Consider the following 114678-nt stretch of genomic DNA (forward strand, 5'->3'; position numbering starts at 1 on the left):
CCAAGCCCATGAAGCTGCCGGCCTTGGCGCGCGTGGCGCAGTACTCGGGCAAGTAGCGACCGGCTTGACGCATGAGCCAAACGGGGGTGTGGTCGGTGGCTTGGCGCATGCAAGCGCGCAAAAAGGTGTCGTTTTGGAGTGTCATGGGCATGTGGGATCTCGATGTGTCAATCTATCGTTTATTAAAGTGTCAATTAAACTTGACATTTTGTCAAATGGCTGTAGATTCAACACCAGTCAAGCAAATTCGAAGGCCACTCATGGACACTTTGCAGGAATGGATTCAATCCCCATCTCAGTTGCGGCAGCTTCAGCTTGAGCGCTTGCCTGCATTGGCCAGCGAATTACGCCAACGCCTGATTCAGTCGGTATCGAAAACGGGGGGCCATTTCAGCTCTAACTTGGGCACAGTAGAACTGACGATTGCGCTGCACTATGTGTTCAACACACCAGAGGACCGATTGGTTTGGGATGTAGGGCATCAAACTTATGCCCACAAAATGTTGACAGGGCGGATGGACCAAATGACCACTTTGCGTCAACGCGGTGGGTTGAGCGGGTTTCCTCGGCGCGAAGAAAGTGTGTACGACGCGTTTGGCACGGCCCATTCATCGACCAGTATTTCTGCCGCCTTGGGCATGGCCACCGCCGCCAAACTCACAGGCAGCCAGAGAAAGTCCGTGGCGATCATTGGCGATGGGGCGCTCACGGCGGGCATGGCTTACGAGGCGATGAACAACGCGGGCACCAGTGACTGCGACTTGTTGGTGGTGCTCAATGACAACGACATGTCGATCAGCCCGCCCGTGGGGGCGTTGAACCAATACCTGTCTGAACTGATGTCTGGCCGTTTTTATGCGCAAGCCAAAAAACTCAGTCAACAACTGCTGCGCAATGCGCCGCCTTTGTTTGCTCTGGCGCGGCACCTTGAGCAACAAACGCAGCAATTGATTCAGCCGGCGACGATTTTTGAAAAACTCGGATTTACCTACACAGGTCCCATCGACGGTCACGATGTCACAGGCTTGGTGGACACCTTGAGAACGATCTCTCAAAAGAAAGGGCCCCAGTTTTTGCACATCGTCACGCGCAAAGGTCAAGGTTATGCAAGGGCAGAGGCCGATCCCGTGAGTTACCACGGCCCTGGCAAATTTGATCCAGCTGTGGGCTTGGTGCCCTCGTCTGCGGGAAAGCTCACCTTCACTCAGGTGTTTGGGCAATGGCTGTGTGACATGGCCGCCGAAGATGTGCGTTTGGTGGGGATCACGCCCGCCATGCGAGAAGGTTCTGGCATGGTGGCGTTCAGTCAGCAGTTTCCCGATCGATATCACGATGTGGGCATTGCCGAGCAGCATGCGGTGACGTTTGCGGCAGGCTTAGCCTGTGAGGGGCTCAAACCCGTGGTGGCCATTTACTCGACGTTTTTGCAACGGGCCTATGACCAATTGATCCACGATGTGGCGCTGCAAAAGTTGCCTGTGGTGTTTGCCTTGGATCGCGCGGGGCTGGTGGGGCCCGATGGCCCCACGCACGCCGGCATGTTTGACATCGCGTTCACGCGTTGCATCCCCGACATGGGTGTGGCGTGCCCGGCGGATGAAAACGAATGCAGGCAATTGCTCAGCACCGCTTATGCACATGACGGCCCAGTCACCGTCAGATACCCCCGAGGTTCAGGTGCGGGCGTGCCCGTGCAAACAGATTTGAGTACCCTGCCTTTCGGCCGAGCCGAGATGCGCCGTGCGGGGCAGGGCCTTGCTATTTTGGCGTTTGGTCCCTTGCTTTATGAAGCACTGGAAGTCGCCGAGTCGTTGAATGCAACCGTCATCAATATGCGCTGGGCTAAGCCCTTGGATTTGGACATGCTGAGCAGCATCGCGCACACGCATGAACGATTTGTCACGATCGAAGACGGTGTGCGTGCTGGCGGCGCAGGCGCCGCTGTGTTGGAAGCCTTGCAAGACATGGGCGTCTTCAAGCCCGTCTTGGTGATGGGATTTGACGATGCGTTCACCGAGCATGGCGACCCTCAGTCTTTGATGCAGCACTATGGCCTAACAGCCGCTGGCATTCATCAGCGCATGGCCAAAGCTTGGCCAGAGGCTTGTGCGATGCCCAAGCTGAGAAAGGTGGTCTAAATGGCTGTTTGGACACTCGGGCTTAACCATCGAACAGCCCCCATCCATTTGCGTGAGCGGTTTGCTTTTGCATCCGATCAACTGGTGCTGTCTTTGCAAGGCTTGCGCCGCACTTTTGAGACACACAAAGAAGTGGCTATTTTGTCCACTTGCAACAGAACCGAAATTTATTGCGCTGGCGATGATGTGCAGTGGCGACAAACCCTCAGGTGGCTTGCCGACACGGGCAAAACACAGGTGGATGATTTGCAATCGCACATTTATCGACTGGATGGCGACGCCTCTGCCCGCCATGCGTTTCGGGTCGCCAGTGGCCTGGATTCCATGGTCTTGGGGGAAACTCAAATCTTGGGGCAATTCAAAGAGGCGGTGCGAGTTGCTGCTGATTCTGGCGCCTTAGGCACGACGCTGAATCAATTGTTTCAAAGGTCATTTGCAGTGGCCAAAGAGGTGCGCACGTCGACGGACATCGGCGTTCACTCCATCAGCATGGCGGCGGCCAGTGTTCGTTTGGCATGTCGGATTTTTGAAGACATCAAGGACACCCATGTGTTGTTTGTGGGCGCTGGCGAGATGATCGATTTGTGTGTGGCTCACTTTGCAGCGAAATCGCCGCGCTCGATCACCATTGCTAACCGTTCGGCGGAGCGTGCAGATAAATTGGCGCACATGCACGGGGGCCGCAGCATGTCGCTGGCAGATCTACCTGCGCGTTTGCATGAGTTTGATGTGGTGGTCAGTTGCACAGCGAGCACCTTGCCGTTGATCGGACTCGGGGCTGTTCAACGCGCTTTACGTGCCCGAAGAAATCGCCCCATGTTCATGGTGGATCTTGCTGTACCTCGCGACATTGAACCCGAGGTCAAAGGTTTATCCGGAATTTATTTGTACACCGTCGATGACCTGACCCAGGTCATCAACAGCGGTCAATCGCATCGACAAGAAGCCGTGACAGAGGCAGAGGTCATCATCGATGAAGGTGTTCAAAAATTCATGGCGTGGTTGGATCGAAGGAGCCATGTGCCTTTGATTCAAGAGTTGAACCTTCAAGCAGATGCTTGGCGTCAAACTGAATTGGCGCGCGCGCGCAAGCGCATCGAGAACGGACAACCGGTCCATAGCGTTTTAGAGTCACTGTCGATGGCGTTGATGAAAAAAATGCTCAACGCGCCATTGCGTGAGCTCAACCATCCCGACAGCGTTCAAAGAGAAAAAGCGCTGGTCGCGGTCAAGCATATTTTTTTAAATGATTGAACGACGCGGGGCAATCGGGCGAGAGCGATGATGACCAAGCAACGTCGGGGGAGTGTGGTGTTGATCAGTGCTTTTGTACTCGCAGCGGGGCTATACGGCTTGTGGACGCCAGATGTGGACCGTGCTGAATTGCTGCTGCGTTATGGCGCACCTTCACAACACGAGCTTGTGGTGGAAGGCGTCCGCGTAAATTATCAAGACGCTGGTCCGCTTGATGCGCCGGTCGTACTGTTGCTGCACGGCTTTGGCTCGAGCTTGCAAACTTGGGATGCATGGACGCCTCAGTTGGCCACAAAGTTTCGCGTGATACGTCTGGATTTGCCGGGTTTTGGTTTGACGGGAGAGGTTCCCTCCAGAGATTACTCGGAGCGCCAAGACGTGGCAACGCTGCGGCATTTTGTCGACCAATTGGGCGTGTCAAATTTTTCAATCGTTGGCCATTCTCTGGGCGGGAAAATTGCGTGGTCACTGGCAGCCGATCAGCCCGAACGCGTGCAGGCGTTGGTGCTCATGGCTCCCGATGGCTTTGCACCTGCAGAGCAATGGGGGAGTAAGCCGTATGAAGTTCCTGTCGCCATGGGGCTGATGAAACATGTCCTGCCCAAATACATGGTTCGACAAGTGCTTGAGTCTGCATTTTTCGATCCAGCCTGGTTGACGCCTCCCATGGTGAGCCGTTATCACGATATGTTGCGAGCGCCGGGCGTGAGAGCCGCGATCTTGGACAGAGCCGATCAAACGGTCAACACAGATCCGAGGTCTCGTTTGAAGTACATCAAGGCGCCGACATTGCTGCTGTGGGGCGAAAACGACGCCATGATTCCCAGCAGCAATGCGTCAAGCTATGCCGCGGTGCTGGCACGGTCACACACCGTGGTGCTACCCAAGCTGGGTCATGTGATTCAAGAAGAGCAACCGGATCAAGGGTTGGCACAGGTCGATGCATTTTTGAGCGCACAGTTGTTGCGCTGAGCCTCGATTGGCGTCTTAAGAGGAGCTTCTCAAGCCTTTGGGTAAGGGGTACTTGGTGTTCTCCAAGAGCCCGTTCATTTTGCGCACGCTTACGGCCCCCATGAGGCGCAGCTGCGTGATGACCTCTTGCACCAACACTTCGGGCGCCGAAGCTCCCGCCGTTAAGCCAACGCTGGATTTACCCACAAACCATTGAGGCTGCAGCTCCGTGGCACTGTCCACCATATAACTGTCTGCGCCCATGCGATGGGCCAATTCTTGAAGCCGTGTGCTGTTGGAGCTGGTCGGGCTGCCCACCACAATGACGATGTCCACTTGGTTGCTGAGCAGCTTGACTGCGTCTTGACGATTTTGAGTGGCGTAGCAAATGTCTTGTTGTTTGGGCTGACGAACCGTGGGGAATTTGTCTTTCACCACCGCCAAAATCTCGGCCGTGTCGTCCACGCTCAAGGTGGTCTGTGTGACCACCGCCAAGCGTTCGGTCTGGGCCGGCCGCAAGCTGGCGACATCGGCCACGCTTTCCACCAAATGAATGCCTGAGTCGATCTGCCCCAAGGTGCCCTCGACTTCTGGGTGTCCTTTGTGTCCGATCATGATGAACTCGTAACCCTCTTTGTGCAGCTTGGCAACTTCGACATGAACTTTGGTGACCAAAGGGCAGGTTGCATCAAAAATGGAAAACCCTCGAGCCTGAGCTTCTTGTTGCACGGTGCGGCTGACACCATGAGCGCTAAAGATCAAGGTCGCGCCGGGTGGTACATCGTTCAAATCTTCAACGAAAACAGCACCCTTTTTCTTCAAAGCATCGACCACGAAGTTGTTGTGAACAATTTCATGTCGGACATAAATGGGAGCTCCAAATTTGAGCAGTGCTTTCTCGACAATTTCGATGGCCCTGTCAACGCCTGCACAGAAACCGCGTGGTTCAGCAAGCAAAACTGAATGGATAGTCATGTGTGTGTTCGCATTGAAGTGATTGCGATGAAAATCTTGATTTCATCTTATCAATGAATCGCCCCGTGTTTTAGGTTTGGGGAAATGCCATCCTTGATTCAGCCACTACCGACTGCTAGAGCCAATTGGGTATATTCCACCTGCCAAGGCTGAGGCCAATTATTATGGGCAACTCGCTGAGAAGATCAACGCCGATGCGTTCACTTAAACGATCTGTTCTTCTCAAAATTCGGGGCGATTCATTTCATCTAAAAATACAGCCTAAATGCAGCACTTTCCAGAAAAAGAAGACGATTTAAATCAACCACTCAGCATGTGGCGGACCAGTGTTGCACCCATGATGGATTGGACCGATCGCCACTGCCGCTATTTCCACCGCCTGCTCAGCCGCAACACCTTGCTCTACACCGAGATGGTCACCACCGGTGCGCTCCGCCATGGCGATACGCAGCGGCATTTGCGCTTCAACGCTGAAGAGCATCCTGTGGCTTTGCAGCTGGGTGGCAGCGATGCGGCTGATTTGGCACATGGCGCCAAGCTGGGCGAGCAGTGGGGCTACAACGAAATCAACCTCAACTGCGGCTGCCCTTCCGACCGTGTGCAGCGCGGCGCATTTGGCGCGTGCTTGATGAACGAACCTCAAACTGTGGCAGATGGCGTAAAAGCCATGATGGATGTGGTCAGCATTCCCGTGACTGTGAAGCACCGCATTGGCATTGACCGCATTGAGAGCTATGACTTTGTGCGCGACTTTGTGGGCACCGTCAGCGATGCGGGCTGCAAGGTGTTCATCGTGCACGCACGCAATGCGTGGCTCGATGGTTTGAGCCCCAAAGAAAACCGCGAAGTGCCGCCGCTGCGCTACGAGCTGGGTTACCAGCTGAAAAAAGACTTTCCCAACTTGGTGATTGCCATCAACGGCGGCATCACCACCAACGCGCAAATGGCCGAGCATTTGCAGCATGTCGACGGTGTGATGTTGGGCCGCGAAGCCTATTACCGCCCGTGGCTCATGACCACCTGGGATGCCGAGTTTTACAAGGATCCGCATGAGACCCTCAGCCGAGAAGCCGTGGAAGAGGCGATGGTGGCATACATGGAGCGTGCCCATGCCGAAGACGGTTGCCCTTGGTATCCGATTGCGCGCCACATGCTGGGCTTATTTCATGGGCAGCGTGGTGCGCGTTTGTGGCGTCAGGTGTGGAGCAACCACAAGCTCAAGCCTTTGCCGCCGCGTGATGTGCTGAAAATTGCCCGCGAGGCTTTGGCCCGTGGTGCAGAGCATCCCGCCGAGACGAGCTAAGCATTGGTGCGTTAGCTTGCGGCCTCTAAGCCGTTGGCAAAGTGCTCGTTCATGCGTTGCGCACTCAGCTGCGCATTGCGTGCCATCAAGGCATCCATGATGGCTTGGTGTTCCTTGAGCGACTCTTCTAATCGGCCACTCTTGAACAGCGAGTTGTGGCGGTTGAGCTTCATCACCTTGCGCAAGTCCGCCACCATTTGGTCGCGCCAGCGGTTGTTGGCGATTTCCAGCAAGCGCATGTGAAAGCGCTCGTTCACTTCAAAAAACTTTTCGCGGTCAGCCACTGCCTGGGTTAACTCGGTGTGCAGTGCTTGCAAATCTTGGAGTTGTTCGGCTGTTGCCTCAGCAGCCACCACGGCTGCGGCGTCTGACTCAAGCAAAGAAAGCAGGTGGTACACATCGCGCTGGTCTTTTTCATTGACCTCGGTCACATACGCGCCGCGTCGTACCTTCATGGTCACCAAGCCTTCGGCAGCCAGCACTTTGAGTGCTTCGCGCATGGGTGTGCGGCTGATGCCGTATTCCTCGGCCAAGCGCATCTCATCAATCCAGCTGCCGGGCTCTAACTCGGCCGCAAAAATGCGCTGACGCAGCAGTTCTGCGACTTCTTCATACAGGGCACGAGGGGTGAGGGTGACGACAGCCATGTGTTGAATTGTAAGCTTATATAAGATTTTGAATCAATAATTATGAATGATATGATTCTGTTACGGATCAAAAACCCTAGGTTAACCTTGGGTTTCTTTGATCGCTGCACACCCCTTTCAAGAGTGATTTGCCATGAGCCAAAAGCCAACTGAATTCAACGCCGGTAATCTAGAAGCATGGGCCAAAGCCGCCGCCAAGTCCGCCCCCGGAGGCGACGTCAGCGCCTTGAATTGGAAAACGCTGGACGGCATCAGCGTCAAACCGCTGTACACCGCCGAAGACACCCAAAACCTCCCTTACGCCAACACATTGCCCGGCTTTGAGCCCTATGTGCGGGGCCCTCAAGCCACCATGTATTCGGTGCGCCCTTGGACGATTCGCCAATACGCGGGCTTCTCTACCGCGGAAGAATCCAATGCGTTTTACCGCAAGGCTTTGGCCGCAGGTGGTCAAGGTGTGTCGGTGGCGTTTGACTTGGCCACCCACCGTGGTTACGACTCTGACCATCCCCGTGTGACGGGCGACGTGGGAAAGGCCGGTGTGGCCATTGACTCAGTTGAGGACATGAAGATCTTGTTCAACGACATTCCGTTGGACAAAGTGTCGGTCTCCATGACCATGAACGGCGCTGTGTTGCCTGTGTTGGCGGGCTACGTGGTGGCGGCTGAAGAGCAGGGCGTGAGCCAAGAGTTGCTGAGCGGCACGATTCAGAACGACATTCTGAAAGAGTTCATGGTGCGCAACACCTACATCTACCCGCCAGAGCCTTCGATGAAGATCATTGGGGACATCATTGGTTACACCGCCAAGCACATGCCAAAGTTCAACTCGATTTCGATTTCGGGTTACCACATGCAAGAAGCCGGCGCCAACCAAGCCTTGGAATTAGCGTTCACCTTGGCCGACGGCAAAGAGTATGTGAAGACCGCCATTGCTTCAGGTTTGGACGTTGACGCTTTTGCAGGCCGCTTGTCGTTCTTCTGGGCGGTGGGTATGAACTTCTATTTGGAAATCGCCAAGATGCGCGCCGCCCGTTTGCTGTGGTGCCGCATCATGAATGGTTTTGATGCCAAGAACCCCAAGAGCAAGATGCTGCGCACACACAGCCAGACGTCTGGCTGGTCGCTCACCGAGCAAGACCCCTACAACAACGTGGTGCGCACCACCATCGAAGCCATGGCTGCGGTATTTGGCGGCACACAGTCGCTGCACACCAACTCGTTTGACGAAGCCATTGCTTTGCCCACCGAGTTCTCGTCGCGCATTGCCCGCAACACACAGCTCATCATTCAAGAAGAGACCCACATCACCAACGTGATCGACCCATGGGCCGGCTCTTACATGATGGAGTCGCTCACCCAAGAGATGGCCGACAAAGCCTGGGCCATCATCGAAGAAGTCGAAGCCATGGGCGGCATGACCAAGGCCGTGGACAGCGGCTGGGCCAAGCTCAAGATCGAAGCCGCCGCCGCTGAAAAGCAAGCGCGCATCGACTCTGGCAAAGACGTCATCGTGGGCGTGAACAAATACAAGCTCGCCAAAGAAGACCCGATCGAAACCTTGTCGATCGACAACGTGCGTGTGCGCGACGGTCAGATTGAGCGCTTGAAGCACATCAAAGCCACGCGCGACACCGCCAAAGTACAAGCCGCGTTGGATGCACTCACAGCCTCTGCCGAAAGTGGCGAAGGCAACTTGCTCGACTTGTCCATCAAGGCCATCCGCCTGCGCGCCACAGTAGGCGAGGTGAGCGATGCGCTCGAAAAAGTGTTCGGCCGCCACCGCGCCGACACACAAAAAGTGACCGGCGTTTACGCCGCTGCGTATGACGACGGCGAAAACGTGGGAGACACCATGGAATATTGGAACGCCCTCAAGGCCGACATTGCCGCGTTTGCAGAAGACCATGGCCGCCGTCCTCGCGTGATGATTTCTAAGTTGGGCCAAGACGGCCACGACCGCGGCGCCAAAGTGGTGGCCACTGCGTTTGCCGACCTCGGCTACGACGTGGACATGGGCCCCTTGTTCCAAACGCCTGAAGAGTGCGCTCGCCAAGCGATTGAAAACGACGTGCACGCGGTTGGTGTGTCCACCCTCGCAGCGGGTCATAAAACGCTGGTACCCGCCATCATTGCCGAGCTCAAGAAGCAGGGCGCTGACGACATCATCGTGTTCGTGGGCGGTGTGATTCCACGCCAAGACTACGACTTTTTGTATGAAGCGGGCGTCAAGGGAATCTACGGCCCCGGCACCCCTATTCCTGCCAGCGCTAAAGACGTGTTGGAGCAAATTAAAAAGGCCCTTGGGTGACGCCTGCACAGTTGCTCGATGGACTGTTGCAGGGCAACCCGCCCCTGCAACGCCGTGCGATGGCCAAAGCAATCACCTTGCTGGAGTCCACGCGCACGGACCATCGCGCCTCTGCCGATGAATTACTCACCGCCATGTTGCCGCACACTGGCCAGTCGTTTCGACTGGGCATCAGTGGTGTGCCGGGCGTGGGCAAGTCCACTTTCATTGAAGCGCTGGGTTTGTATTTGATTGCTCAGGGTCACCGCGTGGCCGTGCTGACCATCGACCCGTCGTCGACTGTTTCTGGCGGCTCCATCTTGGGCGATAAAACCCGCATGGAGTTTTTGAGCGTGCATCCGGATGCCTATATTCGTCCCAGTCCATCTAGCGGAACTTTGGGCGGTGTGGCCGAGAAAACCCGTGAGTCGATGCTGGTGTGCGAAGCCGCAGGCTACGACGTGGTGATTGTCGAAACCGTGGGCGTGGGTCAAAGCGAAACCGCGGTGGCCAACATGACCGACATGTTTGTGTTGCTGCAGTTGCCCAATGCGGGCGACGATTTGCAAGCCATCAAAAAAGGCGTGATGGAGATTGCCGATTTGGTGGTCATCAACAAGGCCGACATTGACGCCACAGCCGCCACACGTGCGCAGCTGCAGATTACCAGTGCTTTGCAACTACTGGGTATGCACGGTGGCTCGGGCCATGCGCATCGCAATACCGAGGTGTGGCATCCGAAAGTCGTGCAGCTCAGTGCGTTGCTGAACCAAGGGGTGGACGCGTTTTGGACTGCTGTAGGTGAGTTCAAGCAAATTCAAAAACAAAACGGCCGCTTCGCCGAGCGCCGCCAAAACCAAGCTCTGTCGTGGATGTGGGAACGCATCGATGCTGGCTTGAAACAAAACTTCAGGGCTCAGTCGCGTGTACAAGCGCTGCTGCCCGAATTGAGTCAACAAGTCGCGGCGGGCCAGCTGGCCGCTTCGACGGCTTCCCGTCAACTGCTCAGCGCCTATCAAGCGAAAAGTTAAGTCGCAGAGTTAATTTAAAAATCTTCCTGGAGTAAAGAAAGAGCAACCATGCAAGACATCATCGAACAACTGGAGAAGAAGCGCGCTGCGGCCCGCTTGGGTGGCGGCCAAAAGCGCATTGACGCACAGCACGCCAAAGGCAAACTCACAGCACGCGAGCGCATCGAAGTGTTGTTAGACGAAGGCACCTTCGAAGAGTGGGACATGTTCGTTGAACACCGTTGCACTGACTTCGGCATGGACGGCGACAAAATTCCTGGCGACGGCGTGGTCACTGGCTACGGCATGATCAATGGCCGTTTGGTGTTTGTGTTCAGTCAAGATTTCACCGTGCTGGGTGGTTCTCTGTCTGAGACGCATGCTGAAAAAATTTGCAAGATCATGGACCAAGCCATGAAGGTTGGCGCACCTGTGATTGGTCTGAACGATTCGGGCGGTGCTCGTATTCAAGAGGGTGTCGCAGCATTAGGCGGTTACGCCGATGTGTTCCAACGCAACGTCATGGCCAGCGGTGTGGTGCCTCAGATCAGCATGATCATGGGCCCATCTGCCGGTGGCGCTGTGTATTCACCTGCATTGACTGACTTCATCTTCATGGTCAAAGACACGTCCTACATGTTTGTGACCGGCCCTGACGTGGTCAAAACCGTGACCCACGAAGAAGTGACAGCCGAAGAGTTGGGTGGCGCTTTGACACACACCACCAAGAGTGGTGTGGCCGACATGGCCTTTGAGAACGACGTGGAAGCCTTGCTGATGCTGCGCCGTCTGTACAACTACTTGCCGTTGAACAACCGTGAAAAAGCACCTGTGCGTGCCAGCGGCGATCCATCGAGCCGAATGGACATGAGCCTCGACACCTTGGTGCCTGAGAACCCCAACAAAGCGTATGACATGAAAGAGCTCATCGTCAAAACCGTGGACGATGGCGACTTCTTTGAGCTGCAGCCCGACTACGCTAAAAACATCTTGATTGGCTTTGCCCGCATGGAAGGCCAAACGGTTGGTATTGTGGCGAACCAACCTTTGGTGTTGGCCGGCTGCTTGGACATCAAGAGCTCGATCAAGGCCGCGCGATTTGTGCGCTTTTGCGATGCGTTCAACATTCCCGTCATCACCTTTGTAGACGTGCCCGGCTTCATGCCCGGTACCTCGCAAGAGTACGGCGGCATCATCAAGCATGGCGCGAAGTTGCTGTACGCGTACGCCGAGTGCACGGTGCCAAAAATCACCGTCATCACACGCAAAGCCTATGGTGGTGCGTATGACGTGATGGCCTCCAAGCACTTGCGCGGCGACGTGAACTTTGCTTGGCCTAACGCCGAAATCGCGGTGATGGGTGCCAAGGGCGCGGTGGAAATCATCTTCCGTGAAGATAAGAACGACCCCGAAAAACTGGCCGCCCGCGAAGCCGAATACAAAGCCCGCTTTGCCAACCCCTTCGTGGCTGGCGCACGCGGCTTCATCGACGACGTCATTCAACCGCATGAAACACGCAAGCGCATCTGCCGCTCGTTGGTGATGTTGAAAGACAAGAAGCTCGACAACCCATGGCGCAAGCACGGGAACATTCCTTTATGACCCACCCCCGAAGCGCCTTTGGCGCTTCCCCCTCAAGGGGGCAACACCAGTGGCTTAGCAAAGCTTGCGCCACGGTGTTTCCCGCACAGAATTGTTTGATGGAGATAGTCCATGTTTAAAAAGATACTGATTGCAAACCGTGGCGAAATCGCTTGCCGCGTCATTGCCACCGCTCACAAGATGGGCATCAAAACCGTGGCCGTTTACTCTGAAGCCGACAAAGAAGCACGTCATGTGCAGCTGGCCGACGAAGCTGTGCTGATTGGGCCCGCGGCCTCGCGCGAGTCTTACCTCGTGGCTGACAAAATCATCGCGGCTGCCAAGGCCACGGGCGCGCAAGCCATTCACCCTGGCTACGGCTTTTTGAGCGAAAACGCCGAGTTCTCCAAGCGTTGCGAAGACGAGGGCATTGCCTTCATTGGGCCACGCCACTTCTCGATCTCCGCCATGGGTGACAAGATCGAATCCAAGAAGTTGGCTGGCGCTGCGGGCGTGAACTGCATTCCTGGCTACAACGAAGCTATCGATACGGCTGAACAAGCGGTTGAAATTGCCAAAGGCATTGGTTACCCCGTGATGATCAAGGCTTCGGCCGGCGGTGGTGGCAAAGGTTTGCGCGTCGCATTCAACGACAAAGAAGCCTTTGAAGGCTTCACCTCCTGCCGCAACGAAGCGCGCAACAGCTTTGGCGATGACCGCGTGTTCATCGAGAAGTTTGTCGAAGAGCCTCGCCACATCGAAATCCAAGTGCTGGGCGACAGCCACGGCAATGTGGTGTTCTTGAACGAGCGCGAGTGTTCGATTCAGCGCCGTCACCAAAAAGTGATCGAGGAGGCGCCATCGCCCTTCATCAGCGAAGCCACGCGCAAAGCGATGGGCGAGCAAGCCGTTCAGTTGGCCAAGGCGGTGAAATACCAATCAGCCGGTACGGTGGAGTTTGTGGTCGGCAAAGACCAAAGCTTTTACTTTCTTGAGATGAACACCCGCTTGCAGGTGGAGCATCCCGTGACCGAAGCCATCACCGGCCTCGACTTGGTGGAGCAAATGATCCGCGTCGCCGCGGGTGAAAAACTCACACTCACACAAGCCGATGTCAAGCGCAATGGCTGGGCCATTGAGTGCCGTATCAACGCCGAAGACCCGTTCCGAAATTTCTTGCCTTCTACAGGTCGTTTGGTGCGTTTCCAAACGCCTAAACAAACCATGTTCCAAGGCAACACCGCTGACTTGCTTGGCGTGCGCGTGGACACCGGTGTGCAAGACGGTGGCGAGATTCCGATGTTCTATGACTCGATGATCGCCAAGCTCATCGTGCACGGCAAAGACCGCAACGACGCCATCGCCAAAATGCGCGAAGCCCTGAACGGCTTTGTGATTCGCGGCATCAGCTCGAACATACCATTCCAAGCCGCGTTGTTGGCGCACACCAAGTTTGTGTCGGGCGACTTCAATACGGGCTTCATCGCCGAGCAATACAGCAAGGGCTTCCGCGCCGAAGACGTACCACACGAAGACCACGACTTCCTCGCCGCATTGGCCGCGTTTGTGCGTCGCAAATCACGTGAACGCGCTGCAGGTTTGAGCGGTCAGTTGCCAGGCTATGACGTGCAAATTGGTCAAGACTACGCCGTGGTCGAATTGGGCCAAGGCGGCGACAACCGCTATGTGCAGGTGCATGTGGATGAGTTCATCGGCAAGCCCGGCGTGGCGCAAATCACCATCGCTGGCAAAACCTATGCGATCGAAAGCAAGTCTCGCTTGAATGACATTCGCATTGAGGGCACTTGCAACGGTAAGCCTTTCACGGCGCAAGTCGAGCGCGGCACTTTGAAGAACCCATTGGTCTTGCAAGTGCAGCACAACGGCACGCGCATTGAAGCTTTGGTGATGTCGCCACGCATGGCCGACTTGCACAAACTGATGCCTTTCAAAGCACCACCCGACTTGAGTAAGTACGTGTTGTCTCCCATGCCTGGTTTGTTGGTTGAAGTGTCAGTGACACCGGGTCAAAAAGTGCAAGCGGGTGAGCGCGTGGCCGTGATCGAAGCCATGAAGATGGAAAACGTGTTGTTTGCAGCGGCAGACGGCGTGGTCAAAAAAGTGGTCGCCGCTAAGGGTGAATCACTGACTGTGGACCAACTGATTGTGGAGTTCGAATAAATGGGCGCCGTCAATCGTCCATTCAAGGTGTTGGGCATTCAACAAATTGCCATCGGCGGCCCTGACAAGGGCCGCTTGAAAAAGCTGTGGGTTGACATGTTTGGCCTCGAAGTCACGGGCACGTTTCAAAGCGAACGCGAGAACGTGGACGAAGATATCTGCGCCATCGGCGTTGGCCCCTTCAAGGTCGAAGTCGATTTGATGCAACCGATGGACATCGAGAAAAAGCCTGCGGTTCACGCCACGCCGTTGAACCACATTGGCTTGTGGATCGATGACCTACCCGTGGCTGTGCAATGGCTCACGGCACAAGGCGTGCGCTTTGCACCCGGCGGTATTCGCAAGGGCGCGGCTGGCTTTGACATTACCTTCATGCACCCCAAGGCGAGCGATGAGTTCCCCATTGGTGGCGAAGGCGTGTTGATTGAGTTGGTGCAAGCACCGGCTGAAGTGGTGAAAGCGTTTGCTGCTCTAGCTGCCTCACACGGTTAACGGCTGTTACTGGTGCATGGAAACTCGTTTAGCGAGTTCATACGCGAGCAGTGAGGCAAACGTCGCCACCACTGCGCACAGCCAATAGTGCGTCACTTGACCGCTGGGTTCGCTTTGCAGCAGCATGCCGCCTACCCATGCAGCCACGCCCATCGAGAACGATTGAACTGCGCCGTTGAGTGACATGAAGGTGCCACGAAATTTGGGGTTGGCCGCTGAGGTGAGCAAGGCCATGCCCGGAATCATGCGGGCGTTCATGGCAAAGAACAAACTGCTGGTGACCAGCAACACCACGTACAAAGGTACAGGCTCGATCAACGTGATGGCAAACATCGGAATGATCGAGAACAAAACGGCGCGTTGAAATGTTTCGCGCTTGCCCAAACGGTCGGTCAATCCGCCTACCCAGCGACCGCTGAACAGCGTCACAACGCCGCCGCAAAAGTACAGCCATGGAATTTCGTGAGAAGCCATGATCTGGTTGTTTTGCAGATACAGCGTGATATACGGAATGATGGTGAAGGCAGCAAACATCATGGTGGCTGACAAAAGCAGGGCCATGCGTTGGTTGTGCTCGCCCAACACTTGGCCCATGGCGTGCAGCACATGTTTGTCCTTGGCGTGAGCCACGTGGGCATCGAGTTTGGGTACGCTGTAATTAGCCAGTGCGCCCACAGCCACGCACATCACACCAATGCCAAAGAAGGCTGTGTGCCAGCCCCAGAGGTTGGCAAACAACAAGCCTGCAGGCACACCAGCCACAGTGGCGACTGAGAAGGACGTCATCACAATGCCGGTTGCGCGACCACGGCGCTCAAACGGCACCACATCACCAATGATGGTTTGTGTCATGGTGGACAACACACCGCCAAAAAAGCCAGAGGTGATGCGCGCGATCATGAGCCAGCCATAGGTGGGTGCAATGCCGCAGGCCACGGTGGTGAGGGCAAACAACACATACAGCGTGAGCAGCAAACGCTTGCGGTCAAAGCGGTCAATGAAGGTGGTGGCAAACAAGCCGGACAAACCGGCTGCTACGGTGTAGGCTGAAACTAGCAAGCCGAATTCTGCAAAACTGATGCCAAACAAACTGGTGAGTTGTGGCCCCAGCGGCATCATGATCATGAAGTCCACGATGTGTGTGAACTGAATGCCAGCAAGTGACAAAAGAAGCAGAAGTTCTCTGCGTGCAGTGAGTGGTGTGTGCATGGAAGTAGGTAATGTCGCGTAAGGGGCAGAAGGTGCCCCTCAATTGCGTAGGCGCCGAAGATGCCATGCAAGCCCTAGTTGGCTTGGCGGGCTTTGGCCTTGGCGAGTGCGGCTTCGATGATCGCACGTTTGCGATCGACCTCGGGTGCGTGTTCTGTGCCCTTGGTATGTGCGGGTAAATCGGCCAGTTTTTTCACGGCCTTGGCTTCTAAGCGTTCGTCGTGTTCTATCGCTTCACGTTTGAGGCGTGCGGTACGCACGTCATAGCGTTGGCGGGCGACGTTGGCCAGCTCTTGCGGCCATGAGGCCCAACCGCTTAGGTTGAGGTCGATGGGTTCAAGTGAGATGCAATCCACAGGGCAGGCTGGAATGCACAGCTCGCAGCCGGTGCAATACGGCTCCACCACCGTGTGCATGCGCTTATTGGCGCCCATGATGGCGTCGGTCGGGCAAGCCGCAATGCAAAGCGTGCAGCCAATGCACCACGCCTCGTCAATGATGGCGATGGTGCGCGGGCCTTCTAGTCCGTTGTCTGGGTTCAGGGGAGTGGCTGGCTTACCTGTGAGGACAGCCAGCCGTTCAACGCCCTCTGTGCCGCCTGGTGGGCACTGGTTGATGTCAGCCTCGCCTTGGACGATGGCCTCGGCGTAGCGCTGACAGTCAGGGTAGCCACATCGCGTGCATTGCGTTTGTGGCAGGGCATTGTTGAGCTGTTCGACCAGACTCACTTTTGTGCAGCAACGGTTCTTTTGGTCACAGGCTTAGCCGCTGCCTTTTGAGCGACGGTGGCAGCTTTGGCTACCCGTGGTGCAGCTTTCTTCAACGCAGGCGTCGCTTTCTTGGCCTTCACGATGCCTTTGCCTTCGCCTTTGTTGTGCTCCAAGATGAAGCTCTTGACGTGTGGGTACACCACATCGCGCCAACGACGACCACTGAAAATACCGTAGTGACCGGCGCCCTTGGCTTCGAGGTGGTGGTGTGCTTGACGCACGATGCCACTGCACAGCTTGTGGGCAGCTTCGGTTTGGCCAGAGCCAGAGATGTCGTCGAGCTCACCTTCCACCGTCAACAGGGCGGTGGTGCGGATGTCTTGCGGACGAACCAGTTCGAGCTTGCCTTGTGGGTTTTTGATTTCCCAAGTGCCACGCACCAACTTGAAGTCTTGGAACACGGTGTTGATGGTTTCCAGGTAGTAATCGGCATCCATGTCGAGTACCGCGTTGTACTCGTCATAGAAATCACGGTGCGAATCGATGCTGGAGTTGTCGCCCTTGATCAAGTCTTTGAAGTAGTCGTAATGGCTCTTCAAATGACGATCGGGGTTCATGGCCACAAACCCGGTGTGTTGCAAGAAGCCGGGGTATACGCGACGGCCTGCACCTGGAAAGTTGTCGGGCACGCGGTAGATCACATTGTTTTCGAACCAGCTGTAACTCTTGTTCATGGCCAAATTGTTCACAGCTGTGGGTGACTTGGTGGCATCAATCGGGCCACCCATCATGGTCATGGTGATGGGGGTTTTCTCGCCACGGCTGGCCATCAAGGACACTGCAGCGAGGACAGGCACAGTGGGCTGGCACACGCTCATGATGTGGCAGTTGCCATACTTGGCTTGTAAATCACGGATGAACTCTTGCACATAGTTCACGTAGTCATCGAGGTGAAATTCGCCTTCGCTCAAGGGCACCAAGCGTGCGTTCTTCCAGTCCGTGATGTAGACCTTATGGTCTTTGAGCATGGTTTTGACCGTGTCGCGCAGCAAAGTGGCGTAGTGGCCTGACAAGGGGGCCACGATCAGCACCACGGGTTGTGCTTTGAGTTTGGTCAGCGTGGCCGCGTCATCGGTGAAGCGTTTGAAGCGGCGCAGCTCGCAAAACGGCTTGTCAATTTCGATGCGTTCGTGAATGGCGACTTCGGTACCTTCGACTTCGACAGACTTGATGCCGAACTGTGGCTTTTCGTAGTCTTTGCCCAAGCGGTACAGCAGGTCATAACCGGCTGACACGCGTTGCGCCATGGGGTTTTGTGCGATGGGGGAGTTGGTTTGACCGTATAACTTGGAAGCAGCTTGTGCAAAGTCTGCGAACGGTTCCATGAGGCTGCGTTGCGTTTCGAAGATTTGGTAAAGCATGTTGTCGTTGTCTCAAAAATGTTGCAGTGCAATATAGCAGCTGTTACTTGGTTGAAAATGGAGGCTGTCCCCCAATTTGCGTCTTCAAAGGACCTGCTAAGGCTAATTGTGAATTCATACATAAATATTACACGTATGCCGGTTGTGTTTGTCGGCCACGGTAGCCCCATGAATGTGATCGAGGACAACCCGTATCGCCGTGCTTGGCAAGACGTGGGCGCCCAGTTTGGTGTGCGTTGGCCCAAGCCCAATTTGATTTTGTGTATCTCAGCGCATTGGATGACCGAAGGTTGGTGGATGACAGGCATGGCCCAGCCCAAAACCATTCACGACTTTGGCGGTTTTCCACAAGAACTGTTCGACCAGCAATACCCCGCACCTGGTGCGCCCGAGTGGGCGGCGCAAACGGCGCAGCAACTGCGCCAGCCCGACAGCGGCCACCCCGTGGGCGTGGACCTGACCGCCTGGGGCTTGGACCACGGCGCGTGGGGCGTGCTCAAGCCCATGTTTCCTGCGGCGGATATTCCGGTGGTGCAGCTGAGCATTAATTACCACCGCCCAGCCGCTGAACACTTTGCGCTAGGCCAGCAGCTGCGTAGCTTGCGTGAACAGGGCGTGCTGATCGTGGCCAGTGGCAACACCGTGCATAACTTGCGCACCATGAACCGCTCAGCCGCTGATACCGACGCGTATGACTGGGCGATGGCGTTTGACCAATGGGTGGGTCAGCAAATCACTTTGGGCCACCTTGAAGCGTTGGTGGGCTTCCAAGCCCAAGGCGACATGGCCAAGATGTCGCACCCCAGCTATGACCACTTTTTGCCTTTGCTTTATGCCGCAGGTGCGGCAGAGGCGGGTGAGCCTGTTGAGTTTTTCAACGAGGGGTATCAGCTCGCCTCTATTGCGATGCGCTCAGTAATTTGGGGTTGAAAAAAAAGGGCCTCACGGCCCTTTTTCTTTGTTGTACGTGATGCGTGCAAACCGTGTGCAGTTACATCACTTTCGCGATGGCTTGGCACACGTAGTCGATGTTCTTGCTGTTCAACGCAGCCACGCACATGCGGCCTGTGTCGGTGCCGTACACACCAAACTCAGAGCGCAAACGCACCATTTGGTCTTTGCTCAAACCAGAGTAGCTGAACATGCCGATTTGGGTGGTGATGAAGCTCATGTCTTGCTTCACGCCAGCAGCTTTGAGACCGTCGACCAAGGTTTGACGCATGGCTTTGATGCGCACGCGCATTTCACCCAATTCTTTTTCCCACAAAGCGCGCAGCTCGGGGTTATTCAACACCGCAGCCACCACAGCGCCGCCGTGGATAGGAGGGTTGGAGTAGTTGGTGCGAATCACGATTTTGAGTTGAGACAACACGCGGCTGCACTCTTCTTTGTCGGCGCATAAGACGCTCAAGGCACCCACGCGCTCACCGTACAAGCTGAAGCTCTTGGAGAACGACGTCGACACAAAGAAGCACAGGCCAGCAGCCACAAACTTTTGAATCACAGCGCCGTCTTCGGCAATGCCGTGGCCAAAACCCTGGTAAGCCATGTCCAAGAAGGCAGTCAGGTTTTTGGCCTTGACGACTGCTACTACTTGGTCCCATTGGGCCGCAGTGATGTCGTAGCCGGTTGGGTTGTGGCAGCAGGCGTGCAACACCACGACGGTTCCAGCAGCTGCAGCGTTGAGCGAAGCCAACATGCCTTCAAAGTTCACGCCGCGTTTTTCAGCGTCGTAGTAAGCGTAGGTGTCCACCTTGAAACCAGCGTTGGTGAACAAAGCGCGATGGTTTTCCCAGCTGGGGTCAGAAATCAACACGGTGGCGTTGGGGTTGAGGCGCTTCAGGAAGTCAGCACCGATCTTCAAGCCGCCCGTGCCGCCAATGCCCTGCACTGTAGCCACGCGGCCAGAGGTGACGGGTTCAGAGTCAGCACCGAACACCAAACCTTTGACAGCCGCGTCATATGCCACGATGCCCTCGATGGGTAAGTAGCCGCGTGCAGTGGGCGTGGCCATCATGGTTTTTTCAGCGGCTTGCACGCATTGCAGCAATGGCAGTTTGCCGTTGTCGTCGAAGTACACACCCACGCCGAGGTTGACCTTGTTAGGGTTGGTGTCGGCGTTGTATTGCTCGTTGAGGCCCAAGATGGGGTCGCGGGGTGCCATTTCGACAGCGGTAAACATTGACATCGTCAGTCCTTGATCACGGATAAAGAGAGGGGGTTAGGTAAACACGTGCAGTCTGCGGTAGGCTTACACGTTCGGCCTAAATTTTAAGGGTCAACCCGTATGGTTTTTGAAATCATGCGTTTTTTTCGAGCTATACCGTTTGCACCACCATGCCTGACACCGCAGAAACACTTCCTGACGCAACGCTTGCCGCCGAGTCCCCAGCAGCCGCAGACGCGCCAGAACAGCCAAAGGGCACCATGGTCAGCTACCCCGGCTCGCCGTTTGAGCTGTTTCAGCCGTACCCGCCTGCGGGCGATCAGCCTACGGCCATTGCTCAGCTGATCGAAGGCGTGAACGACGGTGAGGTGTTTCAAACCCTGTTGGGCGTCACGGGCTCGGGCAAAACCTTCACCATGGCCAACGTGATTGCGCAGCTGGGCAGACCTGCCATCATCTTTGCCCCCAACAAAACCTTGGCTGCGCAGCTGTACAGCGAGTTTCGTGAGTTCTTCCCCAACAACGCGGTGGAGTATTTCGTCAGCTACTACGACTACTACCAACCCGAGGCCTATGTGCCGCAGCGCGATTTGTTCATCGAGAAAGACAGCGCCATCAACGAGCACATTGAGCAAATGCGCTTGAGTTGCACCAAGAGCATCTTGGAGCGCCGTGATGTGATCGTGGTGGCCACGGTCTCGGCCATCTACGGTATCGGTGAGCCCGAGAGCTACCACCAGATGATCATGACGCTGCGTGCCGGCGACAAAGTGGGCCAGCGCGACGCCATTGCCCAGCTGGTGCGCATGCAATACGAGCGCAACGACCAAGATTTCTCACGCGGCAAATTCCGCGTGCGCGGCGACACGATTGATGTGTTCCCCGCTGAACACTCTGAGTTGGCGATTCGCATTGAACTGTTTGATGACGAAATTGAAAGCCTGCAACTGTTTGACCCGCTCACGGGCCGCATTCGCCAAAAGATTCCGCGCTTCACCATTTACCCATCGAGCCATTACGTCACGCCGCGTGACCGCGTGTTGGCAGCGGTAGAAACCATCAAGGTGGAGTTGGCCGATCGTTTGAAAGAACTGGTGGGCATGAACAAGTTGGTCGAAGCCCAGCGCTTAGAGCAACGCACGCGCTTCGACTTAGAGATGCTCAGCGAAGTGGGCCACTGCAAAGGCATTGAGAACTACACCCGCCATTTGTCGGGCGCCCCCGTGGGTGCACCGCCCAGCACTTTGACCGACTACATGCCCAAAGACTCTGTGATGTTTTTGGACGAAAGTCACGTCATGATTGGCCAGCTCGGCGGCATGTACAACGGCGACCGTGCGCGCAAGACCACGCTGGTCGAATACGGTTTCCGGCTGCCCAGCGCCTTGGATAACCGCCCACTCAAGTTGGAAGAGTTTGAAAAGCGCATGCGCCAAGTGGTGTTTGTGTCGGCCACGCCCGCCGACTACGAAAAGACCCACGCCAGCAAAGTGGTGGAGCAGTTGGTGCGCCCCACAGGCTTGGTCGACCCGATGGTGGAAGTACGCCCCGCCACACACCAAGTGGACGATGTGCTGCAAGAAATTCGCATCCGTGTGGAGCTGAACGAGCGCGTGCTCATCACCACGCTCACCAAGCGCATGGCCGAGCAGCTGACCGATTACCTGACTGACAACGGTGTGAAAGTGCGCTACATCCACAGCGATGTGGACACGGTGGAGCGGGTTGAAATCTTGCGCGATTTGCGCTTGGGCACGTTTGATGTGCTGGTAGGTATCAACTTGTTGCGCGAAGGCATTGACTTACCCGAGGTGTCGCTGGTCGCCATCTTGGATGCCGACAAAGAAGGCTTTTTGCGTTCTGAGCGCAGCTTGATTCAAACCATTGGTCGCGCAGCGCGTAACCTGAGCGGCAAAGCCATTCTGTATGCCGACCGCATGACCGAGTCAATGAAGAAGGCGATTGGCGAAACCGAGCGTCGTCGCACCAAGCAAATTGCGCACAACCTCGAGATGGGCATCACGCCACGCGGTGTGGTCAAAGGCATCCGCGATCTGATCGATGGCGTTTACAGCGAGAAGGCTGGCAAAGAAGCCCAAGAGCGCGAAATTCAACGCGCCGCCTTTGAAGACATGAGCGAACGCGATGTGGCCAAAGAAATCAAACGCTTAGAAAAGTTGATGATGGAACATGCCCGCAACCTCGAGTTCGAAAACGCCGCTCGCGTGCGCGACCAATTGGCCACCTTGCGTGAGCAAGCCTTTGGCGGGGCAGGGCACGACAACGTGGCGGTGCTGGCGCAAAAGCCCTGACTCAGAAGGGGTTGGCGACCGAGTACCCGAGCAAATCCGTGGGGATTAAGCTATACTTGACCTAATTAGTCGACAAAGCCCAACCACCTAGGAGCTTGCCATGCGTCTCACCACCAAAGGCCGTTTTGCGGTCACCGCCATGATTGATTTGGCCCTGCGTCAAAACACAGGCCCTGTCACCTTGGCGGCCATCAGCCAGCGCCAACAAATCTCGTTGTCTTACCTCGAACAGCTGTTCGGTAAGCTGCGTCGCCACGACTTGGTGGAGTCCACCCGTGGCCCCGGCGGCGGTTACTCCTTAGGACGCAAAGCGGCTGACATCACAGTGGCCGACATCATTTTGTCAGTGGACGAACCCATCGACGCCACCCATTGCGGCGGCAAAGAAAACTGTTTGGGCGAAACCGGCCGTTGTATGACACATGAGCTGTGGGCTTCTCTCAACCAACGCATGGTCGAGTTTTTGGACTCGGTCACCCTGCAAAAGCTGGTGGACGAACAAATCGCCAAAGGCGTGGAAATTGAAAACAAGCCCACCCTGAAACGCGCCATCCAGCCTATGCCGGTGGTCAAACCCATCCGCGTGAATGCGCCCAATTCGGTGTTTGCCTTGGGCAACGCCTTTGCCAAAAACTAAACCACGTATTTCTTAAATATTGATTGAACCATCATGGACATGACACCCCATTTCCCCATTTACCTCGACTACGGTGCCACCAATCCGTGTGACCCACGCGTCGTGGACGCCATGATTCCTTGGTTGCGCGAGCACTTTGGCAATCCCGCATCACGCAGCCATGCGTGGGGCTGGGAGGCTGAAGCCGCCGTTGAGAAAGCCCGTGAAGATGTGGCCTCTCTCATTGGTGCAGACCCCCGCGAAATAGTGTGGACATCAGGCGCGACTGAATCGAACAACCTCGCCATCAAAGGTGCGGCGCATTTCTACAAGTCCAAAGGCAAGCACCTCATCACCGTGAAGACCGAGCACAAAGCTGTGCTCGACACCATGCGTGAGTTGGAGCGCCAAGGGTTCGATGTGACTTACCTCGACGTGCAAGAAGACGGCATGCTCAGCATGGACGCGCTGAAAGCGGCCATTCGCCCTGACACGATTTTGATCAGCGTGATGTTCGTGAACAACGAAATCGGCGTGATTCAAGACATCGCTGGCATTGGTGCTATGTGCCGCGAAAAAGGCATCATCTTCCACGTGGACGCAGCACAAGCCACCGGCAAAGTTGAGATTGACTTGACCACCTTGCCCGTTGACTTGATGAGCTTGGCTTCACACAAAACCTACGGCCCCAAAGGCATTGGCGCTTTGTACGTGCGCCGCAAACCCCGCGTGCGCTTGGAAGCGCAAATGCACGGTGGCGGTCACGAGCGCGGCATGCGCAGCGGCACCTTGCCAACCCACCAGTGCGTGGGCATGGGTGAGGCGTTCCGCATTGCCAAAGAAGACATGGCCAAAGATTTGGCCAAAGCCAAAGCCTTGCAACAGCGTTTGCTGGATGGCTTCAAAGACATGGAGCAAGTCTTCATCAACGGCAACATGGAGCACCGTGTGCCTCACAACTTGAACATCAGCTTCAACTATGTGGAAGGCGAGTCGCTCATCATGGGCATCAAGGGCTTGGCAGTGTCGTCGGGTTCTGCCTGTACCTCAGCCAGCTTGGAGCCCAGCTATGTGTTGCGTGCTTTGGGCCGCAGCGATGAGTTGGCACACAGCAGCTTGCGCATGACGATTGGTCGCTTCAGCACCGAAGAAGAAATTGACTACGCGATCGAAACCATTCGCCTCAACGTGGCCAAGCTGCGTGAACTGAGCCCTTTGTGGGACATGTACAAAGAAGGCATCGACATCAGCACCATCCAATGGGCTGCTCACTAATTTAGGAGATTCACCATGGCTTATTCTGAAAAAGTGGTTGACCACTACGAAAACCCCCGCAACGTTGGCTCCTTTGACAAGGGCGACGACTCTGTAGGCACCGGCATGGTGGGCGCGCCCGCTTGCGGCGACGTGATGAAGTTGCAAATCAAGGTCAACCCTGTGACGGGCGTGATCGAAGACGCACGTTTCAAAACCTACGGCTGCGGCTCGGCCATCGCTTCCAGCTCACTCGTGACTGAGTGGGTCAAGGGCAAAACTTTGGACGAAGCAGCAGCTTTGAAAAACAGCGAAATCGCTGAAGAGCTGGCGCTGCCACCCGTAAAAATCCACTGCTCCATCTTGGCCGAAGACGCCATCAAGGCCGCTGTGGATGATTACAAAAAGAAACACGCTACGGCCTAACTCAAGAAGAACACCATGGCCATCACATTGACTGAAGCCGCGGCACGACACGTGACCCGCTACCTTGCCAAACGCGGCAAGGGCGTGGGCGTGCGCTTGGGCGTCAAGACCACGGGTTGCTCTGGCTTGGCCTACAAGCTGGAGTACGTGGACGACCAAGAACCTGAAGACGTGATCTTTGAAGACCACGGCGTGAAGGTGTTGATCGACCCCAAGAGCTTGGCCTATATCGACGGCACGCAACTTGATTTCGTGCGCGAAGGCTTGAACGAGGGCTTCAAGTTTTTGAACCCGAACGAACGTGACCGTTGCGGTTGCGGCGAATCGTTCCGTATTTAAATCTCAATAGCTTAAAGCGGGGCGCCACGTGAACGAATCGGCCAAGCCGTTGTCGGCGCAGCTCGCGGTCAGCGACTTTGAGCTCTTTGGCGTACCTGCGCAGTTTGCACAAGACCGCGCTCATCTCGATGTGCGCTGGAAAGACTTGCAACGCGAAGCTCACCCTGACAAATTTGCTTCGCAAGGTACAGCTGCGCAACGCGTGGCCATGCAGTGGTCGGTACGCATCAACGAGGCGTATCAGCGCCTGAAAGACCCGATGCGCCGCGCTGCCTATTTGTGCGAACTGGGCGGCGCGCCCATTCAAGCCGAAAACAATACCGCCATGCCTGCTGCATTTTTAATGCAGCACATGGAATGGCGCGAGGTCATGGACGATGCCACCGATGTGGCCGCGCTCGAAGCCTTGTTTGGCGAAGTGCAGCAAGCCCACAAAACTGCCTTGCAGCAATGCGCCCAGCTCATCGACACTGCACACGACCTGCCCGCTGCTGCGCAGCAGGTGAGGGGGCTGATGTTCATCGAGAAGTTTTTGCGTGACATCGAAGCCCGAATTGACCAACTAGACGCCTCCTGAAAGCGACAATACACACCTATGGCGTTGTTACAAATTTCCGAACCTGGCCAAGCCCCAGACCCACACCAGCGACGCATCGCGGTGGGCATTGACTTAGGCACCACCCACTCGCTCGTGGCTTCCATGCGCAACGGCTTTGCCGAATGCTTGCCCGATGCAGACGGCCATGTCATCTTGCCGTCAGCAGTGCGCTACCTCGAGAACGATGGCCGTCAAATTGGCCGCACTGCTTTAGCTTCGCAAGCCGAAGACCCACAAAACACGCTGGTGTCTGTGAAGCGATTCATGGGACGTGGCGTGGCTGACATTGCCAACCGCGACCAACTGCCCTATGTGTTTGTAGACAAGCCTGGCATGTTGGCCATTCAAACCCGTGTGGGTGAGAAGTCGCCCGTTGAGGTGAGTGCCGAAATTTTGGCCACCTTGCGCTTTCGTGCCGAAGACACCTTCAACGACGATTTATACGGCGCAGTTATCACTGTGCCTGCGTACTTTGACGATGCCCAACGCCAAGCTACCAAGGATGCCGCGCAACTCGCGGGCATCAATGTGCTGCGCCTCATCAACGAACCTACGGCTGCAGCCATTGCATACGGCTTAGACCAAGCCAGCGAAGGTGTGTACGCTGTGTATGACCTCGGTGGCGGCACGTTTGACATCTCTGTGCTGCGTTTGACACGCGGCGTGTTTGAAGTGTTGGCCACAGGCGGTGACTCTGCTTTAGGCGGCGACGATTACGACCGTGCCTTGGTTGATTGGGTGCAAAGCCAAACTGGCTGCGTCATTGCCACGCCCGCTGACAAATCGAATGTGTTGGTGGCAGCGCGTGCTTGCAAAGAAGCTTTGTCCGCGGCTGATAGCGCCACGTTTGAAGTGGCCTTGTCGAGCGGCGCACTGAGCCACACCGTCACACGTGCCGAGTTTGAAGCCGCCACGGCCGGTTTGACCCAACGCACCTTGTCTGCCGTGCGCAAAGCTTTGCGCGATGCCAAGCTGAGTAAAGATGATATTCAAGGCGTGGTCATGGTGGGCGGCTCCACCCGTATGCCGCAAGTGCAGCAAGCGGTGGCTGATCTGTTGGGTTGTGCACCGTTGAACAACCTCAACCCAGACGAAGTGGTGGCTTTAGGTGCCTCCATTCAAGCCAATCAGTTGGCAGGCAACAACCCAGATGGTGAGTTGCTCTTGCTCGACGTGATTCCTTTGTCGTTGGGTATTGAAACCATGGGCGGTTTGGTGGAGCGCATCGTGCCGCGCAACCAAACCATTCCCACCGCGATGGCACAAGACTTCACCACTTACCAAGACGGTCAAACTGCTTTGGCCTTGCATGTGGTGCAGGGCGAGCGTGACATGGTGGCCGACTGCCGCAGCTTGGCCCGCTTTGAGCTGCGCGGTATTCCACCCATGGCCGCAGGTGCAGCGCGGATTCGCGTGACCTTCACGGTCGATGCTGATGGTATGGTGAGTGTCAGTGCGTTAGAGCAGCTCAGTGGCGTCGCCGCCAACATCACCGTCAAGCCTTCGTACGGTTTGTCGGACGACCAAATTGCCGCCATGTTGCAAGACAGCTTCAAAACTGCAGAGCAAGACATCAAAGCGCGTGCTTTGGTCGAAGCCCGCGTGGATGCTGACCGCATGTGGCTGGCCACGCAAAGTGCCTTGCAAGCCGATGGCGATTTGTTGTCAGCCGAAGATCGCACACGTATCGATGCTTTGATGGTGGCTACGTTAGAGGCCAAAAAGCTAGAAGACGCAGCCGCCATTGAAGCCATCACCGAAGCGCTGGCCAAAGGCACAGAAGCTTTCGCTGCCCAACGCATGAACCGAGGCATTCAACACGCCTTGGCCGGACAAAATATCGAGAACATCTAAATGCCCATCATCAAAATTTTGCCCCACGCCGAACTCTGCCCCAATGGCGCGGAGCTGCAAGCCGCAGCGGGCAGCACCATCTGTGAAGTGCTGTTAGAGCACTACATCAACATCGAACACGCCTGCGACATGAGCTGCGCTTGCACCACCTGCCACGTCATCGTGCGCGAAGGATTCAAGTCGCTCAACGAGGCTGATGAAAACGAAGACGACTTGCTCGACCGCGCTTGGGGCTTGGAGCCCAATTCACGCTTGAGTTGCCAAGCCATCGTGGCGCAACAAAACTTGGTGGTCGAAATTCCAAAGTACACCATCAACCACGCCAAAGAAAACCACTGACCATGCGCCAGATTTTTCTAGACACCGAAACCACTGGCCTGTCGGCCGAGAACGGCGACCGCGTCATTGAAATTGGTTGCGTCGAGCTGCTGCATCGCAAGCTCACCGGCAACAACCTGCATTTCTATTTGAATCCAGAGCGTGACAGTCACGAAGACGCCTTGCGCGTTCACGGCATCACCAATGAGTTTTTGAAAGACAAGCCCAAGTTTTCTGAGGTGGTTGATCAGTTCCTGGAATACATCGAAGGCGCAGAAGTCATCATTCACAACGCCCCGTTTGACGTGAGCTTTTTGAACAAAGAACTAGAGCTACAAGGCCGCCCTCGTTTCCCCACCTTTGTAGATGGCATCACCGATACCTTGGTGATGGCCAAAGAAATGTTCCCTGGCAAGCGCAACTCGCTTGACTCTCTGTGTGATCGTTTAGAAGTCGATAACTCAGGCCGCACGCTGCACGGTGCCTTGCTCGACGCCGAGCTGCTGGCCGATGTGTACATCAATATGACGCGCGGCCAAGACGCCTTGCTCATGGAGGTAGAGAGTAACGACGCACAAACTCGCACGACAGAGCGTGTGGATCTCAGTAGTTATCAGCTGCCTGTGATTGCCGCTACTGAGCAAGAGATGACGCAGCACACCGATGTGCTGGCTCAGCTTGATAAATCGAGTGGCGGTAATACAGTTTGGCGAAAATTGGAAAATTCTGTGGCATAATTGCTATCTTTTCAGAGATGGAAAAACGGTAAAGATGGGCGATTAGCTCAGGGGTAGAGCACCACATTCACACTGTGGGGGTCGCAAGTTCGAAACTTGCATCGCCCACCATTTTTTGCCAATTAAATCAAGCACTTAGAAGAGATTCTTAGTGCTTTTTTTACGTCCAAAAGTAGTATAGTGGCGGTATACTACTTTTGATAAGTATTTGGACTTCATTTCAAGCTCTAAAAGCTTTAAGGTGTCACTCAGAAAACCCACGTTGGTTATCGTATTCGCAGAGCATAAAACTGTGCCGTGCAGCCCTTTAAAAGCAGGGGCATAAAAATCGACAGCTTAAAAAAACGCTACGTTTGTTTTTACTAGCGTTCAGCTACTCAGCCCAGCCCCTCTAGGAAAAAGTGCGTTGTAGGGCGTTTTTGATGCCCGCATGAGCTATGGACAAAGCTTAGCGCTCGTATGCATCTGGGCACACAACAAAGAAACGCATTTAAATTGAGCTTATTCCCAGGGGCGAGGTCTGCGCTTGCTTTGCAATTCACCAACGTTCATCTCACCCTGAAGTGGGGCAGCGTAGAAACGATCAATCATTTCAGGGCTGGTTCTGGCATTCCTTGCGAGGGTCAGAGTGTCAACAGCTCTTCCAAACATCAAACGGAACATGATGCAGCTATGACGAAGGCTATACATAGTCCTAGGTTCTCCAATAACGACGGGTGTGCTGTTTCGCGTTCCAACGAAGCTAAAGAGCTAGGTATCAAGATGGGGCAGCCTTGGTTTGAATGCAAAGAGCTTGCAGAAGAACACGGCATCTTGGCTCTTAGCAGCAACTATGCACTCTATGCGGACATGTCAAACCGTGTCATGTCTATCTTGGCAAGCTACGCGCCTCGGCAAGAGGTGTATTCGATTGATGAGAGTTTTCTAGATCTGACCGGCGTCCCAAAGCTTAGAGACCTTAGCTATGAAATGCGAGATCGGGTGTTGAGATGGACAGGCATTCCGGTTTGCGTGGGTATCGGCCCCACAAAGACACTTGCTAAGCTAGCAAATCACATCGCCAAAAAACATCCAAGATCCAAAGGTGTATTCAACTACAACGACCTAAATGAAACTCAAAAGACAAAGCTACTAGGTCAGATTGCAGTTGATGAAGTTTGGGGTGTTGGCAGAAAAATAACTAAGCGATTAGCGTTGCATGAGATCCAAACCGTTCAAGAACTCCGTACAGCGCACACCCCAACTTTGCGCTCTGAATTCGGCGTGGTGATGGAGAAGACGCAAAGAGAGTTGCAAGAGATCTCATGTATCGATCTTCAAGAGCATGTGCCTGACAAGCAGCAAATCGTAAATAGTCGCTCGTTCGGTAAGCCGGTCACGGAGCTGGCGGTAATTCAGGATGCACTTAGCGTATTCGTGGCCAACGGAACGGCGAAACTGAGAGCGCAAAATGGCCAAGCAGCGTTATTACAGGTGTTTCTCCAGACTAATCGATTCAAGCCGGAACAACCCCAGTACAACCCATGCATGGCGGTTCCATTGCCTCAACCCACAAATGACAGCCTGGTTATCAACCGATGGGTGCAGCATGTAGCTGGGCTGCTATGGCGCGATGGCTACAACTACAAAAAAGCAGGAATCATGCTGGGCGATATCTCACCGATTTCAATGGTCCAAGGTGATTTGCTTGAGCCGCAAGCAAACGGAGGCAACCGGTTAATGAAGGCAATAGATGGGTTGAACTCTCGCTTCGGGCGCGGGACAGTTAAGGTCAGCACAGGCGGAATGCGAAAAGAGTGGGGTATGCGTCAGGAGCGTAAGTCACCCAACTACACGACAGATTGGTCAGAAGTCCCTGTTGTGTAAGAAGAGGGGAGAAATTAACGTCCGATCAGAGTGATTCATGATCGTGATTAGTACCCAAAATAGCAATCACTAGTTCACTAAACTTAGTTGAAATGAAAAAGACAGATTCAACCTGCTCTAACTGTGGATTCCATATCAAAGATGGAAAGGCTATTCGCTGTGGTTTCGACTACTTCCAAATTCCTGCTCCAGAGCGTCGTACTCCCAAGCTAACTAGCTTTCCTGAGGTCGCGGCAATTCACAGTTGTCCTCGCTGGGATCCGAATGGTGCCAGCGTCTTGAAACCTTCTGCGGAATCGGGTGCTCCACAGAAAGCAGAGACTGTTTACTACTTGCCAGGACATGGCGGACTGATTAGTACTGGACTTGGTCAAGCGTTACTTGAAAGAGGCTATGACGTCACTGGTCGCGAGACAGTTGGTGAGTTCAAGGACGTGGGCTTTAGCAGTCAAGTAGAGATCATTGCGAATGATCTCAAAGAGTATTTTTGGCGTGAGGATGCTAAGGTCATTTCCAACTCATTTGGCGGCTATCTCTTTTTGCATGCCCAAGCTTTAATAGGTGAGCCATATGTTGGAAACGTGATTCTTTTGTCACCGATCGTTGGCGAGTTTGCTAACGCTGATGAGCATCGGCCTATGAACTTCATTCCGCCTCAGTCTGAGAAATTGCTTGAGCTTGCCAATGCAGGAAAGCTTCCTGTGCCTCTGAAATGTGAAATCCACGTTGGGTCAGAGGATTGGCAAAGTTGCCCTAATGCTGTTGCATTCGGAAAGCTAGTTGGCGTGAAAGTCAATGTTATTGAAGGGGCAGGGCACAACCTTTCAAAGGACTATGTCAGCAGACTCTTAGATGAATGGTCAAAGAGCAAGCACTGATAAAACGAACTACTGACGTGCTTGTGGACTGAAGTTCAAATCCCAAACGCAACACCATACATAAGGGCTCGGATACTCTCCGAGCCCTTTTTCTTTGCTCCAAAACCCTGTATTCATGGGCTTCCGACGAGTGACCTTAAGTACGCGGCAACTTCACTTTTTTAAAAGTGATTTTTTCTGCCGTTTTCTCTCTTTTTTCTCTGTTTTCTTAAGCACGCGTCTATAAGGTGAGCGTACGTTTCATGCGGTTTTCGGAAAGTGGTTTTCAGCTTAACGGTGCTCATGTTTCATTCACTAAAACGCGCTCCTTGATTAATCACTTTATTTAAGATTCTTCACTCTTACTAATTCAGAGCGCAAGAGCTTCACGGTTGCTGGATCGTAGGCTTGCATGAATTTATCAACAACACCCTGAGTCGCCACTCGCATGCGCTCTGTCTCTGCTGGCTTTACTTCGTTGAAAATCATGCCCTTATTTGTCAAATCTTCAATAGCCGTTTTGGCTTGCAGGCGACTGATTTGACGCTCATAGTCACGAGCCTCCAAAGCAGCCTCACGAAGGATTTTTTGTTCTGCTGGAGTTAATTTATCCCAGAATTTTTTACTTACCAGGAAAACAATCACGCCATACGCATGGCTGGTTGCACTGAGATGTTTTTGAACTTCATACAGTCGACTTGATCGAGTAATTAGGTATGGATTTTCTTGTGCATCTAAGGCCTTGCTCTCCAGCGCACCAAACAGTTCGGCAAATGACATGGGAACCGGATTGGTTTTAAGTGCCTTAAAAGTTTCAATGAACACGGGATTTTGCTGTACCCGAATCTTCAGTCCATCAAGATCTTCGATGCGATTGATTGGACGTTTACTGTTTGTTACGTGGCGAAAACCGTTTTCCCAAAAAGCTAATCCGATCAGACCTTTTTCCGGAAGTTTTGCCAAAAGCGCTTCTCCAAAAGGTCCATCTAGCAAAGCATCTGCTTGTGCACTGTTGCTCACTAAAAAAGGTAGGTCCAGCAAGCCAAAGTCTTTGACTACGCTTGCAACAGGTGCAGTGCCTGGAGCGAAGGCTTCTTGTATGCCACCGGCTAATGCCGAAATCTGTTGCATTTCGTTGCCCAGTGAGAGGGAAGGAAATTCCTTGACTGTTATTTTCCCGCCCGTTTTTAATGCAATGATCTCTGTGAATTTTTTAACACCCATGCTTATCGGATGATCAGTATTCACAGGATGACCTATCCGCAGCGTGCGTTCTTCAATTGTTTGCGCCTTAACGGCATTAAGCGCTACCAGTGAGGTTAGCACCAATGCAGTTCGAAATAATTGAGTAATTTTCATTTTGTCTCCTGTTTAAATTTTGGTAATCCATGGTTCGATATCAGGTGTATCTCTGCACAGGGAAAGTGTTGCTAGGTATCTCTGCAGATTTCTTAAGAGTGCAAAGAACTGATTACGTTAGTTCATCTCTTTGATGTGATGAAAAGATAAAAACTACGTAATCCATCGCGAGTCTATGAACGATTGATTGACTAATCCAATGATTTATTTTTAATATAACGTTCGACGTTTTCGATGATTGACGTAAAATTAAGAAATGGAAATTCGTCAACTTCGCTACTTTCTAGACATTGCTGAGACAGAGCATTTGACGCAGTCAGCTGAGAATCTTTTTGTCACGCAATCCACCCTATCTCATGGCTTGCGTCAACTCGAAGAAGAGCTGGGTGTGAGCTTGTTTGATCGCCTTGGGCGTGGCTTGAGGTTGTCGCAAGCTGGTGTGGAATTTCGTGGCTATGCCAGTCGAACTCTCAAAGAGATTGAAGCAGGGCGCATGGCTTTGGCTGGCTTGAGTGAGTTGCAATTTGGAAAACTCACCATTGGTGTTTTCCCAACTTTTTTAAATACAGTTGTTCCCGCCACAGTCGCAGCATTTACCAAAGCGCACCCTCAATTGACTATCGAAGTTAAAGACTTACGTGCAGGCCCGATTGAGGACTTGCTAGTTCGTGGTGATCTTGATATGGGTATTGGATTTCATCCTTCAAAACATGCTGACATTGAAGTGGAGCCACTCTTTGATGAACGAATGGTTTTGGTAGTTGGAAAAAATCATCCACTTGCTGATCGCCGATCCGTATCCCTGCGTCAACTTGCAGGTGTGCCACTGGCACTTCTTCCGCGGAGCTTTGCGACTCGTGGACTTATCGACATATGTCTTAGAAAAGCTGGAATCAAGCCGACCGTTTCAGTCCAGATGGAATCAGTCGAAGCGCTTTTAGGTGTTTGTCTTTTTGGAAATCTTGCGGCAATCGTGCCTGAGCGTGCAGCCTTACAGGCGACTGAACTTAAGATGATTGCTTTGACTCACCCATCAATCATTCGTCACGCGGGCATTCTTTGGCGTAAGGGTACTTCACGAAGTCCAGCAGCGAGACGGTTTAGTGAAATGCTGATTAGTAGGTTTCGCTAATTGAATGCAAGGTGGCGTTACAACTTGTAACGCCACTTTTAGCCGAAAGATTAGCTCTCAAAGTTAGTTGTTCGTTAAAACTACAGTTTGTAATTGCGATGCTGCAATTTTTTTAGATTTGTTGGCTTCAGCAGTTTTAACAACTGTATCAGCCACGATTTCTGCGGTAACAGCTGAGAGTGTCCACCCTAAGTGTCCGTGTCCTGTGTTGTAGAAAACATTTGCATCTTTACCTTGGCCCACGCGCGGCATCATGTTAGGCATCATAGGTCGCAAACCGGCCCATGGCACCACTGAGCGGGTATTAATGCGTGGAAAGCATTGTTCTACCCATTCAACCAAGGGGCGAATACGGTCTGCACGAATGTCTCGGTCTACGCCATTGAATTCGGCAGTGCCCGCCACGCGGAAGCGGTTGAGACCTAAGCGGCTGGTAACCAACTTGGTTTCGTCATCCAGCAAGCTCACGGTGGGGGCGCCCAATTGACTTTCTTCGTCGTTCAAGTTGACCGTGATGGAGTAGCCCTTGACGGGGTAAATGTTCACGCGATCGCCCAGCTGTGCTGCAAAGTCGCGGCTAGCAACGCCTGCGCAGACAATCACGCTGTCAAAAGTATGAACACAGGGGGAGGCCTGCTCTTGTGCCACCGTGATGACGGCTTGTTGGCCATTGCTTTGAACTGATGTCACATCTTGTCCGTATAGCGTTTTCACACCCAGTCGTGCTGCCGCAGCTGCGAGTCCGTTGGTGAACTTATGAATGTCACCTGTGGAATCGCTTTCCGTGAAGTAGCCACCGTAGTAGGTGCCTGCCAAGGTTGGCTCGATGGCTTTCATTTCAGCTGGGGTCACGGCATGGCGCGGAAGGCCACCTTTGGCCAGCATGACGGATACTTTTCCCGCGTGGTCGAACCCCTTTTTGTCACGGTAGATGTGCAGGATGCCTTCCTTCTTCAGGTCGAAATCAATGCCTTCTTCTTGCGCCCAAGCGAACAAGTGTTTGCGAGCTGCGACTGCTAAGCGAGCTGTCTCGACGGTGTTGCGCTCATAGTGAGGCATGGCAGCAATGAACTCTGCAAACCAAGAGAGTTTGTGCCAAGTAGGAGCTGGGTTGACCAGCAGCGGCGCATCACTTTTGAGCATCCACTTGAGGCCTTTAAGGATGGTGGACCAATGCGTCCAAACTTCTGCGTTGGATGCAGACAGTTGCCCGCCGTTGGCGAACGAGGTTTCCATCGCAGCATAGCGATGGCGTTCAAACAAGGTCACGGCAAAGCCGCGTTTGGCCAAGGCATAGGCTGTTGTGACGCCCGTGATGCCGCCGCCGATGACTGCGATTGTTTTCATAATGAAGGTGCTTTCAAAAACGTCAAGGGTTGAGCTTTGGCATGCAAATACGCACACGCAAAGCGCCCCCTCTGTTTTTGGACCTGAGAGATTCACGGTGGCATGTGACGGCCATCGCTTGCTCCTTCGGTGCACTGACGGACGAATTCGTCAGCGGCTCTTCAGAGTTGGGTCATGTCACCGGTCCGTTTGCCTGAGAGTTTCCGGGGCGGTTGCTCCTTCGGCGCTGCCCAGCACGCTTGGGCGTTGGCAGTCTCTCCCGATGACATGTCGACACAAGGTCGAATGAAAAATTACAAATTAGTGTGCCAGAAATCTTTCTACCAACGCGACCCAATAAGCAGCGCCAGTGGCAATGTTGTCGTCATTGAAATCGTAGCCTGGGTTGTGCACCATGCATGCACCAGCAGATTCTGCATCACCGTTACCAATGAGCAAATAGCTACCCGGTATTTTTTCAAGCATGAACGCAAAGTCTTCGCTGCCTGTCAAGGCTGGGCCTTGCAAGGTCACGCATTCGGCACCCACTAAATCAAGCGCCACTTGTCGTGCAAAGTCTGTTTCAGCCTTTGAGTTCAGCAGCACACAGTAGCCGGGGCGCCAATCGATGTCGGCCGTTACGCCAAAACTCTCGGCTTGCGCCGCCACCAAGGCTTTGATGCGTTGCTCTAACAAACGTCGCACGTTTGGGTTGAGGGATCGCACACTGAGCTCTAAGGTGGCTAGGGCAGGTATGACGTTGTTGGCTTGACCTGCATGCAATGCGCCCACCGTGACGACGGCAGTGTCGAGGGGGTCGACGTTGCGAGACACGATGGTTTGCAGCGCCATGACGATGGACGATGCCGCCACCAAGGGATCTGCCGCGCGGTGGGGCATGGCCCCATGACCACCTGTGCCGTGCACACGGATGGTCACATAGTCACTCGAGGCCATGGCCGCACCGTCACGAAACACAAAGTGTCCCACGGGTGTGCCTGGCATGTTGTGCATGGCAAAAACGGCATCGCACGGATGTTGCTCAAACAAGCCGTCTTCGATCATGCGCACCGCGCCGCCGCCGCCTTCTTCGGCTGGTTGAAAAATCAAATTCAAGGTGCCGGTGAATGACACATCCTGCGCAATGGATTTGGCAGCAGCTAAGAGCATGGCCGTGTGGCCATCGTGGCCACACGCATGCATCACGCCGGGTTTCACACTCGACCATTCAGCGCCTGTGGCTTCTTGAATGGGCAGCGCATCCATGTCCGCGCGCAGTCCTAAGCGGCGGCCTTGCCCTCGCGTCAATGTGCCCACCACACCTGTGCCACCCAAACCACGGTGAACAGCATAGCCCCAGCCCTCTAGCTTGGCAGCGACCAAGTCAGACGTGCGGTGCTCTTCAAATGCCAATTCGGGGTGGCGGTGGATATCGCGGCGCAGCTGGATGAATTCACCCACTCGTTCGGTCAGTGCATCACGCAAGTAGGTCATATCACTGGGGCTGCAAGTCGATCGATTTCGCGATAGCGCGGAACTGTGCCGTGCCATCCACATAGGCTTTATCCACAGCCTTCAAGGACAAAGGCTTGGCAACCAATTGACTATTGGCTGCCAGACCACTTCTGACGGCAGGATCTGACAGCGAATCAGTGATCGCTTTGTGAATGACTTGAACCACAGGTTCAGGCGTGTCTTTTTTCACAAAGTAGCCTGTCCATATGTTGAAGGTGAAATTCTTGAGTGACTTGCTTTCGCTGATCGCGGGGTAGTCTTTGACCGACTCCAAGCGCTCGCTGTTGAGCATGGCGAGCACTTTGAGCTTGCCTTGCTTTTGCAACTCCTCATAAGCCTTGCCAAAGGGGGCCAAGAAGATATCGACTTGGCTGCCCATCAAATCTTGGTTTGCAGGTGCCGCGCCTTTGTAGGGCACATGCGTCATGGGAATGTTTGTCACTTTGGACAAGTGCTCACCCAGCAGGTGATAAAAACTGCCAGGCCCGACGCTGGCGTAGGTAATAGGGCGGCCTGCTTGTGCTTCTTTTTTAGCGTAGACCAAAAACTCGTCGATAGAGTTCACAGGCAAATCTTTGCGTGCTAAAAATGCAATTTGTGCCGTGGCAATCATTTGCACCAGACGGAAATCCTCACTCTTGAACTTCACGGCAGAAATGGCCAAAGGTGCCAAGATCAACTCGTTAGGCGAGCCTTGAAAAATGATTTGACCATCGGCCGGTGCGTTCAACACTTTTTGTGCAGCGATGGAGCCACTGGCACCTCCCAAGTTGTCCACGATCACGGTTTGTCCCAGATTTTTGGACAGTGTGTTGTTGACCGTGCGTGCAATCACATCAGACAAGCCGCCTGCTGGGTAGGGCACTAACAGTGTGACGGGTTTGCTTGGGTAAGCATCTGCTTGGGCTGATGCTGCAACAAACAGGCTGCATAGCACTGTGAGTAGATTCAGAGTTGTACGGCGATGGAATGTCATGGGTTGTCTCCTTGTTGATATGAGTGAATCGTAAGAAGTGATGCTTTGTATGTCCAATGCATAATAATTAATGAATCCATAATTTAAATGCATTGATTGGAGGGGCTATGACTTTGGTGCAATTGCGACATTTTTTAGAACTAGCCAACACAGCTTCGTTCAGCAAGTCTGCTGTCAAATTGCACTTGAGTCAGCCTGCGTTGAGTCGAAGCATCAAGTCCATAGAGGACGAGTTTGGTCATCAACTCTTTGACCGTGTGGGGCGAAAAATTGAACTCACTGCATTTGGGCAGTACTTCTATGCGCAGGCACGCGACTTAGTTGACCGTGCTACCAACTTGAAGCAAAGCAGCAATCAGTTGCTCAGTGGTCAAACGGGTAAGGTCAGAGTCGGTTTGGGGTCTGGTCCTGGCGCGCTGCTAACGGCGCCTTTGTTAAGGTATGTTGCCAGTGAGTTCCCAAAAGCCCATCTAGAAATTGCAAGGGGTCATACAACTCTGTTGGTTCAGGCTTTGCGTGATCGGCAGCTCGATGCGCTGGTGCTGGACATTCGGTCCTTGAATCCGTCCAGCGACCTGGAGGTGGAAAGTTTGTGCGAACTGCCAGGTGCATTCATGTGTCGCAAAGACCATCCTTTGAGCAAAGCGCGTCAAGTCACGTTGGCAATGCTCAAGGAATATCCAATTGCCTCGACGCCCCTGAGCGATGAGGTCGCTCGCATCCTTGTGGATCGTTATGGCGCAGATGCGCATCCTGATGTTTTAGTCAATGTGCGTTGCGATGAAATTTCAAGTTTGCTAGATGTTGTGCGATCGACAGATGCCATCTTGGTCGCTGTTCGATCTTTAGGACCAGACTTAGTGGCCCTCAAGATGTCGCCTGAATTGAATGCAACGGCAAAGTTTGGCTGGGTGTCACTCAGGTCCCGCAGTGAGTCACCTTTGTGCGGCTATTTACGCACGGCTACAAAAGAAATATTGAGTGGGCATTAGTCGTGCCCCACCAGATCATCAAGACACCACATGATGGCAAGCGACGTCTTGATTCACTAGAACTTTTAAACGCCAAGTAATTTGGGTAAGGTATCGTCAACTGCCACTTGGCTAGACGGTCCTGCAAGTGCCACTAAACCTTTTTGCAGCACGATTGCTTGATCGCTGTGAGCCAACACACGACGGTAGTCGCGGTCAACAATGAGCGTCGCAATGCCACTGTCGCGGATGTTGGCAATCACGTTCCAAATTTCATTCACGATCAAGGGCGCTAAGCCTTCAGTGGCTTCATCCAGAACAATCAAGTCAGGGTGCGTCATCAAGGCCCGTCCAATGGATAGCATTTGTTGCTCGCCGCCTGAGAGCTGGTTGCCCATATTGCTTAGCCGCTCTGTGAGACGTGGAAAAGTTTGCATGACGCGGTCAAAGGTCCAATCTTTTCGGCCGTCTGTTCCGGGGCGCGCAGACATCAACAGATTTTCTCGCACCGTCAGATTGGGAAAGATGCCGCGGCCCTCAGGCACATAGGCAACGCCCAAACGTGCGACTTGGTGGGGTTTGAATCGGGAGGCATCTTCACCAAACAGTGTGATCGATCCCTCGCGTTGCGTGAGATGACCCAACAGCGTTCGGATCAGTGTGCTTTTACCCATGCCATTTCGCCCAAGCAGGCCCATGGTCTGACTGCGCTGAATCTTGATATCAATGCCATGCAGCACATGGCTTGACCCATACCAGGCATGCAAGCCTTTAGCGTCGATCAAATAGTCGTTGGTTGTCATGTCAGTGTCCTTCCCCAAGGTAAGCGTTGCGAACTTCAGGGCTCTGACGAATAAAGGCTGCATCACCTGAAGCGATCTTGACGCCGTTGACCATCACCGTGATGACATTGGCAATGCGAAACACCGCATCCATGTCGTGCTCTACCAACAAAATGGCGTGCTCAGCACGCAGGGTATCGAGTAGCTTGAGCATTCGGTCGGTCTCTTCTGCGCCCATGCCCGCAAGTGGCTCATCGAGCAGCAGCACTTGTGGTTGAGTCGCTAAGCACATTGCGATTTCAAGTTGACGCTTTTGACCATGCGACAGCATGTTGGCTTGACGATCGAGCATGTGTTCTAAACCTGCACGGCTAGCGGCATCGTGTGCTGCAGCCTGGGTCACCGGACACGCATTGGCTGATTGCCACCAAAGCCAAGGTTTTTGTGATTGGGCTTGGGCAGCCAATCGGCAGTTTTCGAAAACCGTGAACGTTGGGTAGATCGTATTTCTCTGGTAGCTACGACCTAGGCCCGCACGGGCACGACGCGCTTGCGTCCACTGCGTCACATCTTGCCCCATCAAATGCACTGAACCGCTGGAGGCTGGAATCTCCCCAGACAGCATATTGATCAGCGTTGACTTTCCTGCACCGTTTGTGCCGATAACGGCATGCACAGTGCCACGTGTTAACTCAATGGAGACATCGTTGACTGCAATCAGACCACCCCAACGACGCGTGATGTTGCTACCGCGTAGCAAAACTTCCGATGACTTCATGATTTACCTTTCGAGATGGTCAGATCACTCAACTCTGAATCATCTGACTGCAACCCAATCAAACGGGTTTTTAGTTGGCCTGGAAGACTGACCAGCCCATTGGGTAAAAGTGCGACTGTTGCAATGATGGTCAGACCAAGTCCTAAATGCCAGTGCTTGGCAAACTCACCAAACACAGACTCTGATTTGAAAAATTCTTGCAACAGCGCAAATGCAAAGGCACCAACAAGTGCGCCACGCAGATGGCCAAGGCCACCCAGAATAATCATCACCAAGACCGCACCTGATAAGTGCCAGCTCATCATCTCGGGGTTCACAAAACCGTCTTTCACTGCGAACAAAAAGCCAGCCAAACCTGCGATTGCGCCAGATAGGGTGAACGCTGCCAACTTGTAGTTGTAGGTAGAAAAACCAGTGGCGAGCATGCGTTGCTCATTGACCCGGATACCCGCCAATGCTCTACCGAATCGAGAGCGCAAAAGTACCGCTAAAAATACAAAGACTAGAAAGAGACAAGCCAAGGTAAAGAAATACATCGACGTTGGAGAGTCAAGATGGATGAGGTCACCCAAGACGGGCTTGATGTTGAGATAAATGCCATCCGATCCGCCGCCCAGTGGTGTGTCATGCACTACAAAGTAGGCCATCTGGGCAAACGCCAACGTCACCATGATGAAATACGCCCCCTTGGTTCGTAACGACAGGGAGCCAACCACAAAGGCATAGACTCCTGCAGCTAGGACAGCTGCCGGCAACAGCCACACCAGCGATGCGGCTTCGGTGTCTGAAGACGCGCGAACCGCCATGTATGCTCCAATTCCAAAGAAAGCGGCTTGGCCAAAACACACCAAACCAGCTCCTCCCACGATCAACTCAAGGCTCAGTGCCAAGATGGCGTAGATCATGATCTTGCTCATCAGATCAATGCCGAAATTCCCGCTTAACCATGGAAAGCATGCAAGCGATAAAAAAAACAGCACGACAAAAGTGAGTTTTGTATTTTTTTTGTCAGTCATCTCATCCTCCCACTTTAAAAAGACCATTTGGTTTCCACAGCAGGATTCCAGCCATCAAGAGATAAATCAATACGCCTGACGCTTGAGGCAAGAGAACCTTGCCGAAGGTATCGACCACGCCGATCATCAGTGCCGCAGCCAGTGCACCTTTGATAGATCCAATACCGCCAATCACCACCACGACAAAGCAGATGATCAACACTTGGTTGCCCATGCCCGGATACACCGAGGACACTGGTGCTGCCACCATGCCGGCTAACGCTGCAATTGCCACACCTGCAGCGAACACCACTCGGTATAAAAACTGAATGTCAATACCTAGCGATTGCACCATCTCACGGTTACTGGCACCCGCGCGAATCATCATGCCCAGACGGGTTCGAGTGAAAACAAAAAACATCGCCAATGCCAGCCCTAAGCAGACGGCTGAAACGAATAAGCGATAAATGGGATAAGTCATGACCTCGCCCAGTTGCAGTGAGCCCGCTAAGAGGTCCGGAACCTGAACACCATGCACATCGTCACCTACCAGTAGACTACGAAGTTCCTCAAATACGAGAATCAGACCGTATGTCATCAACACTTGCTGTAAATGTTCACGGTCGTAAAGGTAGCTATAAAACGCCCATTCCAAAAAATAACCCAACAGAACGGACAGCACCAAGCCAACAAATAGGACTGCAAAGAATCCCCCCCCAAAGGTGCCACTCACGATAGGTGTCAACGCGTAGGCCATATAAGCACCAATCATGTAAAAGCTACCGTGCGCCAGGTTGATCACGCCCATGATGCCAAAGATGAGTGTCAAACCTGAGGCGACCAGAAACAGCAATAAGCCGTACTGCACCGCATTCAGACACTGAATGAGAAAGTTTGTGAGATCCATATAGGTGATGCGTTGCGTCCTTTCCAGAGTTGGGAAGGACTGGTGTATGACGAAAGGCCGAAATTAGATGCGGCAACCAGTTGCAGGGTCTTCAAGCGCCTTGCTAGCAACGCCAATCACCTTGTTTTCCTTGCCAGAAACTTGGCGCAAGTACATGTCCTGAATGGGGTTGTGTGCCTTGGATATTGTGAATTTGCCGCGCGGACTATCGATGGTGGCTTTGGTCAATGCAGCGGCAAAGCCTGCTGTATTTTTTGCGTCACCTTTGACTGCAGCCAAACCGATGCCCAACATTTGCGCAGCGTCGTAACCTTGGACGGCATAAACATCGGGTTGCATTTTGAAGGTCTTCGCATAGGCCAGACGGAAAGCATTGTCACGTGGGGTGTTTAAGTTGTCCGCGTAATGCAGCGATGTCAACACACCTTCTGCAGATGCACCTTGAGCTTCCAATGTGCCATCAGTCAGAAAGCCAGTGCCAAAGAGCGGGATACTTTTCTTCAATCCAGCACCGTCATAGTCTTTGACAAACTTCACGGCACCGCCGCCAGCAAAGAACGAGAAAACAGCATCAGGTTTTGCGGATGCAATTTCAGTTAACAACGACTGAAATTCAACGTTAGGGAATGGGAGCGATAGTTCTTTGGTGACCTTACCCCCAGATTTTTCAAAGCCTTCTTTAAAACCTCTGGCCATCTCGTCACCGGCGGCGTACTTCCAAGTGATGGTGGCTGCGGTTTTATGACCTTTAGCCGCCATCGCTTGACCAATCGCGAAACCTGGCTGCCAATTGCTGAAGCTGCTGCGGAAAATGTTCACTGCACACATTGAGCCTGTGACTGCATCCGCGCCGCCGTTGGGATTGATCATCAATGTGCCAGTGCCCTTTGCGACGCGAGCCATTGCCATTGCAACGCCTGAGTGCACGCTACCTATTAAAACGTCCACGTTGTCTCGTTTGATCAGTTTGTTGACGTTATCAATCGCTTTAGATGGATCGGACTCATCGTCGACTTTGAAAAATTCCACTTCTCGTCCACCGAGCTTTCCTCCCTGTTCAGCGAGGTGTAGTCTGAATCCATTTTCAATGGCAGTGCCCAATGCGGCAAACGTGCCAGTAGCGGGCAACATGAGGCCGATCTTGAGTTTTTGCGGGGTCTGTGCCATTGCCAATGGCATAGTGAGCGTGACGGCAGTCGCGATCACGGCGCGGCGTGAGAGTTGTGAAATATTCATGAGTTTTGTCTCCTAGGATGTGCCGATCAGTGACGGCTTTTTTATCAACGAAAATTGGAATGGTGGTGTCAATTGGTTATTCGCACGGATGAAATGCATCAACCTTGGTCGCCACCACCGACAGGTAGGACCGTGCCAGTGATGTAGGACGAGCGGTCTGAAGCCAAAAATAAAATGGCCTCGGCTTGCTCGTCGAGCGTGCCGTAGCGCTTCATCAAGGTGCTAGAAATGGTTTGATCGACAATTTCTTGGTACCAAGCTTTATCTTTGCGACCCAGATTTGACGTGTTGCGTGGAATGCGACGTGGGGGTGCTTCTGTGCCACCAGGTGCTATCGCGTTGACGCGAATACCACGCTCACCGTTTTCGAATGCCAAGCATGCAGTCAATGCGTTGACGCCACCCTTCGCTGAGCCGTACGGAACGCGGTTGACGCTGCGTGTCGCGATTGAGGACACGTTCACAATGGCGCCCTTTTTTTTCTTCAGCATGTAAGGCAAGACTGCACGGCAGCTCCACAGCGTAGGAAATAGCGAGCGTCGTACTTCGGCTTCGATCTCTTTGGGGTCATAGTGCTCAAATGGCTTGGTCCAGATGGTTCCGCCGACGTTGTTCACCAAAATATCGATGCGACCAAACGCCTTATGAGTTCTCTCTGCCGCTTGTTCTGCGCCCTCAAATTGCTCAAGGTCTGCTTCAATGGCAATGACCTCGGTGATGGCGGACAGCTGCTCGCGTACTTCTTGAACGAATGGCGATCTGTCAACAAGCGCTAAGCGTGCGCCTTGCGCTGCTGCAAGCTCAGCAACACGCTGGCCTATGCCTTGCGCAGCGCCTGTGATGAGCATGACTTTGCCTGCAAATTCTTTGTTCATATGGGTTACTCCGAAATAGTGGTAGTCGTATTGGGTGTGAACTTCTCATAATGAAAACTCACGGGACTCAAGGCGATGTCTTTGAAATGTTTTTGCACGGCATCCACCATAGGGGGCGGACCGCACAAATACACATCGACATCCCCGTCATGCAAGATATCTGGCGACATGTATTGCGTGACAAATCCTTGTTTCTTATGGCTTGTTTGCGGGTCAGCCACGCAGGTGGTGAAGGTGAAGTTGGGTAGGCGTTCAGCAAAATTCGCCAATCGATCGACCATGACTAAATCTTGATCACGTGTGACGCCATAGATCAAATGAATCGGCAGAGCGTGCGCTTGTTTCTCAAGGACTTCAAGCATTGACAAAAACGGCGCAAGCCCAGTGCCCCCTGCTAAAAAGAGCAATGGTCGAGTGGGAGTTCGCAGATAAAAGCTGCCCATAGGCCCTTTGATGTCAAGCGTCTCGCCTGACTGGGCGCGATTGAGCCAGCCGCTCATCAGTCCCCCAGGAACTTGCTTGACCAAGAAAGTCATGCGAGCGCTACCCGGTGCTGAGCTGAACGAGTAAGACCGGTGTTGAACACTACCTGGAACACCAATATTGACGTATTGGCCTGGCAAAAAGGCCGGGGCATCCGATGGGGCACCCAGTACCAACTCATAGGCAGCATCGCCAAGCGAGGAGACCTCAGCCAATGTTGCGGAGAACTGGGCCGTGCCAGTTTTACAAGCAGTGGAGGGCACGGGCACCGAGATGACGCAATCTGAACTAGGAATCATTTGACATGTCAGAACCAAACCCTCATTGGCTTCATCTTGTGTCAAGGCTTCATCAATGTATTCATCGCCCATGTCGTACGAGCCACTTTCTGCTCGGCATTTGCATGTACCACACACACCATCCGAGCAGTCCATAGGCAAATTGATGCGATTTCTGAAAGCACTGTCGAGCACTTTTTCGTCTGCGCCACACTCGATGAAGCGTGTGACGCCATCCTCGAAGTTCAAGGCTATTCGATAGCTGGTCATCTTGTGAGCCCTTTTTATCTTAGATGTGATAGATGTCAATGACTTGGTTGATGTAGTCATTCTTTAAGACAATCTTTTTGCGCGTGATTTGGAAACTGCCGTCGCCTATCACCTTCAGTGTTAAAAAGATCGAACCAAAAAAATGATCTGTGATCTTGTAGCGGTGGCTCAACGTGTGGAAGTTGTATCTGACGTCCAGTGAGTCACCACGGTCAGCCAAGATCTCCACATTGCTGACCATGTGATTGGTGCGTGGTTCGGGCATGGAAGCACTGGAGCGCTCCGTCTTGATGCGAAACACCCGATCCTCCAAACCATTGCGATTTGGGTAGTAAATCAGTGAAATCTCACTTTGTGGATCTTCTGTCAACTGATCGTCATCATCCCAAGATGGCATCCAGAATTGAACTTCTGGCGCATACATATCCAACCAAGCATCCCACTCACGGTCATCTAGATGACGCGCTTCTTTGAATAAAAATCCGCAAACATCACTGAATTTATTGCTCATCACTTAACTCCTTCTCGCTCTTTGGTCAGCGCTTTTTTCATGCTTTCTGCCCAATAGTTGTGTTGACAAACGAACAGGCCTTCGTCTTCACTTCGACTCCCACTGACCAGTGGTGTCATACCCATATTTCGTGCGTTTTCATCTGGGCCATGCACCCAAAGCGGTGCGCCGCGACTCAAATCATTCCAAGGCGCAGCCTTAGCGGCATAACCTGTTTGACAAGAGCGAAATTCCTCGAGGTCATCTGCTGTTCCCATACCCGAGACGTTGAAAAAGTCTTCGTACTGACGAATACGGGTAGCCCGGCTTTCGGCGCTTTCGCCCTTAGGTGCGAAACAGTAAATCGTGACTTCAGTCTTATCTACGCTGATGGGTCTTGTGACTCGGATTTGTGTCGAAAACTGATCCATCAAATACACGTTTGGATACAGGCATAAATTGCGTGTTTGGTTCACGATCAGCTCAGCCTTGGCCTCTCCAAGGCGATTTTTGAGTTCTTCACGATGGTCATAGACAGGACGCACTTCTGGGTTCATGGTCTTCGTCCACAGCAGGATGTGGCCGTTTTCGAATCCGTACACACCACCCACGCTCTTACTCCAGCCATTTGCATCGACAGCCTTGGTGCCACCATCTTTGCGTCGTCCCATCGTCGCGGCGTAATTCCAATGGACAGAGCTGACGTGGTAACCATCGCTGCCGTTTTCCATTTGCAGCTTCCAATTGCCGTCGTAGGTGTAGGTTGAGCTACCACGCAAAACTTCCAGTCCTTCCGGTGCTTGATCAACGATTTGATCGATCACGACTTTCGTTTCACCTAAAAACTCTTGCAGGGGCTGCACGTCAGCATTCAAGCTGCCAAACAAGAAGCCTTTGTAGCTTTCAAAGCGAGCCACTTTCTTAAGGTCATGTGAACCGTTGGTGTTGAATTGGATGGGGTATTCCGTGGTCTTTTCGTCTTTGACCTTCAGTAACTTGCCCGTGTTCGCGAATGTCCATCCATGAAATGGGCAGGTGAAGCTGCCTTTGTTGCCGTGCTTGCGGCGGCACAGCATCGCGCCTCTGTGTGCACACGCATTGATCACAGCGTTTAAGCTGCCATCTTTGGTACGTGTAATGACGATGGGCTGTCGGCCAATATTGGTTGTGAAGTAGTCATTGATCTCTGGAATTTGGCTTTCATGCGCCAAGTAAATCCAGTTGCCTTCAAAGATGTGTTTCATCTCGAGTTCAAAGAGATCCGCGTCAGTAAAAATATCGCGACGGCAACGAAAAACACCGTTTTCCTGATCGTCTTCCAAGGCGCTGTTCAATAAGTTTTCAACGTCGGCATATTTGTCGACGGATACGTTCGTATTCATGGGGTGTTTCCTTTGGGTAGGGGCATCCGCCGCAACTCAGATTGCGGTTTTTCGTCTGTCGTTGTGCCCAGGTGGTGCCAAATGAAAGTTATTCGGAACCACCTCGGTTGAAGATCAGGCTGCTAGGCGAGGGCGCTCGACGATCTGGTTGTCAGCGCCATTGACCAAGGGGCTTAGCGTCATGTCGAATTTAATTTCACAGAACGGACCACTCAGGCCATGCTCTTTCATGCTGGCTTCGTCCTCGTGCTCAATGACTGGGGGGACCAAGCCATCTCGGGTTGCATAGGCGAAGTCATCATTCACCAATGGGTCACCGTCGATGTTGATTTGCGTGGTCAACTTGCGGTGGCCATCTGCTGTGACAAAGAAGTGGATGTGTGCAGGGCGATTGCCATGGCGACCCAACTGATTCAGCAGCGCCTGAGTCGGACCGTCGGGTGGGCAGCCATAACCCACTGGCAAGATGCTTTGAAACTTGTAACGTCCCTGTGCATCGGTCATGATTGTGCGGCGCATATTGAAAGCCTTTTGCTCGCCCGTGGGGTCAAAGTGAGAGTAGAACCCCTTGGTGTTAGCGTGCCAGACTTCAACCGATGCGTTGGAAACAGGCTTGCCGTCTGCACCGAACACAGTACCGTGCATGATCAGAGTTTTGCCTGCTGTATCGCTGCCATCATCTAATCGTGTGAAGCCATGAGCGACAGGTGCACCGGCGACGTAAAGAGGTCCTTCGATCGCACGTGGTGTGCCGTTGGTCAAGCCAAGTGCAGCGTCTTCCGCGTCCATTCGCATGTCGAAATAGCGGTCCAGTCCTAAACCCGGTGACAGCAAGCCTGCCTCGCTTTGTGCGCCAAGCTGATTCAGGTAAGCGACGCCGGCCCAGTATTCATCTGATGTGATGTTCAAGTCTTCGATAGCCTTAAACAGGTCAGACAGAATGCGATGAATGATGGTTTTGGTGCGTGGGTTTCCGCCTTTTTGCGTCAGGCCACTTGCCAGCTTTAAAAAATCTTGAACTTCATTTGTTTTGAAAATTTGTACGGTCATGCTTATCTCCTAGAGGTTGGTCTTACTTGGTTACTTTGGATCGATGTGAAGCTAGCTTCACAGTTCTGAAAAATCACGTCTAACAGCCATCGTGCTTTCTGATGACTTGCCAAGGCGTAGGGTGTGCAGGTTTGCGCCTATGTCCTTGATCAAAACAAATCCTGCTTGTGTAAACAATGTGATTTGTTTCGTTGGATAGTGAGGCGCTCGTTGCATGGGGTGAATTAAATGGCAGTGCCATCAATTCATCCAATACCAAATTCATGTATGGCGATACCTTTTGCGTATAGTGAGGAGTTTTTGTGTTAAAAATCAGCAACTTACATCACGCCATATCTCGCAGGTATGGATTACCCTAATGGATCTTCGTCAGTTACGTTATTTCGTAGCGGTTGCCACGACAAAGAACTTCACGCGTGCAGCTGAGCAAATGCACATCGCACAGCCACCACTGAGTCGGCAGATTCAGCTGCTTGAGGAGGAGCTCGGAGTTCTGTTGATTCAGCGCAGCAGCAGACCCCTGCGCTTGACCGATGCAGGACGGGTTTTTTACGAAGAGGCCTTACAGGTGCTTCATCGGGTCGAACAAATGAAAGCGGGTGCCAAGCGCGTTGGCCAAGATCAACGCCAATCCATTTCAATTGCCTACGTCGCATCGACTTTGTACGGCGGCCTTCCTATGTTGATTCGTATGTTTCGCAAGCGCTACCCCGAAACAGACATTCATTTGGTCGACCTGAGTTCGGTCCATCAGATCGCAGAGCTCAAATCAGGGCGTATCGATTTGGGATTCGGGCGAATTAGAACTGGCGACACATCAGTTGCTCGCGTGGTTTTAAGGGAGGAACGTTTGGTGCTTGCCTTACCCCCAAGCTCCCCATTAGCGAAGGCACGTGGCAGGATCAGTCTGAAGGAGTTGGTCAATCAGAACCTGATCGTTTTTCCCAAGGATCCGCGGCCCAGTTATGCAGACCACGTCTTGAGCTTGGTTCACGATCAAGGCATTCAGCTCGGTGAAATTCACGAAGTTCGTGAGATACAAGCCGCTCTGGGTTTGGTGGCATCAGAAATGGGGGTGTGCATTATTCCTGCAGCGGCTCGCGTGAGGTCCGATCTGGTGTACCGCGTCATAGACGATGAGCGTGCGACTTCTCCGATCATTTTGAGTCATCGTCTCAACGACGATTCTTGGTATATCCCTGCCATCAAAGAACTGGTCGTGGCAATGTATGCCGAGAATCCGCCATGGTTGGACTTAGAGAACAACGAATTTCCGTCCATATTCGGTAAAGAGACACCCATCACGACAATCAAAAAAGTTAGTAGGCTAAAAGATAAACATAAGATTCTTCCATCCAAGTCAAAGACTTCCAATGCAAAAAAAGCTACCTCCTGATGCATTGGAAATTGATTCATCAGTCCAGTGTGGCGCCAGAAGTTTTGACGCGCTCAGCTTGTACCTTAAAGTCTCTTGATAAAAAGTTTTTGTACTCCATTGGGGATGAGCCAACTGCTACGTACGAATAGGCATCTATATTTTCTTTTCGGAAATTAGGTGCAAGTAGCACCTGGCGAACATCGTTAGCAATTTTTTCGACAATTGCTTGCGGAGTACCTGCTGGAGCTACCAAACCGATATTGAATACTGCATTGATATCTTTTATCCCCGCCTCCCTAAATGTTGGTACGTCTGGTAAAGCTATGCTGCGAGTCTCTGATGAAATTGCAAGCGCCTTAAGTTTTCCAGATTTAACATGTTGCTCAATTACTGACACTCCAAGTACTGCTGCATCGACTTGTCCTGCAATGATTTCTGGAATCAAGGGTGCGGCGCCTTTGTAAGGCACGTGAATCATTTCAAGCCCCTCCTGTTTTTCAAACATTGCCATAGGCAAATGAGTGATACCACCGGCACCGGAAGAGCCAAAACTAATCTGCTTGTCATGGTTGTTTTTTGCCATCTTTATGAACTCTTTCATTGAGTTGGCTTTCGATGATTGGGGTACGAAGAACATCATCGGCACGCTGATAAGACGGGAAATAGGAGCGAAGTCCTTTTCAGCGTTGTAGGGAAGCTTTTTATACAAGTGCGGATTCATCGTCAACGCAGCTTCAGTAGCTGCGAACAATGTATACCCATCTGGAGCACTCTTAGCAACGAATTCTGCGCCAATAATTTCGTTTGCCCCTGTTTTGTTGACCACAACAACAGGTTGATCCCAAATTTTGTTGAGTTGATTGCCTAGTGCTCGACTTAAATTGTCAACGGGGCCACCGGGAGAGTACGGTACGACGATCGTTACAGGTTTTTTTGGGTAAGTTTGTGCAGGGGCGCTTGAACAGATTGCTGCAAGCATTATGGTTATCAAGGCGATTTTTGACTGTTGATGCATGTGTGTTCCAGTTGAGCGATGTGTGAGGTTTCCATAGTGAACAAGAGCTTTAGGCTGAAGCACAAGTAATGTGCTCGCTTCAGAATTGTTCGAATGCAAGATAGCTTTTGAACTAAGAAATAACAAATGAAATTGTTGATATCTACTATTCGAATACTTCGAATGCTTTCCTCGTGATTCTTCTGAAGCAAATCAACTCTGTAATTTCTTTGAATCCTTTAGTCGATGTAGCCAATCGGCTTGTCATTCATGAAGGTTTTTTGCAATGCAAAGTTGTTTGCGCACTTTGCAGAGATGTCCGCTTGAAGCGCGTAACTGAACAGAACCCTCCGATTCAAATTCATGAAATGCGGAATGCGGAATGCGGAATGCTCTTTTAAACGTTCGATGATGACGAACGGTTATATAGAAATAAATCATTTGATGAATTTAATTTTGGCAAATAGTATTGCTGTGTCAATGTATTGAATTCTGTCTTCAATTCAAAAATCACTTGACCTTTGTTCAAAGAATGCACCCGTTAACCCATTTGTGAGAAAACAAAAATGAGCAATCAAAGCGAATCAATTCCAAGCCGTCGTGGGTTCTTGAAGACAGCTATGACATCCGCTGCAACTTCGGCTGGGGCAGTAGTCGGCACAGCTAATGCCGCACAGCAATGTGCCGTCACTGGAGGCGATATCTTGGGACCGTTTTATCGTCCCGATGCAGCAATGAGTGCGACCTCAATCATTCAACTGGTTAAGCCTGAAGAAAAGGGCCGCCACATTGTTCTGACTGGACGCGTATTGCGTCCTGATTGCAAAACCCCCGTTGTGAATGCAATTGTGGATGTTTGGCAAGCGAATGCCGAAGGCATGTATGACATCAAAACACCAGACGAAGTCATTGCTCCGGCAAATTACTACATGCGTGGTCAAGCGCGGACAAACGACAAAGGTGAGTTCATCTTGCAGACCATTGTTCCTGGCAAATACCGTATTCCTCCAGGTTTGGAAAACTTTGAGAAATTTGAAGGTTACTTGCGTCCAGCGCACATCCACTTAACAGTGACTCACCCCGTTTATCTGCCCCTGACTACTCAGCTGTACTTTAATGGTGACCCACAAATTGCCAAAGATCCTTGGGCTAAGCACTCCAAGAACATGGTCAAGATGAACAAAGACCAAGGCACTTTCGAGGTCGTGCTTGGTAACACGCCTCCTCATAAATCTTAATCAGACGACAGACCTAGACGCTATGCCTCAAATCATCTCGCTGCAACCACGCATCATCGATATTCCAACAGTCCGGCCTCATAAGTTGTCCTTTGGCGCCATACAGCAACAAAGTTACTGCATTGTGCGGATCGAGTTGTCCGATGGCGCGGTGGGGTGGGGTGAGGCGGCCACCATTGGTGGTGCGTCTTGGAATGAAGAATCTCCTGAAAGCATCTTGCATGCCGTCAAGGCCTATTTGACGCCAGCGGTTCTCAACCAAGAGGCAGGTGGGTTTGAATCGATCTTGCAGCGGATGGACAAGAGTTGCCGCGGCAACTACTTCGCTAAGAGTGCCGTTGAGATGGCGCTCATTGATGCAGTTGCACGGTCTAATGATTTGCCAGCTTGGCAGTTGTTGGGTGGGAAATTGCACGAGCGCTTGCCTTTGGCTTGGACTTTGGCTACGGGTGATGTTGCCAAAGATTTAGAAGAAGCTTACCGAAAGCTAGAAGAGCGACGTCACCGCATTTTCAAAATCAAAATTGGCGCACGTTCACCGCAAGAGGATGTTGCACTGGTCAGTGCCATCGCGCGTGAATTGGCTGGTAAAGCCCGATTTACTGTGGATGTGAATCAAGCTTGGGATGGCAATACGGCCCGACGATATGTGCCTGAGTTGGCGGATGCAGGCGTCGACTTGATTGAACAGCCTGTTGCTAAGTCGAACATCGAAGGTTTAGCTTCGTTGGTTGATATGCAGATGCGCACGCTCATCATGGCTGATGAGAGCGTTTGTACGCCACAGGATGCGCTCATGTTGTCAAAACAAAACGCATCACACGTTTTTTCATTAAAGGTGGCAAAGCATGGAGGTTTGCTTCGGACACGCAAAGTTGCTGCGCTTGCCGAAGCTGCTGACATTGATTGGTATGGCGGCACGATGCTAGAGACATCGCTGGGCAGCGCTGCATCGGCGCATGTTTTCTCGACCCTCACAGGTAAACACCATGGTTGCGAATTGTTCGGCCCGCAATTGCTGGTTGATGACATTGTCGAAAAACCGATGCTTGTTAAAGACTTTGACTTGCATATTCCAGATGGTCCTGGATTCGGCGTGACGATTGATGAGAAAAAGCTCGATCGCTTCGACCGATCAAAGCAAGGCTTGAACCCCACACATTTTGATCTTGGACGCCAATACGCATCCTGAAGTCAGCCAATCAACCCAAGGAGAAATTAATGTTGTATCTCGTGCGCATGGATGTTCGTATTCCTACAGGCTCAGACCAAAAACAGATGGATGAAATTAAGGCTCGCGAAAAAGTGTATTCGCAAGAGCTGCAGCGTGATGGACGTTGGGTCCATTTGTGGCGTGTCGTGGGTGAATACGCCAACTACAGCGTGTTTGATGTGAGTTCAAACGATGAGTTGCATCAGCTTCTTTCGGCGTTGCCTCTGTTTCCATACATGGAGATCCATGTCACGCCTCTGGCTCAACACCCATCTTCCATTGCTTGAGGTCATGATGAAAATTCATAAACTAATTAACAACATCAGCTTGAAATTTCTTGCTATTGCAGCCTACAGCTGGATGGCAATCTCACCTGTACATGCGGCCTATCCAGAGAAGCCCATCCGTTGGATTGTTCCGTTCCCACCTGGTGGTGCCATGGATAGCATTGCTCGTTCTGTTGGAGAGCAGCTGTCCCGCAAGTTTGGCCAACCTGTGGTGATCGAAAACAAAGCGGGTGCAGGTGGAAACTTGGGTGTTGACTTCGTGGCCAAGTCACCTGCCGATGGTTACACAATGGTAATTACATCCATTGGTATGGTGACGAACCGTCACCTCTACTCAAAGTTGAGCTATGACCCAATCAAAGACTTTGCGCCAGTGTCGATGCTGGCTGTTGTACCCAACATGCTGGTGGTCAATCCAACGAAGGTGAAAGCAAAAAATCTGCGTGATTTGATTGCTGAAGTTCGGGCAAGGCCCGGAAAGCTGACCTATGCATCGGCTGGTAACGGAACTTCGATCCATCTAGCTGGTGAGTTGTTCACATCCATGACCGGTCTGGACATTCAGCATATCCCTTATCGAGGTAGTGGCCCTGCTGTTTCTGATTTGCTGGGCGGACAAGTGGACATGATGTTCGACAGCGTTTCATCAGCGCGTCCCTATGTACAAGCTGGCAAGTTGAACGCGTTAGGCGTCACCACTTCAAAGCGTTCAACCGCGATGCCAGAAGTGCCAACCATTGCAGAGGCTGGCGTTCCAAGCTACGTGCTTTCGCCGTGGTTTGGTGTTTTCATGCCAGCAGCAACGCCGCCCGACATTGTGAAATTCATGAATGCGGCGTTGATCGAGGTGATGGGCCGTACTGAAGTCAAAGCGCGCTTCTCCGTATTAGGTGCGGAAGCGATTGGCACTACACCAGAAGCATTTGCCTCTAGTTTGGTTGCTGAAAGTGCGAAATGGGAAAAGCTCATTCGCGAAAAAAATATTCAGCCTGACTGAAAGAGAATGAATGTCTGATATTTACTCAGTTCAACTTTCAGATGGGCCAGGATTTCCAGTTGTCGTGAGCCATGCCTTAGGTCTTGATCATTCAATGTGGTCGGGCTGGATAGATGCCCAAAAAGGACAACGTCCAATATTGGCCTATGACCATCGTGGGCAGGGTCGATCTAAGCTTGGCGTGCGGCCAATTGATTTAGGCCTCTTGGTGGAAGACGCAGCAACACTCGTCAACGAGTGGAAGCGTGGGCCTGTCGTCTTCGTAGGTCTTTCGCAAGGCGGTATGGTTGCGCAAGGATTGGCGATTCGTCATCCTACTTTGGTGCGTGGACTTGTATTGGCTCACACCGTCGCGAATTATGCACCTGCAGCGCAAGCTGCTTGGAGGGAGCGTATCGCTACTGTGGAGCAGCGCGGAATATCAGCTGTCGTCGACCTGATTTCACAGCGGTATTTGTCTGAAGATTTTCGAGCAACTAACCCCCAAGTCACAGATGCACTTCGAGCTCAGATTTTGTCTAATGATGCAAAAGCATATGTTGCAAATTGCCAAGCAGTTGCAAATGTCAATTGGTTGAATGATTTGAAATTGATCAAGAGCCCCACCTTGGTTCTTGCTGGGGCGTTAGATATGGGGGCAACGCCAATGATGGCAGAGGCGATACATCATGAAATTACAGGTTCGCAGCTAGAGATTTTTGAGCATGCCTCCCATCTCAGCCCACTTGAGCAACCCGAAAAATTCCAACGTGCTGTGAGTGACTTTCTAAACAGTCTATAAGTTTATTTCTCAGCCTATTTGAATTCAAGAATTTTATAAAAAAATGATCAACAAAATATGCAAAAGTATTCCCGACGCTTTGTCCGGAATCAAAGACGGGTCGACAGTTCTTATCGGTGGATTTGGAACTGCAGGAATTCCAAATGAACTCATCGATGGGTTGATTGAACACGGAGCTCGCGAACTGACCGTGGTGAACAACAACGCTGGCAATGGAGACACCGGACTGGCAGCCTTGTTAAAAGCGGGACGCGTGCGAAAAATTATTTGTAGTTTTCCGCGACAAGCAGATTCATTCGTCTTTGATGAGCTGTTTCGAGGTGGGAAGATTGAACTAGAGCTTGTGCCGCAAGGAAACTTGGCTGAACGACTTCGTGCTGCTGGCGCTGGTGTTGGTGCTTTCTACACGCCAACTGGCTTCGGAACAGAGCTGGCATTGAATACAGATGGAACACCAAAAGAGACGCGTCGTATCAATGACAAAGACTACGTTCTTGAGTATCCAATTTACGGGGATGTTGCTCTGATCAAAGCTGAAACTGGCGACCGTTGGGGTAATCTGACGTTCCGTAAAGCTGCGCGCAACTTCGGTCCCGTCATGGCGACAGCAGCCAAATGCACTATTGCAACTGTTCACGACGTGGTTGAACTCGGAAAGATGAATCCCGAATCGATCGTGACTCCTGGAATCTTTGTTTCTCGAATCGTCAAGATTGAGCGCGTAGCTACACAAGCTGGCGGCTTTAAGCAAACTGCATAAGGAGAACCTGCATGAGTAATTACACAAAACGAACAAAGCAAGAGCTTGCTCAACGAGTTGCGCAGGATATTTTCGATGGCGCATATGTAAATCTTGGTATAGGTCAACCAACGCTGGTTGCGAACTACTTGCCAGAGGGTATAGAGGTTGTCCTGCACAGTGAAAACGGGATCCTGGGGATGGGGCAAGCGCCGTTGGCTGGAGAGGAAGATTACGACTTGATCAACGCTGGTAAGCAGCCTGTGACATTGTTAGCCGGAGGTTCTTATTTCCATCATGCAGACAGCTTTGCCATGATGCGTGGTGGTCATCTCGACATCAGTGTTTTGGGTGCATTTCAAGTGTCTGCGACTGGTGATCTTGCCAATTGGAGCACTGGTGAAGTAGGTGCAATTCCGGCAGTGGGTGGTGCAATGGATTTAGCGGTTGGAGCCAAACAGACTTGGGTCATGATGGACCTACTCACTAAAAAAGGCGAGAGCAAGGTTGTTAAAGAGTGCACATATCCCCTCACGGGATTGGGCTGCGTCAAGCGCATTTACTCTGATCTGGCAACGTTGGAATGCACAAGTGGAGGTTTGAAGCTGATCGATAAAGTCGATGGTTTAAGCATGGAAGGGCTTGAACGACTCATCGGTCTCTCAGTTCACGCCTGATGAACAAAACCACGACTGAATTGTTGAAGAAAAAATTTTTAAGAGAACTGATATGACTGAAGCCTATATTTGCGATGCAATTCGTACCCCCTTTGGACGTTATGGTGGCGCATTGAGCAGCGTACGTGCTGATGATTTAGGCGCTGTGCCTATTAAGGCGCTGATGGAGCGCAATTCAACGGTTGACTGGTCCAAAGTGTCCGATGTGTTTTATGGGTGTGCCAATCAAGCGGGTGAGGACAACCGTAACGTGGCTCGTATGTCTGCGTTGTTGGCGGGCTTACCTATGGAAGTACCCGGCGGCACCGTCAATCGTTTGTGCGGTTCCGGTTTGGATGCCGTGGGCACAGCCGCACGAGCCATCAAATCTGGTGAAGCTTCCTTGATGATTGCTGGCGGTGTCGAGAGCATGAGCCGTGCACCCTTTGTCATGCCCAAAGCCGAGAGCGCGTTCAGCCGCAACAACGCGGTGTACGACACGACGATTGGTTGGCGCTTTGTGAATAAGCTCATGAAAGCGCAATACGGCGTAGACAGCATGCCTGAAACTGCTGAGAACGTCGCGGTCGATTACAAGATCGAGCGCGAAGCGCAGGACCAAATGGCCTTGCGCAGCCAGCGCAATGCATTGGCCGCTATTCAAGCTGGTCATTTTGCACGTGAAATTTGTGCTGTGACTATTCCGCAGAAAAAAGGCGATGCTGTGGTGGTGAGCCAAGACGAACACCCACGCGAAACCAGCCTAGAGTCGTTGACTAAGCTCAAAGGTGTGGTGCGACCCGATGGCAGCGTGACTGCAGGCAATGCCAGTGGCGTAAATGACGGTGCCTGCGCCTTGTTGTTGGCTAACGAAAGCAGTGTCAAGCAATACGGTCTTACGCCCAAAGCTCGCGTTGTGGGTATGGCGACAGCGGGTGTGGCTCCGCGTGTTATGGGAATCGGACCAGCACCGGCTACCGAAAAAGTGCTCTTACAGACAGGACTCACGCTCGATCAAATTGACGTTATTGAGCTAAATGAAGCTTTTGCTGCACAAGGCTTAGCTGTCTTGCGTATGCTGGGCCTCAAAGACGATGACTCACGAGTGAACGCTTGGGGTGGTGCGATTGCGCTGGGGCACCCATTGGGTGCATCAGGCGCTCGTTTGGTGACCACTGCACTCAACCGATTGCACACCACGGGTGGGCGTTATGCCCTTTGCACTATGTGCATTGGTGTGGGGCAAGGTATCGCTTTGATTATTGAAAGAATCTAATTTTCAATTTGGAAAATAAAGTTATTTGTCAAGATGTGACATTGTTACTGGGTAAAGCAACTATCAACGGGGATGCATCTAGAAAGCATCATCTCGGTAAAAGTTTACTGAAATGTCATGTCTTGCAAAGACACCGATCTATTCAATAGGCGAAATAACAAGTTCATTTGCCTACATCTTTAACGACAAAGACCGTTAGATTTTCGGATTGCATCCAGATCTTTATGATGGATTGTTAAGTGCCGACCTAGCCAAAGTTGTGGAACTGATGACTTTGGCTCACATGCCTGAGCTACGAGCTGAGTCTGCGCCGAGAAGCTAAGCAGTTAAACCAATTCGACAACAGCTCGCAATTGGCTGGGACTGCTGTACAAGTAAGTGGCAGTGGTTTGGATGCTGCGGTGACCAGCAAGCGTTTTGAGCAAGTGAATTGCTGTGCCTTTGTTAGCAAGGTTTGTGAGGAACGTTCTGCGTCCACTGTGGCTGCTTGCGCCTTCAAGCCCGGCACCTTCGTAAAGCAGGGCAAATGTTTGAGACAAACTGTTTGCACTAAATCCAGCTTTAACACTTTTTTGGCTTGCAAAGAATGGGTAGCTGCGCTCTATGCACTTTGCTTGATCAGCGTAGGCTTGCAACTCTGCTTTGAGCTTTGCACTTACGAACACAGTACGTGCATGACGGCCTTTCGTCATGTCGGGCAGCAAGCGGATCTCATCTTTTACTTGTCCGTCACTGTTTGTTACATCACTCCAACGCAAGCATGCAACTTCTCCAATGCGTAATCCTGCCCAGTGCGTGAGCAGCATCATTGAACGGTTACGCGCTGCGTATTTACGTGTATTGATGTAGTTGAGCACCTGATCGATATCAGTTGCTGAGAGTGTTTTTGCTTGTGCCATTTCGTATCTCCTAAATCATGTGTTTGCGTTAATTGCATTGTGTTTTCATATATTTATCTGGACAACCTGAGTCCGTCCAGAGTGGCGGGTTTCTGGGGTTGGAGCAGGGCGAAATGAACTGACTGTGGATAACTTTTTGGCGGTTTTTTTCTCCAATGATTTCAACGCTCAGACTTTGAAATCTACTAAAAGCTATGTTTTTCGTGATTTTTCTTGGATAACTCACACGCTCTGTGGATAACTCGCGCAGATTGCATAGCAAGCCCTACAAGCGCTGATCTGGGTTCTCAGCACTCAAAGTATTCGGGTTTGCAAATCGATGTGCTGTAGGGCTTTTAAACGCGTCGAGTTTTGCGCTTGAGCAGTGAAATTTTGCAAAGTAGTGCGGTTTGTATCTGCCGCCCGAATGGGGTCTACAGACCTAATTTCTAGAGCTACGGATTTTTTAGGTGAAGTACTTAGCCTTTTGCTCTGGTAGTTTTTAACCAGTAATCTACCGCTAAGAGATTTGCGATACGTACATGCCTGTGTATTTCGAGATTATTTGCTTGGCCTCGGGCTAAAACCAGTCACAGTTAGAAAACAGACCTCCATACTGAATGCAATGCTCAATGTGGCATTTCGCTACCTTGATATAGATAGATTTAGCCCATTCCGAGCTCTCAAGATTTCAGGCGTTGAGATTCGTCGTCCAATGCGAATCATTACTGATGAGCTGTTGCTTGAAGTTAAGCATAGGTTGATGATTCGTTTCACACCTTACAAATTAGTTGGACTGATTCAACTCAATACAGGGTTACGTCTATCTGAGCCCGTCTATGCCCGTGTTGAAGACTGTGTGTTGGATCATCCGATTCCTCATATTTGGGTTCGAAGAAACGAGTTGTCGAATCGCAAAACAAACAGCAGTATTCGGGCTGTGCCTCTGGTCGGTATTTCATTGTTTGCAGCTCAGAGGCTAGTTGAGTTTGCAAAGGGGGAGAGCAGTGAATGGCTTGTTCCTAAATACGCTCACTATCACGGCAGCAACACTTGCTCAGCAACTATGAACAAGTATTTGGCTGATTTGGACTTTAGGAGTCACATGTTCCGACATGGATTGATAGATAGGATGAAAGCTCGCAACGATATTCCAACTCGATTAGCTGAGAGCATTACGGGACACTCAAGCGGTGGGTCTGAGTTCAATTACTATGGAACTGTCGGATACACGTTGGAGCAAAAGTTGGAAGTCATTCAGAAAATTTGTATCTGATTGAGCTGCGCTAGATCGATAAGTTCGATACTCAAAATAGGCACCATCCCAGAATTTTGTGAAAATAGGGCGCGGAACCATCGCATGTTGAGCGTTTGGGCGCCTCAAATGCGGATATTTGTCGGTCTATGAAAACACAAGCGTAAAGAGTCTTTACGCTTGGTGTTCTATAAGCTCTAAATTCGACCTAAAAAGTAATTGTATATAATTATATGACTATACTACAAGCATACTACTTTGGGACTTTTTGAATTACGTAAGTTGTTGATTTAAATGGAGAATATGGCAAAACGCCATAGTATTCACACTGTGGGGGTCGCAAGTTCGAAACTTGCATCGCCCACCATTTTTGCCGCAATGAAATCAAGCACTTAGAAGCGATTCTTAGTGCTTTTTTTACGTCCAAAAGTAGTATAGATAGACCATACTACTCATCATAGATTTTTCGAAGTCTTTCCTTAGATTTTCGAACTGTGAATCATCTACAAATCAATCTCCACGCGCAGCGTTTCAAGCTGTACTGAGCAGCGCACTTTTTTTTGAGTGCTTGAGCCTCGGGCCAAATTTCCGTTGAAGAAATTAAACGCTACGTTTGTTTTGATTTGAGTTCAGCTACCTAGCCCTACGAGCCTTTCGAAAAACGCGTTGTAGGGCTTTTTTGACACCTTAAAGGGTTACTGAATTGGGTCCTGCACCCGTAAATATTTGGGCTGCGAAAAATTTAGGTGAAGTACTTTTCAAATCAAGCTGGTGATTTTTACTCGGTACCCATAGCTCTAACCTCTATTTTGCTTGGCCCAATTCCCAAGGACGTGGCCTACGCTTGCTCTGCAAGCTTTTGGAAACCATCTCAATACATCATTCGCAAGAGCAGTCACTTAAAACTACTGATCTTATGACTTTGGCTCAGTTTGGGTCTCCCGCCGCAATTCATAGGTCTTTGAGGTTATTAAGAGATAGTGGACTTGTGTTGGATTTTTATAAAGGCATAGATCGACGGGCCAAATACTTGTGCTCAAGCGAAATAGTGAATTCCTACTACTCGAAACTTGGTGCTGTTTTACTGGAATCAGTAAGAGAAGCTACTTAAAAATATTTACTAATAAGAAATAGCTCATTATAAGTGAGCTTTTTTTTGCTTGCCTACAACCTACACCAACTCAACAGCGGCCTTCAACTGGCTTGGGCTGCTGTAAAGGTACGCAGCGGTAGTGCTTATGCTGCGATGACCAGCGAGCGTTTTCAAGATGTGTATCGCGGTGCCTTTGTTCGCAAGGTTTGTTAAGAACGTTCTACGGCCGCTGTGGCTGCTTGCTCCCTCTAGTCCCGCACCTTCATAGAGCAGGGCAAAAGTCTGCGCCAAGCTATTAGCGCTGAAGCCTGCTTTCACGCTTTTTTGGCTAGCAAAGAATGGGTAGCTGCGATCTACGTACTTTAATTGCTCTGCGTAAGTTTGTAATTCCTCGCGCAGTTTGATGTTGACGAAAACTGTACGGGCGTGTCTTCCCTTGGTCATGTCTGGCAGCAAGCGAATCTCGTCCTTTACTGTTCCGTCTAAGTTCATCACATCGCTCCAGCGTAGGCAGGCGACTTCGCCAATTCTTAAACCAGCTAGGTGCGTCAGCAACATCATTGCTCTGTTGCGTTGCGCAAATGCTTTCTTTAGATACAGCCCGAATGGATCCTACAGATCTAAAAAGATTGGGCTGCAAAAAATTATGGTGGAGTACTTGTCAAAACACCATGGTGATTTTTACTCGGTACCCGTCCAAGTTATTGGGTTACCAAATGTCGGTTGTCCATCTGCATGTCTGAAACAAAACTGTAGTCATTCACTCAAAGAAGGACGCAGCAATGAAAAAATTCGACTCAACTCAACTCACGCAATTTATTGGAACAACTGGCTATTACCGAATCAGTCGCAGGCACCTGCTTACTGACGGTACTAAGTACTTGGCTGAAGAGGCTGAGTGTTTTTGGATGATGGATGCGATTGCTAGCCACTTAAGCGAGATTGGCACTGAGGACTGGTTTGTCCAAGTGCGCATGACTGTGAATGGCTACAGGGCAACGATGATCTACGAGGATGGCAGTGGCAAAGAGCATGCCCGTCAAGAGATTCCATACACAGACTTTCCAATGCACGCCATATCTTTGTTTGCCTGCTGGGACGGAGAGCACTGGGTGATCATGCTTCCTAGCGAATACTAAGCAAGTTAGGCTGTTGCAAGCAGCCTAAAAATAAACTACAGTGTAGTTATGAGCAGTATTAAATTTGAATGGGATGCTAAAAAAGCATCTGCAAACGAAAAGAAACACGGCATTTCTTTCGATGAGGCTCGTACTGTTTTCTTTGATGAAAACGCCAAGTTGATTGATGACCCCGATCATTCCGATGATGAGGAGAGGTTTGTTCTGCTGGGCTTAAGTAGCTCGCTCAAAGTTGTGCTGGTTTGCCATTGCTATCGTGAAGAGGGAAATGTGATCAGGATCATTTCTGCACGTAAGGCGTCCACACATGAATCTAAGCAATACCGATAAGAGGTGCACTATGAGAAAAGAATACGATTTCACCAAGGCGCGTAAAAATCCTTATGCTGCGCAGCTGAAGAAGCAGATCACCATTCGTTTGGATGAGGATTCAATTGGCTACTTCAAAGGTATTTCGGAACAAGTTGGCATCCCATACCAAAGCCTCATTAATCTCTACTTGCGCGATTGCGCAGCGCATCACCGCAAGTTAGATCTGCGCTGGAAGTGAGCCGTCAACAAGCTTGCTTCAAGTTCAATTTGAGCTTTTGACCTGACTAGGGCCAGACTGGATGCTGTGAAATCCGTACTGAGCCCATAGCAACCAACCTGCATCCTGCGCGTTCATGGCCGCGTATGGGCCTGCCAAATCTGGATCAGTGAAGGTACGAATGTCTTTGGTGTTCATTCGTTACTCAAGTCTATTAGCTTAACCATTTTCATGAGCCCGTCGGATGCTTCTTCAATCAAGTCCAAAACATGTTCAAACCCCTGTTCTCCACCGTAGTAGGGGTCAGGAATGATTGAGGCTTGTGCCGTTTGTAAGAACTCAGCAAATCCACGAATCTTGTGTTGGTGCTCAGAAGGACACCGCTCCTCAAGTAATGCGGCGATCAAGTCGAGCAACTTTGGAGTCAGGTCCAACATACCGGATCTGCCGCTGATTACCTCAGTCCTTCAGCTCCTGGTTCGCTGATTCCCTCTGATGTTGAATCGAGTTTTAGCTGTGAGCATCAGACGATAAATTTTGCTGTTCTCAATGCTCAAGTTGACGAGATGGATTGGCTGGAGTTAGCCAGGTCAGGACATCGTCGAGCTAGGATTACGCATGACCGTTGGGAATGGCTGGTGCCATAAAAATGAATCTGATCATGAATCACGTTCAATGGGTTATTTGCTCTTAAGTCTTTGACTTTTACGCGTGCGTTCAAAGAAATCATCAGGTTTGGTGCGAACCCATTTGATAAATGGCTGCAGCTCCACGTTGTTTTTTAATGCTTCAACGGTGTTTAGACTTTTCGCAAGCTCAGCCTCAGTGAAGAGAGCATGTATTTGGCGGTGGCAAATGCGATGAAGCGCTGCTGTTTGTGAGCCGCCCCAAGACTTAGGCACCAAGTGATGAGCATCCCTTTGCGGGGGAGGAATAAGTCTCTCGCATAGGGGACAAATTTCCTCCTTATCTGCCGGTACCCCAAGCTGAGCTAGTTGCGCTTGCAGGAGTTTTTTTTTGATGCGTCCAGGCACGATTTGTAAATTGGAACAGCTTAGTTAGATAAGCGAACAAGCACTACGGCTGATGCGACTATGTGAGCAAGCGTCACAACCACTGAAAGACCATGAAGTCCCATAAATCGAACCCAGTCATCGCTGTCAGTTGCTTTGTTGATTGCGGGCATCAGGATCTGTCTGGTTGGAATCGTAGTCAGTGCAATCACCGCTAAAACAGCTGAGCTAATGATGTCTTGTTGGGCTGTTAGAACAGCGGCCGCAGTAGATGCTGCAATGACGTATATGTAGAAAAAAGGAAAAGCTTTTCTGATCAGAATGCGTGCATCCGCAATGGGCATCACCTTAAATAGAAATGCAGCAAAACTGCCAGCGAATAACAGCATGCCACCGAACAGGAAAGCTGTTGTTAGCAGTGCGGAGATTTTGAGGGCAGTGTTCAACATTTTTTACTTCGGTAAAGAGTTCCAAGTAGATTTAGCAAGGCGACATTTGTTTCTTGCGCTGCGAACCTAATTGTCACTAGTCACATTTTTATTTGCTATGAATAGCTCATCAACTATTCATCCTTGAGGGGTATTACGAGTCTTTGATTAGCGAATCAATCTTTTGCATTCTCTCGAGAGGATCAAGTTCGCACAGTAGTTCAAGTTTCTTTTCCGTGCTGATGTCCATTGCCTCTGCATATCGGTTTGCAACCCATCCACATTGATCAAGCAGGTAGGGTTTAAAGATAGGAAGTCTGTGACTTTGCCCTTGCTGCTGGGCGCTAGCTATCACTTTGCCGAGCCTATCCGCATGGTGTTGCAAGGACAGTGGTGGTTCAATCTCATGATCGTTGGGCAGATATGAGACTTGACCTTGCCAGACACCAAATGGCCCGGGTTGTGTGTCGTGCAATTCAAATCGAATCCCACCTTGGCAAATCACACGGAATAAGTTGGCTTGTACTTGTTCAAAGGTTCGGATGTGTGCAGTGCAACCATGCATGTGCAGCAGAGGTGTCTCGCCTGGTACTTGTATCTCACTGCCTTTTTTTAACCAAACGACACCAAATGGGATTTGTTGTTGGTGGCAGCGCTTGATCAAATCAAGATAACGAATTTCGAAGATTTGCAGCGACAGCATGCCATCTGGAAATAGCCCGTGAGATAGTGGGAACAGGGAGATTTTTTCAGTCATGGCGTAACTTCAAACACCTTTGTTAGCTGGATGACATGTTGCTTATGCGATCCAGATATCGCTTTTTTTACGATCTTGTAGATGTCTAGATCAAACTCGGCCTGTCCAGCCTCTGCCAGGCTGTAAAGCTCATCGTGATCATTAGCGATTCCAAGGTAACACCACTTGTCGATCACTACGATGCTCTCTCCGTCCTTGATAGCTATTGCACCATCAAATGGCCACACTTGTACTTTATAGAGATTAAGTGCTGTTTGTAATTTCAAATGGTGTACGTCTAACGATACCTGGGGGCTTGGTTTGAGGCTTTAAAACTCTCACCGCATTACGAGCAAATGTGCCGAACTGGAATATTTATGAGTGACGCTTCGTTCAAGACCTATGAGCTTTTTGGGGCTTTAGAAGGTCTATCTTTTGAGCAGTGGTGGGCATCAACAGGATCTAGAAAATTAGGTTGTGGTTGCCTTGAGTTACAGCCGGGTCTAGAGATCTCATATCAATCAAATTGGGATGAGTTCAAAATTTCAGTAAGAAATTTTTCACTGAAGAATGTTGCCTGTTTCACATTTCACGACATTGCGGCAGTTGTTGATGCTTCTAGTTGCAACTTGTTATCGATGAACCCAATCGCATGGCCTTTTTTCAAGGCTCGTATTTCGCCATACTCAATCAATAAGTCTCTTAGCGTACTTATCGGCATGCGCCAACTTGGCTTTGAAGTCGAGGTGTTTGAGCGTCTGCCTTATCGTGTGTTTCAGGGCTTCTATGGTGCCATCGACTGCTTGCTCATGTGCAGCGGCCACGAGGGTGGCCCGGCCAGCGTGCCCGAGTCGCTGGCCACCGGTACCCCGGTGCTCACGAGTCGTGTGGGCATGTCGATTGACTTGATCATCGACGGAGATAACGGCTATTTCCTCGAGCTGAATCCTGATGAAGATGCCAATGTGATCCACCGCCTTGCTTCCAGCCCGCAGGCTTACGCCTCGCTGGAGGCGACTTGCCGCTCGTTGGCCGCAGAGGTTCCTACATGGAGGGACTCCATCCAAGAGAACCTGACTGTGTACGGTCAAATCGCCGGATTTGATTTGAAAACCCCTCCCGCCATTGTTGTGACGCCGGTGTTCGACACCCTTGAGATTCAAACCTAAGAACGCTGGACCTAGCCATGAAAAGCAAGCTCAACATCCTGCTGGCCGACGACCTGCATATTAACGTCAAAAACTTCGCATCCTTCTACAAGTTTATGGAGAAGCAGGGCGCGACGGTCAAGAACATTAACACTCGACGTGCCTGGATAACGGTCTACGGCCACTACGAACCCATGGCTTCAGTGCGCGAGCGTGCCCGCCTATTGGCCAAGCTGGGAGCCGACGAGCTGTATAACTACCAAGTTAAAGGAGTCAACCTCTTTAATGTCGCTCGTGCCGAGGTGATGGCTCGTGTCGTAGTTCAGCCTGAGTGGCATGGTACCCACTATCCGCATACCTCCCGGGGCATCTTCGACCAGCTGATGGAGCAGAACAAGCAGGTGCTTATGCTCGGCCTGGCGGCGGCTTGGGACTGGCTCGATTTCTGGACACAAGCTCTGGCTGACGAGAAGCAATTCTCACACGCCTGCATCTTCTCGGGCTCGCTGATCTATCAGCGTACGCTCATGGAGCTGCTGCGATTCACGCCCACTAAGGTCATCGTGATGGAGACCTTCTTCACCGGAAACGACTACTACTGCGAAGAGAAGTACGAACCGATTGCAAACAATACCAACCTCAAGCACAAGACGGTGTTCGAGTCGCTGGCTGGAGTTAAGCAGGAGAATCTGGTCGACCGAGAGCGCATCAAAGCTCTCAACAAGGTGCTAGCCATGAACAACAAGAACGTGCAACAGCCAGATACTGGCGAACCGCTTGTGTTCGCGGACGCGGCCAAAATCGTCACGATTTTCGGTCAGGTAGTTAATGATTTCTCACTGCTTGAGTATCGCGCCATCGGTTTATGCTCCATTGCAATTTATAAGGAGCTCATTCACGAGCTTGTCTCAAGCGGCTTTAATGTTGTTTTCAAGGCGCATCCGTGGGAGGAAAAAAAGACTAATATTTGCCGACCGCTAACCCACGACGCCATCTGCAATTACATTGCTACGTTGCCCGAAGTGTTAAAAAAGCGTGTTCAGGTCGTCGACCATTACCCCATCGACAAGCTTTTTGAAATGTCGGACGCCGTTGTGGGTCTGAATTCCCAGAGCCTGATCGAGGCAGCTTTCCATGGCCTCAAGCCGATCCAGTTCGGTGATGCGTTCTTCGGCAATAAAGGCTTTACCTACGACTTCACGCCAGCTCAGATTCGTGAAGTCGTCTCCAGCTTGCAGCAGGGCAGCCTTTCGGGCGCGCTCTCGCTGGCCGAATATCGCTGCTTCGAGGACTTCCTGATCACGGCTTTACAACTATTTATGGTGTCCTGCCAAGATTCAGGTCTATTGCGCTTGGCGCAGGTGTTCGAGATGCCCGCATCTATTGCTTTGCTCTCAGACAAGGCGGCAAAGGGCCAGGTTCAACCTACGCCAGCCATGACCACTGCAACGCCCCTCCCTGAGGCCAGATTGGCAACTGCCCCCGCCATTAGCCAGAAGGATAAGTCGCTTGTAACGGGCGCTAGCGATCCCAGTCCACTCGATCGCAAGTTGCACAAGCTGCGTCGTAATCCGCGCAAGTTCTTCGCGGACTCGAACAACGGTCTGGTCCGTATCTTTCGTCACCTGTTCTGAACTTACAAATGTGAAAACCCATTGGCAATCGAGTGGTTATCGCAGCTGAAGCAGAAGTCAATTGCGATATTTCATACTATGCGATTGCCGGCTGAGTGCCAGCCAAAATAATACGCTCACGATTCAATAACGAGATTGTCAAAGAACTGTTGTAAACAACTTGGCGGGATTTATTGCTTGAAAAATTAAAGACTCACCATTTGACAAAATTAATCTACGTGTCGAGCAAAGAAAAAGATGAATTATTTTCTACAAAGCGATCTCAAACAAGGCGAGCGATCATGAGTGTACACCCCAAAAATATTAGCAAATTTAATCAGCTTGACGTTCGGAAGTGCTGGGATAGGCCACCCATTTGGAGAAAATCGGAGTTGGTTGCTATGCCAGGCTTTTCGTGCCTTTACGATCTATCAGGCCAACGCATCGAGGAAACAAGACGGGACTACATTGAGGGCGAGAAATTCATAAAAAGCATCTCTCCAACTCAAGCTCCACCCTACTGCAAGATACCAAACGACCTTACAGTGATTGATGAGCCTATTCTCTATGGCGGACAGATTGGCGCGCATTACGGGCATTTTCTCTCGGACCACGTTTCCAGAATGTGGCCCATATTTGATGAACACCTCTATAAAAAAATATTTTTATTGCCAAGATCCAATGCCGAATTAAACTATTCTTTCGTTCAGCGATTTCTTGAATTGACTGGAATCGCGAAGGAAAAATTTATAACACCAACTAAACCAACCTTATTAAGACGGGTATACATCCCTGCACCATCATTGCAACAGATATCAACGATATATCCTGTCCAAAAAACAATTCATGAACATGTAGCCCGAAATTCCCTCTTGAGCAGCACAGGCTTAAATAGCATCGACGCCCCAGTTTATTTATCAAGGTCAAAATTGAATAGCGCAAACAGGCTAATTAAAAACGAGGAAGCACTTGAGTCAAAGCTATCTTCATTTGGCTACAAAATTGCTTATCCTGAGGATTTATCACTAGACGATCAAATATCATTATTTAATTCTAGGCATCCAGTTGTAGGTTTTATTGGATCAGCATTTCATTCTTCGCTTTTCACGCTTAATAATGAAAAAAGGTTCTGCATATTATCGGGTGAAAATGTCAATCCAAGATTTCTACTAATTGATGCAATAAAGAACTATCATCCAATGTACGCCAATATCTGCATGCCGACCGACTCTTGCAAAGATGGACCAGCGCGCGATGTAGCTTTCAATATCGATGCTGCACTTGATTTTTTATTTGCAGAGGGCTTTATTTAATTTACTTTTTAAATAAAGTCAGCAATGGTTTTTATATATTTCCTAGAAGCCAAAATGGGAAATTAGATTTATAGTCTACGAAAATAGCGACCCTCCTAGTTCATTTGAATCAAAAGTTTAGCAGCGCCAGAATATACGCTTTGATATCCCAATTATTGGTTTAAATTTAAATGAATTCTGGATGAATTACAACGTGTTAGAACTGGTCAAGAGAACGATTGAGATCCAGATTTAAACCCTACAAGCGATGATAAGCAAACTGGACGACGAGTTTCACCGTACGGTGAATACCATTTTGCATGCTGGAACGGGGAGGCTGGAAACGCGAAGCCTGCAACAACAATCTGGTTCCAACAAGCTTCACCACCACAACGCTAGTGATGGGCGGCAAGGGCAGGAATTCCAGGGTCTGATCTCAGATAGCGATGTGCGTCATGCATTCGATTCCGATAAAGATTACAAGCCCTTCATTGCTGCGCAGATCATTTCAACCCGTCTCAAATCGCTGTCATCGGACATTAGCTTTGCTGAGGCAGAAGACCTAATTCGGCCCTGCAAGATCAATGCGTTGGTGGTGAAGGACACAGCAGAACCGATGGTTGGTTTGCTGCAGATCTGCGACATACATCACCTAATGAAATTACGGCCCGATATTGCCGCCATCGGTGTCATGTCAAGCGGCATGTTGCGTCTTCCGTTCCTAGCGGAAATGACGGGAATGCGTGTTAAGTCAGTTACGCGGGTATCGGTCAGCAATGGCTTGTCGGCCATTGCCGGTTGGGGCTACCGCCCCACTGGCAGTGAGGCGCTGGCTTATGCTAAGCGGCACCACTTACCTTATTGGGCGTTCGAAGACGGCTTCCTGCGCTCCTACGGCACTGGCGACCGTTTTCCGCCCTTATCCATTGTGGTGGACGGAGCTGGCATTTTTTACGATAGCACCCGCCCCAGCGCGTTGGAGGGGTTGCTAGCCAGCTCACAAGATGTGCTGGCGGGCCATGAGGGGCTAGTTGATAAGGTCCTGGGGGTGTCGCTGGAAAAAGGTTTGAGCAAGTACAACCATTCGGCGGATGGATTGCTTCGCCGCTTCGTTCCTCGCAATGACATGCTCGTACAGCGTGTTTTGGTAATTGACCAGACGTTGGGTGATATGAGCGTTTCGCTGGGTGGTGCGACGGCTCAAGCTTTCACAGCCATGTTGGCAGCGGCCAAAGCTGAAAACCCAAGAGCCAGTATTTTTGTAAAGACACACCCCGAAGTGTCTTCAGGCCGCAAGGGCGGCTATTTGACGCAGGTGCAGCCTGATGATCGCACCGTGTTGCTGCGCGATGCGGTCAACCCAATGAGCCTGCTCGGCCAGATGGATAAGGTGTATGTGGTCACCAGCACCATGGGTTTTGAGGCCTTGCTGGCGGGCAAACCCGTGGTGTGCTTTGGGGTGCCTTGGTACGCTGGTTGGGGCGTGACGGATGACCGTTGCAAAGATTCACCTGCTTGGGAGCGGCGCACGCGCCAACGCTCGGTGCGCGAGTTGTTTGCTGCCGCTTACATCCACTACACCCGTTACCTCGATCCGGTCACGCACCAGCGCGGCAGCATTTTGGATGTGATCGATTGGTTGGTATGCCAAAAAGAGATGGCCAACCGCATGCACGGTGAGCAACGCCAAGGGCGTGTGCTGGGTGTGGGTTTTCGGCGCTGGAAGGCGGCTAACCTAAAGCCCATGCTTGGCTTGCATCGCGATCTGGTGCAATTTGCTCCAAATGCAAGTGGTCTAGAAAAGCTTTCACCTCAACTTGGAGAAACTTTAGTTTGTTGGGGGGCTAGTCCTCCATCTGAATTAATTGCATTAGCGCACGACAAACAATTCAAACTATTACATCTAGAAGACGGCTTCATACGCTCCGTAGGTTTGGGTTCCGACCTCATTCGTCCTCATTCATTGGTGCTAGACGAGCGCGGCATTTACTTTGATGCCACACGCCCTTCGGATTTAGAACACATGCTGGCCACTCGTGAGTTCACGATAGAGGACAGGCAACGGGCGCAGCAAGTGCGGGCGTTCATCGTTGAACACAGCATTACCAAATACAACTTAGAGCCACGACAAACTGTGCAATGGCCTAGCAATGGGCGGTTGGTGGTGTTGGTCCCTGGGCAGGTTGAAACCGATGCATCTATTCGGCTAGGCTGCACCTCTGTGCGGACCAACTTAGATTTGCTCCGTGCTGTCCGCCAAGCTCGACCAGATGCCTTTATTGTTTACAAACCACACCCCGATGTGCTGAGCGGTAACCGCAAAGGGCGTGTAGCCTTGGCGGCTGTACGCGAGTATGCAGACCATGTTGAGGCGGGTGTGTCGGTGGTGAGTTGTATTGAAGCCAGCGATGAGGTCCACACCATGACATCGCTCACAGGCTTTGATGCGCTGTTACGCGGCAAAAAGGTGGTGACGTATGGCCAGCCTTTTTATGCAGGCTGGGGCCTGACTGAAGACCGAGCAGAAAACGCCACTGCGTTTGAAAGGCGGCAACGCCGTTTGACCTTGGATGAACTAGTTGCAGGCGCTTTGCTGTATTACCCCATTTATTGGGATTGGGACTTAAAGGGCTACACCACCTGCGAGGCTGTGCTGCATCGCATTGTTGAGCAGCGCATGGCGCTTGAGGCTAATGGTGGTTTGCATAAGCTGCGTGTGGGTTTTGTGCGCCGACAGTTACGTAAGGCCAAAGTGTTGTTTGACAGTTGGACTGGGCGTTTGTGACAGGAGGCTTTGTATTACGTAGACGCGTGCATTACTTCAGCGGTTTTGACCCACGCGGTGCTGCCTATTACCACCGCTTGTGTGAAGAAGAAGCGGCCAAGCCGCAAGTGCAGGGCGGCACCTTGAGTGTTGGGCGTCGCAGGCGCATGGGTAAGCTGTTTAACCATTGGGTGGTGGCTTGGCAAGGCGGCGGCAAAGACTCAAAGTCAGTTGAAACCCAGCATGTGTTTATGAGTTGGGACGACATCATCCGCAACCATTGGAGCAAAAGCCCTTGGGCTCTAGCCAAGGAGTTTTGGCTGGCGTATCGCGGCATTATTTTTGATGTGGACTTGTCGCGGGTTAAGCAAATTTTTGAGGGTGTTTATGTGACTGGCATTTTGCCGGGTGCATATTTGCTGGGTTCGTTGTTGTTAGGTGTTTTGCTTTCTATTTTTTTACTGTCACTAAGCACGCTGATGCTTGGCCCCCAATGGCTGCAATGGGCGTGGCAAGTGTTTGCTTGTCTCTCGGGCGCTGGGTTGGTGGTGGCACTGGGTGTGTATGGCGAGCTTAGGGGCTTGTTTTGGTTGCTTCGCATATTTACGTACGTTATTCGCATGGGGCGCACTGGTATAGATGGTTCAGAACAACGTAGACAGCAATGGGTAGAGCACGTGATACAGCGCCAACAAGAAGACCCTGTAGATGAGGTGCTGTTGGTGGGCCACAGCATCGGCACATTGATGATGGTGGGCGCTATAGATGCTTTGCTGCAAGACCCACGCTGGCAGGCGTTGCAGCACGGGCGAAAAACCAAAGTGTTGACCTTGGGGCAGTGCTACCCGTTCATTGCTATGGTGCCAAGGCCCAAAGCCCAGTTGTTCAAAGAAGCTTTACAGCGCTTGAGCTTCCATACACATTTGCTGTGGTGGGACATCACGGCCAAGATAGACCCACTGTGTTTTTACCGCGCGCACCCCTTGGTTAAAACAGATGTGGACCACAGCAAGGCCCCGATGCCTGTGCTGCACAGTGCCAGTTTTTTCAAGATGTACCCCCCTCAAAGTTGGGCCTTGATTCGGAAAAACAAACTAGACGCGCATTTTTTGTATTTGCGTGCGCCAGAGTTGGCAGGTAACTTTAATTTGTTTGATGTGCTGTATGGCCCAAATTGGTTTGAGCATTACGTAGGGCGCGTGGATGACTAAGCTGACACCGCCTGTACCGATGCCGCTGAAAAAAAGCAAGATTGGTATTTTTGGTTTTTGGCGTGTCGCATATTCGTGGATAGACGCACTCAGCCACAAAAGCTACGAGATGTTGCTAGGCCATTTTTGGCTGCCAGCCATGCGTGTGTTCATCATCAACGACCCCAAGTGGGTCGAGCGCATTTTGGTGAAAGAGCCAGCTAACTACCCAAAGCACCGTTTGATGCACGAGTCCTTAGAGCCGTTGATCGGTTCTAGCCCGTTCACTACTAATGGCAAATTGTGGGGGCAACAGAGGCGCATGCTGGACCAGGCTTTTGGCCATGCTCGTTTGAGTTTGGTGTTCCCACTCATGCAGCAGGCGTGCGCAGATATGTTGGGGCGTTTTGAGCAGCATGACCTCGGTAAGCCCCTAGATGTTGATGCCGCTATGACGCATGTGACGGCAGACATTGTGTATCGCACCATTTTTTCAGCGCCGTTGGGTGAAGATGAAGCTACCAGCCTATTTGCTGCTTTCACCCGCTACCAAGAGTTTGCGCAAAAGGTGATGGTGTGTAGGCTACTGCGTTTGCCTGTGTTTTTGTATGACTATCGGCGGCGTCAATACGCCAATGTGATCAGAGAATTTTTAGGCGCGAAGGTCAGGGCGCGTTTTGAGTTTTTATCAATGGTCGATGAGCAAAACGGGGCTGATATTTTGTCGGGGTTGCGCACTGCAATAGATCCAGAGGATGGATCTGTGTTGACCGAGAAAGAGGTGTTGGACCAGGTGTGCATGCTGTTTTTAGCAGGACACGAAACATCAGCAAGTTCATTGAGTTGGTGTTTCTATGTGTTGGGCGAAGCTCCTGAGTTGCAAAGTCAATTGCAAGAAGAACTACTAGAGGTTGCGCCGACGGGTGAATTAGCTTTTGCTGACTTGCGTCGCTTATCTGCTTTGCCAGCGATGTTTCGAGAGGTATTGCGGCTGTACCCACCCGTTGGTTACTTTCCCCGCGAGGCCACGCAAGACCAAGAGATTCGCGGTGCAAAAGTACGTAAGGGGGACGCGCTGCTGGTGTTTCCATGGTTGCTGCACCGACACCGACGTTGGTGGCGTGAGCCCGATGTGTTTAAGCCTGCGCGGTTTTTGGATAAAGACCGTGCCCCTGTGCGTGGTACTTATTTGCCTTTTGGATTAGGTGCTCGTGCCTGCATAGGCGCGGGGTTCGCTATGCAAGAAGCCGAGTTAATTTTGAGTGCAGTGATGAAGAACTACGACGTGATGGCCGTGCCGGGGTTTGAGCCGCAGGTGGTAGGGCGTTTGACTGTGCGATCTGACAAAGGCATCCAAGTGATGTTGAAGCGAAAGTTTTGATGTGAGCCATTTTTGTCCTGTTTATCCCAAACCAAGACAGAGCAAGGCTTCGGCGTTGTTGATGTTTTTTAGCGCTAGACGTTCATGGCTAGATGCCTTGTACGAGCGCAGCTATCGCATGCAAATGGGCGAGGTCCATTTGCCAGGCTTAGACCTTTACATGGTGAACAAGCCAAGCCTCGTGAAACAGGTGATGGACACACACGCGGAGGCTTTTCCGAAAAGCAATTTACTTGGGGAAGCATTGAAGCCTTTGCTGGGCGAAAGTATTTTCACCACCTCGGGTGAGCAGTGGCGCAAGCAACGCAGCATGATGGACCCTGCATTTGCGCAGGCACGTTTGAATGTGGCTTTTCCTGTAATGCAAGCGGCAGTGGCCGACATGTTGAAGCGGTTGGCGGTTTTGCCAGACGGGGCAGAGTACGACTTAGAGGTTGAGATGACGCATGTGACTGCGGACATCATCTTTCGCACTATTTTTTCAGTACCCATGGAGGGCGCTGATGCCAAGCGTATCTTTACAGAGTTTGCAAGGTTTCAGGCCATTGCGCCAAGGTTGCTGTTGCCCTCAATTTATGGCTTGCGGTGGCTTGTTTGGCCATGGGATGTGTGGCGCAGCAGACGCTCCGCCGCAGCCATTCGTGGTTTATTAGGGCAACTGATTCGCCCACGTTTTGACGCCCACCGAGCAGGTAAGCCGAGTGACACCACAGACATTTTGCAATCGTTTTTAGACGCGAAAGACGAAGCAACAGGCGAGGGCTTTGGCTTTGATGAGCTGTTAGACCAAGTGGCTATGTTGTTTTTAGCGGGTCATGAAACTTCGGCCAGCGCCTTAACTTGGGCTTCTTACTTGATAGCCAACGCACCCGATATACAAGAGCGCATGCACCAAGAGGTGGTGATGCATTTGGCAGATAGGCAGCCCGAGCTGTCAGACATGCGCTACCTAGACTTGGTGCGCAATGTGTTCAGAGAAACCTTGCGCTTGTTTCCGCCAGTAGGTTTTATGGCACGGCAATCTAGCGCGGTATGCCCAATGCATAAAAAAGAGATTGAAAAGGGGGCCACCGTGGTTGTGTCGCCGTGGTTGATGCAGCGTCATCGAGACCTTTGGGAGGAGCCTGATGCCTTTAAACCCGAACGATACAACAACGATGCGTCGCGTGAGTCATTGAAGCAAGCTTATTTGCCGTTTGGGATGGGACCGCGTGTTTGTATGGGTGCTGCGTTTGCGTTGCAAGAGGCGACGTTGATCTTGGCAAGCTTGGTACGCCATTACAAAATTTCAGCACTACCTGGCCATGAACCGCAGCCTGTAGGACGTTTGACGATTCGTTCAGCCAATGGCGTACGACTGAAGCTACATAGACGAAAGAAGGGTATATGAAGGAGCGGACGGTTGGATTTGCGTTGCTATGTGCATTGATACCGCTGGCGATATTGGGATATTGGTTGCTGCTATGGATTGGGTTTTTTGGGCCGAATGCACGAGGACGAGCTGGTGTGCGGGCACTGGATAACTTTGTGAATGCCACTATTTTTAATGGCTACGCATGGGAATCGATTTCTTCTCATGCGTGGCGTGAGCGTGAGAAGCGCTGGGCGAAAGTGGTGATTCGTATCACCGACAAATTTCAACCAGGCCACTGTCAGCGCGCCAACAAGCGTGAGCAGCCGGTGGTTGACTTGATTCGCAAATCTAAGCTCGACAGCCAAACCATTTTTTGATGTTTTGCATTAAGACGATCGTTTGTCAAAAATTCTGATTTGTACTCGCGGCTCTTTGGGGGATGTACTGCCATACATCGCACTTGCGCATGGTTTGCAAACACAAGGTCATCAGGTCTTGATGGTTGTGAACGCTTCAAATTTAGGTGTTGTGAACAAACAAGGCATTGAATGCGTGGCATTTGATGTTGGCCAAGATGCTGGTGCGCAGAATAACAAGGCTTTCAAAGGTTTAACGCAAAGCCTTTTGGGAAGCTTGAAAGTACTGCGCAAGCTTGGCAGTCACCTCAGGTTTGAAGTGGCATGCATTCACAAGTTGGTCCCTAGCTTTGATTTGATCATTGGTTCCCAAACCAGTTTGGCTGCGCCATTGGTCGCACGTGCTCTGGGTAAGCCTTGGGTCTTTTCAGGCGTGTCACGTAGCTGAAACGTTGGTGGATTTAGCGCTAGTTTCTTTGCTTCTTTTATTGCTTCAGATCGTTCACGATTGATTTCAGTTTTATGTTCATCGTTGATGTCAATCACAGGATTGCAATCTTTGTTTGGAAGATCAGGCCTAGGATCTTCTTTGCCAAATTGTTTCCTAGTCCAATGCCCCTGAGGAGGGAGAGGCAGTTGATGCTTTACGCAAATTTTTCTCAGTCCAACATCACTTAGTTCGAATTGCTTGGAGAGCTTAGTCATTGGCATTGACCAAACCAATTCAAACAATTCTTGTCGAGTTTTTTGCATACTGCACCCCTTTGAAGTTACAGATAAAACTCTATCTATTTTCAGTAGACTTGTTCTGGAGAAGTTCGATACATAAAAGAACCATCGAACCAGATGTGGCGAGCGTTCAAGCGTAAAGACTCTTTACGCTTGATGTCCTACAAGTTCTAAGTGTTGATTAAAAATCACTACTATATAAGTACATGACTATACTACAACTATACTACTTTGAGGCTTTTAAAGAGGGCTAAGCTGTTGATTTAATTGAGTAATTTGGCAAAATGCCATAGTCTTCACACTGTGGGGGTCGCAAGTTCGAAACTTGCATCGCCCACCATTTTTGCCAAATCTGAAAGATATCAGCAACTTAGGTTGTTTTCAGGATTTACATTTTAAGAGTTCAACATATGCTTCCCTCGGAAGCATTTTTTTCGTCTGTCGAAAACTGCATCCTGTTGTTTGATGCATCACGCTGGAACTGATTGAATTGGGTTACAAAACTCCATATGCTCACGCAACGTGAGCAATTGAAAATACAGATCCAGATCTGGCTTACCTTTGTGCATCTAGATAAGCATCACAGTTAGTTTTTTATGTCGAGAAAAACCTGGCCATTAGTCGCGAGTTTAGGAATTACGCAAACAGTAGCTTGGGCCTCTACTTACTACTTGCCTGCCATTCTTGCTCATCCAATTTCTTTGGCTTTAGGAATTGATGCCTCAGATTTTTATCTGGCATTTTCAATGGCTCTGGTTGTCTCAGCGGTGTTCGGTCCTATGTTTGGTAAAGCGATTGACACTTTGAGTGGCCATAGCGTGCTGCCAGCATCAAATGTATTTTTTGCGGCTGGACTTGCCCTTCTTGGTATTGCCAATAGTGAGTTGGCGCTTTACCTTGCATGGTTCATCATTGGCTTAGGGATGGCTGGCGGTCTCTATGAGTCAGCGTTTGCAACTTTGGTTCGAATTTACGGACAAGAGGCAAGGTCAGCAATTACTGGTATCACGCTCATCGCAGGATTTGCAAGCACTGTTGGCTGGCCATTGAGTGGATGGATTCTGAGTTATTGGGGTTGGCGAGAGGCTTGTTGGGCATGGGCATCTCTGCATTTGTTGCTAGCTTTGCCGCTAAATTTGGCAATTGACAGGTTATCCGCTGTTACGCGATCGGCTTTCTCTAATGGCAGTGAAGGTCTTAAGCCCAAAGCCAATACGCCTATTGACCAACCAAATGATGAGAATGCGCCGACACTCAAACAGGCACTTCTTCTTTCTTTTGTGTTCTCGGCAACTTGGTTTACAAGTACTGCGATGGCATCACACTGGCCGAGAATGCTTGAAGCGACTGGCGTTAGCTTAGTCAGTGCGATTGCCATTGGTGCCATCATTGGACCTGCTCAAGTTATCGCAAGGATTTTTGAATTTGGACTGTTGCGAAAAATGCATCCCTTGTTTTCAGCTCGCCTTGCTGCAATGGCGCACCCGATAGGGGCACTCTTGATGGTTGTTATTGGACCAGTCGTGGCACCTATCTTTGCTTTTTTACACGGAGCCGGTAACGGCGTACTGACAATAGCCAAAGGAACTTTGCCACTTGCTTTATTCGGCTCAAGCGGATACGGCTACAGGCAGGGCTGGATTATGTTTCCTGCTCGAATAAGCTCAGCATTTGCGCCATGGATTTTCGGGGTGGCCTTAACCAATTGGGGGGCAGGGGCGCTAGGCGTTACCTTTGCACTTGGAGCTTTATCAGTTTTTGCGTTGTACGCAATTAACGTAAAAAAGTAGCCAAGCGTCCGAATCAATTTCCCTTGAATTTAATTTCATCCATTTCAAATCATTCAAAAACTAATCGGACAAGCATCTCAGATGATCACTATTTTTCACAATTCAAACTGCGGCACGTCACGTAATACATTGGCCCTGATTCGAAATTCAGGCGTTGAACCTGAGGTGATTCTTTACTTGGAAACACCTCCTTCAAAAGAACAACTCAAGAAGGTAATTTCTGATATGTCCATTCCAGTCAGGGATGTGCTTCGTCAAAAGGACACACCCTACGACGAGTTGGATTTAGGCAATGCAAAATGGTCTGACGAACAACTAATGGACTTCATGATGGCTCATCCAGTTTTGATCAATCGTCCAATTGTTGTGACTCCAATTGGAACTAAGTTGTGCCGTCCATCCGAGTTGGTGCTTGATATCCTCGAGAACCCTCAGCGTGGGGCTTTTACAAAGGAGGATGGTGAAGTCGTCATCAACGAAAAGGGCGAACGTGTCTAAGTTCACTGATAAATTTCCCAATCTGGATAAAAGTTGTTTCCAATTTCCGCAGCAGACCTTGTTAGCGCCAAAGAATGTGTCCTTACCTAGTCGACCGTTACAGCGAGCGCAAGGAGTCAGTTCAGGAACTTACCAAACGTGTCAATCAGAAAACTTTATGAAAGATTTCCATACGTTTCGTGACCCAGAAATAGTGGTTACTCTGGCTTGATACCCGCTGCTATCAGGGCCGTCTTCCACCGGTCAATATCTGCTTTTAAAAAAGTGCGGAGCGCATCTGGATTTGCTTGTTCGGGTTTGGCAATCAAGGCACTCATATCATTGAAGCGCTGGATCAAATCTGGTTCACGTAGCGCTGTCAATAATGCAGCATTCAACTTTTCAATCACAGCTTTTGGTGTGTTCTTGGGCGCATACAAACCGTGCCAAACAGTGAGTTCAAAGTTGGGCAGTCCTGACTCTGCAAAGGTAGGAACATCTGGCAATGATTTCAGCCGAGATTTGGTAGCAACAGCAATCGGTTTCAAAGATCCCGCGCGTAAATGACTCAGCGTGCTGGCAGGTTGGTCGCAAATAAAATCAACCTGTCCTGCCAACAAATCATTAAGAGCCGGTCCTGTTCCTTTGTATGGAACAGAGAGCCATTTTGTATTTGTGGTGGATTGCAGCAAGGCTTCACATAAATTAGAGGTGGCGCCAACCCCGGCATTGGCAAAATTAATTTTTCCTGGGCGTTCCTTTGCATAGGCTAAAACACCTTGCAAATTATTGGCTGGAAAGTCTTTGCGTGCGACCAAAATCATAGGTACTTCTGTCACGATTCCGATGGGTTCAAAGTCTGTGACCGGGTCGTAGGTAAGTTTGCTGTACAGGGCTGGTGCGCTTGCGTGCGCCATGTTATGAAAGAGTAGGTTGTAGCCATCCGCAGGCAAACGTGACACGCGTGCAGCGCCAATCGTGCCGCCCGCTCCGCCTGTGTTTTCAACCAAGACTGTTTGTTGCAATGACTTGCTCATAGATTGCGCTAGCAAGCGACCTAAAACGTCAGTAGATCCTGCCGGTGGAAAAGGGATGACCATGGTGATGGGCTTGCTAGGGTAATCATTTTGGCTTTGACCTAGTACAGGAAAAACCAGTGTGAATGCAACTAGGCCAAGGATACGTTTCAGCGATGTCAGTTGTTGATTCATGTTCATGATGATCTTTAGAGTGGTTGAGTTAAAGAGTAGATTTCCAAACCTTGGGTGTCGATAGGTTGATAGAGAGCTCTTGTTAATGGATCGTGTCCGGCAATCACATGGTCTGGCGAGTCTGCAAGTCGATCAATGAGGTCGTAGCCGTTGAGCATGTCTGCTGTATTCACAACGATTGGGAAAGGAGATCTTTTCCGAATGTTTTCCAAGTAATGTGTGGCGTCAGAAGCCAACACAATCCATCCCCGTTTGGTGTGCACCCGAACAATTTGCAAGCCTTGTGTATGGCCACCTACCCAGTGAACAGTGATTCCAGATCGAAGTTCAAAAGCACCATCTTGAAATGCGACACGTTCTTCAAAGTTAGCGTAGACCAGATCACAAACATCTGAGGGGTCGTACGCATGGCGACAAAACGCATGCCGCATTTCTTTACCTGTGGCGTAGTGCATTTCACGTTCTTGTAAGTGAAAGCGCGTTTTGGGTAAAAGCCTGGTGTTACCAGCGTGATCGTAGTGCGCGTGGGTAATGATGGTGTCGTGAATGTCTTCTAAATGTATGCCTGCAGTCTTCAATGATTCAATAGGGCAGCGTAAAAAAGTTCGATTTCTAGCGCGTGCTGCCTCAGCGTTAAATCCTGTATCTACCAAGATGGTTTCGTTATCTGATTTGAGAAACCACACAAAGTAGTCCATGTGAGTGGCGGCATCGTGTGGGTCGTAAGCGATGAAGTTTTCTTGGCGTTTACGTTGCACTGTTGCGTAACGCATTGCATATGCTTCCCAGGTGCGCGTGCTCATGGTGCTTCCTTGAGTTAATGCCGGATGTGTGCCTGAATAGCAGCTAGTGCGGGGAGCAAATCAAGGGTCAGATCATCAGGTCTCTCAACCATTGGAAAGTGACCGAATCCTTTGAGCTCTTGAAAATGTGCCCCTTTGATTTCTGCCGCAACTTTTGCGCTGTCAGCAGGTGTGGCTGAGTAGTCATAGTCACCAGTGAAGAGCCAAACAGGGGTACGTTGGGTGTCAATCGCGGCGGTATGGTCGTGCGCGTTGAAGTCGTCACTGTAATAACCTAAATCTCCGTCATAAATGCCAGGCGCACCTTGAGAGTAAATCCAGGTAGCTTGGTCACGGTGTGCTTTGCCGCTTGTGGGTGATAACAATGACCCGACCCAAGCTGCAGATAAACGCGCACCATGAACTTGTGAATGATTCAAGTAAACAGAACGTCTTCCTGGTGAGCAATACGGTGCCTCAAGCAAAACTGCCCCATAGAAGCGATCAGGGTGTTGCGCTAGCAATGCTAGGCTGATCGCTGCACCCATGGAGCATCCCATGAGCGCTGTTTTTTCAATGCCAGCTGCATCCATGTAACTGAGAACCCACTTGGCGTAATTGGCTTCAGTTAAGCGCCAGTTCCAATTGGCCGTGCCATTGGGTAGTGGGGAACGACCGTGGCCAGGCAGGTCGAAGGCATGTAGCCGCCATTGTTGCCGTAATGTGTCTTGGCCCATCAAGCCGTGCCATTGCCGCGCGTCTGCACCCGCCGTGTGGAGGAGCAACAACGGCGGCGCCAACTCACTTCCGCTTTGTTCAGCGTAGACCCATTCGGTTTTTTTGTGATCAATGGCGTAGTACTTGCCCGTGATGTGCTCAAGTACTGCTTTATTCCATGTGACCTCAGGTTGAAGTTTGTTGTGTTTGATGCGACAAGTTTCAATTAACCGTTCGATAAAAGGCAGCGCTTGTGCTATCGCATGGGGTGAACCATCGATGGAGAATTCTGGACATTGCCGCCTCAGCGCACCCAGCGATTGATAGCCGGGTTCTGGTTCGGTGCTTAAAACATTGGTCCACACAGCTGCGCTTGCACTGAGGCTAATGACACCGCCGCCTTCTTCGCCCATCCAAACCACAATTGGATGCGAGTTTTGTTCATCAGTCACTTGCCATGTCACGCGAATCGGGCAACGCAAAGCGTCTTCTCTCACCTCAGATACTTTGAGGGCTTCTTGAATAGTTTTTTCAAGTGCATTGCCTGTGAGCATCATGTACGTTCCTGGATGAATTTGTACATCGCTGTGTGATCCGCGCCTTTATCGAGTTCGGATTCGGCTTGTGTCCACGTGCGTGTGCAGACAGCGACGAAGTCGTCAGAGGTGCCCATGCGGTCAATAAAATTCAAGGCAGTTTGCAGATCTTTACGCATCAATGCCAAAGAAAAGCCAGAATTGAATGATCCAGAGAGCATGAAGTTTTCAACCTTCACGTCGGTGGTGTTGTTTTTTCCGGTAGACGCATTGAAAACTTGGTTGACCAAATGTGGATCGATTCCAAATTTTTCGGCTGCGACCAAGGCCTCTGAAACTGCTAGTAAACCAGCTGCAGATACGTAGTTGTTTAAGGCTTTGACAGCATGCCCAGCACCTGAAGAGCCGACATGCACCAGAGTTTTTCCGAGCGCTTCTAGTACCGGTCGAATTTTCTCGATATGTACTTTTTCACCCCCCATCATGATGGACAAACTCCCATCAGTGGCCCGTTTGACACCACCCGAAACTGGGGCATCACAAAACGGTATGTTCAATGCAGCTAGTTTGGTGAAGTTTTCACGTGTGTGAACAGGGTCTGACGAACCCATATCCACCAGAATTTGACTTGCATTGAGGTGATGTGCCAGTGCATTTTCACCATCCCATAACAAAGCATCGACGATTTTGCTGTTGGGTAACATCAAAATCACAACGTCGCATTCAGTTGAAACTTGTGTGGGTGATGTTGCTGCTTTGAAGTTCTCTTCTTGCGTCAGGGAGGTTGCAGCGTGTGGGTTCAAATCGAATCCCATGACATGGAACTGTGCGCGCAGTAAATTTCGAATCATTGGAAGTCCCATTTGACCCAGTCCAATGAAACCGATGGTAGGTTTTGTCACGCTTAGATCCCCATTTCTTTGAAGACTTCTTTTGCACCACGGAAACTGTCAATGGCAGCGGGTACACCACAGTAAATGGCCGTTTGTAAAAAAACTTCAGAAATTTCTGCTTTGGATAAGCCGTTATTGATGGCACCACGCACATGAAGTTTTAATTCGTGAGGTCGGTTCAATGCGGTCAGCATGGATAGGTTGATGATGCTGCGTGTGCGGCGATCGAGTCCAGGGCGATTCCAAATGTCATTCCAGCAATACTCAGTCACGAGCTCCTGCATAGGCTGGTTGAATTCATCTGCATTTTTCAATGCGTTGTCGACGTATTCAGCGCCGAGAACTTCGCGGCGAGTTTTGAGGCCTTTTTCAAATAAGTCTTTGTTCATGGAAAGCTCCTAGTGGTTGGGTTGATTTGAAGATTCAGGATGTTGCAATCGGAAAACGCCTAGTGCCGCGACTTCCGCATTCATGACATGTTTGTATGAGATTTTTTGCGCGCCTTTGGCATCGCGTGCTTCGATAAAGTTGAGCAGTGTTTGGATTTCTTTGAGGCTTTGCGGCAAGCGATCTGGCAGCATCAACGACTTGGCCCTTAGCAAGCTAACGCGAGACAGCAGGCCCCCCAGCATTTCTTTGACCAGCTGGTTACCGCAGCCGCCCAACAAAATGTCATAAAACTCAGCTTTGGCTTGCAAAACCCCTGTGCGTGAGTTTTTCTTGCCAGCGTCGCCCAGACGCTTGACGACTTTGGCCAATTGATTAACTTGGGTGTCACTTGCGAGACGCGTGAATTCATGTGCGGCAAAGCTTTCTAGAAGTCGCCGAATGGCATAAAGGTCTTGCGACTCTTCTAGCGTCATCGAGGCGACTTCGGGGCCGCGGTGCGGGACTATCACGATTAACTTTTCTGCCTCTAGCTTTCGCAAGGCCTCGCGAACTGAAGGGCGGCTTACGCCAAGTTGCTCGCACAGTTCACGTTCAATCAGTTTTTCACCTGGTTTGAGGTCGCCGTTCAAGATCGCTAGGCGTAAATGTTTCTCAACCTGACTGCGTAAGGTTTCTAGTTTTAATTGCTTTAATTCTGTGGCCATATGTGAAGCATATTTTTTGTATGACAATTTGTCAATCATGTTGACAGATTTTTTTTCTGTGTTCACAATCAAAACACAAAAATAAAGAATTTTTTCGGTTCTGTACTCAATCCACACACATCGTAGGAGACAAATCATGCGTAAAAAATCTTCAGTTCAGCAGGCGGATGTCAATCTAGAAATGCGTCGCCAAGCGTTAAAGAGTCTAGGTGTATTGGGCCTGGCAGGTGTTTTGCCACTCAGTGCTTTGGCCCAACCCAAGGCGATCAACGTTGGTGTGATCTTGCCCTTGTCGGGAGCGAACGCGCAGTTTGGTATCAATTCAAGGCAAGGCATTGAGCTGGTTGCGGATGAGATCAATGCCTCAGGTGGTCTCAAAGGTTTGGGGGGCGCGAAGATCAATTTAGTCATTGCTGACTCCACCTCTACCCCAAATAACGCAGCCACTGTGGCGCAGCGCTTGATTGCAGAAAACGAATGCTGCGCCATCTTGGGCGCATTTGCCTCTTCTCTGACTTTGGCTATTTCAGAGGTCACTGAGCGCCGAGGCGTGCCATTGATCACTATGTCTTACTCAGACCAGCTCACAGGTCGGGGATTTAAAAACGTCTTCCAAGTCACGCCTAAGGGCAGTGTGATTGGCAAAGCTCAGTTCAACTTCGCGTCTGAGTTGTCCGGCGGAACGTCCAAGGTAAATAAAGTAGCGATCCTTTATGAGGACACTGCTTTTGGAACATCAACTGCAGCGGGATTGCGTGCTGCCGCAAAAGAAGCCAACGTGGAAATTGTGTTGGACGAGGCTTATCCACTGGGTATTACCGATGTCACGCCGTTGGTGAATAAGTTGCGCGCTTCAAAGGCGCAAATTGTGTTTCCAGTGTCTTATTTGAACGATAGCTTGTTGATTGTTCGTGCATTGCGTCAGCAAAAAATTAACATTCCGATTGTTGGTGGATCTGCGGGCTATGTCATTCCAGATTTCGCCAAAGCACTCGGCGACTACGCTGACGGTGTGCTTTCGATTTGCTCAGCCAACTATGACTTGGATACCGTTTCAACCGAGCGGTACCGTAAACGTTTTAATGCGTTCATGGTGCACGAAGCAGTGGAGCATGCGGTGTCGCTTGATGTTTTGATTCAATCGATCAATGCAGCAAAGTCAGCCAAGACCGAAGATATTTCACGTACCTTGCGGAGCATGACCTTCACTGAAGGGTGGGCCAAGACGATGACCAACGCAAAAATAAAATTTGATGAGACTGGTTTGAATATTCACGCTGAACCTGTGATGGTCCAGTGGCAGAAGAATGAACTGGCCACCGTGTGGCCGCCAAAGTTCGCCAAGGCCAAAGTCATTTCACGAAACGTCTAAGGAATTCCCATGCCGCTCTTGCAAGCCATCCTCGATGGCCTGATGTTGGGAGGGGTTTATGCCGTGATTTCAATCGGGTTGACGCTGGTCTTTGGCGTCATCTCGATTGTGAATTTCGCACAAGCTCAGTTTTTGATGGTGGGCATGTACGTGGCGTACTTTGCTTGGCATTTCCTAGGCCTTGACCCTTTGTTCGGTTCTGTAATTTCTTTCATCGTGGTTTTTGTTTTGGGGTATGCGGTGCAGCATCTGCTGGTTCGCCGAGTCTTAAATGCACCTGAGGTGGCTCAAATTTTTCTAACAGTGGGCTTGCTGATTGTTTTAGAAAATCTGGCACTTATTTTGGTCGGCTCTGAATTCAAGTCAGTTCAAACATGGTCACAAAACGAATCGCTTGAATTTGCGGGACTTATTGTCAGCATGCCATACGCGATTGCATTTCTCGCGTCAGGTGTTGCTGGCGTTATGGTGTGGTGGTTGTTAGCTAAAACCTGGTGGGGACGAACAGTTCGTGCCACAGCTCAAGATCCTATGGCTGCCAAACTGATGGGTATTGACCCTGACAAAATTTACCGTTTGTCATTTGGTTTGGGTGTTGCGTTGACTGCCTTTGGTGGGGCCATCATCTTGCCTTATCTCACGGTGTCCCCCTCCGTTGGTGAGCAATTTGGCGTTTTGATGTTCACTGTGGTGGTGCTTGGGGGATTAGGCAATGTGCTAGGTGCTGTGGTCGGCGGATTAGCAGTTGGTGTTATTCAATCCTTGTCTGGTTTGTTCTTGCCCTTGCAGTTGCAGAACATGGTTTTGTTTATTGTTTTTATTCTGACTTTGGCGTTTCGACCTGAAGGTTTGTTGAGGAATAAGTCATGAAAAGCCCCAAAGTATGGATTGCACTTTTAATTACCGTTGCAATTTGCCTTCCTTGGTTGATCTCCGCTGAGGGCTATAGCATTCGCGTGTTAACTTTGTTGTTGCTCTTTGCAGCGATGGCACAAGCATGGAACATTGTGGGAGGCTTGGCCAATCAAATTTCCTTGGGTCATGCCGCCTTTTTTGGCTTAGGGGCTTATACCTCCACTATTTTGCTCATCCGGTTTGGGTTGTCTCCTTGGCTTGGCATTTTTGTTGGCATGGCTGTGGCCGCTTGCGCGGGGGCATTGCTTAGTTTGCCGACCATGCGTTTGAAAGGACATTATTTCGCATTGGCCACTTTGGCTTTTGGGGAAGTGCTGCGTGCCATTGCCAATTCATGGAGCTCATTGACGGGTGGGCCTGTGGGTATTTCTGTGCCATTTGTGCCCAACGCGGGTCTTGGATTGATGCAGTTCAACTCAGGCCGTCCCTCTTACTACATCATGTTGTGCGCGGTGGTTTTGATCACATGGGTTTACTGGCGAATCAGCACTTCAAAATTGGGATATGAATTGCGGGCAGTCAAAGCCAATGTGGATTCTGCTGAGGTGATTGGTATCAACACAGCGCGGACCAAAATGTTAGCGGCCACCATTTCTGCAGGTTTGATGGGCGCATGCGGGGTGCTTTATGCCCAATTTAATTTCTTTTTTGATCCGGATTCAATTTTCTCACTGGTCGGTGTGTCTGTGCGTGTGGCTCTGATCTGCATCATCGGCGGTATCGGAACTGTGGCGGGACCCATCATTGGCGCATGCTTCTTACTGCCACTCGAGGAGATCTTTAATGCAACTTTGTCTAGTAAAGGTGCTGGCGTTTCTCAGTTGGCTTATGGCTTGATTCTGATGGGCATCATCTTGATCGAGCCTCGCGGGTTGCAGGCCTTGTATCGAAAATTCATGAACAGAGGTCACGTATGACGTTGGCTAATGCAACTGATTCATCTCAGGAAATATTGTCAGTCAACCAATTGACTCGCCGCTTCGGTGGGCTGACTGCAGTTAATCAACTGAGCTTTCAAGTCAGACGAGGTGAGTTAATCGGACTGATTGGCCCTAATGGCGCTGGCAAGACAACCTTGTTCAACCTACTGATGGGCTTGATTAAGCCAAGTGAGGGCGATGTATTTTTAGAAGAGCATTGCATCACGGGTTTTAAGCCGCATGAAGTTTGTCAACGCGGTATGGTGAAAACATTTCAAAATGTGGCATTGTTTCCTGAGATGTCAGTTTTAGAGAATGTGTTGACAGGTGCACTTCAGCGTGTTTCTTTAGATGAGGCGAAACATTTAGCAGCAGAGAACTTAGGCAAAGTTGGGATGTTGCATATCGCAGATAAAAAAGCTGCAGATTTGACCTTTCCAGAAAAAGCTTTGGTTGAGATGGCGCGTGCTTTGTGTACTGGGCCAAAAATTGTTTTGCTAGATGAAGTGATGGCAGCTTTGAATGATGCAGAAATGGATCAAATCTTGGCGTTGATTCGAAAGTTACGTGATCAAGACGGCTTAACCTTTATCGTCATTGAGCATCACATGCGCGCGATCATGAATTTGTGCGAGCGTATCTTGGTGCTTAGCTTCGGGCAAAAAATTGCAGAAGGAACGCCAGCTGAAATCAGTCGACATCCGGATGTCATTGCTGCTTATTTGGGTCAGGAAATGAAAGCTGAAGACTTGACATGACACTCCTTCATATTCAAATCGCAGAGGCTTCTTACGACACAATTCCTGTGTTGCACGACATTGATCTTCAGATCAATGAAGGGGCTTTCATTGCTGTCATTGGTGCCAATACAGCTGGGAAAAGCACCTTGCTCAAGTCTATTTCGGGATTGATGCCAAACGTCAAAGGAACAATTTCTTTGTCGGGCGAAAATTTGTTACACCTGCCAGCACATGAAATTCCTGCACGCGGCGTTGCGCACGTGCCTGAGGGGCGGCATGTATTCCCATTCATGTCGGTTGAGGAAAACTTATGGCTGGGTGGCTATTGCCGACGGCACAATGAAACCGCTTTGAGGGCTACGTTAGAAAAAATCTACGTCATGTTTCCTAGGCTTGCCGAGCGCTCTAAGCAACTGGCTGGTACTTTGTCTGGTGGCGAGCAGCAAATGGTAGCGATTGGCCGCGCATTGATGGGCGATCCAAAGCTTTTGTTGTTAGATGAGCCTAGCCATGGTTTGGCACCGAAAATTGTTCAAGAATTGCACGATGCATTTCTTGAAATCCATCAATCAGGTGTGACAACTTTGTTGGTGGAACAAAACACCAAGCTAGCTTTGTCGGTTGCGAGCGAGGCATTTGTATTGCAAGCAGGTCATGTGGTTTTGCAGGGGAAGTCGTCAGATTTGCTGCATGACCCTCGTATTCGTGAAGCCTATCTTGGGATTTAACTTCGTTTGAAGTCGTCAAACTTTGCAGTGCTAGTGTTCAACTGTAAAGAGTCTTATTCCCCCTTGTATTTCTGCTGACCACGCCCATCTACGCGTCATGTGAATCGTCACATCGGTGCTGCACAATGCAACGCCACTGAAGTGTTCAGTCTGGATTGAAAGGTATTTCATGTTGTCTCGTTTGTTGAAATCTGTTGTTGCTGGTGCATTCGTGTTGGGTGCAACCTTAGCGTTGGCATTGCCAACACCCAAAGACATTGAAGCTGCGGTTGCTGCGGGCCATTACACCCAGGCCGAAACTATGCTGCGCGAGGTGCTGCTAGACAAGCCGCAAAGCGCCAAAGCGCATTACGAACTCGGCCAAGTTTTGGCCCACGAGCACCGTTACAAAGAGGCGCAAGCTGAGTTACAAAAAGCCAAAGACATTGATCCGTCTTTGAAGTTCGCTACCAGCCCTGACAAGTTCAACACCGTGTTGGCCAAAGTCAATGACTTGGCTGCTGCGCCTACGTCTTCCGTGGTGATGGAGCCCTCGGTAGCGCCAGGTATGCACGCTGCCACCAAGGCAGCACCAGAGCCAGCCGCTAATGGCGGTGGTTCATCTTTGTCATACGTGTGGCTGGCCATTGCAGGTTTGGTCGCGCTTGGGTTGTGGTTGCGCCGTTCTGCTGCCAATACCGCTAGCAACGTCAACGCAGCAGCTTATGCACCTGCAGCAACAGCCCCTGGCACACCACCCGCACCCCGTGGCTTTGGCGCACAGTTCACGCCCAATGCAGCACCTGCTGGTTATGCGCCACAAGGCTATGGCCCCCAGGGCTACGCTCCACTCAACAGTGGTGGCTCCACCATGACAGGTGCTGTGGTGGGCGGCTTGGCGGGGGTTGCTGCTGGATACGCTTTGTCTAAAGCTTTAGAGGGTGATCACCACACCCCCGCTTCATCCTCAAGCGCGTCACCTGCGGCCAATAACGGCGGCTATGTACCGTTTGATGCCCCCGCCCAGCCAGACCTTGGCTCATTCGATGCCGGTTCAGGCAGTGATTGGGATAACGCAGACTCGGGTGGCAGCGACGACAGCTGGTAAGCACCAAGAAAAACCCCCGTCAGTGAACTGACGGGGGTTTTTTATTACATCGTGTCGATGAAGCTGCGCAGTTTGTCGCTGCGGCTGGGGTGCTTCAGCTTACGCAAAGCCTTGGCTTCGATTTGACGGATGCGCTCGCGCGTGACGTCAAACTGTTTGCCCACTTCTTCCAAGGTGTGGTCCATCGCCATTTCGATACCAAAGCGCATGCGCAGCACTTTGGCTTCGCGTGGGGTGAGGCCATCCAAGATGTCTTTCACCACATCACGCAAGCCCGCTTGCATAGCGGCTTCGATAGGCGCGGTGTTGACGCTGTCTTCGATGAAGTCGCCCAAGTGGCTGTCGTCATCGTCGCCGATCGGTGTTTCCATCGAGATCGGCTCTTTGGCGATCTTCATGATCTTGCGGATCTTGTCTTCTGGAATTTCCATCTTCTCGGCCAAGACGCTGGCATCAGGCTCGAAACCAAACTCTTGCAAGTGTTGACGGCTGATGCGGTTCATCTTGTTGATGGTCTCGATCATGTGCACAGGAATACGGATGGTGCGCGCTTGATCAGCGATAGAGCGCGTGATGGCTTGGCGAATCCACCATGTGGCGTAAGTCGAGAACTTGTAGCCGCGACGGTATTCAAACTTGTCCACGGCCTTCATCAAGCCGATGTTGCCTTCTTGGATCAAGTCGAGGAACTGCAAACCACGGTTGGTGTATTTTTTGGCAATCGAGATGACCAAGCGCAAGTTGGCTTCGATCATTTCTTTCTTCGCACCGCGTGAGCTGCGCTCGCCTGCGTTCATGCGTTTGTTGATGTCTTTGAGTTGATCCAAAGGCACGACCACGCGTGACTGCAAGTTCATCAGCTTTTGCTGCAAGTCTTGCACTGGCGGAATGTAACGGCCCATGGTGGTTGACCACGGTTTGCCAGCGGCAGCTTGTTTTTCGACCCACTTGATGTTGAGCAAGTTGGGTGGAAAGTCTTTGATAAAGGTGGCTTGTGGCATGCCGCACTTGTCAACAATGATGCGGCGCAGTTCGCGTTCGTTTTTACGCACATCGTCTACTTGGCTGCGCACAGACTCGCACAATTTTTCGATGGTCTTGGCGGTGAAGCGAATGCCCATCAATTCGGTGGTCAGCGCGGTTTGCGCTTTCACATAAGCTGGGGTGCCGTAGCCCTCTTTGTCGTAGGTTTTGCGGAGTTTTTCGAACAACACAATCATGCGGTCAAAGCGCTCAAGAGCAGCGTTCTTCAGCTCTTCTAATTTCTTGGTCAGCGCCTTAGAGCCGCCTTTGCCGTCGTCATCGTCTTCTTCGTCAAACTCGTCGAAGTCTTCTTCGGCCACATAGTCGTCAGCTTCGTTGAGGTTGTTGAAACCGTCCACGATGGTGGAGATGACCACTTTGTTTTCACGGATGTCTTCGGCCATGGCCAACACCGCAGCGATTGTGGCAGGTGAACCGCTGATCGCAGCCATCATGTCCATCAAGCCGCCTTCGATGCGCTTGGCAATTTCAATTTCACCTTCACGCGTCAGCAGCTCCACCGTGCCCATTTCGCGCATGTACATGCGCACGGGGTCAGTGGTGCGGCCAAATTCGCTGTCCACTGTGGACAAAGCGGCTTCGGCCTCTTCTTCGGCTTCTTCTTCAGTGGCGGCTGTCGGGGTGTTGTTGTTGAGAAGCAGGGTTTCTGCGTCAGGGGTGTGTTCGTAAACAGCCACACCCATGTCGTTCAACATGCTGATCACCACTTCAAGGGTTTCAGCATCGACCAACTTGTCTGGCAAGTGGTCAGAAATTTCGCCGTGCGTCAGGTAGCCACGCGTCTTGCCGAGTTTGATCAGAGTTTTGAGGCGTGAACGACGTTTTTGCATGTCTTCTTCAGACAGCACGGTTTCGTCCAAGCCGAATTCTTTCATCAAGGCGCGTTCTTTGGCCTTGCTGATTTTCATGCGCAGAGGCTTGACTTTTTCTGCACCCGCTTCGACCACGGGCTCTTCGCCTACGAGGTCGGCTTCGATGTCACTCATGTCTTCGTCATCGCCAGGGGCTTTTTTGCCTTTGGCTTTGGTGGCTTTTTTAGCAGGGGCTTTCTTAGCGGCCGCTTTGGGCGCATGGGCTTCTACAGCCGATGCTTTTTTCTTCGTGTCCTCAGCCTTGGCTTTAGGGATGGTCTTGACGACGGGTTTTGTCGCTGGCTTTTCAGCAGCTTTTGTTTTCGATGCGGGCACTGACTTGGCTTTCGTTGCGGGCTTGGCTGCTGGTTTAGCAGCGGTTTTGACTGCCGGTTTGGCAGCCGTTTTTGCAACGGGTTTTGCGACTGGCTTAGTAACTGCTTTGGCAGTGGCTTTGACGGTTGGTTTGGTAACCACCTTCTTGGCCACAGGTTTGGCAGGCTTCTTGGAATTGCGGTCAACAGGCATGAAAACTCCTAGACATCAAAGAAACGAATACACAGCGCCACAAAAACCCGGCGCGGGAAAAAGAAAAGGGGGGTGAAGTGTGAACCTCTAGAAGCAAGCGGATTGGGCGAACATTTGGAATGCAGTCCTTGCGGTAATGTGGCGAGTCGTGCGCTTGTGTCACGGTTGGCCGGGCCCGGAGGTGCTGCTGTCGCACTTGCTAAGTTTGGATTATACCTAAAACGGCGACCTTCAATTAGCCGCAGGCGCGTCAGTCTTGGCTTTCGACCAGTTTTTGGGGGATCAGACCCAGTTGGCGTCGGCGCTCAAACAGGGTTTTGTAGCGTTGCATGGCCGTGGGATCGGCGGAGGCCTCGGCAATGGCTTCTTTCATTTGCGCATCTAGGCTTTCAAACAAAATTTTGTTCAAAATGCCGCGCAGCTCTAGGCCTGCTTCTTTTTGTAGTGCAGCAGGCGACAGGGCATCAGACATGGGCTTGCCATCGTCGTCCAGTAGTGGCTTAAAGGACGAAGCCATGACTCGCAAGGCCATGTCTTGCGATTCGTGTGCGTGCAGACCTTCGCGCAGCGCCCCCCAAGGCTGGTTGCCATGTTCGTGGTGTTGGCCGTCCAGCCACACAAACAGGGGGCCGTGGGGTGGGGCGAGTTCGCACAAGAGGTTGTGGTCCTCGGTGGAGAGGTCTTCCCACAGTTCCATGTGGGTGAGCAGCACACGTGCAGCATGGTCGGCACGGCCTTGTGGAATCAGCCGTGTGCCGCGCTTGTAGGTCTTGGGTGCGTAAGAGTCGCGAGGTTTGAACTTGGATGATTTTTTAAATTCACCCGAGCGTGTGGGTCCTAACGCTGCGGATGCTGGCATCCACAGGTCTTGCAGCTCGTGGTTGCCTAGGTCAGCCAGCTCGGCGATTTCGCTGAGCAACTGGCGCTTGAGGGCGCCATCGGGCAAGGCCATCCAGAGGGGCTTGGCGTTGCTGGCCATGTGGGCGCGGCCTTCGGCGGTGTGTAAGTCGCAGCCTTCGCGCGCCACTTCAATGAGAAAGCGGCTCAGCGGCATGGCCTCGGTCACGCAGTGGGCAAAGGCTTCTTTGCCAAACTCGCGGATGTAGCTGTCGGGGTCGTGCTCGGCAGGCAAGAACAAAAACTTCACACTGCGCACGTCAGTGGCGTAGGGAATAGCCCCATCCAGTGCTTTGCGTGCGGCGCGGCGACCTGCGCCATCGCCATCAAAGCTAAAAACCACGTTGTCGGTGAAGCGAAACAGTTTTTGCACATGGTCAGTCGTGCACGCCGTGCCCAGTGTGGCCACTGCGTTGGGAAACCCCAGCTGCGCCAAGGCGACCACGTCCATGTAGCCCTCGGTCACCAGCACATAGCCTGCGTCGCGCAATGCGTTGCGGGCTTCAAACAAGCCATACAACTCGCGGCCTTTGCTGAACACGGGGGTTTCGGGTGAGTTGAGGTATTTGGGCGTGCCCTCAAACAACACGCGGCCACCAAAACCGATGCATTCACCTTTGACATTACGGATGGGGAACATCACGCGGTCGCGGAAGCGGTCGTAGCGTTTTTCTTCTTCGCCGTCTTCTTGGTTCACGATGACCAAGCCACTCTCAGCCAGCAGCGGGTCTTGGTAGTCGGGGAACACGCTGGCCAAGCTGCGCCAACCTTCGGGTGCGTAGCCTAGGCCAAACTGTTTGGCAATTTCGCCGCTCAGGCCACGGCCTTTGAAATATTCAATGGCTTTGGGTGAGTTACGCAAATGTTTGCGGAACGATTCGCCTGCTTTTTCCAGCACGTCGGTCAGCGTGGCTTGCTTTTGGCGCTGTTCGGCGGCGCGTGCGCGGTCTTGCGGCGAGGCATCGTCTTCGGGCACTTGCATGCCGATGTTTTGCGCCAAGTCCTTCACCGCCTCGACGAAGGTCATGCCTGCATGCTCCATCAAGAAACCAATGGCGTTGCCGTTTTTGCCGCAACCAAAGCAATGGAAAAACTGCTTGGCAGGGCTCACCGAAAACGACGGCGACTTCTCGCCGTGGAACGGGCACAGCCCCATGAAATTGGCCCCGCCTTTTTTGAGCTGCACATAGCGGCCCACCACCTCGACAACGTCGACGCGGGCTAAAAGCTCTTGAATGAAGGACTGGGGGATGGCCATATGTAAAAAGGGTGAAGCCTGATTTTAGGCTTCACCCTTTTTGAAGAGATTGAAGAACGTTTTGGCTTACTTCGGTGCCAAACGAATTGCACCATCCAAACGAATCACTTCGCCATTGAGCAAATCGTTTTCAAAGATGTGCAGGGCGAGCTTGGCGTAGTCCTGCGGTGTGCCCAAGCGTGAAGGGAAGGGCACACCTGCCGCGAGTGCGTCTTGCACGTCTTGAGGCATGCTAAACAGCATGGGCGTGCCCATGATGCCGGGGGCGATGGTCATGTTGCGAATGCCGTTGCGGGCCAGGTCGCGTGCGATGGGCAGTGTCATGCCCACGATGCCGCCCTTGGAGGCGCTGTAAGCGGCTTGGCCAATTTGGCCGTCGTAGGCGGCGACAGATGCGGTGGAGATCAACACACCGCGCTCGCCTGTGGCTTCGGGTTCGTTGTCGCACATGGCTTCAGAGGCCAAGCGAATCATGTTGAAGCTGCCAATGAGGTTGATGGTGATGGTTTTGCTGAACGAGGCCAAGGCATGTGCACCGTTCTTGCCCACCGTTTTTTCGGCAGGGGCAATGCCCGCGCAGTTGACCAAGCCCATCAGCTTCCCAAGGGAAACGGCTTTGGCCACCACAGCTTGGCCGTCGGTCTCGTTGCTCACATCGCATTTCACAAAGGCGCCGCCAATATCTTTGGCCACGGCTTGGCCTTTGTCGGCTTGCATGTCGGCGATGACCACAATGCCGCCCTTGGCTGCGAGCGCACGTGCCGTGCCTTCGCCCAAACCCGATGCCGCGCCGGTGACGATGAAAACTTTGCCTTTGATGTCCATGAGGGGCTCCAGATTTTTTGAAAGTTTGTTTACGTTTACGTAAACGTCAATTATGCGGGATGGCTGGAGCTTGTGGCAGGCATCTAGGACAATCCCTAGTGATGGATTTTTTTGGGGCTTGTTGCATGAATGTGCGTGTGTTGTCGGCTGTGTCTGGTTGGCGTGTTTGGGGATTGGTGTTGTGTGCGCTTGTGTTGGCGGGTTGTACCTCGTCAGGCCCGTTGGCTCCTTTAGACGGAGCACGTCCTGAAGTGCCCGTGATTCAGCCCAAACGTGTGCCTAAATTCGGCTTGGCTTTGGGCGGTGGCGCTGCCCGTGGCTTTGCGCATGTGGGTGTGATTCAGGTGCTGGAAGAAGCAGGCATCAAGCCTGACCTGGTGGTTGGCACCTCGGCCGGTAGTGTGGTGGCGGCGTTTTATGCCAGTGGCAAAGACGGCGCGCAATTGCAAAAAGCCGCTGAAACCATGGAAGAAGCCACCATCACCGACTGGACTGTGCCGCTGCTGGGCCGCGGCATGATGCGCGGCGATGGTTTGGCCCGCTACATCAGCAAGCAAACGGGAGGGCGTCGCATTGAAGAATTCAAAATGCCTTTGGGCATCGTGGCTACCGATTTGAAAACGGGCGAGGGTGTGTTGTTCCAGCGCGGCGATGTGGGTACGGCGGTGCGAGCCTCTAGCGCTGTGCCTTCGGTTTTTGAGCCGGTGCGTATTGGCGCCCGCGAGTTTGTGGATGGCGGCTTGGTGTCACCAGTGCCCGTGCGCTATGCGCGCCAGATGGGTGCTGAGTACGTGCTGGCCATCGACATTTCTAGCCCGCCTGAATCTGGCAAAACCGGTGACATGTTTGACATCTTGATGCAGACCTTCACCATCATGGGCAAGAGCATCAACAGCCTTGAGCTGCGTGATGCGGACCTGGTGGTGCGCCCCGCGTTACACGACGTAGGCAGTGCCGATTTCAAAGCGCGCCGTCGTGCCATCGAGGCAGGCCGCGCCGCCATGCTCCAAGCGTTGCCCAAACTCAAGGCTGCTTTAGCGGTGCAATGAGCAGCAGGCAAAAAAAGGGGCCCACCTTGCGGCGGGCCCTTGAAGGGATTCCTGCACCCTGTGGTGACGAAGAATCCGAGGAGACAATCGTTACAAATTAACGCTTCTTGGCAACAGCGCTCTTAGAAGCTTTTACAGCGGTTTCAGTGGCTGATTGGATATGTGACTCGGCCATGTCAGCAGCTTGCTTGACGGCTTTTTGCACAGATTCCACAGCGGTGTTGCTGGCAGTCATGGCTTGTTTGAAGAAAGCCACAGCTTGCTCAGAGCCAGCTGGTGCGTTTTTCAAAGCAGATTCAATGTAAGTTTGAACAGCAGTTTGGCCTTCAGCCGCTTTGCCTTCTAAACCTTTGGTGAATTCAGCGCCAGTGCCTTGAGCGATGTCATAGAGATGGCGGCTATAAGCAGCAGACTTCTCCGCCAAAGGCTGGACAAAGCTGGTTTGCAAAGCGATGAATTCTTGTGCGTCTTTCACGGCCAATACAGCTTGTGCGTGTGCAGCAGATTCATTCAAGGCAGCGCGACCGGCGGTCAGGTTGAGCTCAACCATTTTTTCAACGCTGGCGAAAGCCTTGGTTGACAAACCAAACAGGTTGTCCAGGTTGGCTTTGTTGGTAGCGGCGAATTGTTCGACGTTGATCATGTGAATACTCCAAAAGTAAAGTGGGCTTGCAAAAAAATGTTGCGGTGCAGCATTGGTATGGAGTTTAGGGTTATCCCGTAACTTTGCAAGCGGGTTGGGGGCTTGGGAGGGTTGATTAGAGGTGGCCTTCTAAAACTGGAATATTCGTTGAGACCCGCAAGGTTGCTCCGCATTGGTGACAATGCAGCCTTGTTTCATGCGGTTTTCAACGGCTATGCGCGCTTTCTACTCCGATCAATTTGTGTTGCCTTTGCCGCCAGGCCACCGCTTTCCCATGGCCAAGTACCGCCTGCTACGCGAGCGTCTGCAGGCTGAGTTGCCCGAAGTCGAGCTAGCCGCCGCCGAGCCCGCCAGTAATGGTGAGTTGGCTTTGGTGCACACGCCCAGCTACATACAGTCGGTTGTGCAGGGCACGTTGACCGACGCTCAGCAAAAAGAAATTGGTTTTCCCTGGACGCCTGCCATGGTCGAGCGCTCACGTCGTTCAGCGGGCGCAACGGTCATGGCCGCGCGCATGGCTTTGTTTGGCGGGCAGGGCGTGGCGGCCAACCTGGCTGGCGGCACACACCACGCCTATGCAGACAAAGGCAGTGGCTTTTGTGTGTTCAACGATGCGGCCGTGGCCACGTGCCTCATGCAGGCCGAGTGGGGCCGCACGCGTAAGCAGCCACTGAAGGTGGCCATCATCGATTTGGATGTGCACCAAGGCAACGGGACCGCGCGCATCTTTGAGTCTGACGATCAGGTGTTCACTTTGTCCATGCACGGGGCACGTAACTTTCCTTTCGACAAAGAAACCAGCGATCTAGATGTGGAGTTGCCAGACGGTTGTGACGATGCAACTTATTTGCAGGCGCTGGAGCTGGCCCTGGCCGAGCTCGATAGCCGCTTCACGCCAGGCTTGGTGATTTACTTGGCAGGCGCCGATCCGCACGAAGGCGACCGTTTGGGCCGACTCAGCCTCAGCTTTGATGGCTTAGAGGCCCGCGACCGCCGCGTGTTTGACTGGGCATGGTCCAAACGCATTCCCATGGCCTTCTCGATGGCGGGGGGCTATGGCAAAGAAATGACTGACACAGTTCAGGCACAAGTCAACACCTACCGTGTCGCCTATGCGTACTGGCGACGCTGGCAAAATCTACCCAAAGATTCAAACCAACAAATGGAGACTCACCCATGACCAATTCAGCAGCTGTGTCCGCCGTAGACCACGCCATCACCTCGCGCATGTCTGCTCGCGCTTTCACGCAGCAAGCCGTATCACACGAGCTGATCACCGAAATTTTGCAAGTCGCTAGCCGCGCACCCTCTGGCACCAACACACAACCTTGGAAGGTTTACGTTTTGCAAGGCGCGACGCGTGATGCCTTGGTCGACAAAGTATGCGCCGCTCATGAAGCCATTCGTGCCAACCCCGAAGTGGCCAAGCAGTACACCGAGCAATACGACTATTACCCTGAAAAGTGGGTCAGTCCCTACATTGATCGCCGCCGTGAAAACGGCTGGAGCCTGTATGGCTTGCTGGGCATCGGCAAAGGCGACAAAGACCGCATGCATGAACAGCAGCAACGCAACTTCAAGTTCTTCGATGCGCCTGTGGGTTTGATGTTCACCATCGACCCCATCATGGGTCGTGGCTCGTTGCTCGACTACGGCATGTTCATTCAAAACATCATGTTGGCTGCGCGAGCACGTGGTTTGCACACTTGCCCGCAAGCCGCGTGGAATGGTTTTCACAGCATCATCCTGCCGCACATCGGTGCGGGCGAGGGTGAGATGATGGTGTGCGGCATGTCCTTGGGCTTTGCCGACGAGAGCGACAAGGTCAACACGCTTGCCACACCGCGTGTGCCGGTGAGTGAGTTCACCCACTGGGTGGTCTGAGTTTTTAGTTAGCGACCGATGATCATCACCAGCCTGCTCGACACCGACCTTTACAAATTCACCATGATGCAGGCCGTGCTGCATCAGTTTCCAAGCGCGCAGGTGTCTTACAAGTTCAAGTGCCGCAACCCTGGCGTAGATCTGGCACCGTTCGTGCAAGAAATTCGCGACGAAATTCGTTCACTGTGCAGCTTGCATTTCCAAGATGCCGAGTTGTCATGGCTGCGCAGCTTGCGTTTTATCAAAAGTGACTTTGTGGATTTCTTGGGGCTGTTTCGCCTGAACGAAAAATACATTCAGGTAAATGCACTCGCCAATGGTGAGATTGACATCAGCATTCAAGGCCCTTGGCTACACACGATTTTGTTTGAAATTCCCGTGTTGGCCATCGTCAACGAGGTGTACTTTCGCAACACGCAAAAGGTGCCAGATTTCTTAGAAGGCCGTCGTCGCTTAGACCAAAAGATCGAAGCGTTGCATGCTGAGCGTCTGAGTGATTTGAAAATTGCCGACTACGGCACGCGTCGCCGTTTTTCGAGAGCGTGGCACGAAGAGTTGTTGCGTGTCCTCATTTCAAAGCTGGGCACAGGCAGCGCAGGGCAGTTGGCGGGTACAAGCAATGCTTTGTTCGCCATGAAGCTGGGCCTGACACCTTTGGGCACCATGGCTCACGAATATTTGCAAGCCTGCCAAGCCTTGGGGCCACGCTTGCGCGACAGCCAAGTATTTGGTTTCGAGACATGGGCACGCGAATACCGTGGTGACTTAGGCATTGCACTGAGCGATGTGTACGGTATCGAGCCTTTCTTGCGCGACTTCGACATGTACTTTTGCAAGCTCTTCGATGGCGCACGTCATGACAGTGGCGACCCCTTCACCTGGGGCGAGCGCATGATTGCGCACTACCGCAACAACCGCGTGGACCCGCTGACGAAGACCTTGATTTTTTCAGATGGCCTGACGGTCGAAAAAACCATTGCGCTGTACCAGCAGTTCCGTGGTCGCTGCCAACTCGCTTTTGGTATTGGCACCAACTTGACCAATGACTTGGGCTACGAGCCCTTGCAAATCGTCATCAAGATGACGCAGTGCAATGGCCAACCCGTGGCCAAACTGTCAGATACACCCGGCAAAGGGATGTGTGACGATGAAAATTATTTGGCCTACTTGCGCCAAGTGTTCGACATTGCGCAGCCCGTTTAAGGACTTGTTGTGTTGACTGCACTCGTTGTAATTTTCGTCTTGGCCTATGCTGCCATCGCCTTTGAGCACCCCATCAAGATCAACAAATCAGCGTCAGCCTTGGTCGGTGCTGGATTGTTATGGACGATTTATGCCGTCAACACGGGTGACGCACATGTGGTGGGAGAGCACTTGAGCGAGTCGCTCATCAGCACAGCACAAATCGTGTTTTTCTTGATGGGCGCCATGGCCATTGTGGAAGTGGTCGATGCGCACAACGGGTTTGACGTGATCACCTCACGCATCAAAACAACACAACTGTCTGGCTTGATGTGGTTGGTTGGTTTTGTCACGTTTTTCTTGAGTGCAATTTTGGACAACCTCACCACCACCATCGTGATGGTGTCGTTGATGAAGAAGTTGCTCGGCAAGCGTGAGGATCGCTTGTTCTTTGCCGGCATCATCGTCATCGCTGCCAATGCGGGTGGCGCCTGGTCCCCCATTGGCGACGTGACCACCACCATGCTTTGGATTGGCGGTCAAATCACAGCCCTAGAAATCATCAAAGGCTTGTTCTTGCCGTCGCTGGTGAATGTGTTGGTGCCGTTGTTGGTGACCAGTTTTTGGCTCAAAGGCCAATTGCTTGTGCCACCTGCTTTGCCTGTTGAGGAGTCAGCTTTGCCCGTCACCTCTGCCTTTGAGCGCAAGCTCATGTTCTTTTTGGGACTCGGTGTATTGGTGGCTGTGCCAGCTTTCAAAACGTGGACAGGTCTGCCACCTTTCATGGGCGTGCTGTTTGGCTTAGGTATTTTGTGGCTCGTGGGTGACTTGGTGCACCGCCAAAAAGACGATGAAGACAAATCGCATTTGTCGCTCACGCATGCGCTCACGCGCATCGACATGCCTTCGATTATTTTCTTTGTCGGTATTTTGTTGTCTGTGGCGACCTTAGAGCACACGCACATCTTGTCTGATTTAGCCGCCTGGTTAGATCAGGCTGTGGGGCGTCAAGACGTGATCGTGATGATCATTGGTGTGGTCAGCGCCATCGTCGACAACGTTCCCTTGGTCGCAGCTTCTATGGGGATGTACAGCTTGGAGCAATATCCAGCTGATAGCTTTCTGTGGGAATTCTTGGCCTATTGCGCAGGCACAGGAGGCTCGATTTTGATCATTGGGTCTGCTGCTGGAGTGGCAGCCATGGGCTTGGAAAAAATTGATTTCGTTTGGTACGTTAAAAAAATCAGCGGGCTAGCCTTGATGGGCTACTTTGTTGGTGCTCTCTTCTACATCGCTGAGTACACGCTCACGCATTAACTGAAAGTTGTCTATGAAAACCAAAATCATCGTTGCCCGTCCTATTTTTGAAGAAACATTGGTGCATTTGCGTCAACACTTTGACGTGACTGACAACCAAGCCGACGTGGCATGGACCAAAGCGTCATGGACGCAGGCGTTGTCGCAACACGCGGGCGCACTCACCACCGGTTCTGACCCTGTGGATGCCGAAGTGCTGAAGGCATGTCCCAGCCTGAAAGCCGTGGCCAATATGGCCGTGGGCTTCAATAACTTTGACGTGCCGGCCATGACCGCCCAAGGCGTACAAGCCAGCAACACACCCGATGTGCTGACCGAAACCACTGCCGACTTTGGTTTTGCTTTGTTGATGGCCACTGCTCGTCGCATGGCCGAGAGCGAACACTACCTGCGCCGCGGTGAGTGGACGCAATGGCGCTACGACATGTTTGCCGGTGCCGAAGTGCATGGCAGCACCATTGGCATTTTGGGCATGGGTCGCATTGGCCAAGGCATTGCCCGCCGCGCCGCACATGGATTTGGTATGAAGGTGATTTATCACAACCGTTCACGCCTGAGCGCCGAGTCTGAAGCCGAATGCAAAGCCTCGTATGTGAGCAAAGAAGAGTTGTTGAAAACCGCTGACCATGTGATGTTGGTGTTGCCTTACAGCGCCGCCTCGCACCACACCATTGGCGCGGCTGAGTTGGCACAGATGAAGCCCACCGCTACGCTGGTCAACATCGCACGTGGCGGCATCGTGGACGATGCGGCATTGGCTGCAGCTTTGCGCGAGCGTCGTATTGCAGCTGCAGGCTTGGATGTGTTTGAAGGTGAACCCAAAGTGCATCCCGATTTGTTGACCGTGCCCAACGTGGTGCTGACCCCGCACATTGCCAGCTCATCTATTCCCACACGTTTGGCGATGGCCAATTTGGCGGCAGACAACCTCATCAGTTTCTTCACGCAAGGCAAATCGGTGACACCTTTGAACTCGGTGGCTGCATGATCGAAATTTGGGTGGCTGTCGGTGTTGGCGTTTTCAACGCCGCTCTTTTGGTGGTGTTGCTACGCAAACCCAGCGGCAGCAACGAAGCAGCTACCCAAGCTTTGCAGCAGAGTCTGCAAAGCATGCACGAAAAGCTGGAGCGCATTGAGCGTGAGCTGCGCACCGAAATTACCGAGTCATCACGCGGGGGCCGTCAAGAGCTGACGCAAAACTTGGCGGTATTCCAGCAAAGCCAAGTGCAGCAACTCACGCTCATGCAAAAAAGCATTGGTGACACGCTGAACCAACAGCTGCAGCAGCTGCAAAAAAGCAATGCCGACAAGCTGGACGAAATGCGCCGCACGGTGGACGAGAAGCTGCAAACCACCTTGGAAAAACGTTTGTCGGAGAGCTTCAAACAAGTGGCCGAGCGCTTAGAGCAAGTACACAACGGCCTAGGTCAAATGCAAAAGTTGGCCGATGGTGTGGGCAGCTTGCAGCGCGTGCTGACCAATGTGAAAACACGCGGTATGTTTGGCGAGGTGCAACTCGAAGCCTTGCTCGAACAAGTGCTCACGATTGAGCAATACGCGAAGCAAGTCGAAACCAAGCCGCGCAGCAACCAACGCGTGGACTTTGCCATTCGCTTTCCCGGCCGAGGCGGCGCAGATGGCGAACCCGTGTGGCTGCCGATTGATGCCAAGTTCCCCCGCGAAGACTACGAGCGCTTGCTCGATGCACAAGACCGTGCCGATGTTGTGGCCGCTGAAATTGCAGCCAAAGCCCTCGAAGTACGTATCCGCACCGAAGCCAAGAGCATTGCCGAAAGCTACTTGGCGCCGCCGCACACCACCGACTTTGCCATTTTGTTTTTACCCACCGAAGGCCTGTATGCCGAGGTCTTACGCCGCCCCGGCTTGATGGACACCTTGCAGCGCGACTACCGCGTCACACTGGCTGGCCCCACCACCTTGCTGGCCATGCTCAACAGTCTGCATATGGGCTTTCGTACGTTGGCGTTGGAGCACCAAGCCTCTGAGGTGTGGAAGGTGTTGGGCGCTGTCAAAACCGAGTTTGAACGGTATGGCGACTGGGTGGAGAAGGTGCGCGAGCAAGTGCAAAAAGCCGCTGACACCTTGGACCGTGCTGACACACGTAGCCGTCAAATGCGCCGTGCGTTAAAGAATGTCGAAGCTTTGCCCGAAGGCGAAGCGCAAGCCTTGCTACCCAAGTTTGACGACGCTTTGGATGACACGGACGCCAAAGTTTGAAGCGTGAACTCGCCAAGCTGATTGCAGGCCAAGTGTGCTTGCACGCCTGTATGGCGGGCATGCGCATGGCCGCACCCTTGATGGCTTTGCGTAGCGGCCAAAGTGAAGCAGCGGTGGGTTTTTTGCTGGCGATGTTTGCTTTGACCCAAGTGTTCCTTGCATTGCCCGCGGGCCGCTATGCAGACTTGCATGGCTTGAAGCGCCCCGTGTTGTGGAGCGTACTCATGGGAGCCATCGGTGCAGGCGCCGCTGCGGTGTGGCCCATTTTTCCTGTGTTGTGTTTCAGTGGCTTGATGACAGGGGGCGCCACAGGCATTGCCATCATCGCCTTGCAACGCCATGTGGGGCGCGCGGCGCAGGGCTTGGCGCAGATGAAGCAAGCCTTCAGCTGGTTGTCGATTGCGCCTGCAGTTTCAAACTTTATTGGGCCGTTCACTGCGGGCTTGTTGATTGACCATGCAGGTTTTCAGTGGGCCTTTGCGGCCATGGCTTTGTTACCCGTGATTGCTTGGGCGTGTATTCGCCAAGCTCACGAACTGCCGAAGGTGGTCAAGCCTGAAGGTCACGAAAGCAACAGTGCGTGGGATTTGCTTAATGAGCCCATGTTTCGCCGCTTGTTGATGGTCAATTGGTTTTTGTCTGCTTGCTGGGATGTGCACACCTTTGTGGTTCCCATCTTGGGCCACGAGCGTGGGTTGAGTGCTTCGGCCATTGGTTCTATCTTGGGTGTGTTTGCACTGGCCGCGGCCTTCATTCGCATGATGATGCCGTTCATCGCCGCGCGTTTGCAGGAGTGGCAAGTGGTCACGGGTGCGATGTTGATTACCTCGTTCATGCTTGCGGTCTACCCGTTCACCGAAACAGCTTGGCTCATGGGCGCTTGCTCGGTGTTGGTGGGCTTGTCGTTGGGCGGTGTTCAGCCCATGATCATGAGCACCTTGCACCAAATCACGCCAGAACATCGGCATGGCGAAGCTTTGGGTTTGCGCTTGATGGGCATCAACGCTTCAAGCGTGCTGATGCCCATGGTGTTTGGTGCGGCGGGCACCGTCATTGGCATCAGCGGGGTGTTTTGGTGTGTGTCGGCGGTGGTGGGCTTGGGCTCACGCAGCGCGTATTTGCTCAGAGTTGATAAAAAGCACGAATGACGTTCCAAGCGTCGTCCACGCTGTCGACGTAGGTGAATAGGTCCAAGTCCTCTTTCGAGATGACACCTTCATCTACCAGCACATCGAGGTGCAACAAACGCTGCCAGTAGTCACTGCCAAACAGCACGATGGGCACGGGCTTGGCTTTTTTGCATTGCACCAACGTCAGGGTTTCAAACAACTCGTCCAGCGTGCCAAAGCCGCCGGGAAAAGCCACCAAGGCCTTGGCGCGCATCATGAAGTGCATTTTGCGCAGCGCAAAATAGTGGAACTTGAAGCTCAGGTCGGGCGTGATGTGTGGGTTGGGCGATTGTTCATGAGGCAGGGCAATGTTCAGGCCCACGCTGATGCCGCCAGCTTCTTGTGCGCCACGGTTGGCCGCTTCCATGATGCCGGGGCCACCGCCCGTGCAGATGAAGAGTTTTTGATCGGCAGTTTTGTGCTCGCTGAATTTGGTGATGGTGTGGGCTAGTGCGCGTGACTGTTCGTAATAACGCGCGTTGCGCACCAAAACTTCGGCCTTGGCAATTTGCTGTGCATTACCCGCAGCGCGAGCGAGGATCAGGGCGCGGTGCGACTCTTCTTCGCTGCGAAAACGCGCGCTGCCAAACACCACCACGGTGTGTTCAATGCCGCGTGCGATTTGGGCCAAATCGGGCTTAAGCATTTCCATTTGCATGCGCAAGCCGCGCGTTTCGCGGCGCAGCAAAAACTCGGGGTCGGCAAACGCCAAGCGGTTCGATTCGGGTTTGAGTGAGTCGCCGTTGTCGTAGTGTGCTTTGAGGGTTTCCCAAGCTTCGGCAAGGCGTCGGTCGTGAGGGTCTAGCATTCCATCCATGTGTGGATGGTACTGGCAGAAACGCCACTCACGCGGCCATGAAAAAGGCCTCCGAAGAGGCCTTGATTTCTAAAGCTTGTGAAAGCTTAGACGCGCTTGCGGTATTCGCCAGTGCGTGTGTCAACTTCGACCTTGTCGCCTTGTGCCACAAACAAGGGCACAGACACTTCAAAGCCAGTGGCTAATTTAGCAGGCTTCAACACTTTGCCTGATGTGTCGCCTTTAACAGCTGGCTCAGTCCAAGTGATTTCGCGCACGACGTTGGTAGGCAATTCCACAGAGATAGCTTTCTCGTCGTAGAACACCACTTCGAGTTCCATGCCGTCTTCGAGGTAGTTCAGGGCGTCGCCCATGTTGCTGGCTTCGACTTCGTATTGGTTGAAGTCGGCGTCCATGCACACGTACATGGGGTCAGCAAAGTAAGAGTAAGTGCAATCCTTCTTGTCCAAGATGACTTGGTCCATCTTGTCGTCGGCCTTGAACACGACTTCGGTACCGAAGTTGGCGATCAAGCTTTTCAATTTCATGCGAACGGTGGATGAGCCACGGCCGCCACGTTGGTATTCGGTGCGCAGGACAACCATAGGGTCCTTGCCGTGCATGATGACGTTGCCAACGCGGATTTCTTGAGCGGTTTTCATAGTGTGAGGTTTTCTAAGAGGGTTGTGGCCCATGCAGCTCAAGCTGCGACGGGGTTCGCAAAGCCACTTATTTTAGCGTTTTTGGGCCACGAATCTGAGCAACTGGGTGGTGAGGTCGGCTTGGGCAAGCAATCGTTGCTGCGCTTGGCTGCTCCAATCACGCCAATTCCCAAGCGTGGCGCGGGACAGCGTAGGAAGTGGGCCTGTTTCTAAGCCGTTCCAAATCGCATGAAATTGGCTTAAATCGGCAGGCATATCAAGCACCGCTTCAAAGGCGTGCAGCTTGTCGTGGTGGGCCAAGTCGTCTTGCGGGTAGATGTGCCAGACAAATGGCTTGCCCGCCCATAGGGCGCGCACCAGCGAGTCCTCACCACGCACCACGTTGAAGTCGCAGGCCCACAACAGGTGGTCAAACTCAGTTTGGCTGAAGTAGGGGAGTTGGCTGATGTGTAACTGGCCAGAGCCGCTGTTGGGCATGTGTAGGGCTTGAGCGGCGGCGGCTACGGCCTTGTTTGGGCGGCCTTGGGTCACTAGCAGACGGGTGCGCTCGTCGGTTTGGCTGAGTTGCATCAGCAAATCTGGCAAGGCAATGGGCTCGTAACAAAACAAGCTGATGAGGCGTTCGTTCGCTTCGATAGGTTTGTCGAGTGGCAAAGCGCTCAGCCATGCTTGGCGTTGAAACGCCGCTTGTCGTGCAGGTAAATCAGGCTCGCGCAGCAAGCCGCCCGTGTCGGGCGTGAAGCCCGGAAAGAAAAACCATTTGGTGGCACCGCGTGCAGGCCCGCTCATCACGGGCGAGGCCAAGCCATGCGAGCGGGCAACATAGCCCTCGGCGCTCAGGTATTCGAGGTTGATCCACACGGGCGGTGTGCCTTGCACCATCAATGCTTGAAACGTTTCTGGCAGTTCGCAGCCGAAGGCTTCGATTACCACGTCGCCCACTTTGAAGGTGATGTCTTGAGTTAAGGCTTGGAGGGATGTTTCGTTAGGCCAGGCATGTACGGTGACGCCTGCGCAGCCTTGCGGAGCCATCCATGCCAAGGCCGATGCATCGTCCACCCACAGACGCACGGTGTGGCCGCGTTGTGCGAGGTCGGCGCAGAGGCGCCAACACACGCCTAGGTCGCCGTGGTTGTCGATGACGCGACAAAAAACATCCAAGCTCAAGGCTGGCGTGACAGGGGTTAATGCAGATGTGCTGAAGTTCACGCTACAGATTGTCCACAATACAGACATGTCCAAAATTTCTTCAGACGCCACACCCGAAAACGCTGCGCCGCGCCATCCGCCCGAGCTGTTAGAGCTGGTCGCCAGCTTGCCCGCGTTACCCGGCGTTTACCGCTACTTTGATGCGCAAGAGCAGGTGCTGTACGTGGGCAAGGCCAACAGCTTGAAGAAGCGGGTGTCTAGCTATTTCCAAAAAGACCACGGCGGCTCGCGCATTGGCCACATGGTGACCAAGATTGTGCGCATGGAAACCACGGTGGTGCGTTCAGAGGCCGAGGCGCTGCTGCTTGAGAACAACCTCATCAAAACGCTCAAGCCCAAGTACAACATCTTGTTTCGCGATGACAAGAGTTACCCGTATTTGAAAATGACGCGTGGCGTGCCAGTGAAGATCAATGCTGCTGCACAGCAGGCTGCATCGCCCCTTCCCTTGGCGAGCCCCAGCACGACCCATCACCTGAGCGTGAACCCGCAACAAGTGCCCCGCGTTGTGTACTACCGAGGCGCTGTGGACAAACGCCACGACTATTTTGGCCCTTACCCTAGCGTGTGGGCCGTGCGAGAAGCCATTCAGCTGTTGCAAAAAGTATTTCGCTTGCGCACCTGTGAAGACACGGTGTTCAACAACCGCACGCGCCCGTGTTTGTTGTATCAAATCAAGCGTTGCTCGGGGCCGTGTGTGGGCCTCATATCTGTGCCTGATTACCAGCGAGATGTGGACAGCGCCATGCGGTTGCTGCGCGGCGAAACGCAAGAGGTCATGTCCAACGTCGAAGCGCGCATGATGGCGTACGCTGAGAAGCTGGAGTTTGAACAAGCCGCCGAGTTGCGCAACCAAATGAGCGCACTCTCCAAAGTGCTGCACCAGCAAGCGGTGGACACGGTGGGAGACCAAGATGTGGACATCCTCGCCGTCAAAGTGCAGGGCGGCAAAGCCTGCGTCAACTTGGCCATGGTGCGCGCTGGTCGACATTTGGGCGACCGACCTTATTTTCCTGTGCATGTGGACGATGCTGAGCCGGCCGAAGTGCTGGAAGCGTTTTTGAGCCAGCACTACTTAGATGTGCCTGTGCCGCCCGCGCTGATCACCAGCCACGCGGTGGACAAAGAACTTTTACAAGCTCTGATTGATCAAACCGGTGTGAAGATCACTGCCGTGCATAACCCGCGCGAGCAAAGACGTGTGTGGTTAGAAATGGCGCAACAAAACGCCGACATTCAACTGGCCCGTTTGTTGGCCGAAGAAGGCTCGCAACAAGCACGCACGCGTGCTTTGGTCGATGCACTCGATTTGGCGCCTGAAGATTTAGAACAGTTCCGCGTGGAGTGCTTTGACATTTCGCACACCTCGGGCGAGTCCACGCAGGCGTCGTGCGTGGTGTTTCATCATCACAAAATGCAAAGCGCGGAATACCGCCGTTACAACATCGAAGGCATCACGGGCGGCGATGACTACGCGGCCATGCGCCAAGTGCTGGTGCGTCGCTACAGCAAGCTGGCCGAGGCCGTGCGCGCGGGCGAGGGCAAGCTGCCCGACCTCGTGCTGATCGACGGCGGCAAAGGGCAGGTGAGCATGGCGCGTGAGGTGTTTGAGTCACTTGGGCTCGACCTCTCACGCATCGTGGGCGTGGAAAAAGGCGAAGGCCGTAAAGTGGGCCTCGAAGAGCTGGTGTTTGCCGATGGGCGCGCGAAGGTCTACCTGGGACGTGACTCCGCCGCATTGATGTTGGTCGCGCAAATTCGCGACGAGGCCCACCGCTTTGCCATCACCGGCATGCGAGCCGCACGCGCCAAAGTGCGCGTGGGTGGCAGCAAGCTCGAAGAAATTCCGGGTGTGGGGCCTAAGAAACGCGCCAAGTTGCTGCAGCGCTTTGGCGGTGCGCGCGGCGTGGGCGATGCCAGCGTGGCAGACCTGTGTACCGTGGAAGGTATTTCGGAAGAGTTGGCGCAAACGATTTACAACGCGCTGCGCTAAGTCAGTTGCCTGCGACATGTCGCATCGCGGCATGCAGTAGGCGACACCATTGCTTCTCTCGTTTGGCTTGGGCGTTACGCTTTCACCACTTCAAGCAAGCGGTCCAAGCCGCCTTCGTTGATCGCCACCATCGCTTGCTCGCGCACCTTGGGTTTGGCGTGGTACGCCACCGACAAGCCCGCTTCGCCCATCATCAGCAAATCGTTCGCGCCATCGCCCATCGCGATGGCCTGTTTGGGGCTGATGCCCATTTGTGCACAGATGTGCAGCAGCATCTTGCGCTTTTCTGCGCCGTCACAAATGTCGCCCCAGTCTTGCGTGACCACATCACCCGTGAGGTGGCCGTTGTCAATCGCCAGCACATTGCTGCGGGCGTAGTCGATGTTCAACATTTCGCACACGCGGTCGGCAAAGAAGGTAAAGCCACCGCTGACCAGCAACACTTTCATGCCGTGGGCTTTGCAGGTGTCCACCAGTGTTTTGGCGCCAGGGTTCAAGCGCAGGCGCTGTTCAAACACCTCGTACAAAGCGGCTTCAGGCACGCCTTTGAGCAGGGCCACGCGGCGGCGCAAGCTGTCTTTGAAATCAGTAATCTCACCGCGCATCGCTGCCTCGGTGATGGCTGCCACTTCGGCTTTGCGGCCTGCAGCATCGGCGATCTCGTCAATGCACTCAATGTTGATGAGCGTCGAGTCCATGTCAAACGCGATGAGTTTGAAGTCTTGGAGTTTCAGGGGAGCGGTGAAGCCTTGGATGGCAAGGCCGGGGGCGAATTGATGGGCAGCTGACATGAGAGAAGAAGGAAGTTTATTTTTTTAACGCTTGCCAAACAAACTTACCAACTGCGAAACCTCGGGTGTCATCCCCGTGGTCTTGAGTTGGATGTGTGGGTGGGCTACTGCAAATACGCGAAACACCTCGTCTACAAAGGCTTGACCAACGTGGACCACGCCTTCAAAGTCAAGGATGACGGTTTTGAATTGGGTGGCACGTTCCATGACCCATTTTGCCTGTGAGCGTGATACCAGCTCACTGCTCAGCTGGGCTAAGCGCACTGGAATTTCGGTGGTGTGAAACGCTTCTGAGCCCACTTCGTTGGGCTCAAAGTATTTCAAATACACGTCGTTTGGTGTGCGTGTGCTGTTGAGCCCGATGTCCATGCGCAGTACAGTGCGTGCCTCTAAGGGCTTCAGGCAAGCAGCTGCATCCATCCAGTCAAAGGCGGGCAATGGTTGATGGGTTTCGTGAGGGTCAAAGTGCAAGCCGCAAGACTCAATGGCAAAACCATCCATCATGCGTGACGACACAAAAATACCCATGCCCGAGTGGCCTTCAGGAGCTGTGGTGAATTTACCTTTGGCCAGTTCGAGAATGGCGAGACGTGGGTCAAACAAATGCGCTGATTCTGTGATCTTGCCAAAGATACCTACGCCATCATCGGCCACGACCATTTGCAAATGGCCATCATGCACATGTACACCCATGGCGACTTGCTGAGCTTGCGAATGGTCCAGGGCGTTGTTTAGCATTTCGGTGAATGCGGTGTTGGCAAGGCTTTTGACGTTAGTTTTTTGGTCTGAAATGAGGGGGGCGACATGGCGCTCCCACACGGCCATTTCTCCGCCTTGGTTCAGGATGTCAATGCGTTGCAAGACGCCTAGCCAAAAGCGGCTGTTGCCTTGGCTGTAGGTTTGTCGTGTGCCTGTGCCGTGGCGTTGCAAGTAACCTGCATCAGCTAGTTTTTTTAGTCGCCTAGAAACGGCGACCCGCGACAAGCCAGTTTGCTCGGTGGCAAGGCTAGCCAACGCACCGCCTTGGTTGGCGCAGGCGAGGATGATTGCATCGTGTAGGTCTAGCATTTGTATCTTGGCGACGTCTTTTTTGGTTATTTATTGTATCGTCTAAGTTTTATTATTGTTTCGTTAGTCAATTTTCTGGTTAGGTTGCGCCTGAGTGTTTCACGACTGAGCCTCAGCCGCTTTGGCGATGGGCGCAGTGGGTATGCCCAACGAGCGCAACACATCGCGCACCATTTGCGCACGGGCTTTGGGTTCAGGTAGCTCACGCTCGATACGCAGACGGTCATTACCGGCTAGCTTGATGTGCTTGTTTTTTTGCACCAGCTCGATGATGCGCATGGCGTCAAACGGCGGGTTCGGTTTGAAGCTGATGTGGGTCACACCCGGTGCAGCATCAACCTTGGTGACACCATAGCTGCGGGCTTGCACACGCAGGCGATGCACATCGATGAGGGTTTGGGCTTGCGCGGGCAGTTTGCCAAAGCGGTCCACAATTTCTTCCAGCAGTGCATCAATTTGGTCGCCCGTTTTAGCCGTGGCTAATTTTTTGTAGAAAGACAAGCGCAGGTGCACATCGCCGCAGTAGTCGTCAGGCAGCAGGGCGGGGGCGTGCAGGTTAATTTCGGTGGTGGCGCTCAGGGGGCTGAGCAAGTCTGGCTCTTCGCCGTTCTTTAAAGCGCGCACGGCTTCAGACAGCATTTCGTTGTAGAGCTGAAAGCCAACTTCCAGCATGTTGCCGCTTTGGTTTTCGCCCAGTACTTCGCCAGCGCCACGAATTTCAAGGTCGTGCATGGCAAGGTAGAAGCCTGATCCGAGTTCTTCCATTTGCTGAATCGCATCCAACCGCTGCGAAGCTTGCTTGGTCAGACCCTGTGTGTCGGGCACCATGAGGTAAGCATAGGCTTGGTGGTGGCTGCGGCCCACGCGACCGCGCAGCTGGTGCAACTGAGCCAAACCAAACTTGTCGGCGCGACTCATGATGATGGTGTTGGCGCTGGGCACGTCAATGCCTGTCTCGATGATGGTCGAGCACAACAAGATGTTGTAGCGCTGGGCCACAAAGTCGCGCATGACACGTTCGAGTTCGCGCTCAGGCATTTGGCCGTGCGCCACGGCAATGCGGGCTTCGGGCAGCAGCTCTTCTAGCTGTGCGCGGCGGTTTTCAATCGTGGCCACATCGTTGTGCAAGAAATAGCACTGGCCACCACGTTTGAGTTCGCGCAAGACGGCTTCACGAATCACACCATTGCCTTCGTTGCGCACAAAGGTTTTGATGGCGAGGCGGCGTTGGGGTGCAGTGGCAATGACGCTCAAATCGCGTAGGCCTTCGAGGGCCATGCCGAGTGTGCGAGGAATCGGCGTGGCGGTGAGCGTGAGCACATCCACCTCGGCGCGCATGGCTTTCATGGCTTCTTTGTGGCGCACGCCAAAGCGGTGCTCTTCGTCGATGATGAGCAGACCCAGGTCTTTGAACTTGACCGACTCACTCAGCAGCTTGTGCGTACCCACCACGATGTCGACTTGGCCCTCGGCCAATCCTTTGGCAGCAGCGGTAATTTCTTTGGCCGAACGGAAACGGCTCATCTCGGCAATTTTGATGGGCCATTTGCTGAAGCGGTCCACCAAGGTTTGGTAGTGCTGCTCGGCTAACAAAGTGGTGGGGGCCAATAGCGCCACTTGCTTGCCACCGGTCACTGCCACGAAGGCGGCACGCAGGGCAACCTCGGTTTTGCCAAAGCCCACGTCGCCACACACCAAGCGGTCCATCGGGCGCGGGCTGATCATGTCTTGCATGACGGCATGGATAGCGGCGCGTTGGTCGGCGGTTTCTTCAAAGCCAAAATCGTTGGCAAAGGTTTCGTAGTCTTGCGGTGAGTAGCGGAAAGGGTGGCCTTGGCGTGCGGCGCGGCGGGCGTAGATGTTCAGCAGTTCGGCGGCGGCGTCGCGCACTTGTTCGGCGGCGCGTCGTTTGGCTTTGTCCCACTGGGCTGAGCCGAGTTTGTGCAGCGGCGCTTCGTCGGCGCTCACGCCGGTGTAGCGACCAATTAAATGCAGCTGGCTTACCGGCACATAGAGCACGGCGTTGTCGGCGTATTCGAGGTGCAAGAACTCTTGCAGCGCGGGTGTACCGTCGGCGTTTTTCTCGCCCAAGTCCATGTTGATCAGTCCACGGTAGCGGCCAATGCCGTGGGCGTTGTGCACTACGGGGTCGCCCAAGTTGAGCTCGGACAAGTCTTTGATGAGCGCTTCGACATCGCTCACTTGTTCTTGTTTTTTGCGGCGACGCGTGGTGGCACCCACGGCAAACAACTCGGTCTCTGTGATGAGGTCTAAGCCAGCTTCGGTCCAGCTAAAGCCCACTTGCAATGCTGCAGTGGCGATGCCGATTTTTTCGGCGCTGCCCTCGAACTCGGCCAGCGAATCAAACGCTGGCGGGCTGACATTGGACGAGCGCAAGAAGTCGAGCAAGCTTTCGCGACGGCCATCGCTCTCGGCCAAGATGAGCAAACGGTTGGCTGTTTTTCCCGCGTGTGAAATCAGCTTTTGCAGCGGGTCTGCGGCACCACGCACTACGGTGAGGTCAGGCAGGGTTTGGGCAAACGCGTTGTCGATCACGTCGGTGACGTGCGGGCGCAACGCAAATTGGGCGTAACTGTTGGCCGTGGCGTAAAACTGCTCGGCGCTTAAAAATAAATTGGCGGGGGGCAATGCGGGGCGCTCTGGGTCGCCCTGTACGAGCCGGAAGCGGTCTTGGGTGTCTTGCCAAAAGCGTTGGAACACGGGCTCTAAGTCGCCGTGTAACACCACGGTGGCTGATGTGCCCAAGTAGTCAAACACCGTGGCTGTTTCTTCGAAGAACAAGGGCAGGTAGTACTCAATACCTGCGGTGGCCACGCCGTTGCCAATGTCTTTGTAGATGCGGCTCTTGGTCGGGTCGCCATCGAGCATTTCGCGCCAACGGTTGCGAAACAACGCACGCGCAGCGTCGTCCATGGGGAACTCGCGGCCTGGCAGTAAGCGCACTTCGGGCACGGGGTAAAGGCTGCGTTGGCTGTCGGGGTCGAAGGTGCGGATGGAGTCGATTTCGTTGTCAAACAAATCGACGCGGTAGGGCACCAGCGAGCCCATGGGGAAGAGGTCAATCAAGCCGCCGCGCACCGCATATTCGCCGGGGCTGACCACTTGCGTGACGTGCGTGTAGCCCGCCAGCGTGAGCTGTGATTTGAGCTTGGCTTCGTCTAGGGCCTGTTTGACTTTGAAATGGAAGGTGTAACCCGCCAAGAAAGCAGGCGGAGCCAAGCGG

110 protein-coding genes, 1 tRNA gene, 1 pseudogene and 1 riboswitch (1 of these 113 only partly in view) are annotated in these 114678 nt (G+C 52.1%); of the genes and pseudogenes, 65 read left to right on the forward strand and 47 right to left on the reverse strand.

What is annotated here, in order from left to right; genetic code table 11:
• Window positions 1-145 (reverse strand): uroporphyrinogen decarboxylase family protein (locus RMR24_RS03940; RefSeq protein ID WP_405023309.1); only part of this gene is annotated, 145 nt, incomplete at its 3' end.
• A gap of 115 nt (window positions 146-260) precedes the next feature.
• Here RMR24_RS03940 and dxs point away from each other — a divergent pair.
• Genes dxs through RMR24_RS03955 form a run of 3 tightly spaced genes read left to right on the forward strand, consistent with a single transcriptional unit; the run spans window position 261 to window position 4364 of the window.
• A complete protein-coding gene (gene dxs, locus RMR24_RS03945; RefSeq protein WP_310613790.1) occupies window positions 261-2138 on the forward strand; it encodes a 1-deoxy-D-xylulose-5-phosphate synthase in 1878 nt (625 codons plus the stop codon).
• Complete coding sequence (gene hemA, locus RMR24_RS03950; RefSeq protein WP_310613791.1) at window positions 2139-3392, forward strand: glutamyl-tRNA reductase; 1254 nt, start codon at window positions 2139-2141, stop codon at window positions 3390-3392.
• A 30-nt stretch (window positions 3393-3422) separates the two neighbouring features.
• Window positions 3423-4364, forward strand: coding sequence for an alpha/beta fold hydrolase (locus RMR24_RS03955; RefSeq protein WP_310613792.1), 942 nt, complete (start codon window positions 3423-3425; stop codon window positions 4362-4364).
• A gap of 15 nt (window positions 4365-4379) precedes the next feature.
• Here the strand turns inward: RMR24_RS03955 and ispH are convergent, their stop codons facing one another.
• The gene (ispH, locus tag RMR24_RS03960; RefSeq protein ID WP_310613793.1) at window positions 4380-5318 is read right to left on the reverse strand and encodes a 4-hydroxy-3-methylbut-2-enyl diphosphate reductase; all 939 of its coding nucleotides are present in this window, start codon (window positions 5316-5318) and stop codon (window positions 4380-4382) included.
• A 265-nt stretch (window positions 5319-5583) separates the two neighbouring features.
• Here ispH and dusA point away from each other — a divergent pair, with 265 nt between their 5' ends.
• Complete coding sequence (dusA, locus tag RMR24_RS03965) at window positions 5584-6621, forward strand: tRNA dihydrouridine(20/20a) synthase DusA (protein WP_310613794.1); 1038 nt, start codon at window positions 5584-5586, stop codon at window positions 6619-6621.
• An 11-nt stretch (window positions 6622-6632) separates the two neighbouring features.
• On the opposite strand, the gene RMR24_RS03970 is transcribed toward dusA, so the two are convergent.
• Complete coding sequence (locus RMR24_RS03970; RefSeq protein ID WP_310613795.1) at window positions 6633-7268, reverse strand: GntR family transcriptional regulator; 636 nt, start codon at window positions 7266-7268, stop codon at window positions 6633-6635.
• Between the two features lie 133 nt (window positions 7269-7401).
• Here RMR24_RS03970 and scpA point away from each other — a divergent pair, with 133 nt between their 5' ends.
• The 5 genes from scpA to RMR24_RS03995 all read left to right on the forward strand — a co-directional run bounded on the left by scpA (window position 7402) and on the right by RMR24_RS03995 (window position 14822).
• Window positions 7402-9579, forward strand: a complete 2178-nt coding sequence (scpA, locus tag RMR24_RS03975; RefSeq protein ID WP_310613796.1) for a methylmalonyl-CoA mutase — start codon at window positions 7402-7404, stop codon at window positions 9577-9579.
• A complete protein-coding gene (gene meaB / locus RMR24_RS03980) occupies window positions 9576-10589 on the forward strand; it encodes a methylmalonyl Co-A mutase-associated GTPase MeaB (protein ID WP_310613797.1) in 1014 nt (337 codons plus the stop codon). Before scpA ends, meaB begins: the two co-directional genes overlap by 4 nt.
• A 48-nt stretch (window positions 10590-10637) precedes the next feature.
• Entirely contained in the window at window positions 10638-12170 is a 1533-nt protein-coding gene (locus RMR24_RS03985) for an acyl-CoA carboxylase subunit beta (RefSeq protein ID WP_310613798.1), read from the forward strand.
• 111 nt (window positions 12171-12281) lie between these two features.
• Window positions 12282-14330, forward strand: a complete 2049-nt coding sequence (locus RMR24_RS03990) for an acetyl/propionyl/methylcrotonyl-CoA carboxylase subunit alpha (protein WP_310613799.1) — start codon at window positions 12282-12284, stop codon at window positions 14328-14330.
• Window positions 14331-14822 (forward strand): VOC family protein, encoded by a 492-nt coding sequence (locus tag RMR24_RS03995; RefSeq protein ID WP_310613800.1) that lies wholly within the window; start codon window positions 14331-14333, stop codon window positions 14820-14822. It begins immediately after the preceding gene.
• A 6-nt stretch (window positions 14823-14828) separates the two neighbouring features.
• Here RMR24_RS03995 and RMR24_RS04000 read toward each other — a convergent pair whose 3' ends face one another.
• From RMR24_RS04000 to RMR24_RS04010, 3 genes are all read right to left on the reverse strand, one after another.
• On the reverse strand, window positions 14829-16031 hold the full coding sequence (locus tag RMR24_RS04000; RefSeq protein WP_310613801.1) for an MFS transporter: 1203 nt from the start codon (window positions 16029-16031) through the stop codon (window positions 14829-14831).
• Window positions 16032-16105: 74 nt separating this feature from the next.
• Window positions 16106-16759: an electron transport complex subunit RsxB gene (gene rsxB / locus RMR24_RS04005; RefSeq protein WP_310613802.1), complete on the reverse strand. Its 654-nt coding sequence runs from the start codon at window positions 16757-16759 to the stop codon at window positions 16106-16108.
• Window positions 16756-18162 carry a polyhydroxyalkanoate depolymerase gene (locus tag RMR24_RS04010; protein ID WP_310613803.1) on the reverse strand — a complete coding sequence of 469 codons (1407 nt, stop codon included), beginning with the start codon at window positions 18160-18162 and terminating at the stop codon, window positions 16756-16758. Before RMR24_RS04010 ends, rsxB begins: the two co-directional genes overlap by 4 nt.
• A gap of 135 nt (window positions 18163-18297) precedes the next feature.
• Here RMR24_RS04010 and ygiD point away from each other — a divergent pair, with 135 nt between their 5' ends.
• Window positions 18298-19092: a 4,5-DOPA dioxygenase extradiol gene (gene ygiD, locus RMR24_RS04015; RefSeq protein WP_310613804.1), complete on the forward strand. Its 795-nt coding sequence runs from the start codon at window positions 18298-18300 to the stop codon at window positions 19090-19092.
• Between the two features lie 61 nt (window positions 19093-19153).
• Here ygiD and RMR24_RS04020 read toward each other — a convergent pair whose 3' ends face one another.
• Window positions 19154-20350, reverse strand: a complete 1197-nt coding sequence (locus RMR24_RS04020) for an amino acid aminotransferase (protein WP_310613805.1) — start codon at window positions 20348-20350, stop codon at window positions 19154-19156.
• 149 nt (window positions 20351-20499) lie between these two features.
• On the opposite strand from RMR24_RS04020, the gene uvrB reads away from it, so the two are divergent.
• The 12 genes from uvrB (at window position 20500) to RMR24_RS04080 (ending at window position 31527) form a co-directional block, all read left to right on the forward strand.
• Window positions 20500-22641, forward strand: a complete 2142-nt coding sequence (gene uvrB, locus RMR24_RS04025; protein WP_405023305.1) for an excinuclease ABC subunit UvrB — start codon at window positions 20500-20502, stop codon at window positions 22639-22641.
• Window positions 22642-22741: 100 nt separating this feature from the next.
• Window positions 22742-23278: a Fe-S cluster assembly transcriptional regulator IscR gene (gene iscR / locus RMR24_RS04030; protein WP_310613806.1), complete on the forward strand. Its 537-nt coding sequence runs from the start codon at window positions 22742-22744 to the stop codon at window positions 23276-23278.
• 33 nt (window positions 23279-23311) lie between these two features.
• The gene (locus RMR24_RS04035; RefSeq protein WP_108358924.1) at window positions 23312-24532 is read left to right on the forward strand and encodes an IscS subfamily cysteine desulfurase; all 1221 of its coding nucleotides are present in this window, start codon (window positions 23312-23314) and stop codon (window positions 24530-24532) included.
• A 15-nt stretch (window positions 24533-24547) separates the two neighbouring features.
• Complete coding sequence (gene iscU / locus RMR24_RS04040) at window positions 24548-24937, forward strand: Fe-S cluster assembly scaffold IscU (protein WP_104800239.1); 390 nt, start codon at window positions 24548-24550, stop codon at window positions 24935-24937.
• 15 nt (window positions 24938-24952) lie between these two features.
• Complete coding sequence (gene iscA, locus RMR24_RS04045) at window positions 24953-25276, forward strand: iron-sulfur cluster assembly protein IscA (RefSeq protein ID WP_104800240.1); 324 nt, start codon at window positions 24953-24955, stop codon at window positions 25274-25276.
• Window positions 25277-25304: 28 nt separating this feature from the next.
• On the forward strand, window positions 25305-25853 hold the full coding sequence (gene hscB / locus RMR24_RS04050; protein ID WP_310613807.1) for a Fe-S protein assembly co-chaperone HscB: 549 nt from the start codon (window positions 25305-25307) through the stop codon (window positions 25851-25853).
• Between the two features lie 18 nt (window positions 25854-25871).
• Window positions 25872-27728 carry a Fe-S protein assembly chaperone HscA gene (gene hscA, locus RMR24_RS04055; RefSeq protein WP_310613808.1) on the forward strand — a complete coding sequence of 619 codons (1857 nt, stop codon included), beginning with the start codon at window positions 25872-25874 and terminating at the stop codon, window positions 27726-27728.
• The gene (gene fdx / locus RMR24_RS04060) at window positions 27729-28067 is read left to right on the forward strand and encodes an ISC system 2Fe-2S type ferredoxin (RefSeq protein ID WP_310613809.1); all 339 of its coding nucleotides are present in this window, start codon (window positions 27729-27731) and stop codon (window positions 28065-28067) included.
• Window positions 28068-28069: 2 nt separating this feature from the next.
• Complete coding sequence (gene dnaQ / locus RMR24_RS04065; protein WP_310613810.1) at window positions 28070-28783, forward strand: DNA polymerase III subunit epsilon; 714 nt, start codon at window positions 28070-28072, stop codon at window positions 28781-28783.
• A gap of 36 nt (window positions 28784-28819) precedes the next feature.
• Window positions 28820-28894 (forward strand) — tRNA-Val (locus RMR24_RS04070).
• A gap of 348 nt (window positions 28895-29242) precedes the next feature.
• Window positions 29243-30649 carry a Y-family DNA polymerase gene (locus tag RMR24_RS04075; RefSeq protein ID WP_310613811.1) on the forward strand — a complete coding sequence of 469 codons (1407 nt, stop codon included), beginning with the start codon at window positions 29243-29245 and terminating at the stop codon, window positions 30647-30649.
• 92 nt (window positions 30650-30741) lie between these two features.
• Window positions 30742-31527, forward strand: coding sequence for a hypothetical protein (locus RMR24_RS04080; protein WP_310613812.1), 786 nt, complete (start codon window positions 30742-30744; stop codon window positions 31525-31527).
• 321 nt (window positions 31528-31848) lie between these two features.
• Here RMR24_RS04080 and RMR24_RS04085 read toward each other — a convergent pair whose 3' ends face one another.
• Complete coding sequence (locus tag RMR24_RS04085; RefSeq protein ID WP_310613813.1) at window positions 31849-32865, reverse strand: TRAP transporter substrate-binding protein; 1017 nt, start codon at window positions 32863-32865, stop codon at window positions 31849-31851.
• Window positions 32866-33121: 256 nt separating this feature from the next.
• On the opposite strand from RMR24_RS04085, the gene RMR24_RS04090 reads away from it, so the two are divergent.
• Entirely contained in the window at window positions 33122-33997 is an 876-nt protein-coding gene (locus RMR24_RS04090) for a LysR substrate-binding domain-containing protein (protein WP_310613814.1), read from the forward strand.
• A 63-nt stretch (window positions 33998-34060) separates the two neighbouring features.
• Here the strand turns inward: RMR24_RS04090 and RMR24_RS04095 are convergent, their stop codons facing one another.
• The gene (locus tag RMR24_RS04095; protein ID WP_310613815.1) at window positions 34061-35344 is read right to left on the reverse strand and encodes a D-amino acid dehydrogenase; all 1284 of its coding nucleotides are present in this window, start codon (window positions 35342-35344) and stop codon (window positions 34061-34063) included.
• A gap of 41 nt (window positions 35345-35385) precedes the next feature.
• On the opposite strand from RMR24_RS04095, the gene RMR24_RS04100 reads away from it, so the two are divergent.
• On the forward strand, window positions 35386-35541 hold the full coding sequence (locus RMR24_RS04100; protein ID WP_310613816.1) for a hypothetical protein: 156 nt from the start codon (window positions 35386-35388) through the stop codon (window positions 35539-35541).
• Window positions 35516-35616, reverse strand: a riboswitch (glycine riboswitch). It overlaps the preceding gene by 26 nt.
• Window positions 35617-35644: 28 nt before the next feature.
• Here RMR24_RS04100 and RMR24_RS04105 read toward each other — a convergent pair.
• Window positions 35645-36817, reverse strand: a complete 1173-nt coding sequence (locus RMR24_RS04105; protein WP_310613817.1) for a M20 aminoacylase family protein — start codon at window positions 36815-36817, stop codon at window positions 35645-35647.
• A gap of 1 nt (window position 36818) precedes the next feature.
• Window positions 36819-37814, reverse strand: a complete 996-nt coding sequence (locus tag RMR24_RS04110; RefSeq protein ID WP_310613818.1) for a tripartite tricarboxylate transporter substrate binding protein — start codon at window positions 37812-37814, stop codon at window positions 36819-36821.
• Window positions 37815-37921: 107 nt separating this feature from the next.
• Here RMR24_RS04110 and RMR24_RS04115 point away from each other — a divergent pair, with 107 nt between their 5' ends.
• Window positions 37922-38806 carry a LysR family transcriptional regulator gene (locus RMR24_RS04115; RefSeq protein WP_310613819.1) on the forward strand — a complete coding sequence of 295 codons (885 nt, stop codon included), beginning with the start codon at window positions 37922-37924 and terminating at the stop codon, window positions 38804-38806.
• Window positions 38807-38871: 65 nt separating this feature from the next.
• On the opposite strand, the gene RMR24_RS04120 is transcribed toward RMR24_RS04115, so the two are convergent.
• The 10 genes from RMR24_RS04120 to catA form a co-directional block, all read right to left on the reverse strand.
• Window positions 38872-39588 carry an ABC transporter ATP-binding protein gene (locus RMR24_RS04120; protein WP_281888286.1) on the reverse strand — a complete coding sequence of 239 codons (717 nt, stop codon included), beginning with the start codon at window positions 39586-39588 and terminating at the stop codon, window positions 38872-38874.
• A gap of 1 nt (window position 39589) precedes the next feature.
• The gene (locus RMR24_RS04125; RefSeq protein WP_310613820.1) at window positions 39590-40345 is read right to left on the reverse strand and encodes an ABC transporter ATP-binding protein; all 756 of its coding nucleotides are present in this window, start codon (window positions 40343-40345) and stop codon (window positions 39590-39592) included.
• Window positions 40342-41361, reverse strand: a complete 1020-nt coding sequence (locus tag RMR24_RS04130) for a branched-chain amino acid ABC transporter permease (protein WP_310613821.1) — start codon at window positions 41359-41361, stop codon at window positions 40342-40344. Before RMR24_RS04130 ends, RMR24_RS04125 begins: the two co-directional genes overlap by 4 nt.
• A gap of 1 nt (window position 41362) precedes the next feature.
• Window positions 41363-42247 carry a branched-chain amino acid ABC transporter permease gene (locus RMR24_RS04135; protein WP_310613822.1) on the reverse strand — a complete coding sequence of 295 codons (885 nt, stop codon included), beginning with the start codon at window positions 42245-42247 and terminating at the stop codon, window positions 41363-41365.
• Between the two features lie 63 nt (window positions 42248-42310).
• Complete coding sequence (locus RMR24_RS04140; protein WP_405023306.1) at window positions 42311-43483, reverse strand: ABC transporter substrate-binding protein; 1173 nt, start codon at window positions 43481-43483, stop codon at window positions 42311-42313.
• A 98-nt stretch (window positions 43484-43581) separates the two neighbouring features.
• Window positions 43582-44358, reverse strand: a complete 777-nt coding sequence (gene benD, locus RMR24_RS04145; protein WP_310613823.1) for a benzoate diol dehydrogenase BenD — start codon at window positions 44356-44358, stop codon at window positions 43582-43584.
• Between the two features lie 5 nt (window positions 44359-44363).
• Complete coding sequence (gene benC, locus RMR24_RS04150) at window positions 44364-45389, reverse strand: benzoate 1,2-dioxygenase electron transfer component BenC (protein WP_310613897.1); 1026 nt, start codon at window positions 45387-45389, stop codon at window positions 44364-44366.
• A 19-nt stretch (window positions 45390-45408) separates the two neighbouring features.
• A complete protein-coding gene (gene benB / locus RMR24_RS04155) occupies window positions 45409-45900 on the reverse strand; it encodes a benzoate 1,2-dioxygenase small subunit (RefSeq protein WP_310613824.1) in 492 nt (163 codons plus the stop codon).
• Window positions 45900-47261 carry a Rieske 2Fe-2S domain-containing protein gene (locus RMR24_RS04160; protein ID WP_310613825.1) on the reverse strand — a complete coding sequence of 454 codons (1362 nt, stop codon included), beginning with the start codon at window positions 47259-47261 and terminating at the stop codon, window positions 45900-45902. Before RMR24_RS04160 ends, benB begins: the two co-directional genes overlap by 1 nt.
• Before the next feature lie 114 nt (window positions 47262-47375).
• A complete protein-coding gene (catA, locus tag RMR24_RS04165) occupies window positions 47376-48311 on the reverse strand; it encodes a catechol 1,2-dioxygenase (protein ID WP_310613826.1) in 936 nt (311 codons plus the stop codon).
• A 358-nt stretch (window positions 48312-48669) separates the two neighbouring features.
• On the opposite strand from catA, the gene RMR24_RS04170 reads away from it, so the two are divergent.
• Complete coding sequence (locus tag RMR24_RS04170) at window positions 48670-49707, forward strand: LysR family transcriptional regulator (RefSeq protein WP_310613827.1); 1038 nt, start codon at window positions 48670-48672, stop codon at window positions 49705-49707.
• Between the two features lie 19 nt (window positions 49708-49726).
• On the opposite strand, the gene RMR24_RS04175 is transcribed toward RMR24_RS04170, so the two are convergent.
• Complete coding sequence (locus RMR24_RS04175; RefSeq protein WP_310613828.1) at window positions 49727-50704, reverse strand: tripartite tricarboxylate transporter substrate binding protein; 978 nt, start codon at window positions 50702-50704, stop codon at window positions 49727-49729.
• Between the two features lie 545 nt (window positions 50705-51249).
• Here RMR24_RS04175 and RMR24_RS04180 point away from each other — a divergent pair.
• From RMR24_RS04180 to pcaF, 8 genes are all read left to right on the forward strand, one after another.
• Window positions 51250-51921, forward strand: a complete 672-nt coding sequence (locus RMR24_RS04180; RefSeq protein WP_310613829.1) for a twin-arginine translocation pathway signal protein — start codon at window positions 51250-51252, stop codon at window positions 51919-51921.
• A 22-nt stretch (window positions 51922-51943) separates the two neighbouring features.
• A complete protein-coding gene (locus tag RMR24_RS04185; RefSeq protein ID WP_310613830.1) occupies window positions 51944-53113 on the forward strand; it encodes a muconate cycloisomerase family protein in 1170 nt (389 codons plus the stop codon).
• 29 nt (window positions 53114-53142) lie between these two features.
• Window positions 53143-53421: a muconolactone Delta-isomerase gene (gene catC, locus RMR24_RS04190; RefSeq protein WP_310613831.1), complete on the forward strand. Its 279-nt coding sequence runs from the start codon at window positions 53143-53145 to the stop codon at window positions 53419-53421.
• A gap of 73 nt (window positions 53422-53494) precedes the next feature.
• Entirely contained in the window at window positions 53495-54418 is a 924-nt protein-coding gene (locus RMR24_RS04195) for a tripartite tricarboxylate transporter substrate binding protein (protein ID WP_310613898.1), read from the forward strand.
• Window positions 54419-54428: 10 nt separating this feature from the next.
• Window positions 54429-55199 (forward strand): alpha/beta hydrolase, encoded by a 771-nt coding sequence (locus RMR24_RS04200; protein WP_310613832.1) that lies wholly within the window; start codon window positions 54429-54431, stop codon window positions 55197-55199.
• Window positions 55200-55242: 43 nt separating this feature from the next.
• Window positions 55243-55959, forward strand: coding sequence for a 3-oxoacid CoA-transferase subunit A (locus RMR24_RS04205; protein ID WP_310613833.1), 717 nt, complete (start codon window positions 55243-55245; stop codon window positions 55957-55959).
• Between the two features lie 11 nt (window positions 55960-55970).
• Complete coding sequence (locus RMR24_RS04210) at window positions 55971-56615, forward strand: 3-oxoacid CoA-transferase subunit B (protein WP_310613834.1); 645 nt, start codon at window positions 55971-55973, stop codon at window positions 56613-56615.
• A gap of 52 nt (window positions 56616-56667) precedes the next feature.
• Window positions 56668-57870 (forward strand): 3-oxoadipyl-CoA thiolase, encoded by a 1203-nt coding sequence (gene pcaF, locus RMR24_RS04215; protein WP_310613835.1) that lies wholly within the window; start codon window positions 56668-56670, stop codon window positions 57868-57870.
• A gap of 326 nt (window positions 57871-58196) precedes the next feature.
• Here the strand turns inward: pcaF and RMR24_RS04220 are convergent, their stop codons facing one another.
• Window positions 58197-58769, reverse strand: coding sequence for a site-specific integrase (locus RMR24_RS04220; RefSeq protein WP_310613836.1), 573 nt, complete (start codon window positions 58767-58769; stop codon window positions 58197-58199).
• 508 nt (window positions 58770-59277) lie between these two features.
• On the opposite strand from RMR24_RS04220, the gene RMR24_RS04225 reads away from it, so the two are divergent.
• On the forward strand, window positions 59278-60024 hold the full coding sequence (locus RMR24_RS04225) for a tyrosine-type recombinase/integrase (protein WP_310613837.1): 747 nt from the start codon (window positions 59278-59280) through the stop codon (window positions 60022-60024).
• A gap of 1150 nt (window positions 60025-61174) precedes the next feature.
• Here RMR24_RS04225 and RMR24_RS04230 read toward each other — a convergent pair.
• Entirely contained in the window at window positions 61175-61696 is a 522-nt protein-coding gene (locus tag RMR24_RS04230) for a site-specific integrase (RefSeq protein WP_310613899.1), read from the reverse strand.
• A gap of 182 nt (window positions 61697-61878) precedes the next feature.
• On the opposite strand from RMR24_RS04230, the gene RMR24_RS04235 reads away from it, so the two are divergent.
• From RMR24_RS04235 to RMR24_RS04245, 3 genes are read left to right on the forward strand one after another with little or no spacing between them, the layout of a single operon-like run.
• On the forward strand, window positions 61879-62235 hold the full coding sequence (locus tag RMR24_RS04235) for a DUF6876 family protein (protein ID WP_310613838.1): 357 nt from the start codon (window positions 61879-61881) through the stop codon (window positions 62233-62235).
• A gap of 48 nt (window positions 62236-62283) precedes the next feature.
• Window positions 62284-62565: a BrnT family toxin gene (locus tag RMR24_RS04240; RefSeq protein ID WP_310613839.1), complete on the forward strand. Its 282-nt coding sequence runs from the start codon at window positions 62284-62286 to the stop codon at window positions 62563-62565.
• A 10-nt stretch (window positions 62566-62575) separates the two neighbouring features.
• Window positions 62576-62785 carry a BrnA antitoxin family protein gene (locus RMR24_RS04245; protein WP_310613840.1) on the forward strand — a complete coding sequence of 70 codons (210 nt, stop codon included), beginning with the start codon at window positions 62576-62578 and terminating at the stop codon, window positions 62783-62785.
• Between the two features lie 24 nt (window positions 62786-62809).
• Here RMR24_RS04245 and RMR24_RS04250 read toward each other — a convergent pair whose 3' ends face one another.
• The 6 genes from RMR24_RS04250 to RMR24_RS04275 all read right to left on the reverse strand — a co-directional run bounded on the left by RMR24_RS04250 (window position 62810) and on the right by RMR24_RS04275 (window position 65228).
• On the reverse strand, window positions 62810-62962 hold the full coding sequence (locus RMR24_RS04250; RefSeq protein WP_310613841.1) for a hypothetical protein: 153 nt from the start codon (window positions 62960-62962) through the stop codon (window positions 62810-62812).
• The gene (locus RMR24_RS04255; RefSeq protein ID WP_310613842.1) at window positions 62959-63201 is read right to left on the reverse strand and encodes a hypothetical protein; all 243 of its coding nucleotides are present in this window, start codon (window positions 63199-63201) and stop codon (window positions 62959-62961) included. The genes RMR24_RS04250 and RMR24_RS04255 overlap by 4 nt, the downstream gene beginning before the upstream one ends.
• A 243-nt stretch (window positions 63202-63444) precedes the next feature.
• Window positions 63445-63798, reverse strand: coding sequence for an HNH endonuclease (locus RMR24_RS04260; protein ID WP_310613843.1), 354 nt, complete (start codon window positions 63796-63798; stop codon window positions 63445-63447).
• A gap of 20 nt (window positions 63799-63818) precedes the next feature.
• A complete protein-coding gene (locus RMR24_RS04265) occupies window positions 63819-64226 on the reverse strand; it encodes a DUF4149 domain-containing protein (RefSeq protein ID WP_310613844.1) in 408 nt (135 codons plus the stop codon).
• A 133-nt stretch (window positions 64227-64359) separates the two neighbouring features.
• Window positions 64360-64962, reverse strand: coding sequence for an LON peptidase substrate-binding domain-containing protein (locus tag RMR24_RS04270; RefSeq protein WP_310613845.1), 603 nt, complete (start codon window positions 64960-64962; stop codon window positions 64360-64362).
• Window positions 64959-65228: a hypothetical protein gene (locus RMR24_RS04275; RefSeq protein ID WP_310613846.1), complete on the reverse strand. Its 270-nt coding sequence runs from the start codon at window positions 65226-65228 to the stop codon at window positions 64959-64961. Before RMR24_RS04275 ends, RMR24_RS04270 begins: the two co-directional genes overlap by 4 nt.
• Window positions 65229-65318: 90 nt before the next feature.
• Here RMR24_RS04275 and RMR24_RS04280 point away from each other — a divergent pair, with 90 nt between their 5' ends.
• The 9 genes from RMR24_RS04280 to RMR24_RS13510 all read left to right on the forward strand — a co-directional run bounded on the left by RMR24_RS04280 (window position 65319) and on the right by RMR24_RS13510 (window position 76487).
• The gene (locus RMR24_RS04280) at window positions 65319-66110 is read left to right on the forward strand and encodes a glycosyltransferase (RefSeq protein ID WP_310613847.1); all 792 of its coding nucleotides are present in this window, start codon (window positions 65319-65321) and stop codon (window positions 66108-66110) included.
• Between the two features lie 17 nt (window positions 66111-66127).
• The gene (locus RMR24_RS04285) at window positions 66128-67723 is read left to right on the forward strand and encodes a hypothetical protein (protein WP_310613848.1); all 1596 of its coding nucleotides are present in this window, start codon (window positions 66128-66130) and stop codon (window positions 67721-67723) included.
• A 281-nt stretch (window positions 67724-68004) separates the two neighbouring features.
• Window positions 68005-69015 (forward strand): glycosyltransferase 61 family protein, encoded by a 1011-nt coding sequence (locus RMR24_RS04290; RefSeq protein WP_310613849.1) that lies wholly within the window; start codon window positions 68005-68007, stop codon window positions 69013-69015.
• Between the two features lie 634 nt (window positions 69016-69649).
• The gene (locus tag RMR24_RS04295; protein ID WP_310613850.1) at window positions 69650-71779 is read left to right on the forward strand and encodes a capsular polysaccharide biosynthesis protein; all 2130 of its coding nucleotides are present in this window, start codon (window positions 69650-69652) and stop codon (window positions 71777-71779) included.
• Window positions 71780-71805: 26 nt separating this feature from the next.
• Window positions 71806-72969, forward strand: coding sequence for a hypothetical protein (locus RMR24_RS04300; RefSeq protein WP_310613851.1), 1164 nt, complete (start codon window positions 71806-71808; stop codon window positions 72967-72969).
• Window positions 72962-74329, forward strand: coding sequence for a cytochrome P450 (locus tag RMR24_RS04305; RefSeq protein ID WP_310613852.1), 1368 nt, complete (start codon window positions 72962-72964; stop codon window positions 74327-74329). Before RMR24_RS04300 ends, RMR24_RS04305 begins: the two co-directional genes overlap by 8 nt.
• A gap of 61 nt (window positions 74330-74390) precedes the next feature.
• Entirely contained in the window at window positions 74391-75719 is a 1329-nt protein-coding gene (locus RMR24_RS04310; protein WP_310613853.1) for a cytochrome P450, read from the forward strand.
• On the forward strand, window positions 75716-76060 hold the full coding sequence (locus tag RMR24_RS04315) for a hypothetical protein (RefSeq protein ID WP_310613854.1): 345 nt from the start codon (window positions 75716-75718) through the stop codon (window positions 76058-76060). Before RMR24_RS04310 ends, RMR24_RS04315 begins: the two co-directional genes overlap by 4 nt.
• Window positions 76061-76082: 22 nt before the next feature.
• A complete protein-coding gene (locus tag RMR24_RS13510) occupies window positions 76083-76487 on the forward strand; it encodes a glycosyltransferase (RefSeq protein ID WP_405023307.1) in 405 nt (134 codons plus the stop codon).
• Here RMR24_RS13510 and RMR24_RS04320 read toward each other — a convergent pair.
• Entirely contained in the window at window positions 76370-76792 is a 423-nt protein-coding gene (locus tag RMR24_RS04320; protein ID WP_310613855.1) for a hypothetical protein, read from the reverse strand. The two genes, RMR24_RS13510 and RMR24_RS04320, sit on opposite strands and share 118 nt — an antisense overlap.
• 572 nt (window positions 76793-77364) lie before the next feature.
• On the opposite strand from RMR24_RS04320, the gene RMR24_RS04325 reads away from it, so the two are divergent.
• From RMR24_RS04325 to RMR24_RS04335, 3 genes and pseudogenes are all read left to right on the forward strand, one after another.
• A complete protein-coding gene (locus RMR24_RS04325) occupies window positions 77365-78558 on the forward strand; it encodes an MFS transporter (RefSeq protein WP_310613856.1) in 1194 nt (397 codons plus the stop codon).
• An 81-nt stretch (window positions 78559-78639) separates the two neighbouring features.
• Window positions 78640-79056 carry an arsenate reductase (glutaredoxin) gene (gene arsC, locus RMR24_RS04330; RefSeq protein WP_310613857.1) on the forward strand — a complete coding sequence of 139 codons (417 nt, stop codon included), beginning with the start codon at window positions 78640-78642 and terminating at the stop codon, window positions 79054-79056.
• Between the two features lie 80 nt (window positions 79057-79136).
• Window positions 79137-79217, forward strand: a pseudogene (locus RMR24_RS04335) (arsenical resistance protein ArsH); the annotation flags it as partial.
• Between the two features lie 36 nt (window positions 79218-79253).
• Here RMR24_RS04335 and RMR24_RS04340 read toward each other — a convergent pair.
• The 6 genes from RMR24_RS04340 to RMR24_RS04365 are packed head-to-tail and all read right to left on the reverse strand — an operon-like array spanning window position 79254 to window position 84268.
• Entirely contained in the window at window positions 79254-80252 is a 999-nt protein-coding gene (locus RMR24_RS04340) for a tripartite tricarboxylate transporter substrate-binding protein (RefSeq protein WP_310613858.1), read from the reverse strand.
• A gap of 8 nt (window positions 80253-80260) precedes the next feature.
• Entirely contained in the window at window positions 80261-81049 is a 789-nt protein-coding gene (locus RMR24_RS04345) for an N-acyl homoserine lactonase family protein (protein WP_310613859.1), read from the reverse strand.
• Between the two features lie 14 nt (window positions 81050-81063).
• The gene (locus RMR24_RS04350; protein ID WP_310613860.1) at window positions 81064-82302 is read right to left on the reverse strand and encodes an alpha/beta hydrolase; all 1239 of its coding nucleotides are present in this window, start codon (window positions 82300-82302) and stop codon (window positions 81064-81066) included.
• Entirely contained in the window at window positions 82299-83183 is an 885-nt protein-coding gene (locus RMR24_RS04355) for an NAD(P)-dependent oxidoreductase (RefSeq protein ID WP_310613861.1), read from the reverse strand. The genes RMR24_RS04350 and RMR24_RS04355 overlap by 4 nt, the downstream gene beginning before the upstream one ends.
• Window positions 83184-83185: 2 nt before the next feature.
• Window positions 83186-83563: a 4-carboxymuconolactone decarboxylase gene (gene pcaC, locus RMR24_RS04360; protein ID WP_310613862.1), complete on the reverse strand. Its 378-nt coding sequence runs from the start codon at window positions 83561-83563 to the stop codon at window positions 83186-83188.
• Between the two features lie 9 nt (window positions 83564-83572).
• On the reverse strand, window positions 83573-84268 hold the full coding sequence (locus RMR24_RS04365) for a GntR family transcriptional regulator (protein ID WP_310613863.1): 696 nt from the start codon (window positions 84266-84268) through the stop codon (window positions 83573-83575).
• 136 nt (window positions 84269-84404) lie between these two features.
• Between RMR24_RS04365 and RMR24_RS04370 the strand changes: the two genes are divergently transcribed.
• The 6 genes from RMR24_RS04370 (at window position 84405) to RMR24_RS04395 (ending at window position 90030) form a co-directional block, all read left to right on the forward strand.
• The gene (locus RMR24_RS04370) at window positions 84405-85640 is read left to right on the forward strand and encodes an ABC transporter substrate-binding protein (protein WP_310613864.1); all 1236 of its coding nucleotides are present in this window, start codon (window positions 84405-84407) and stop codon (window positions 85638-85640) included.
• A gap of 9 nt (window positions 85641-85649) precedes the next feature.
• The gene (locus RMR24_RS04375) at window positions 85650-86510 is read left to right on the forward strand and encodes a branched-chain amino acid ABC transporter permease (protein WP_310613865.1); all 861 of its coding nucleotides are present in this window, start codon (window positions 85650-85652) and stop codon (window positions 86508-86510) included.
• Window positions 86507-87472, forward strand: a complete 966-nt coding sequence (locus RMR24_RS04380; protein ID WP_310613866.1) for a branched-chain amino acid ABC transporter permease — start codon at window positions 86507-86509, stop codon at window positions 87470-87472. The genes RMR24_RS04375 and RMR24_RS04380 overlap by 4 nt, the downstream gene beginning before the upstream one ends.
• Window positions 87469-88233, forward strand: coding sequence for an ABC transporter ATP-binding protein (locus RMR24_RS04385; RefSeq protein ID WP_310613867.1), 765 nt, complete (start codon window positions 87469-87471; stop codon window positions 88231-88233). Before RMR24_RS04380 ends, RMR24_RS04385 begins: the two co-directional genes overlap by 4 nt.
• Window positions 88230-88943 (forward strand): ABC transporter ATP-binding protein, encoded by a 714-nt coding sequence (locus RMR24_RS04390; protein WP_310613868.1) that lies wholly within the window; start codon window positions 88230-88232, stop codon window positions 88941-88943. The genes RMR24_RS04385 and RMR24_RS04390 overlap by 4 nt, the downstream gene beginning before the upstream one ends.
• 169 nt (window positions 88944-89112) lie before the next feature.
• Window positions 89113-90030 carry a tetratricopeptide repeat protein gene (locus RMR24_RS04395; protein WP_310613869.1) on the forward strand — a complete coding sequence of 306 codons (918 nt, stop codon included), beginning with the start codon at window positions 89113-89115 and terminating at the stop codon, window positions 90028-90030.
• A 44-nt stretch (window positions 90031-90074) separates the two neighbouring features.
• On the opposite strand, the gene rpoD is transcribed toward RMR24_RS04395, so the two are convergent.
• From rpoD to RMR24_RS04410, 3 genes are all read right to left on the reverse strand, one after another.
• Window positions 90075-92453, reverse strand: a complete 2379-nt coding sequence (gene rpoD, locus RMR24_RS04400; RefSeq protein WP_310613870.1) for an RNA polymerase sigma factor RpoD — start codon at window positions 92451-92453, stop codon at window positions 90075-90077.
• 250 nt (window positions 92454-92703) lie between these two features.
• On the reverse strand, window positions 92704-94608 hold the full coding sequence (gene dnaG / locus RMR24_RS04405) for a DNA primase (RefSeq protein ID WP_310613871.1): 1905 nt from the start codon (window positions 94606-94608) through the stop codon (window positions 92704-92706).
• 66 nt (window positions 94609-94674) lie between these two features.
• Window positions 94675-95433 (reverse strand): 3-hydroxyacyl-CoA dehydrogenase, encoded by a 759-nt coding sequence (locus RMR24_RS04410; protein WP_310613872.1) that lies wholly within the window; start codon window positions 95431-95433, stop codon window positions 94675-94677.
• A gap of 101 nt (window positions 95434-95534) precedes the next feature.
• On the opposite strand from RMR24_RS04410, the gene RMR24_RS04415 reads away from it, so the two are divergent.
• A complete protein-coding gene (locus tag RMR24_RS04415) occupies window positions 95535-96482 on the forward strand; it encodes a patatin-like phospholipase family protein (RefSeq protein WP_310613873.1) in 948 nt (315 codons plus the stop codon).
• A gap of 97 nt (window positions 96483-96579) precedes the next feature.
• On the opposite strand, the gene phaP is transcribed toward RMR24_RS04415, so the two are convergent.
• Complete coding sequence (gene phaP, locus RMR24_RS04420; protein ID WP_310613874.1) at window positions 96580-97125, reverse strand: TIGR01841 family phasin; 546 nt, start codon at window positions 97123-97125, stop codon at window positions 96580-96582.
• Between the two features lie 214 nt (window positions 97126-97339).
• Between phaP and RMR24_RS04425 the strand changes: the two genes are divergently transcribed.
• Genes RMR24_RS04425 through RMR24_RS04455 form a run of 7 tightly spaced genes read left to right on the forward strand, consistent with a single transcriptional unit; the run spans window position 97340 to window position 104894 of the window.
• A complete protein-coding gene (locus tag RMR24_RS04425) occupies window positions 97340-98305 on the forward strand; it encodes a histone deacetylase (RefSeq protein ID WP_310613900.1) in 966 nt (321 codons plus the stop codon).
• Window positions 98302-99009 (forward strand): nitroreductase, encoded by a 708-nt coding sequence (locus RMR24_RS04430; protein ID WP_310613875.1) that lies wholly within the window; start codon window positions 98302-98304, stop codon window positions 99007-99009. Before RMR24_RS04425 ends, RMR24_RS04430 begins: the two co-directional genes overlap by 4 nt.
• 18 nt (window positions 99010-99027) lie before the next feature.
• On the forward strand, window positions 99028-100212 hold the full coding sequence (pncB, locus tag RMR24_RS04435) for a nicotinate phosphoribosyltransferase (RefSeq protein WP_310613876.1): 1185 nt from the start codon (window positions 99028-99030) through the stop codon (window positions 100210-100212).
• Window positions 100213-100221: 9 nt separating this feature from the next.
• Window positions 100222-101508 carry a sodium:proton antiporter NhaD gene (nhaD, locus tag RMR24_RS04440; protein WP_310613877.1) on the forward strand — a complete coding sequence of 429 codons (1287 nt, stop codon included), beginning with the start codon at window positions 100222-100224 and terminating at the stop codon, window positions 101506-101508.
• Between the two features lie 13 nt (window positions 101509-101521).
• A complete protein-coding gene (locus RMR24_RS04445) occupies window positions 101522-102496 on the forward strand; it encodes a D-glycerate dehydrogenase (RefSeq protein WP_310613878.1) in 975 nt (324 codons plus the stop codon).
• Window positions 102493-103746, forward strand: a complete 1254-nt coding sequence (locus RMR24_RS04450; protein ID WP_310613879.1) for a DNA recombination protein RmuC — start codon at window positions 102493-102495, stop codon at window positions 103744-103746. Before RMR24_RS04445 ends, RMR24_RS04450 begins: the two co-directional genes overlap by 4 nt.
• Window positions 103743-104894, forward strand: a complete 1152-nt coding sequence (locus RMR24_RS04455) for an MFS transporter (RefSeq protein ID WP_310613880.1) — start codon at window positions 103743-103745, stop codon at window positions 104892-104894. The genes RMR24_RS04450 and RMR24_RS04455 overlap by 4 nt, the downstream gene beginning before the upstream one ends.
• Here RMR24_RS04455 and RMR24_RS04460 read toward each other — a convergent pair.
• The 3 genes from RMR24_RS04460 to earP form a co-directional block, all read right to left on the reverse strand.
• A complete protein-coding gene (locus tag RMR24_RS04460; protein WP_310613881.1) occupies window positions 104869-105732 on the reverse strand; it encodes a TIGR00730 family Rossman fold protein in 864 nt (287 codons plus the stop codon). The two genes, RMR24_RS04455 and RMR24_RS04460, sit on opposite strands and share 26 nt — an antisense overlap.
• A gap of 86 nt (window positions 105733-105818) precedes the next feature.
• A complete protein-coding gene (gene efp / locus RMR24_RS04465; RefSeq protein WP_281890903.1) occupies window positions 105819-106373 on the reverse strand; it encodes an elongation factor P in 555 nt (184 codons plus the stop codon).
• 72 nt (window positions 106374-106445) lie between these two features.
• Complete coding sequence (gene earP, locus RMR24_RS04470; RefSeq protein WP_310613882.1) at window positions 106446-107609, reverse strand: elongation factor P maturation arginine rhamnosyltransferase EarP; 1164 nt, start codon at window positions 107607-107609, stop codon at window positions 106446-106448.
• Here earP and uvrC point away from each other — a divergent pair.
• Window positions 107608-109575: an excinuclease ABC subunit UvrC gene (uvrC, locus tag RMR24_RS04475; protein ID WP_310613883.1), complete on the forward strand. Its 1968-nt coding sequence runs from the start codon at window positions 107608-107610 to the stop codon at window positions 109573-109575. The two genes, earP and uvrC, sit on opposite strands and share 2 nt — an antisense overlap.
• Window positions 109576-109649: 74 nt before the next feature.
• Here uvrC and serB read toward each other — a convergent pair whose 3' ends face one another.
• From serB to mfd, 3 genes are all read right to left on the reverse strand, one after another.
• Complete coding sequence (gene serB, locus RMR24_RS04480) at window positions 109650-110366, reverse strand: phosphoserine phosphatase SerB (protein WP_310613884.1); 717 nt, start codon at window positions 110364-110366, stop codon at window positions 109650-109652.
• 24 nt (window positions 110367-110390) lie between these two features.
• The gene (locus tag RMR24_RS04485) at window positions 110391-111434 is read right to left on the reverse strand and encodes an STAS-like domain-containing protein (protein WP_310613885.1); all 1044 of its coding nucleotides are present in this window, start codon (window positions 111432-111434) and stop codon (window positions 110391-110393) included.
• Window positions 111435-111533: 99 nt separating this feature from the next.
• On the reverse strand, window positions 111534-114678 hold the 3' portion of the coding sequence (gene mfd, locus RMR24_RS04490) for a transcription-repair coupling factor (RefSeq protein WP_310613886.1). It continues 341 nt past the right edge of the window; only the last 3145 of its 3486 coding nucleotides appear in the window; its start codon lies beyond the right edge, outside the window; the stop codon is at window positions 111534-111536.

It is taken from the genome of Limnohabitans sp., from assembly GCF_031539105.1.
Classification (GTDB): Bacteria; Pseudomonadota; Gammaproteobacteria; order Burkholderiales; family Burkholderiaceae_C; genus Limnohabitans.

Bases quoted from the DNA above. Each gene is read 5' to 3' on its own strand.
- dxs (WP_310613790.1), top strand. From the start codon at position 261: ATGGACACTTTGCAGGAATGGATTCAATCCCCATCTCAGTTGCGGCAG.
- hemA (WP_310613791.1), top strand. From the start codon at position 2,139: ATGGCTGTTTGGACACTCGGGCTTAACCATCGAACAGCCCCCATCCAT.
- RMR24_RS03955 (WP_310613792.1), top strand. From the start codon at position 3,423: ATGACCAAGCAACGTCGGGGGAGTGTGGTGTTGATCAGTGCTTTTGTA.
- ispH (WP_310613793.1), bottom strand. From the start codon at position 5,318: ATGACTATCCATTCAGTTTTGCTTGCTGAACCACGCGGTTTCTGTGCA.
- dusA (WP_310613794.1), top strand. From the start codon at position 5,584: ATGCAGCACTTTCCAGAAAAAGAAGACGATTTAAATCAACCACTCAGC.
- RMR24_RS03970 (WP_310613795.1), bottom strand. From the start codon at position 7,268: ATGGCTGTCGTCACCCTCACCCCTCGTGCCCTGTATGAAGAAGTCGCA.
- scpA (WP_310613796.1), top strand. From the start codon at position 7,402: ATGAGCCAAAAGCCAACTGAATTCAACGCCGGTAATCTAGAAGCATGG.
- RMR24_RS03985 (WP_310613798.1), top strand. From the start codon at position 10,638: ATGCAAGACATCATCGAACAACTGGAGAAGAAGCGCGCTGCGGCCCGC.
- RMR24_RS03990 (WP_310613799.1), top strand. From the start codon at position 12,282: ATGTTTAAAAAGATACTGATTGCAAACCGTGGCGAAATCGCTTGCCGC.
- RMR24_RS03995 (WP_310613800.1), top strand. From the start codon at position 14,331: ATGGGCGCCGTCAATCGTCCATTCAAGGTGTTGGGCATTCAACAAATT.
- RMR24_RS04000 (WP_310613801.1), bottom strand. From the start codon at position 16,031: ATGCACACACCACTCACTGCACGCAGAGAACTTCTGCTTCTTTTGTCA.
- RMR24_RS04010 (WP_310613803.1), bottom strand. From the start codon at position 18,162: ATGCTTTACCAAATCTTCGAAACGCAACGCAGCCTCATGGAACCGTTC.
- ygiD (WP_310613804.1), top strand. From the start codon at position 18,298: ATGCCGGTTGTGTTTGTCGGCCACGGTAGCCCCATGAATGTGATCGAG.
- RMR24_RS04020 (WP_310613805.1), bottom strand. From the start codon at position 20,350: ATGTCAATGTTTACCGCTGTCGAAATGGCACCCCGCGACCCCATCTTG.
- uvrB (WP_405023305.1), top strand. From the start codon at position 20,500: ATGCCTGACACCGCAGAAACACTTCCTGACGCAACGCTTGCCGCCGAG.
- iscR (WP_310613806.1), top strand. From the start codon at position 22,742: ATGCGTCTCACCACCAAAGGCCGTTTTGCGGTCACCGCCATGATTGAT.
- RMR24_RS04035 (WP_108358924.1), top strand. From the start codon at position 23,312: ATGGACATGACACCCCATTTCCCCATTTACCTCGACTACGGTGCCACC.
- iscU (WP_104800239.1), top strand. From the start codon at position 24,548: ATGGCTTATTCTGAAAAAGTGGTTGACCACTACGAAAACCCCCGCAAC.
- iscA (WP_104800240.1), top strand. From the start codon at position 24,953: ATGGCCATCACATTGACTGAAGCCGCGGCACGACACGTGACCCGCTAC.
- hscA (WP_310613808.1), top strand. From the start codon at position 25,872: ATGGCGTTGTTACAAATTTCCGAACCTGGCCAAGCCCCAGACCCACAC.
- fdx (WP_310613809.1), top strand. From the start codon at position 27,729: ATGCCCATCATCAAAATTTTGCCCCACGCCGAACTCTGCCCCAATGGC.
- dnaQ (WP_310613810.1), top strand. From the start codon at position 28,070: ATGCGCCAGATTTTTCTAGACACCGAAACCACTGGCCTGTCGGCCGAG.
- RMR24_RS04075 (WP_310613811.1), top strand. From the start codon at position 29,243: ATGCATCTGGGCACACAACAAAGAAACGCATTTAAATTGAGCTTATTC.
- RMR24_RS04080 (WP_310613812.1), top strand. From the start codon at position 30,742: ATGAAAAAGACAGATTCAACCTGCTCTAACTGTGGATTCCATATCAAA.
- RMR24_RS04085 (WP_310613813.1), bottom strand. From the start codon at position 32,865: ATGAAAATTACTCAATTATTTCGAACTGCATTGGTGCTAACCTCACTG.
- RMR24_RS04090 (WP_310613814.1), top strand. From the start codon at position 33,122: ATGGAAATTCGTCAACTTCGCTACTTTCTAGACATTGCTGAGACAGAG.
- RMR24_RS04095 (WP_310613815.1), bottom strand. From the start codon at position 35,344: ATGAAAACAATCGCAGTCATCGGCGGCGGCATCACGGGCGTCACAACA.
- RMR24_RS04100 (WP_310613816.1), top strand. From the start codon at position 35,386: ATGCAAATACGCACACGCAAAGCGCCCCCTCTGTTTTTGGACCTGAGA.
- RMR24_RS04105 (WP_310613817.1), bottom strand. From the start codon at position 36,817: ATGACCTACTTGCGTGATGCACTGACCGAACGAGTGGGTGAATTCATC.
- RMR24_RS04110 (WP_310613818.1), bottom strand. From the start codon at position 37,814: ATGACATTCCATCGCCGTACAACTCTGAATCTACTCACAGTGCTATGC.
- RMR24_RS04115 (WP_310613819.1), top strand. From the start codon at position 37,922: ATGACTTTGGTGCAATTGCGACATTTTTTAGAACTAGCCAACACAGCT.
- RMR24_RS04120 (WP_281888286.1), bottom strand. From the start codon at position 39,588: ATGACAACCAACGACTATTTGATCGACGCTAAAGGCTTGCATGCCTGG.
- RMR24_RS04125 (WP_310613820.1), bottom strand. From the start codon at position 40,345: ATGAAGTCATCGGAAGTTTTGCTACGCGGTAGCAACATCACGCGTCGT.
- RMR24_RS04130 (WP_310613821.1), bottom strand. From the start codon at position 41,361: ATGACTGACAAAAAAAATACAAAACTCACTTTTGTCGTGCTGTTTTTT.
- RMR24_RS04135 (WP_310613822.1), bottom strand. From the start codon at position 42,247: ATGGATCTCACAAACTTTCTCATTCAGTGTCTGAATGCGGTGCAGTAC.
- RMR24_RS04140 (WP_405023306.1), bottom strand. From the start codon at position 43,483: ATGAATATTTCACAACTCTCACGCCGCGCCGTGATCGCGACTGCCGTC.
- benD (WP_310613823.1), bottom strand. From the start codon at position 44,358: ATGAACAAAGAATTTGCAGGCAAAGTCATGCTCATCACAGGCGCTGCG.
- benC (WP_310613897.1), bottom strand. From the start codon at position 45,389: ATGACCAGCTATCGAATAGCCTTGAACTTCGAGGATGGCGTCACACGC.
- benB (WP_310613824.1), bottom strand. From the start codon at position 45,900: ATGAGCAATAAATTCAGTGATGTTTGCGGATTTTTATTCAAAGAAGCG.
- RMR24_RS04160 (WP_310613825.1), bottom strand. From the start codon at position 47,261: ATGAATACGAACGTATCCGTCGACAAATATGCCGACGTTGAAAACTTA.
- catA (WP_310613826.1), bottom strand. From the start codon at position 48,311: ATGACCGTACAAATTTTCAAAACAAATGAAGTTCAAGATTTTTTAAAG.
- RMR24_RS04170 (WP_310613827.1), top strand. From the start codon at position 48,670: ATGGATCTTCGTCAGTTACGTTATTTCGTAGCGGTTGCCACGACAAAG.
- RMR24_RS04175 (WP_310613828.1), bottom strand. From the start codon at position 50,704: ATGCATCAACAGTCAAAAATCGCCTTGATAACCATAATGCTTGCAGCA.
- RMR24_RS04180 (WP_310613829.1), top strand. From the start codon at position 51,250: ATGAGCAATCAAAGCGAATCAATTCCAAGCCGTCGTGGGTTCTTGAAG.
- RMR24_RS04185 (WP_310613830.1), top strand. From the start codon at position 51,944: ATGCCTCAAATCATCTCGCTGCAACCACGCATCATCGATATTCCAACA.
- catC (WP_310613831.1), top strand. From the start codon at position 53,143: ATGTTGTATCTCGTGCGCATGGATGTTCGTATTCCTACAGGCTCAGAC.
- RMR24_RS04195 (WP_310613898.1), top strand. From the start codon at position 53,495: ATGGCAATCTCACCTGTACATGCGGCCTATCCAGAGAAGCCCATCCGT.
- RMR24_RS04200 (WP_310613832.1), top strand. From the start codon at position 54,429: ATGTCTGATATTTACTCAGTTCAACTTTCAGATGGGCCAGGATTTCCA.
- RMR24_RS04205 (WP_310613833.1), top strand. From the start codon at position 55,243: ATGATCAACAAAATATGCAAAAGTATTCCCGACGCTTTGTCCGGAATC.
- RMR24_RS04210 (WP_310613834.1), top strand. From the start codon at position 55,971: ATGAGTAATTACACAAAACGAACAAAGCAAGAGCTTGCTCAACGAGTT.
- pcaF (WP_310613835.1), top strand. From the start codon at position 56,668: ATGACTGAAGCCTATATTTGCGATGCAATTCGTACCCCCTTTGGACGT.
- RMR24_RS04220 (WP_310613836.1), bottom strand. From the start codon at position 58,769: ATGGCACAAGCAAAAACACTCTCAGCAACTGATATCGATCAGGTGCTC.
- RMR24_RS04235 (WP_310613838.1), top strand. From the start codon at position 61,879: ATGAAAAAATTCGACTCAACTCAACTCACGCAATTTATTGGAACAACT.
- RMR24_RS04240 (WP_310613839.1), top strand. From the start codon at position 62,284: ATGAGCAGTATTAAATTTGAATGGGATGCTAAAAAAGCATCTGCAAAC.
- RMR24_RS04245 (WP_310613840.1), top strand. From the start codon at position 62,576: ATGAGAAAAGAATACGATTTCACCAAGGCGCGTAAAAATCCTTATGCT.
- RMR24_RS04250 (WP_310613841.1), bottom strand. From the start codon at position 62,962: ATGAACACCAAAGACATTCGTACCTTCACTGATCCAGATTTGGCAGGC.
- RMR24_RS04255 (WP_310613842.1), bottom strand. From the start codon at position 63,201: ATGTTGGACCTGACTCCAAAGTTGCTCGACTTGATCGCCGCATTACTT.
- RMR24_RS04265 (WP_310613844.1), bottom strand. From the start codon at position 64,226: ATGTTGAACACTGCCCTCAAAATCTCCGCACTGCTAACAACAGCTTTC.
- RMR24_RS04270 (WP_310613845.1), bottom strand. From the start codon at position 64,962: ATGACTGAAAAAATCTCCCTGTTCCCACTATCTCACGGGCTATTTCCA.
- RMR24_RS04280 (WP_310613847.1), top strand. From the start codon at position 65,319: ATGAGTGACGCTTCGTTCAAGACCTATGAGCTTTTTGGGGCTTTAGAA.
- RMR24_RS04285 (WP_310613848.1), top strand. From the start codon at position 66,128: ATGAAAAGCAAGCTCAACATCCTGCTGGCCGACGACCTGCATATTAAC.
- RMR24_RS04290 (WP_310613849.1), top strand. From the start codon at position 68,005: ATGAGTGTACACCCCAAAAATATTAGCAAATTTAATCAGCTTGACGTT.
- RMR24_RS04295 (WP_310613850.1), top strand. From the start codon at position 69,650: ATGAAATTACGGCCCGATATTGCCGCCATCGGTGTCATGTCAAGCGGC.
- RMR24_RS04305 (WP_310613852.1), top strand. From the start codon at position 72,962: ATGACTAAGCTGACACCGCCTGTACCGATGCCGCTGAAAAAAAGCAAG.
- RMR24_RS04310 (WP_310613853.1), top strand. From the start codon at position 74,391: ATGTTTTTTAGCGCTAGACGTTCATGGCTAGATGCCTTGTACGAGCGC.
- RMR24_RS04315 (WP_310613854.1), top strand. From the start codon at position 75,716: ATGAAGGAGCGGACGGTTGGATTTGCGTTGCTATGTGCATTGATACCG.
- RMR24_RS04320 (WP_310613855.1), bottom strand. From the start codon at position 76,792: ATGCAAAAAACTCGACAAGAATTGTTTGAATTGGTTTGGTCAATGCCA.
- RMR24_RS04325 (WP_310613856.1), top strand. From the start codon at position 77,365: ATGTCGAGAAAAACCTGGCCATTAGTCGCGAGTTTAGGAATTACGCAA.
- arsC (WP_310613857.1), top strand. From the start codon at position 78,640: ATGATCACTATTTTTCACAATTCAAACTGCGGCACGTCACGTAATACA.
- RMR24_RS04340 (WP_310613858.1), bottom strand. From the start codon at position 80,252: ATGAACATGAATCAACAACTGACATCGCTGAAACGTATCCTTGGCCTA.
- RMR24_RS04345 (WP_310613859.1), bottom strand. From the start codon at position 81,049: ATGAGCACGCGCACCTGGGAAGCATATGCAATGCGTTACGCAACAGTG.
- RMR24_RS04350 (WP_310613860.1), bottom strand. From the start codon at position 82,302: ATGATGCTCACAGGCAATGCACTTGAAAAAACTATTCAAGAAGCCCTC.
- pcaC (WP_310613862.1), bottom strand. From the start codon at position 83,563: ATGAACAAAGACTTATTTGAAAAAGGCCTCAAAACTCGCCGCGAAGTT.
- RMR24_RS04365 (WP_310613863.1), bottom strand. From the start codon at position 84,268: ATGGCCACAGAATTAAAGCAATTAAAACTAGAAACCTTACGCAGTCAG.
- RMR24_RS04370 (WP_310613864.1), top strand. From the start codon at position 84,405: ATGCGTAAAAAATCTTCAGTTCAGCAGGCGGATGTCAATCTAGAAATG.
- RMR24_RS04375 (WP_310613865.1), top strand. From the start codon at position 85,650: ATGCCGCTCTTGCAAGCCATCCTCGATGGCCTGATGTTGGGAGGGGTT.
- RMR24_RS04380 (WP_310613866.1), top strand. From the start codon at position 86,507: ATGAAAAGCCCCAAAGTATGGATTGCACTTTTAATTACCGTTGCAATT.
- RMR24_RS04385 (WP_310613867.1), top strand. From the start codon at position 87,469: ATGACGTTGGCTAATGCAACTGATTCATCTCAGGAAATATTGTCAGTC.
- RMR24_RS04390 (WP_310613868.1), top strand. From the start codon at position 88,230: ATGACACTCCTTCATATTCAAATCGCAGAGGCTTCTTACGACACAATT.
- RMR24_RS04395 (WP_310613869.1), top strand. From the start codon at position 89,113: ATGTTGTCTCGTTTGTTGAAATCTGTTGTTGCTGGTGCATTCGTGTTG.
- rpoD (WP_310613870.1), bottom strand. From the start codon at position 92,453: ATGCCTGTTGACCGCAATTCCAAGAAGCCTGCCAAACCTGTGGCCAAG.
- dnaG (WP_310613871.1), bottom strand. From the start codon at position 94,608: ATGGCCATCCCCCAGTCCTTCATTCAAGAGCTTTTAGCCCGCGTCGAC.
- RMR24_RS04410 (WP_310613872.1), bottom strand. From the start codon at position 95,433: ATGGACATCAAAGGCAAAGTTTTCATCGTCACCGGCGCGGCATCGGGT.
- RMR24_RS04415 (WP_310613873.1), top strand. From the start codon at position 95,535: ATGGATTTTTTTGGGGCTTGTTGCATGAATGTGCGTGTGTTGTCGGCT.
- phaP (WP_310613874.1), bottom strand. From the start codon at position 97,125: ATGATCAACGTCGAACAATTCGCCGCTACCAACAAAGCCAACCTGGAC.
- RMR24_RS04425 (WP_310613900.1), top strand. From the start codon at position 97,340: ATGCGCGCTTTCTACTCCGATCAATTTGTGTTGCCTTTGCCGCCAGGC.
- RMR24_RS04430 (WP_310613875.1), top strand. From the start codon at position 98,302: ATGACCAATTCAGCAGCTGTGTCCGCCGTAGACCACGCCATCACCTCG.
- pncB (WP_310613876.1), top strand. From the start codon at position 99,028: ATGATCATCACCAGCCTGCTCGACACCGACCTTTACAAATTCACCATG.
- RMR24_RS04445 (WP_310613878.1), top strand. From the start codon at position 101,522: ATGAAAACCAAAATCATCGTTGCCCGTCCTATTTTTGAAGAAACATTG.
- RMR24_RS04450 (WP_310613879.1), top strand. From the start codon at position 102,493: ATGATCGAAATTTGGGTGGCTGTCGGTGTTGGCGTTTTCAACGCCGCT.
- RMR24_RS04460 (WP_310613881.1), bottom strand. From the start codon at position 105,732: ATGGATGGAATGCTAGACCCTCACGACCGACGCCTTGCCGAAGCTTGG.
- efp (WP_281890903.1), bottom strand. From the start codon at position 106,373: ATGAAAACCGCTCAAGAAATCCGCGTTGGCAACGTCATCATGCACGGC.
- uvrC (WP_310613883.1), top strand. From the start codon at position 107,608: ATGTCCAAAATTTCTTCAGACGCCACACCCGAAAACGCTGCGCCGCGC.
- earP (WP_310613882.1), bottom strand. From the start codon at position 107,609: ATGTCTGTATTGTGGACAATCTGTAGCGTGAACTTCAGCACATCTGCA.
- serB (WP_310613884.1), bottom strand. From the start codon at position 110,366: ATGTCAGCTGCCCATCAATTCGCCCCCGGCCTTGCCATCCAAGGCTTC.
- RMR24_RS04485 (WP_310613885.1), bottom strand. From the start codon at position 111,434: ATGCTAGACCTACACGATGCAATCATCCTCGCCTGCGCCAACCAAGGC.